Source organism: Cellulosimicrobium funkei (genome assembly GCF_004519295.1).
Classification (GTDB): domain Bacteria; phylum Actinomycetota; class Actinomycetes; order Actinomycetales; family Cellulomonadaceae; genus Cellulosimicrobium; species Cellulosimicrobium funkei.
On sequence record NZ_SOZH01000007.1, the window covers coordinates 1 to 115,343 of the forward strand.

86 protein-coding genes (1 of these 86 running past the window's edge) are annotated in these 115,343 nt (G+C 73.4%); 20 read left to right on the forward strand and 66 right to left on the reverse strand.

Annotation, left to right across the window (positions count from 1 at the left end; genetic code table 11):
- Positions 1 to 441 precede the first annotated feature (441 nt).
- The gene (locus tag E1O70_RS12310) at positions 442 to 2,088 is read right to left on the reverse strand and encodes a 5-oxoprolinase subunit B/C family protein (RefSeq protein WP_061269472.1); all 1,647 of its coding nucleotides are present in this window, start codon (positions 2,086 to 2,088) and stop codon (positions 442 to 444) included.
- A gap of 41 nt (positions 2,089 to 2,129) precedes the next feature.
- A complete protein-coding gene (locus tag E1O70_RS12315; RefSeq protein WP_061269471.1) occupies positions 2,130 to 2,927 on the reverse strand; it encodes a LamB/YcsF family protein in 798 nt (265 codons plus the stop codon).
- A 125-nt stretch (positions 2,928 to 3,052) separates the two neighbouring features.
- Between E1O70_RS12315 and E1O70_RS12320 the strand changes: the two genes are divergently transcribed.
- The gene (locus E1O70_RS12320; protein WP_061269470.1) at positions 3,053 to 3,691 is read left to right on the forward strand and encodes a GNAT family N-acetyltransferase; all 639 of its coding nucleotides are present in this window, start codon (positions 3,053 to 3,055) and stop codon (positions 3,689 to 3,691) included.
- A 112-nt stretch (positions 3,692 to 3,803) separates the two neighbouring features.
- On the opposite strand, the gene E1O70_RS12325 is transcribed toward E1O70_RS12320, so the two are convergent.
- From E1O70_RS12325 to E1O70_RS12395, 15 genes are all read right to left on the reverse strand, one after another.
- Positions 3,804 to 4,688: a hypothetical protein gene (locus E1O70_RS12325; RefSeq protein WP_128957453.1), complete on the reverse strand. Its 885-nt coding sequence runs from the start codon at positions 4,686 to 4,688 to the stop codon at positions 3,804 to 3,806.
- 109 nt (positions 4,689 to 4,797) lie between these two features.
- Complete coding sequence (locus E1O70_RS12330) at positions 4,798 to 10,383, reverse strand: ThuA domain-containing protein (RefSeq protein WP_082774867.1); 5,586 nt, start codon at positions 10,381 to 10,383, stop codon at positions 4,798 to 4,800.
- Between the two features lie 105 nt (positions 10,384 to 10,488).
- The gene (locus tag E1O70_RS12335) at positions 10,489 to 11,433 is read right to left on the reverse strand and encodes a sugar phosphate isomerase/epimerase family protein (RefSeq protein WP_318280467.1); all 945 of its coding nucleotides are present in this window, start codon (positions 11,431 to 11,433) and stop codon (positions 10,489 to 10,491) included.
- Between the two features lie 185 nt (positions 11,434 to 11,618).
- Entirely contained in the window at positions 11,619 to 12,842 is a 1,224-nt protein-coding gene (locus tag E1O70_RS12340) for a substrate-binding domain-containing protein (RefSeq protein WP_061268736.1), read from the reverse strand.
- A gap of 150 nt (positions 12,843 to 12,992) precedes the next feature.
- On the reverse strand, positions 12,993 to 14,075 hold the full coding sequence (locus tag E1O70_RS12345) for an ABC transporter permease (RefSeq protein ID WP_061268735.1): 1,083 nt from the start codon (positions 14,073 to 14,075) through the stop codon (positions 12,993 to 12,995).
- Entirely contained in the window at positions 14,072 to 15,118 is a 1,047-nt protein-coding gene (locus tag E1O70_RS12350; RefSeq protein ID WP_021483021.1) for an ABC transporter permease, read from the reverse strand. Before E1O70_RS12350 ends, E1O70_RS12345 begins: the two co-directional genes overlap by 4 nt.
- Positions 15,115 to 16,770 (reverse strand): sugar ABC transporter ATP-binding protein, encoded by a 1,656-nt coding sequence (locus E1O70_RS12355; protein ID WP_240696689.1) that lies wholly within the window; start codon positions 16,768 to 16,770, stop codon positions 15,115 to 15,117. The genes E1O70_RS12350 and E1O70_RS12355 overlap by 4 nt, the downstream gene beginning before the upstream one ends.
- Entirely contained in the window at positions 16,767 to 18,014 is a 1,248-nt protein-coding gene (locus tag E1O70_RS12360; RefSeq protein WP_082774696.1) for a Gfo/Idh/MocA family protein, read from the reverse strand. Before E1O70_RS12360 ends, E1O70_RS12355 begins: the two co-directional genes overlap by 4 nt.
- 234 nt (positions 18,015 to 18,248) lie before the next feature.
- Complete coding sequence (locus E1O70_RS12365; RefSeq protein ID WP_061268734.1) at positions 18,249 to 19,250, reverse strand: sugar phosphate isomerase/epimerase family protein; 1,002 nt, start codon at positions 19,248 to 19,250, stop codon at positions 18,249 to 18,251.
- Between the two features lie 40 nt (positions 19,251 to 19,290).
- Positions 19,291 to 20,088, reverse strand: a complete 798-nt coding sequence (locus tag E1O70_RS12370; RefSeq protein ID WP_061268733.1) for a hypothetical protein — start codon at positions 20,086 to 20,088, stop codon at positions 19,291 to 19,293.
- Between the two features lie 255 nt (positions 20,089 to 20,343).
- Positions 20,344 to 25,329 (reverse strand): ThuA domain-containing protein, encoded by a 4,986-nt coding sequence (locus E1O70_RS12375; RefSeq protein ID WP_128957452.1) that lies wholly within the window; start codon positions 25,327 to 25,329, stop codon positions 20,344 to 20,346.
- A 252-nt stretch (positions 25,330 to 25,581) separates the two neighbouring features.
- Positions 25,582 to 26,754 (reverse strand): Gfo/Idh/MocA family protein, encoded by a 1,173-nt coding sequence (locus E1O70_RS12380; protein ID WP_061268732.1) that lies wholly within the window; start codon positions 26,752 to 26,754, stop codon positions 25,582 to 25,584.
- Positions 26,755 to 26,873: 119 nt separating this feature from the next.
- On the reverse strand, positions 26,874 to 27,941 hold the full coding sequence (locus tag E1O70_RS12385; protein WP_061268731.1) for a substrate-binding domain-containing protein: 1,068 nt from the start codon (positions 27,939 to 27,941) through the stop codon (positions 26,874 to 26,876).
- 117 nt (positions 27,942 to 28,058) lie between these two features.
- A complete protein-coding gene (locus E1O70_RS12390) occupies positions 28,059 to 29,099 on the reverse strand; it encodes an ABC transporter permease (protein WP_061268730.1) in 1,041 nt (346 codons plus the stop codon).
- Positions 29,096 to 30,616, reverse strand: coding sequence for a sugar ABC transporter ATP-binding protein (locus tag E1O70_RS12395; RefSeq protein ID WP_061268729.1), 1,521 nt, complete (start codon positions 30,614 to 30,616; stop codon positions 29,096 to 29,098). The genes E1O70_RS12390 and E1O70_RS12395 overlap by 4 nt, the downstream gene beginning before the upstream one ends.
- A 407-nt stretch (positions 30,617 to 31,023) precedes the next feature.
- Here E1O70_RS12395 and E1O70_RS12400 point away from each other — a divergent pair, with 407 nt between their 5' ends.
- From E1O70_RS12400 to E1O70_RS12410, 3 genes are all read left to right on the forward strand, one after another.
- Entirely contained in the window at positions 31,024 to 32,205 is a 1,182-nt protein-coding gene (locus tag E1O70_RS12400; RefSeq protein WP_061268728.1) for an ROK family transcriptional regulator, read from the forward strand.
- A 69-nt stretch (positions 32,206 to 32,274) separates the two neighbouring features.
- On the forward strand, positions 32,275 to 32,940 hold the full coding sequence (locus E1O70_RS12405) for a ThuA domain-containing protein (protein ID WP_021483712.1): 666 nt from the start codon (positions 32,275 to 32,277) through the stop codon (positions 32,938 to 32,940).
- Between the two features lie 10 nt (positions 32,941 to 32,950).
- Positions 32,951 to 33,850 carry a dihydrodipicolinate synthase family protein gene (locus E1O70_RS12410; RefSeq protein WP_061268727.1) on the forward strand — a complete coding sequence of 300 codons (900 nt, stop codon included), beginning with the start codon at positions 32,951 to 32,953 and terminating at the stop codon, positions 33,848 to 33,850.
- 4 nt (positions 33,851 to 33,854) lie between these two features.
- On the opposite strand, the gene E1O70_RS12415 is transcribed toward E1O70_RS12410, so the two are convergent.
- The 3 genes from E1O70_RS12415 to E1O70_RS12425 all read right to left on the reverse strand — a co-directional run bounded on the left by E1O70_RS12415 (position 33,855) and on the right by E1O70_RS12425 (position 38,086).
- Positions 33,855 to 34,961, reverse strand: coding sequence for a hypothetical protein (locus E1O70_RS12415; protein WP_128957451.1), 1,107 nt, complete (start codon positions 34,959 to 34,961; stop codon positions 33,855 to 33,857).
- 34 nt (positions 34,962 to 34,995) lie between these two features.
- The gene (ligA, locus tag E1O70_RS12420; RefSeq protein WP_082774694.1) at positions 34,996 to 37,443 is read right to left on the reverse strand and encodes an NAD-dependent DNA ligase LigA; all 2,448 of its coding nucleotides are present in this window, start codon (positions 37,441 to 37,443) and stop codon (positions 34,996 to 34,998) included.
- 61 nt (positions 37,444 to 37,504) lie between these two features.
- Positions 37,505 to 38,086 carry a M15 family metallopeptidase gene (locus E1O70_RS12425; protein ID WP_082774698.1) on the reverse strand — a complete coding sequence of 194 codons (582 nt, stop codon included), beginning with the start codon at positions 38,084 to 38,086 and terminating at the stop codon, positions 37,505 to 37,507.
- Between the two features lie 195 nt (positions 38,087 to 38,281).
- Here E1O70_RS12425 and E1O70_RS12430 point away from each other — a divergent pair, with 195 nt between their 5' ends.
- Together E1O70_RS12430 and E1O70_RS12435 are read left to right on the forward strand one after the other, a co-directional pair.
- A complete protein-coding gene (locus E1O70_RS12430) occupies positions 38,282 to 39,505 on the forward strand; it encodes a sensor histidine kinase (protein ID WP_128957450.1) in 1,224 nt (407 codons plus the stop codon).
- Complete coding sequence (locus E1O70_RS12435; RefSeq protein ID WP_061268725.1) at positions 39,502 to 40,227, forward strand: response regulator; 726 nt, start codon at positions 39,502 to 39,504, stop codon at positions 40,225 to 40,227. The genes E1O70_RS12430 and E1O70_RS12435 overlap by 4 nt, the downstream gene beginning before the upstream one ends.
- A gap of 7 nt (positions 40,228 to 40,234) precedes the next feature.
- Here the strand turns inward: E1O70_RS12435 and E1O70_RS12440 are convergent, their stop codons facing one another.
- The 3 genes from E1O70_RS12440 to adhE all read right to left on the reverse strand — a co-directional run bounded on the left by E1O70_RS12440 (position 40,235) and on the right by adhE (position 43,870).
- Positions 40,235 to 40,624, reverse strand: a complete 390-nt coding sequence (locus tag E1O70_RS12440; protein ID WP_128957449.1) for a DUF6907 domain-containing protein — start codon at positions 40,622 to 40,624, stop codon at positions 40,235 to 40,237.
- Positions 40,625 to 40,688: 64 nt separating this feature from the next.
- Positions 40,689 to 40,910: a helix-turn-helix domain-containing protein gene (locus E1O70_RS12445; RefSeq protein WP_061268723.1), complete on the reverse strand. Its 222-nt coding sequence runs from the start codon at positions 40,908 to 40,910 to the stop codon at positions 40,689 to 40,691.
- Positions 40,911 to 41,125: 215 nt separating this feature from the next.
- The gene (gene adhE, locus E1O70_RS12450) at positions 41,126 to 43,870 is read right to left on the reverse strand and encodes a bifunctional acetaldehyde-CoA/alcohol dehydrogenase (protein WP_082774693.1); all 2,745 of its coding nucleotides are present in this window, start codon (positions 43,868 to 43,870) and stop codon (positions 41,126 to 41,128) included.
- Positions 43,871 to 44,076: 206 nt separating this feature from the next.
- Between adhE and E1O70_RS12455 the strand changes: the two genes are divergently transcribed.
- Positions 44,077 to 46,296 (forward strand): prolyl oligopeptidase family serine peptidase, encoded by a 2,220-nt coding sequence (locus E1O70_RS12455; RefSeq protein ID WP_061268722.1) that lies wholly within the window; start codon positions 44,077 to 44,079, stop codon positions 46,294 to 46,296.
- A gap of 93 nt (positions 46,297 to 46,389) precedes the next feature.
- Here E1O70_RS12455 and E1O70_RS12460 read toward each other — a convergent pair whose 3' ends face one another.
- From E1O70_RS12460 to E1O70_RS12470, 3 genes are all read right to left on the reverse strand, one after another.
- Positions 46,390 to 48,867, reverse strand: a complete 2,478-nt coding sequence (locus tag E1O70_RS12460; protein WP_061268721.1) for a glycoside hydrolase family 65 protein — start codon at positions 48,865 to 48,867, stop codon at positions 46,390 to 46,392.
- The gene (locus tag E1O70_RS12465) at positions 48,864 to 49,652 is read right to left on the reverse strand and encodes an HAD family hydrolase (RefSeq protein WP_061268720.1); all 789 of its coding nucleotides are present in this window, start codon (positions 49,650 to 49,652) and stop codon (positions 48,864 to 48,866) included. The genes E1O70_RS12460 and E1O70_RS12465 overlap by 4 nt, the downstream gene beginning before the upstream one ends.
- A 168-nt stretch (positions 49,653 to 49,820) precedes the next feature.
- A complete protein-coding gene (locus E1O70_RS12470) occupies positions 49,821 to 50,873 on the reverse strand; it encodes a uroporphyrinogen decarboxylase/cobalamine-independent methonine synthase family protein (protein ID WP_061268719.1) in 1,053 nt (350 codons plus the stop codon).
- Positions 50,874 to 51,022: 149 nt separating this feature from the next.
- On the opposite strand from E1O70_RS12470, the gene E1O70_RS12475 reads away from it, so the two are divergent.
- Entirely contained in the window at positions 51,023 to 51,451 is a 429-nt protein-coding gene (locus E1O70_RS12475; RefSeq protein WP_061268718.1) for an ester cyclase, read from the forward strand.
- Here the strand turns inward: E1O70_RS12475 and mnmA are convergent.
- Together mnmA and E1O70_RS12485 are read right to left on the reverse strand one after the other, a co-directional pair.
- Positions 51,424 to 52,611 (reverse strand): tRNA 2-thiouridine(34) synthase MnmA, encoded by a 1,188-nt coding sequence (gene mnmA, locus E1O70_RS12480; protein ID WP_061268717.1) that lies wholly within the window; start codon positions 52,609 to 52,611, stop codon positions 51,424 to 51,426. The two genes, E1O70_RS12475 and mnmA, sit on opposite strands and share 28 nt — an antisense overlap.
- Entirely contained in the window at positions 52,608 to 53,840 is a 1,233-nt protein-coding gene (locus E1O70_RS12485; RefSeq protein WP_061268737.1) for a cysteine desulfurase family protein, read from the reverse strand. The genes mnmA and E1O70_RS12485 overlap by 4 nt, the downstream gene beginning before the upstream one ends.
- A gap of 290 nt (positions 53,841 to 54,130) precedes the next feature.
- On the opposite strand from E1O70_RS12485, the gene E1O70_RS12490 reads away from it, so the two are divergent.
- The gene (locus E1O70_RS12490; protein WP_061268716.1) at positions 54,131 to 55,177 is read left to right on the forward strand and encodes an aminoglycoside phosphotransferase family protein; all 1,047 of its coding nucleotides are present in this window, start codon (positions 54,131 to 54,133) and stop codon (positions 55,175 to 55,177) included.
- A gap of 78 nt (positions 55,178 to 55,255) precedes the next feature.
- On the opposite strand, the gene E1O70_RS12495 is transcribed toward E1O70_RS12490, so the two are convergent.
- The 3 genes from E1O70_RS12495 to E1O70_RS12505 all read right to left on the reverse strand — a co-directional run bounded on the left by E1O70_RS12495 (position 55,256) and on the right by E1O70_RS12505 (position 59,351).
- The gene (locus E1O70_RS12495) at positions 55,256 to 57,388 is read right to left on the reverse strand and encodes a PhoX family protein (RefSeq protein WP_061268715.1); all 2,133 of its coding nucleotides are present in this window, start codon (positions 57,386 to 57,388) and stop codon (positions 55,256 to 55,258) included.
- Between the two features lie 126 nt (positions 57,389 to 57,514).
- Entirely contained in the window at positions 57,515 to 58,522 is a 1,008-nt protein-coding gene (locus E1O70_RS12500) for an electron transfer flavoprotein subunit alpha/FixB family protein (protein WP_061268714.1), read from the reverse strand.
- 13 nt (positions 58,523 to 58,535) lie between these two features.
- Positions 58,536 to 59,351, reverse strand: coding sequence for an electron transfer flavoprotein subunit beta/FixA family protein (locus E1O70_RS12505; RefSeq protein ID WP_061268713.1), 816 nt, complete (start codon positions 59,349 to 59,351; stop codon positions 58,536 to 58,538).
- 112 nt (positions 59,352 to 59,463) lie between these two features.
- On the opposite strand from E1O70_RS12505, the gene glgX reads away from it, so the two are divergent.
- From glgX to E1O70_RS12520, 3 genes are all read left to right on the forward strand, one after another.
- On the forward strand, positions 59,464 to 61,926 hold the full coding sequence (gene glgX / locus E1O70_RS12510; protein ID WP_276321418.1) for a glycogen debranching protein GlgX: 2,463 nt from the start codon (positions 59,464 to 59,466) through the stop codon (positions 61,924 to 61,926).
- Positions 61,927 to 62,043: 117 nt separating this feature from the next.
- On the forward strand, positions 62,044 to 63,798 hold the full coding sequence (locus tag E1O70_RS12515) for an FAD-binding dehydrogenase (protein WP_061269336.1): 1,755 nt from the start codon (positions 62,044 to 62,046) through the stop codon (positions 63,796 to 63,798).
- A gap of 20 nt (positions 63,799 to 63,818) precedes the next feature.
- Complete coding sequence (locus E1O70_RS12520; protein WP_061269337.1) at positions 63,819 to 64,994, forward strand: hypothetical protein; 1,176 nt, start codon at positions 63,819 to 63,821, stop codon at positions 64,992 to 64,994.
- 86 nt (positions 64,995 to 65,080) lie between these two features.
- Here E1O70_RS12520 and E1O70_RS12525 read toward each other — a convergent pair whose 3' ends face one another.
- Together E1O70_RS12525 and glgP are read right to left on the reverse strand one after the other, a co-directional pair.
- Entirely contained in the window at positions 65,081 to 65,992 is a 912-nt protein-coding gene (locus E1O70_RS12525; RefSeq protein ID WP_061269338.1) for a DUF559 domain-containing protein, read from the reverse strand.
- Positions 65,993 to 66,456: 464 nt separating this feature from the next.
- Positions 66,457 to 69,069 (reverse strand): alpha-glucan family phosphorylase, encoded by a 2,613-nt coding sequence (glgP, locus tag E1O70_RS12530; protein ID WP_061269339.1) that lies wholly within the window; start codon positions 69,067 to 69,069, stop codon positions 66,457 to 66,459.
- Between the two features lie 163 nt (positions 69,070 to 69,232).
- On the opposite strand from glgP, the gene E1O70_RS12535 reads away from it, so the two are divergent.
- The 4 genes from E1O70_RS12535 to glgB all read left to right on the forward strand — a co-directional run bounded on the left by E1O70_RS12535 (position 69,233) and on the right by glgB (position 77,108).
- Positions 69,233 to 71,362, forward strand: a complete 2,130-nt coding sequence (locus E1O70_RS12535; RefSeq protein WP_370670931.1) for an alpha-1,4-glucan--maltose-1-phosphate maltosyltransferase — start codon at positions 69,233 to 69,235, stop codon at positions 71,360 to 71,362.
- Positions 71,363 to 71,421: 59 nt separating this feature from the next.
- Entirely contained in the window at positions 71,422 to 73,164 is a 1,743-nt protein-coding gene (gene treS, locus E1O70_RS12540) for a maltose alpha-D-glucosyltransferase (protein ID WP_255218760.1), read from the forward strand.
- A gap of 128 nt (positions 73,165 to 73,292) precedes the next feature.
- Complete coding sequence (locus tag E1O70_RS12545; protein WP_061269340.1) at positions 73,293 to 74,792, forward strand: hypothetical protein; 1,500 nt, start codon at positions 73,293 to 73,295, stop codon at positions 74,790 to 74,792.
- 84 nt (positions 74,793 to 74,876) lie between these two features.
- Positions 74,877 to 77,108: a 1,4-alpha-glucan branching protein GlgB gene (gene glgB, locus E1O70_RS12550; protein ID WP_061269341.1), complete on the forward strand. Its 2,232-nt coding sequence runs from the start codon at positions 74,877 to 74,879 to the stop codon at positions 77,106 to 77,108.
- Positions 77,109 to 77,475: 367 nt separating this feature from the next.
- On the opposite strand, the gene E1O70_RS12555 is transcribed toward glgB, so the two are convergent.
- From E1O70_RS12555 to E1O70_RS12565, 3 genes are read right to left on the reverse strand one after another with little or no spacing between them, the layout of a single operon-like run.
- Positions 77,476 to 78,426, reverse strand: a complete 951-nt coding sequence (locus E1O70_RS12555) for a tetratricopeptide repeat protein (protein WP_034653561.1) — start codon at positions 78,424 to 78,426, stop codon at positions 77,476 to 77,478.
- Positions 78,427 to 78,446: 20 nt separating this feature from the next.
- Positions 78,447 to 79,484, reverse strand: a complete 1,038-nt coding sequence (locus E1O70_RS12560) for a DUF8094 domain-containing protein (RefSeq protein ID WP_061268791.1) — start codon at positions 79,482 to 79,484, stop codon at positions 78,447 to 78,449.
- Positions 79,481 to 80,629 (reverse strand): hypothetical protein, encoded by a 1,149-nt coding sequence (locus E1O70_RS12565; protein WP_061268790.1) that lies wholly within the window; start codon positions 80,627 to 80,629, stop codon positions 79,481 to 79,483. Before E1O70_RS12565 ends, E1O70_RS12560 begins: the two co-directional genes overlap by 4 nt.
- A 364-nt stretch (positions 80,630 to 80,993) precedes the next feature.
- Here E1O70_RS12565 and E1O70_RS12570 point away from each other — a divergent pair, with 364 nt between their 5' ends.
- Entirely contained in the window at positions 80,994 to 82,487 is a 1,494-nt protein-coding gene (locus E1O70_RS12570) for a coiled-coil domain-containing protein (protein ID WP_240696690.1), read from the forward strand.
- 4 nt (positions 82,488 to 82,491) lie between these two features.
- Positions 82,492 to 82,941, forward strand: coding sequence for a hypothetical protein (locus tag E1O70_RS12575; RefSeq protein WP_061268789.1), 450 nt, complete (start codon positions 82,492 to 82,494; stop codon positions 82,939 to 82,941).
- Between the two features lie 15 nt (positions 82,942 to 82,956).
- Here the strand turns inward: E1O70_RS12575 and E1O70_RS12580 are convergent, their stop codons facing one another.
- From E1O70_RS12580 to E1O70_RS12590, 3 genes are read right to left on the reverse strand one after another with little or no spacing between them, the layout of a single operon-like run.
- Positions 82,957 to 83,745, reverse strand: coding sequence for an alpha/beta fold hydrolase (locus tag E1O70_RS12580; protein WP_061268788.1), 789 nt, complete (start codon positions 83,743 to 83,745; stop codon positions 82,957 to 82,959).
- Positions 83,746 to 83,800: 55 nt separating this feature from the next.
- On the reverse strand, positions 83,801 to 84,652 hold the full coding sequence (locus tag E1O70_RS12585) for an alpha/beta hydrolase (RefSeq protein WP_061268787.1): 852 nt from the start codon (positions 84,650 to 84,652) through the stop codon (positions 83,801 to 83,803).
- Positions 84,653 to 84,671: 19 nt separating this feature from the next.
- Complete coding sequence (locus tag E1O70_RS12590) at positions 84,672 to 84,977, reverse strand: hypothetical protein (RefSeq protein WP_061268786.1); 306 nt, start codon at positions 84,975 to 84,977, stop codon at positions 84,672 to 84,674.
- 195 nt (positions 84,978 to 85,172) lie between these two features.
- Between E1O70_RS12590 and E1O70_RS12595 the strand changes: the two genes are divergently transcribed.
- Both E1O70_RS12595 and E1O70_RS12600 read left to right on the forward strand, forming a co-directional pair.
- Positions 85,173 to 86,150: an FKBP-type peptidyl-prolyl cis-trans isomerase gene (locus E1O70_RS12595; protein WP_061268785.1), complete on the forward strand. Its 978-nt coding sequence runs from the start codon at positions 85,173 to 85,175 to the stop codon at positions 86,148 to 86,150.
- A 101-nt stretch (positions 86,151 to 86,251) separates the two neighbouring features.
- Positions 86,252 to 86,812: a phosphoribosyltransferase gene (locus tag E1O70_RS12600; protein WP_082774712.1), complete on the forward strand. Its 561-nt coding sequence runs from the start codon at positions 86,252 to 86,254 to the stop codon at positions 86,810 to 86,812.
- 463 nt (positions 86,813 to 87,275) lie between these two features.
- Here the strand turns inward: E1O70_RS12600 and nrdF are convergent, their stop codons facing one another.
- The 27 genes from nrdF to E1O70_RS12740 form a co-directional block, all read right to left on the reverse strand.
- Positions 87,276 to 88,256 (reverse strand): class 1b ribonucleoside-diphosphate reductase subunit beta, encoded by a 981-nt coding sequence (gene nrdF / locus E1O70_RS12610; protein WP_061268784.1) that lies wholly within the window; start codon positions 88,254 to 88,256, stop codon positions 87,276 to 87,278.
- On the reverse strand, positions 88,253 to 89,062 hold the full coding sequence (locus E1O70_RS12615) for an NUMOD3 domain-containing DNA-binding protein (protein WP_061268783.1): 810 nt from the start codon (positions 89,060 to 89,062) through the stop codon (positions 88,253 to 88,255). The genes nrdF and E1O70_RS12615 overlap by 4 nt, the downstream gene beginning before the upstream one ends.
- 10 nt (positions 89,063 to 89,072) lie before the next feature.
- A complete protein-coding gene (nrdE, locus tag E1O70_RS12620) occupies positions 89,073 to 91,232 on the reverse strand; it encodes a class 1b ribonucleoside-diphosphate reductase subunit alpha (protein WP_082774711.1) in 2,160 nt (719 codons plus the stop codon).
- A complete protein-coding gene (gene nrdI, locus E1O70_RS12625; protein WP_021480850.1) occupies positions 91,229 to 91,660 on the reverse strand; it encodes a class Ib ribonucleoside-diphosphate reductase assembly flavoprotein NrdI in 432 nt (143 codons plus the stop codon). Before nrdI ends, nrdE begins: the two co-directional genes overlap by 4 nt.
- Before the next feature lie 81 nt (positions 91,661 to 91,741).
- Positions 91,742 to 91,987 carry a glutaredoxin-like protein NrdH gene (nrdH, locus tag E1O70_RS12630; RefSeq protein WP_021480849.1) on the reverse strand — a complete coding sequence of 82 codons (246 nt, stop codon included), beginning with the start codon at positions 91,985 to 91,987 and terminating at the stop codon, positions 91,742 to 91,744.
- A gap of 642 nt (positions 91,988 to 92,629) precedes the next feature.
- On the reverse strand, positions 92,630 to 94,120 hold the full coding sequence (locus tag E1O70_RS12635; RefSeq protein WP_061268782.1) for a GH1 family beta-glucosidase: 1,491 nt from the start codon (positions 94,118 to 94,120) through the stop codon (positions 92,630 to 92,632).
- 129 nt (positions 94,121 to 94,249) lie between these two features.
- Entirely contained in the window at positions 94,250 to 96,547 is a 2,298-nt protein-coding gene (yicI, locus tag E1O70_RS12640; RefSeq protein WP_061268781.1) for an alpha-xylosidase, read from the reverse strand.
- Between the two features lie 57 nt (positions 96,548 to 96,604).
- Positions 96,605 to 97,528 (reverse strand): carbohydrate ABC transporter permease, encoded by a 924-nt coding sequence (locus E1O70_RS12645; protein ID WP_082774709.1) that lies wholly within the window; start codon positions 97,526 to 97,528, stop codon positions 96,605 to 96,607.
- Positions 97,528 to 98,517, reverse strand: coding sequence for a carbohydrate ABC transporter permease (locus tag E1O70_RS12650; RefSeq protein ID WP_081599874.1), 990 nt, complete (start codon positions 98,515 to 98,517; stop codon positions 97,528 to 97,530). Before E1O70_RS12650 ends, E1O70_RS12645 begins: the two co-directional genes overlap by 1 nt.
- A 101-nt stretch (positions 98,518 to 98,618) precedes the next feature.
- Complete coding sequence (locus tag E1O70_RS12655) at positions 98,619 to 99,920, reverse strand: ABC transporter substrate-binding protein (RefSeq protein WP_061268780.1); 1,302 nt, start codon at positions 99,918 to 99,920, stop codon at positions 98,619 to 98,621.
- A 71-nt stretch (positions 99,921 to 99,991) separates the two neighbouring features.
- The gene (locus tag E1O70_RS12660) at positions 99,992 to 101,035 is read right to left on the reverse strand and encodes a LacI family DNA-binding transcriptional regulator (protein ID WP_198285596.1); all 1,044 of its coding nucleotides are present in this window, start codon (positions 101,033 to 101,035) and stop codon (positions 99,992 to 99,994) included.
- Between the two features lie 254 nt (positions 101,036 to 101,289).
- Positions 101,290 to 102,570 carry an N-acetylglucosamine-6-phosphate deacetylase gene (locus E1O70_RS12665; RefSeq protein ID WP_061268779.1) on the reverse strand — a complete coding sequence of 427 codons (1,281 nt, stop codon included), beginning with the start codon at positions 102,568 to 102,570 and terminating at the stop codon, positions 101,290 to 101,292.
- 48 nt (positions 102,571 to 102,618) lie between these two features.
- Complete coding sequence (locus tag E1O70_RS12670; RefSeq protein WP_061268778.1) at positions 102,619 to 103,140, reverse strand: DUF1990 family protein; 522 nt, start codon at positions 103,138 to 103,140, stop codon at positions 102,619 to 102,621.
- Positions 103,137 to 104,123, reverse strand: coding sequence for a YndJ family transporter (locus tag E1O70_RS12675; RefSeq protein ID WP_218004299.1), 987 nt, complete (start codon positions 104,121 to 104,123; stop codon positions 103,137 to 103,139). Before E1O70_RS12675 ends, E1O70_RS12670 begins: the two co-directional genes overlap by 4 nt.
- A complete protein-coding gene (locus E1O70_RS12680) occupies positions 104,120 to 104,809 on the reverse strand; it encodes a TetR/AcrR family transcriptional regulator (RefSeq protein ID WP_061268776.1) in 690 nt (229 codons plus the stop codon). Before E1O70_RS12680 ends, E1O70_RS12675 begins: the two co-directional genes overlap by 4 nt.
- A gap of 218 nt (positions 104,810 to 105,027) precedes the next feature.
- The gene (gene nucS, locus E1O70_RS12685) at positions 105,028 to 105,723 is read right to left on the reverse strand and encodes an endonuclease NucS (RefSeq protein WP_021480889.1); all 696 of its coding nucleotides are present in this window, start codon (positions 105,721 to 105,723) and stop codon (positions 105,028 to 105,030) included.
- A gap of 62 nt (positions 105,724 to 105,785) precedes the next feature.
- Positions 105,786 to 106,202 (reverse strand): DUF2550 domain-containing protein, encoded by a 417-nt coding sequence (locus tag E1O70_RS12690; protein ID WP_034653511.1) that lies wholly within the window; start codon positions 106,200 to 106,202, stop codon positions 105,786 to 105,788.
- Positions 106,203 to 106,215: 13 nt separating this feature from the next.
- Positions 106,216 to 106,482: a F0F1 ATP synthase subunit epsilon gene (locus E1O70_RS12695; RefSeq protein WP_021480887.1), complete on the reverse strand. Its 267-nt coding sequence runs from the start codon at positions 106,480 to 106,482 to the stop codon at positions 106,216 to 106,218.
- Positions 106,483 to 106,614: 132 nt separating this feature from the next.
- Positions 106,615 to 108,096, reverse strand: coding sequence for a F0F1 ATP synthase subunit beta (gene atpD, locus E1O70_RS12700; protein WP_021480886.1), 1,482 nt, complete (start codon positions 108,094 to 108,096; stop codon positions 106,615 to 106,617).
- Positions 108,097 to 108,187: 91 nt separating this feature from the next.
- On the reverse strand, positions 108,188 to 109,084 hold the full coding sequence (locus tag E1O70_RS12705) for a F0F1 ATP synthase subunit gamma (protein WP_021480884.1): 897 nt from the start codon (positions 109,082 to 109,084) through the stop codon (positions 108,188 to 108,190).
- A gap of 2 nt (positions 109,085 to 109,086) precedes the next feature.
- Positions 109,087 to 110,718, reverse strand: coding sequence for a F0F1 ATP synthase subunit alpha (atpA, locus tag E1O70_RS12710; protein WP_034653508.1), 1,632 nt, complete (start codon positions 110,716 to 110,718; stop codon positions 109,087 to 109,089).
- A gap of 109 nt (positions 110,719 to 110,827) precedes the next feature.
- The gene (locus E1O70_RS12715; RefSeq protein WP_043655661.1) at positions 110,828 to 111,643 is read right to left on the reverse strand and encodes a F0F1 ATP synthase subunit delta; all 816 of its coding nucleotides are present in this window, start codon (positions 111,641 to 111,643) and stop codon (positions 110,828 to 110,830) included.
- Positions 111,643 to 112,251, reverse strand: a complete 609-nt coding sequence (locus tag E1O70_RS12720; RefSeq protein WP_061268775.1) for a F0F1 ATP synthase subunit B — start codon at positions 112,249 to 112,251, stop codon at positions 111,643 to 111,645. Before E1O70_RS12720 ends, E1O70_RS12715 begins: the two co-directional genes overlap by 1 nt.
- Positions 112,251 to 112,481 (reverse strand): ATP synthase F0 subunit C, encoded by a 231-nt coding sequence (locus E1O70_RS12725; protein WP_021482769.1) that lies wholly within the window; start codon positions 112,479 to 112,481, stop codon positions 112,251 to 112,253. The genes E1O70_RS12720 and E1O70_RS12725 overlap by 1 nt, the downstream gene beginning before the upstream one ends.
- A gap of 104 nt (positions 112,482 to 112,585) precedes the next feature.
- Positions 112,586 to 113,380 (reverse strand): F0F1 ATP synthase subunit A, encoded by a 795-nt coding sequence (atpB, locus tag E1O70_RS12730; protein WP_021482770.1) that lies wholly within the window; start codon positions 113,378 to 113,380, stop codon positions 112,586 to 112,588.
- Between the two features lie 238 nt (positions 113,381 to 113,618).
- Entirely contained in the window at positions 113,619 to 114,158 is a 540-nt protein-coding gene (locus tag E1O70_RS12735) for a Cg1360 family ATP-synthase-associated protein (protein WP_240696691.1), read from the reverse strand.
- A protein-coding gene (locus E1O70_RS12740; RefSeq protein WP_082774708.1) for a glycosyltransferase family 4 protein crosses the window boundary here: on the reverse strand, positions 114,155 to 115,343 show its 3' portion. The gene runs 68 nt beyond the window's last position; only the last 1,189 of its 1,257 coding nucleotides appear in the window; its start codon lies beyond the right edge, outside the window — the gene reads right to left on this strand; it ends in the stop codon at positions 114,155 to 114,157. The genes E1O70_RS12735 and E1O70_RS12740 overlap by 4 nt, the downstream gene beginning before the upstream one ends.

Genomic DNA, 115,343 nt, shown 5'->3' on the forward strand with positions numbered 1-115,343 from the left:
AGCCATGCCACAGGGACAAAAAATTTGGCATTGACTAACAAGCACACTGTTGAGTTCTCAAACAACCGACACACACCAACTCAGCACCACCCGACCGGGCAGAACCTCGCTTGGGGCAACCCTTCAACCTTACCAGGTCTTCCCCGGCTTCTCAACCCCAGCTGTTCGCCGTGATCCAGTCACCGTGGTCTTCCTCGTCGCGGGCAGAGAACACTCTACGCCATGCGGTGGAAGGGTTTCGACCCCGGGACCAGCCACCCTCGATCGTTCGAGGCGGTGTCTGTTCCTCCCTGTCGGGCCGACATCCAGAACATTACGCGGCCTCGCGCGGCATGGTCAAGCCGCTCCCCGGTGACCCGGCCCACAGGGACGTCGCGGCTCGCCGGACGGCACGACGTGCGGCCGTCCGCCCCGCTCTTCCGCGCTCCCCCGGCGCCGCGCTCAGACCGTCGTCGCGAGCCGCAGGATCGCGCGGTCCCCCGGTCGGAGCTGGGCCGCGCGGTCGATGTCCCGCTCGCGGAGCACCCCGATGACGGGGTATCCCCCGGTGACCGGGCGGTCCGCCAGGAAGACGACGGGACGCCCGTCGGGCGGGACCTGGACCGCGCCGCGGACGAGCCCCTCGGACGCCAGCTCCCCCGGCCTGCGGGGCACCGCCTGGCCGTCGAGCCGCAGCGCGACGCGGTCGCTGTCGGGCGTCACGGTCCGCAGCGCGCGCAGCGCGTGCGCCGCACCGGGGAGGAACCAGTCGGAGCGCGGCCCGGGCAGCACCTCGAGCACCGCGCCCGCCCGCTCGCCAGGACGCGGCTCGCCGGGCGGGAACTGCACGGGGACGACGTCGGGCCACGGCCGCGTGCCCGACGGCGCGGCCCCCACCGCGACGACGTCGCCCGGCTGCAGCGGTTCGGGGCCGAGCCGGGCCAGCACGTCCCGCGCGCGCGACCCGAGGACCGCGGGTGGTCGGAGCCCGCCACGCACCGCGACGTAGGTCCGCAGACCGCGCGCCGCCAGCCCGAGGCGGAGGGTCCCGCCGTCGGGCACCCGGACGGCCGCGTGCATGCCGACCGGGCTCCCGTCCACGCTGGCAGGGACCGCTGCCCCGGCCAGCGCGACGACCGCACCGCCGGCGAACCGCACGGCGAGACCGCCGAGGGTGACCTCGATCGCCGCCGCACCGTCCGGGTTGCCCACGAGCCGGTTCGCGAGCGCGTACGACGCGCGGTCGGCCGCTCCCGACGGCCCGACCCCGACGGCGGCGAGCCCCGGGCGCCCCGCGTCCTCGACGAGCGCGAGGGGACCCGTCGCGAGCACCTCCAGGGCGCGCGCGGCCCGCGGCGAAGGGCTGGTGGTCCGGTCCTGGACGGCCTGGACGCGCGCGGCCCCCGCACTCCCGTGCTGCGGCTCCCTCCCCGGCGGCACGAGCGGGCCGCCGCCCGCGGCCACGGCCGCGCGGACCGGCACGAACCGCACGCGCGCGCCGGGCGCGACGAGCGCGGGCGGGTCGCGGTCGACGTCGAACATCTGCACGTCCGTGCTGCCGAGGAGGCGCCACCCGCCCGGGGACTCCCCCGGGTAGACGGCGGTGAGCCCGCCCGCGAGCGCCACCGAGCCGGCGGGGACGCGGGTGCGCGGGGTGGCCAGGCGCGGGGCGGCGATCGCGGGATCGACCCCGGAGAGGTACGTGAAGCCCGGCGCGAACCCGCCGAACGCGGCGTCGTACTCGCGGCCGTGGTGCCGCGCGACGACCTCCTCGACGCTCACGCCCGCCCAGCGGGCGACGTCGTCCAGGTCGGGGCCGTCGTAGCGCACGGGGATCTCGACGAGCTCCCCGACGTGGGTGGTGGGGCCGGTCGTCGACGCGCGCCGCACCGCCGCGCGCAGCCACGCCCGGGCGGCGGGGACGTCCGCGGGCGTCGCGCAGCGCACGAGCACCGTGCGGGCGGCCGGGACGACGTCGACCACGCCGGGCGGCGCGTCGCCCAGGGCCCGGTGCAGCGCGCGCACGGCGGCGAGGTCCGGCAGGTCGACGAGCAGCGCGGCCTCGCCGAACGCGTGCACCGTCACCTCGCCGTCGGGGCCGTCGGCCACGTCGCGGACCGGCGACCCGGGAACGGGCGAACCTCCGGCCGTCACGGCACGGCGTCCGCGCCCGACCCGCCGTGCGGGGCGTCGACGAAGGGCCGCACGACGACCCCGGCCTCCTGGAGCGCGGTCCGCAGCGCCCCGAGCAGCCCGACCGCCCCGGGGGTGTCCGAGTGGACGCACACCGAGTCCGCCTCGACGCGCAGCGACGTGCCGTCCGCAGCCTCGACCGTGCCGGTCGTCACGAGCCGGACGACGCGCCGGGCGACCTCGTCGCCGTCGTGCACGACGGCGCCCGGCCGCCCGCGCGGGACCAGCTCGCCCGACGGCAGGTAGCCGCGGTCGGCGAAGGCCTCGCGGACGGTGGGCTGGCCCGCCGCGTCCGCGAGCCGCAGCACGGCCGAGCCGGGCAGCCCGACGACGGGCAGCGTGGGGTCGTAGGCGCGCACCGCGTCGACGACGGCCCGGGCCTGCGCCTCGTGGTGGACGATCGCGTTGTAGAGCGCGCCGTGCGGCTTGACGTACCGCACGCGGTCCCCGGCGAGCCGGGCGAACCCGTCGAGGGCGGCGAGCTGGTAGAGCACCTCGTCGGCGAGCTCGCCGGGGTCCACGTCCATGAACCGCCGTCCGAAGCCCGCCCGGTCCCGGTAGCTCACGTGCGCGCCCACCCGCACCCCGCGCGCGGCGGCGTCCCGCGTCACGGTCCGCATGGTCGTCGCGTCGCCCGCGTGGAACCCGCACGCGACGTTCGCGCTGGTCACGAGGCCGAGCAGGGCCTGGTCGTCGCCGAGGGTCCAGCGGCCGAAGCCCTCGCCGAGGTCGGCGTTGAGGTCGATACGCGTCACGCGTCCATCATGCCCGGGACGCGCGCTCGGCGGGCTCCGCCGCGGACCCCACCGGTGCGCCACCGGTGCGCCACCGCGGTGCCCACCGTGCCGTGGGCGGAGACCGCGGGCGTAGATTTCCTGGCATGCCGGACGACACCCCCACCGCCACGACGGCCGTGCGCCGCGCGACGACCGCCGACGCCGCCGCGCTCGCGGACCTGGCCGCGCTCACGTTCCCGCTCGCGTGCCCGCCCGGCACGTCGCCCGACGCGATCGCCGAGCACGTCGCGACGCAGCTCTCGCCCGACCGGTTCCGCGCGTGGGCCGCGAGCGCCGCGCACGCGCTGCTGCTCGTCGAGACGGCCGCGTCGTCGCCCGGGACCTCGACCGGCATCTCGACCGCCACGGCGGTCACTGCGAGCGACGCCGGGTCGCCCGAGGCCGCGAGCGGCCCCCTCGGGTACGCGCTGCTGGCACGAGGCGTCCCCGACGACCCGGACGTGGCGGCCGCCGTCGGGCCGGGCGAGGCGGTGGAGCTGTCGAAGATCTACGTGCACCCCGCCGCGCAGGGCACCGGCGTCGCGAGCGTGCTCATGACCGCGACGACGGGGGCCGCGGCGCTGCTCGGGCCCGGGCTCCCCCTCTGGCTCGGCACGAACGGGCACAACGCGCGCGCCCAGGCCTTCTACCGCAAGCACGGGTTCGCCGTGGTCGGGGGCCGGACGTACGTCGTCGGCGGGGAGACCCATGCGGACGTCGTCATGGCCCTGCCCCGCCGCTGACGGACGGGAGTTCCCGGTCGGGCTCGGCCTGCACCCCGGAGGGCGCCCGACCGGGAGGTCGGTGGGCGGCCCGTGCGGGCCGCGGTCGTCCGATGGACGGTGGTCGGTCGGCTCAATGGTCGTGCGCGTCCTCGCCGTCGGCGCCCTCGTGGCCGCCCTCATCACCGCCCGTGTGGCCGAGGCCGAGGCCCCCGTCGAGCGAGTCGTCGGGGTGGACGGGCAGGAAGACGTGGACGTGGCCCTGGCCGCCGGCCGTCGAGCGCAGGTCGAGCTGGACGGCGGCGAGACCCCACGTCTCGACGGCGCGCGTGCGCAGGTCGCCCGCGAGGGCGTACAGGTCCGGGGCCGCGGCGGGGTCGGCGCTCGCGGCGAGCCCGACGGCGTCGAGCGCGTCCCCGACGAGCTCGAGCGACGTGAGCATCCCGTTGCGGACGATGTTGTGCTCGGAGGAGCCGCTCGCGAGCGCCTCGGTCTCGGCGACGAGGCCGTCGACGGTCGCGTGCCACGCCGCGACGTCCGCCGGGTCCGCCGGGACGGCGCTCGACCCGTCGACGGGGAGCACCGCGTGGAGGCCGTGCAGGACGGGGACGAGCTCGGTCTGGAGATACCGGGCGTGGTCGATCGACGCGACCAGGTTCTCGGCGTCGCGCTCCTGCTCGGCCGCCTCGAGCTCCGCGACGCGCGCCGGGTCGACGGCGAAGCCGCCGTCGTCAGCGGCCGCGCCGCCGCGCGTGAGCCCCACGACGGCCGCGACGGCGACCGCCACGAGCGCGAGCGCGCCGACGACGAGCAGGACGCGGCGCCACGGGTCGAGGCCCACGAACCACCGGCGCGCGCGGACGCGCACCGGTGGCCGGGGTTCGGGGCGGCCGGCACCGCCCCGGTCGGCAGGACGGGAGCGTGCGGGCGTCGTCGGGCCGCCGGTGCGGCCGGTGCCCTTCCGGGCTCCTCCCGCCGGGGTCCGGGTCGTCGTCCGTGCCGAGGTGCGCTGTGCCACCTGTCGCTCCTGTCCTGTGGTCGTCCCGCCGGGTCCGCCGGCCCGGCCCGTGGGCCGGGCCGGCGAGGCGGCCGGTGACGGGGGCGGGTCTCCCGTCACCGGCCCGCCGTCAGCCGCAGCTCACGGCGTCGTACGGCACCTCGATCTCGGTCGTGACGTCGCCGAGCGTCGCCGTGACCGTCGCCGTGCCCGCCTCGAACGCCGTCGCGCGCGACGCGAACGACTGGTAGGCGTTGGCACCCACCTCGACCGCGCCGAACTCCTTGGAGCCGAACGGCGTGGTGAGGGTGATCGCGACGGGCGCCTCGTCGGCGTTCGTCGCGCGCAGGGCGAGGTACGCCTTGCCCGCGAGGCAGCGGGCCGAGGCGGTGACCTCGACGTCGACCGTGGGCTCGGGCTCGGACTCCGTCGTGAGACGGAACCAGTCGAACGCCACCGTGACCGGCGTCTCCTGCTCCGGACCGATCGCCATGAGGCCGACCTTGGTCAGCGCGGCGTCGTTCGTGACCGGGTCGCCCAGCGGCGTCCAATTCACCCCGCCGTCGCTGACCCAGCCCTGGTACGTGCTGCCCACCTTCTCGAGCCGCAGGTACCAGTAGCCCGACTCGGTCGAGTCGGCGAGCTCGAGCTGGCGGTTGCCGCCGTTGCCGAACTGGCCGCCCTTCTCCGAGACGAGCTCGGCGCCGAGGTTCAGCGCCGCGCCCGGGGCGTTCTTCGCGAGCACGTCGGCCTTGACGTAGTTGTCGTCGTCGCCGTACGCGATGAGGCCCGCGAGCTGCCACCGGTGCACGAGCGGCGCCTTGAACCGCGTCTCGACGACCCAGTCGCCCTCCGGTGCCGTCTGGAGGACGAAGTTGCGCGGGTCGCCGTTGTTGACGGCGTTGATGTCGCCCGGCTGGGTCGTGATGCGCAGCTCGCCGTCGGCGACGGCGACCTTCGACCCGTCGTAGCGCACGATCGCGTCCCAGCGGCAGCCGTCGAGGGCGTCGCCCTCGAACTCGTCGCTCGGCTCGCGCTCGCCGTCGTCCGACCCGTCGCCCGTGACGCGCACGTGGTCGACCCTGGCGACCGAGTCGGGGGCCGCGGTGTCGCCGCCGGCCATCACGCCGAACGTCGCGCCCGGCTTCACGGGCGCCGAGCCCGCGAGCGCCGTCCACGTCTGGCCGTCCGCCGAGTACGCGGCCGTGATGGCGGAGCCGTCCGAGACGAGGCGCAGGTGGATCGACGTCGGGAAGTCCCCCGCGACGTTCGTCTGGCCGTGCCACGTGCGGGCGCCGCCGGTCTCGGTCTGGAACTCGAGGAACCGGTTGCCGTTCTGGTTCTTCGTGAACGCGAGCTTCGTGTACTCGTCGTCGGTCACGTGGACCAGGAGTCCGGCGTGCTGCCAGTGCCGGGCGAGCGGGACGTCGAGCTTCGTCTCGAGCGTCCAGGCGCCGGCGGGTGCGGGCTGACCGAGGTAGCTGATCGGCCCGGTCTGCGCCTCGTTGATGTCGCCCTGCACGACCGGCAGGACGGCGTGGCCGTCGGCGACGGTGATCGGCTTGCCGTCGGCCTGGCGGACGACCGTCCACCGCGGGTCGAGGGTGTCGCCGTCGAACTCGTCCGACGCCTGCGCGAGGCACTGCGGCGGGGTCTCCTCACCGGGTCCCCCGGTCTGCGGGTCGTCGTCGAACGCGAAGTCCTGGAACTCGACGGCGCTCGTGGCCGACGTGCTGTGCGCGGTGACGAAGAGCCCCACGTCCTGCACGGACGCCGCACCCGGGAGGGCCTGGGGCTCCCCGATCTGCGTGAAGTTCTCGCCGTCCTTGCTCCAGGAGGCCGTGTACAGGTCGCCGTCGCGCACGATCCGCACCCACGCGGGGTAGCTCGTCGAGCTCGCGGCGGACGACGTGACGAGCTGGCCGGCCGCGTTGCCGCGGAGCCACTCGAAGCCGCCGCTCGGGCGCATGCCCAGGGCGGCGTAGCCCGGCGAGCTCCCGACCTGCGTGACGTCGTTGCGGACGATGATCCCGGCCTTGGCAGACCCGTTCGAGTTGCCCTGGCTGTTGATCTTCACCGTCGCCGACCAGTTCTCGTCGGCGCCCTGCTCGCGGTAGATGGTCGAGTACTCGTCGGTGCCCTGCCACATGTTCGCGCCGCCCGACGTGATGAGGTACTTGCCCTCGGCGAGCTGCTCGAACGTCCCGTTCGCGTTGGTGAAGGTCTTCATGCCCCCGAAGAGGTCGCCGACCTGCGCCACGACGACGCGGGACCGCGTGTAGAGGCCCTTGTCGTTGGTCGCGACCGCGGTCAGCTCGTAGTTGTTGTCCGCGGTCACCTCCCACGTGGCCTCGTACGGCGCCTCGGTGTCGGTCCCGATCGACTCGCCGTCGACGAAGAACTCGACCTCGGTGACCGTGTTCTCCGTGTCGTCGGCCTCGGCCGTGACCGTGATCTCGCCCTGCTCCAGGCGCACGCCCGCCTCGGGCGCGGTGATGCGCACCTTCGGCCGCGTGGTGGCGGAGACGCCCTTGCCGTCGGCCTCGACGAAGTTGAGGCGACGCTCGCCCGCGCCGGGGAAGACGACGTAGAGCGTGAACGGCTCCCGGGGGTCGGTGACGTCCACGGTCACGTCGGTGAACGTGCCGAGACCAGTCTGCGGGATCTGGGCCGTGCCGAGGAGCTCGCCGTCCGCGGCGTCGCGCCGCAGCTCGATCGTGCCCTCGGCCGCCGCGGCGACGCGCAGCGTGAGCGCCTGCACGCCGTACAGGCTCACCGGGTCGTACGACGCCCAGGCCCCGTTCGACCCGGTGATGACCGAGCCGCCGCCCTCGACGTCCCGGCTCGGGATCGTCGTGGTGCCGTCGGAGTCGGCGTGGAACTCCGCCTCGCGCTTCTTCGGGAAGATGAGCGTGGTGTCCGAGCCGGTGAGGGCCGGGACGTCGTCCACGCCGCCGCGGTCGGTGTAGCGCGCGTCGATCACGTAGAAGACGTTCATGTCCTCGCCGTGGCCGCCGCCGAGGCTCGTCGCGACCGTGCCCGTCCGGCCGTGCAGCGGCTCGGAGGGGTGCGCGTGCGCGTCGTGGCCGAGCGCGGGCTGGATGATGACCTGCTCGTCGTCGATGGTCTCGCCGTCCGGCGAGTCCTCGGCGTCCGTCACGGCCACGTCCCACGTGATGTCGTCGCCGAAGGTGAAGAACGAGCCGGTGGGCGGCAGGCCGAAGTCGACCTCGGGCCGCGTGTTGCCGACCGTGATCGGCACGGTCGCCGTGCCCACCTTGCCGGCAGGGTCGGTCACCGTGAGGCGGGCGTCGTAGACGCCGTTCTCCGTGTAGGTGTGGCTCGGGGCGGCGGACGTCGAGTCCGTCGTGCCGTCACCGTCGAAGTCCCACGCGTACGTGAGCGCCTCGCCCTCGGGGTCGGTGCTCCCGGTCCCGTCGAACGACACCTCGAGCGGCGCGATGCCGGAGTCGGGCGTCGCGACCGGCTTCGACACCGGCGAGCGCGAGCCCGACAGGTAGTCGATGCGGTGCAGCCCCGAGTTGGGGTTGTCGCGACCGAAGCCGCCGCCCCAGTCGAGCACGTACATCGCGCCGTCGGGGCCGAACTTCGAGTCGATCGGCGCGAGGAACTGCTCCTGCGGGAGGAACGGGTTGACCTTCTCGACGTCGGTCACGCCGGGAGCGGCCTCGGGGTCCTTGAGGTCGATCGTGTACATCTTGTTCCGGGCCCACTCGTAGAAGAAGGCCTTGCCGTCGTAGGACGACGGGAACTTCGTGTCGGAGTCGAGCTCCGGGTCGTACTCGTAGAACGGGCCGCCCATGGGCGCGAGGCCGCCGCCGGCGGTGATGACGCCGGGCACCGACGAGCGCTGGTAGCCGTACCAGAGGTCCGCCGGCTGCGCGGCGGGGAGCTCGGTGAGGCCGGTGTTCTTCACCGAGTCGTTGACCGGGGCGTCGCAGTCGAAGAAGTCACCGACCGTGACCGGGCTCGTGCGGTAGTCGACGTCGCGGAACGGCTCGTTGTTCCCCATGCACAGGGGCCAGCCGAAGAAGCCGGGCTCCTTGATGAGGTTCCACTCGGCGATGCCCGCGGGGCCGCGGTTCGCCGGGTTGTCCGACCCGTTGTCGGGCGAGTAGTCGGCGACGCCGAGGTTGCCCGTCTTCGGGTCGATGGTGAACCGGAACGGGTTGCGGAAGCCCATCGCGTAGATCTCGGGCAGCGTCTTCTCGGTGCCCGGCGCGAAGAGGTTGCCCTCGGGGATCGAGTACGTGCCGTCGTCCTCGGGGTGGACCCGCAGCACCTTGCCGCGCAGGTCGTTCGTGTTCGCCGACGTCGCGCGCGCGTCGTGGAACGTGCCGTCGCGCTCGGAGATCGGCGCGTAGCCGCCCGACGGCTCGGAGTGCGGGTTCACGTCGTCGCCCACGCCGATGTACAGGTCACCGGTCTCGTGGTCGACGAGCAGGCCGCCGCCCGTGTGGCCCGGCTCGTCGGGCAGGCGCCCGGCCGGGATCTCCAGGAGGACCTTCTCCGACGCCGGGTCGATCACGGTCGCGCCCGGGCCGTCCGACGACACCGTGAACCGCGAGACGCGGTTGAAGAAGTTCGCCGGGTCGGAGTCGTTCGCGCTCGCGGGCGAGTAGTACTGGTACAGGTACCCGTTCTCCGCGAAGTCCTTGTCGAGCGCGATCCCGAGCAGGCCGTCCTCGCCGCCCGAGTACACGGGGAGCGTGAGCGCCGTCGTCGTGTTCTGCGTCCGCGGGTCGTAGACGCGGACCTGGCCGCGCACGAGCTCGGTGTAGAACACGCGGCCGTCGGGCGCGACGTCCATGCCGAAGGGGGCGCTCGTGTTCGAGTCGAGCGCGACCTTCTCGAACGAGCCCCAGTCGGTGCCGCCGCAGTCGCCCTCTACGAGGCCCGCCGCCCACTGCACGCCGCCGACGACGTGCTGCACGAAGTCGGGCTCCTGCGTGTAGTGCGCCCCGAAGTGGCCCATGCCCGTCATCCAGGCACGACCGCCGTCGTACGGCTTGCACCAGGAGATCGGGTGGTCGTAGCCCATCTTGTTGCCGCCGGCGTCGTACGTCGTCTCGTCCATCGTGGCGAGGACGTGCGCGCTGCCGCGGACGTTGGCCGAGAAGTTGTACCACTCGTCCGCGCGCGTCCAGCGCTGCGACAGGTGCTCGGTCGACGGGTGCGTGCGATCCTCGACGCGGACCGTGCCGGGCAGGCCGGGGCTGTTGCCCGTGGCGGCGTGCCCGGGCATGAGCGCGCCGATCATGTCGTCCCACCACTGGTAGCTGCCGCGCATGTCGGTCGCGTTGTGGATCGCGACGATGCCGCCGCCCGCCTGCTGGTAGCGCTCGAGCGCGGCCTTCTCGTCCGCGTTCCACGGGTCGCCCGACGTCTGGAACATGACCAGGGCGTCGTACTGCGCGAGGTTCTCGTCGGTGAACACCGAGGAGTCCTCGGTGTGGTCGGACTCGATGCCGACCTCGGCGAACGCGGCCTCGAGCACGGGCGTGCCCTGCGTGATCGCCTCGGTGTGCCGGAACTGGGTCGTCTTGGTGAAGATGAGCACCTTGTGCTCGTCCTCCGCAGGGACGGGGTCGTCCGCGGCAACGGCCGTCGTGACGGGCGCAAGCGTGAACGCGAGCGCCCCGACGGTCAGTGCGGCGGCGACCGATCTCGCCCTGCGTGGGCGTCGTGCAGTCATCGTGGTGCCTCCAGGGGCATGACGTGCGGGCCCGGACGTCGTCGTCCGGGCAGGGTGGTCGTCATCCCGCGGCGTGCCGGCGCCGGCGGTCGTCTGCGACTACGGCTACGTGCTCTCCGGCTCGGGCATCAGTCCCTTCAGGTAGGCGAGGCCATCGACGGCGATGGCGTCCTGGGTCGGCGCCAGCGGGCGCCAGATCGAGGCGGCCGTGGCGATCGTCGCGTTCTCGGCGGTGAAGGACTCGATGACGAGCGGTCCGTCGTAGCCGGTCGCGTCGAGCGCGGCGAGCAGGCCGCGCCAGTCGAGGTGGTCGGTGCCCGGTGCGCCGCGGTCGTTGCCGCACACCTGGACGTGCGCGATGCGCTCGCCCGCGCGCGTCACCGCGGCGGGCAGGTCCGTCTCCTCGATGTTCATGTGGTAGACGTCGAGCATGAGGCCGATGCCGGCCGCGGGCAGGCGCCGCACGACCTCCAGCCCCTGGTCGACGGTGTTGACGAGGCTCGTCTCGTAGCGGTTGAGCGGCTCGAGCCCGACGACGACGCCCGCCGCCATGGCGTGCTCGACGACCGGGGCGAGGTGCTCGGCGAGCTCCTCGTAGGCAGCCTCGCGCTCGGCCGGGCCGAGCCGCCACGTGCGCCCGACCGACGCGTACGCCGGGCCGCCGATCACCGGGGCGCCGACGGTCCGCGCGACGTCGACGACGTGGCGCAGGTAGTCCTGCGTGGCGCGCACCGTCGCGGCGTCCGTGGCGACGAGCTCGCGCCCCTCGCCCATGACGAGCGAGACGCTCGCGGCGAGGCCGTGGTCGGCGAGGACGGCGGCCGCCGTCGCCGGGTCCCAGTCCCCCGGGTTCTCGACGGGCAGCTCGAGCACGTCGAAGCCCCACCCCGCGACACGCGGGGCGATGTCGCGCAGCGCGCCGTCGGTCAGGGGCGACGTCCACACCCACGTGTTGACGCCGAGCGCGCGCCGGCGCACCGGCACGGGCGCGCCGTCGGGCGCGAGCAGGTCGGTCGCGCGGTGCGCGGGGGTCGGGCCGGGAAGAGCCACGTCGCTCTCTCTCGTCGGGTCCGAGCACTCGGCCGTCCCGCCCGCGTGCCCGACGCCGCGGCGCACCCCCGTGCGGGAGGTGCGCCGCGCCGTCGGGCGGGCGGGCGGGGCGCCCGGCCGGTCGGACGGCGACCGGGCGGCCCCAGGTGGTCCGGCCGCGCGGCCGGACCGGGGTGGTGCTGGCGTCAGCGGTCGGTCCAGGCCTCCGGGAACCCGGGCAGGTCCTCGCCGCCGAACTTCGCGTAGTGCAGGGACGGCATGTCCTTGTTCGCCTCGAGGTAGGCGTCGAGGTCCTCGGCGACGACCGGCGACTGCGGCAGGACCCACTCGGACGGCACCTGCTCGCCGGCCCAGATCATCTGCGCCGCGAGGATCGGCGTGCGCCACTGGAAGTTGGAGTACACGGCGCCGATGGCGGTCATGTCCGTGTCCTTCCACTTGCGCAGGAAGCTCATCTCGTCCTCGCCCATGAAGACGGGGTACGGCTTGCCCGCGTCCTCGAACGCCTCGACGGCTGCGACGGCGCCGTCGCCGGCGTCCATCCAGATGCCGTCCACGTCCCCGCGCTGGAGGTACTGGGTGACGATGTCCTTGATCTTCGCCCCGTCGCCGCCGGTGAACTCGGCGCCCACGACCTCGAGCTCCGACTCGGAGAAGATCTTGTCGGCCGCGGCCCAGCGGTTCTCGAGCACGTCCACGCCCGGCAGGATGCGCAGCGCGAGGACCTTCGAGCCGGGCTCGAGGTTCTCGACGAGGAACTCGGCGCCGTCGGCGCCGTACGCGTAGCCGCCGATCGGGTGGATGAACGTCACCATGCAGTCGGTGTTGACGCCGCGGTCGAACACGATGACGGGCTTGCCCGACTCGCACGCCGCCTCGACGGCGGGCGTGAGGGTCGCGGTGGTCGACGGCGAGATGATGATCGCGTCGCAGTCGCCCGCCGCGACGAACGCCTGGATGTCGGAGATCTGCTTGTTGTCGTCGTCGGCGGCGTCGGAGACGCGGAACTCGCCGATCACACCCTCCTCGGTGAGGACCTCGACCTGCTGCTGCATGGTGATGAACCCGGTGACGCGCCACGGGTTGGACACCGACGCGTTCGAGAAGCACAGCGTGTTGCCGCCCTCGGCGCTCGCGAACTCGGCCGTGTCCACGTACTCGGGCTCGATGGCCTGGAGCCACGGCTGGTCGGCCGGGCCCTCGGGCACGACCTCGCGCTGGGCGAGCTCGCGGTCGTAGTCCGCCTGGACGAACCACTCGGAGTCGGCGCCGCCGGACTCCTCGCCCGCGGGGCTCTCCTCGGCCGAGGTCTCCCCGCCCGTGTCGGTGGGGGTGTCGGTCGTGCAGGCGGCCGCGAGGAACAGCGTGGCCACCGCCGTGCCGGCCAGGAGTGCTCGTGTACGTCGCATGTCCTTCTTCTCCTTGGTGAGACGTCGTCGTCCCGCAACGTGCGGGGAAGGGGGTACAGCTCGGGTGCTGCCGCACGGCCGTGCGCGGGGGTCCGGCAGGGGTCGTGCGCGGGGAGGGGCGCGCGGGCGTCGCCGCCGGGCGCGCGGGGCTCAGGCGTTCGCGGGGGCGGGCTCCTTCGGTGCGGGGGTCGGGCCCGCCGCCGGCGGGGCGTCGGGGGTGGACGCGCGGCGCCGCGACCGGCGCGGCAGCGCGGCGTAGGCGACGGCCGCGATGATGATCACGCCCTGCACGGCGGGGCGGATCGTCGACGGCAGGCTCAGCTGGTTGAAGAGGGTGAACAGCGCCTCGAGCGTGAGCGCGCCCGCCATCGCGGCGATCACGGTCCCCCGCCCGCCGCCGAGGACGACGCCCCCGAGCACGACGGCGGTGATCGCCATGAACTCCAGGCCCTGCCCGACCTGGGCGGTGACGCCGGCGTACCCGCCGATGAGGATCGCCGCGACGGTCGCCAGGAAGCCCGACAGGAGGAAGGCGCGCGTGCGCACCCACCACACCGAGCCGCCCGCGTAGCCCGCCGCGACGTCGTTGTCGCCCGTGGCGACGAGCGTGCGGCCGAACGGGCGGCGCATGAGCAGGGCCGCGGCCACGCCGAGCACGACGACGACGAGCAGCGCGTACGGCACCTGGAACTGGCCCGGGTTGTCGGGGATGCCCCCGCGTCCCCACTGCCGGAACCCGTCGGTGAGGGCGCCCGTGGGGGCGCCGCCCGTCCAGAGCCGGATCGCGCCGTAGAGCACGAGCATCATGCCGAGCGTCGTGATGAACGACGGCACCTTGAGCAGGGTGGTCACGAGGCCGTTGACGAGCCCGACCGCGAGGCCGAAGACGATCATGAGGGCCATGACGGGCCAGGTCATCGAGTCCTCGCCGTCCATGAGCTTCGCGGCGATGACGACCTGGGCGCCCACGAGCGAGCCGACCGACAGGTCGAACTCGCCCGAGACGATGACGAAGTACTGCCCGATCGCGAGGATGACCAGCGGTGCGGCCTTCTTGACGAACGCCATGAGCGACATCGGCTCGCCGAACGACGGGTTCATCACGAGGATGACCGCGAAGACGAGCACGAGCAGCGCGAACACGGTCCAGCTGCCGCCCGCGGTGAGGCGCTCGAGCCAGCCGGCCCGCGGCGCGCGCGCCGGGATGGTCCGGCGCGTGGTGTCGGTGGTCATGCGGACGCACCTCCGGTGCGGGTCGGGCGGAAGCGGGCCCGGCTGCTCGCCGGGTCGATCTGGCGCCGGGCGTACAGGGCGACGGCGGCGATGATGATGACGCCGCGCAGCACGTCCTTGAAGAACGGGTCGACGTCGAGCACGTTGAACACCGTGTCGAGCACGGCGAGGATCAGCACGCCGCCCACCGTCCCGACGACCGAGCCGCGCCCGCCCATGAGGAGCGTCCCGCCGAGCACGACGGCGGCGATCGAGTCGAGGTCGAGGCCGTAGGAGTAGACGAGCGCGTTGCCGGTGCCGAAGCGCGCGGCGATGAGCAGGCCGGCGACGCCCGCGCAGACCGAGCACAGCACGTGCGCGAGGACCAGCGTCCGGTCCGTCCGGATGCCCGAGAGCCGGGCGACGTCGGTGTTCCCCCCGACGGCGAACATGTGGTACCCGGGGCGCGTGCGCGTCAGGAGCACGACGCCCACCGCCGCGACGAGCAGCATGACGACCGTCGAGACCGGCACCGGGCCGACGCGCGTGTACCCGAACATCTGGAACGAGGCGGGCACCTCCCCCGCCGGGCCCTTGAACTGCGTGTCGAGGTAGCCCTTGATGATGAGCCCGACGCCGAGCGTCGCGATGAACGCGTTGACCCGCAGCTTCGCGATGACGAGCCCGTTGACGAGGCCGACGACCGCCGCGACGCCCACCGCCGCGAGCACGCCGAGCCAGACGCGCGACGGGTCGCCCGCCATGGTCGTCGCGCCGACGATCGAGCTGAGCGCGACGACGTAGCCGACGGACAGGTCGAGCGACTTGCACAGGACGGCGAACGTCTGCCCGATCGCGACGAAGCCGAGCAGGCTCGTCTGCGTGAGCATGTACGCCGTGTTCGCCGTGCTGAACAGGTTGCCGCCGCCCACGGCCACGAGCACGCCGGCGATCACGAGGATCCCGACGAGGGCGAGGTAGACGATCTCCGTCGAGCCCAGCCGGCGACGGCGCGCGGGTGCGCGGCTCGCGGTGGGGGCGGCGGTCGCGACCGCGGTGCTCATCGGTGCTCCTTCGGGCCGTCGGGGGCGTGCGGGGCGTTGCCGGGCGTGGTGCCGGGGTCGGCGCCCGGGAGGTCGTCGGCGTCGGCGAGGGCGCCGAGGTCCACCTGGACGTGCTCGCCGGAGGTGTCCTCGCCCGCGCCCGTGGCGAGCGCCATGACGGTCTCCTCGTCGCTGCCCGCGGGGAGCTCGCCCGCGAGGCGGCCGTCGCGCATGACCAGCACGCGGTCGGCCATGGCGACCACCTCGGGGAGCTCGGACGAGATGAACAGCACGGCGACGCCGTTCGCCGTGAGCTCGCGCATGAGGTCGTAGACCGCGCGCTTGGCGCCCACGTCGATGCCGCGCGTCGGCTCGTCGAGCACGATGACCTGCGGGTCCGTGACGAGCCACTTCGCGAGGACGACCTTCTGCTGGTTGCCGCCCGACAGGTACTGGACCTCGGCCTCCTGCGAGCTCGCGACGAGCTCGAGCGAGGACAGGATGCCCGGGATGCGCCTCGCGCGCCGGTCGGCCTGGCCGGGCACGACGGCGTCGAGCACGAGGCGCGCGTTGGCGAGGATCGACTGGCCCAGCGCGAGCCCCTCGGCCTTGCGGTCCTCGGTGACGAGCGCGAGGCCGGCGCGGACCGCCTGGCGCGGCGAGCGCACGTCGACCGGCTTCCCGCCGACGAGGACGCGGCCGCGCGTGAACCCCGCGATGCCGAAGACGCCGTGCGCGACCTCCGTGCGTCCCGAGCCCTGGAGCCCGGCGAGCGCGACGATCTCGCCCGCGCGGACCTCGAACGACACGTCGTCGACCTGCGTGTTGCCGACGCCCTCGAGCGCGAGCCGCACCTCACCCGGGACGATCGCGGGGTCCTTGTCCGGGAAGTACCCCGCGAAGTCGCGACCGACCATCGTGCGCACGAGCCGGTCCGCGTCGATGTCCGCCGTCGGCGTCGTCAGCACGTGGTTGCCGTCCTTGAGCACCGTGATGGTGTCGCAGAGGTCGAAGATCTCCTTGAGGCGGTGCGAGACGTAGAGGATCGCGACGCCGCGCTCCTTGAGCCGGTGCACGAGCTCGTAGAGGAGCTCGACCTCCTGGTCGGCGAGCGCCGCCGTCGGCTCGTCCATGGAGATGATCCGCGCGTCGTAGGAGACGGCCTTGACGATCTCGACGATCTGCTGCTGCGCCACGGACAGCGAGCCGACGCGCGTCCACGACGCGAGCCCCGTCAGCCCGAGCTCGGTGAGCAGGGCGGTCGTGTCCGCGTGCATGCGCCGCCGGTCGACGAGGCCCGCGCGGCGCGGCTCGCGGCCGAGGTAGACGTTCTCCGCGACGGACCGCTCGGGCAGGAGGTTGAACTCCTGGAACACCGTCGACACGCCCGCGTGCTGCGCGGCGAGCGGCGAGGCGAACGTCGTCTCGCCGTCGAGCTCGAGCGTGCCCGCGTCGGGGCGGTGCACGCCGGCGATGATCTTCATGAGCGTGGACTTGCCGGCGCCGTTCTCGCCGACGAGCGCGTGGACCTCGCCGGGCCGCACGTCGAGGTCGATCCCGCGCAGCACGGAGTTCCCGAAGAACTCCTTGCCGATGCCGCGCAGGCGCAGGAGCGGCCGGTCGTCGCCCTCCCCCGCGGCGGGACGCGGCACGCGCGTCGTCGTCGCGGTCACGACGCGACCTCGACCCAGCCGCCCGTGCGCACCGACGTGGCCACGGCGTCGGCGAGCCGTGCGGCGCGCAGGCCGTCGTCGAACGTGGGCAGGCCGTCCGGGACGGCGCCTCCGATGGCCGCGGCGGTGTCGGCGACGAGCGCGTCGAAGCAGTCCTGGTAGCCCTGCGCGTGCCCTGCGGGGAGGCGCGAGTACCGGGCCGCCGCCGGGGAGAGCGTCTCGGGGTCGCGCACGAGGAGGCGCGACGTCGTGCGCCGGCCCTCCCAGAGCGTCTCGGGCTGCTCCTGGTCGAACGCGAGGGTGGACTCCGAGCCGGAGATCTCGAGGTAGAGCCGGTTCTTGCGACCGGCCGACACCTGCGAGATCACGGCCGAGCCGAGCGCGCCGCCGTCCGTCGCGTACTGGAGCGTCACGGCGTCCTCGGTCGCGACCTCGTGCACGACGCCGTCGGCGCCCCGGCGGTGCGGGTTCACCGTGGCCGACTGCGCGACGAGGCGCACGATGCGCTGGCCCGTCGTGAACTCCAGCAGGTCGCAGAAGTGGGAGCCGATGTCGCCGAACGCGCGGCTCGCGCCGCCCAGCGCGGGGTCGACGCGCCAGTTGTCGTCGGAGTCGCGCAGGAGCCAGTCCTGCAGGTACGAGCCGTGCACGAGCGAGACGGTGCCCACCTCGCCGCGGCGCACGCGCTCGCGCGCCTCGCGGACCATGGCGTGGAAGCGGTAGGTGAACGGCACGACGGCGACGCGCCCGTCCCGCTCGCGCGCCGCGGCCGCGAGGCCGGCGAGCTCGACCGCGCCCGCGACGTCGGTCGCGAGCGGCTTCTCGCACACCACGTGCTTGCCGGCGGCGAGCGCCGCGCGCGCCAGGGGGACGTGCAGGTGGTTGGGCGTGCACACGTGCACCACGTCGACCTCGGGGTCCGTGAGCAGCTCCTCGACCGTCGCGACGGCGCGCTCGGCGCCGAGGCCCGGCGCGGCGGCGCGCGCGATGTCGAGGTCGGCGGCGGCGACGCTCACGACGCGGCCTCCGCCCGTGCGCACGGCCCGGGCGTGGACCCCGCCCATGAACCCGGTGCCGAGGATCCCGGCGCGGTACCCGGCGGCGGGCAGCCCGAGCTCGTCGGGGCTGCTGGCGGGGAAGGTGCTTCGGGCGGTCGAGGCCCCTGGCGTGGTCGCTCCCGGGAGGGGCGTCCCCGGCTCCAGCACCGGGGTACGCACGTCCTGCGCGACGTCGTCGGCTCGCATGGATGACAACGTAGGGGCACTTATGTCGAGGGTCAAGCAAAAGCCGAACATCAATCGTCACGTTTAGATAACCCTGTCCGCAAAACAAATGTGAAGGATCACATCGGCGTCGCCGGACGCGGGCACGCCACCGCCCCCGGCCGTCGGGACGGCCGGGGGCGGTGGCGTGTCGGACTGCCCCCACCCGCCGGTCGGCGACGCCGACCGACGGGGAGACTGCGGTGCTGCGTGGTGCTACTTGGTCGAGAACGCGGCGTCGAAGGCCGCGTCGGGCGCGTCGAACGCGTACTTCTTGACGAACTCCAGGGCCTCGGGGGCACCGACGAGACGGTCCATGCCGGCGTCCTCCCACTCGACCGAGATCGGGCCCTCGTAGCCGATCGTGTTGAGCATCCGGAACGCGTCCTCCCACGGCACGTCGCCGTGGCCCGTGGAGATGAAGTCCCAGCCGCGGCGCGGGTCCGCCCAGGCCAGGTGCGAGCCCATCCGGCCGTTGCGGCCGTTGTGCATCCGCTTCTTCGTGTCCTTGCAGTCCACGTGGTAGATGCGGTCCTTGAAGTCCCACAGGAAGCTCACCGGGTCGAGGTCCTGCCACACCATGTGGCTCGGGTCCCAGTTGAGCCCGAACGCCTCGCGGTGCCCGATCGCCTCGAGCGTGCGGACCGTCGTCCAGTAGTCGTACGCGATCTCGCTCGGGTGCACCTCGTGCGCGAACCGGACCCCGACCTCGTCGAACACGTCGAGGATCGGGTTCCAGCGGTCCGCGAAGTCCTGGTACCCGGCGTCGATCGCCTCCTGGGAGACCGGCGGGAACATCGCGACGTACTTCCAGATCGCCGAGCCCGTGAAGCCCACGACGGTCTTCACGCCCAGCTTCGCCGCGAGGCGCGCGGTGTGCTTCATCTCCTCCGCGGCGCGCTGGCGCACGCCCTCGGGGTCGCCGTCGCCCCACACGACGTCCGGCAGGATGTCGCGGTGGCGCTGGTCGATCGGGTCGTCGCACACCGCCTGGCCCTTGAGGTGGTTCGAGATCGCGTAGACCTCGAGGTCGTACTTGGCCAGCAGGTCGAGCTTGCCCTGGACGTACTCGTCGTCGTCCCAGCGCCAGGGGTCGAGGTGGTCGCCCCAGCACGCGATCTCCAGGCCGTCGTAGCCCCAGCCGGACGCGAGGCGTGCCACCTCCTCGAACGGCAGGTCGGCCCACTGCCCGGTGAAGAGGGTGATCGGTCGTGCCATGGTCGTGTCTCCTTCGGTCGTTCTCGGTTCGTGCCCGGGGTCACCGGGCGGACGTCTTGGTCAGGGGGCGGGGCGTGTCCCCCGCGGCCTCGTCGGTGCCCGACGCGCGCGCGCGGCGCCGCACGACGACGTAGCCCGCGGCGAGCAGCAGCGCGGCGACCACGGCGACGGCGACCCACACGAGCGCGCTCGTCGAGCCCTCGTCCGTGGCGGTGCCGTCGGCCGCGGTGCCCTCTCCGGCGGCGTCGTCGCCCGCGGCGGCGTCGTCGCCGGCCGCGTCGGCGCCTGCCGCCTCACCCTCCGCGCCGGCGGCGTCGCCGCCCTCCTGCGCCGCCGCGTCGTCGCCCTCGCGCGGGGCGGGCTCCGGCAGCGGCACGACGTCGACCTGCGCCGACGCGGTGGCCTCGGCGGGGTGGGTGATCGTGGCGGTGAGCGTCCAGTTGCCGTCGGCGAGGACGCCGGGGTCGGACGTGTACCAGCCGACGCCCTCGGACGCCGACCGCAGCGTGAGGGGGCCGACGGTCTCGCCGGCCGCGGACTCCCCCGTCACCGAGACGTCGGCCGCCTCCTCGACGGGGTGGCCGTCGACCTTCCAGGTGAGGTTCGCGGACACGCCGCCCTGGCCGTCCGTGCCGAGCGAGATGACGACGTCGCCGCCGTGGGCGCCGGCCGGGGCCGCGCCGACGAGCGCGAGCACGCCGCCGAGCAGGAGGCCCAGCGCCGCGGTGAGGAGCGCGCGGGCGCGATGCCGCACGGGGGCGGCCGTCCGGCGGAGCGGCAGGAGCCGCGTGCCGCCCGGAGGCCGGGGGCTGGTGCGCTGGCGGGGCGTACGGGACATCGGGTCATCACCTCGTCGTGGGTCCGTGTGCGGTGGGGGCGGCGGTCGTCGCCGGTCCCCCGGGGTGCCCCGGCGCCGGGCCGGAGCGCCCGTTCCCGGGCGCCGGGGCCGGAGACCCGGAGGTCCCCGTCGTGCTCGTCGTGCGGGCAGCGTACGGTCGGCCCGGCCGATGGGCCGCCCGGACGCCCGAGCGCCCGCGCGCCGAGCGCGGTGCCCGGCGGGCCGGTGCTCAGCGCACCGACCCGCCGGAGCTCGTCAGGAGCAGGACCGGGCCGCGTAGTCCGCGGTCCCGGAGAACGTCCTCCCCTCGGCGTCCGTGGCGGTCACGGTCACGGTGCCCGCGTCGACCGCGACGGCGCGCGACGCGAACGACTGGTACGCGTTCGCACCGGGCGCGACGTCCGCGACCTGCTTCGACCCGTACGGGGTCTCGAGCGTGATCGCGAGCGGGACCGAGTCGTCGTTCACCGCGCGGACCGCGACGGACACCTTGCCGGCCATGCAGCGCGTCTCCGCGGTGATGGTGACGGCGATCGGCTCGGCCTCGTCCTCGACCACCCGGAAGTGGCCGAAGGACGCCGGAGCACCGGTGTCGGCCGACGCCCCGAGGGCGAAGAGACCGACCTTGGCGTCCGCGGCGGGCGCGTTGGTCACGCTCTCGTCGAACGTGGTCCACGTCTCGCCGTCCGCGCTGTACGCGCCGGTGAACGTGTCACCGGAGCGCGTGAGGCGCAGGTGCCACACCGACTCGGCGAGGCTCCCCGTCTGCGGCTGCGGGTTCTGCACCACTCCGCCGACCTCGCTGCGCAGCTCGATCCGGGCGTTGCGCGCCTGGCCGGCCTGGTTGTCGACCACGTAGTCGAGCTTCACGTAGTCGTCGTCGCCGCCGTAGACGATCAGACCGCCCTGCTGGTACTGACGGTCGAACGCGGAGCCGTCGACGACGGTCTCGATCGTCCACTCGTCACCCGGCTGGTCCTGCAGCACGATGTTCGGCACCGGGCGGTTGTCCGTCCCGTAGATGTCCGTGGGCGTCGTGTCGATCTGCAGGGAGCCGTCCGTCACGCGGTAGCCGGTCGGGTCCTCGCGGACGATCGACCAGCGGCACGTGTCGAGGGCGTCGCCGTCGAACTCGTCGTCCGGCCCGGGGGCCGCCGCCGTGTCGTCGGGCGTGATGTGGAACCAGTCGAACTCGGCGTCGACGACCGGGGTGGTCGTGTTGTTGCCCTTGAGGGCCACGAGCCCGATCTTCGCGTTCTCCAGGTCGGCGATCGACTTGGTCTGCGGCATCGTCGTGAAGTCGATGCCGTCGGCCGAGTAGGCCGCCTGGAGGCTCGCGCCGTCGCTGACGAACCGCACGTAGACCGTGTCGGGGTAGTCGGCACCGAGCGCGGCCGAGTTGGACTCGTTGACCTCGTTCGGCTGGGCGTTCTCCTCACGGATGAACTGGAAGATCCGCGTCGCCGGGTCCGCCGTGGCCGACCGGCCCTGGAGGACCATCTTCGCGTAGTTGTCCTGGTCCTCCCAGATCAGCAGACCGGCCTGCTGGTACTGCTGGCGGGCCGGCAGGGTCACCTTCGCGGTGGCCGTGAACGGTCCGTCCGGGAGGTCCTGGAGCACCAGGTTCGGCACGACGGTGTTGTCCGTGCCGTAGAAGTCCCGCGTAGCCGTGGGGACCACCAGGCGCCCGTCGCGCACGACGAGGTTCTGGTCGCGGTTCGTCACGGTCCAGCGGTCCTCGTCCAGGTCGGTGCCGAGGAAGTCGTCCGAGCGGCCGGAGAAGCAGAGCCCCGGACCGGTCTCGGGCGCCTCGACGGTCACCGTCGTGTACTCGACCGAGTACGCGCCGCGCTCGTCGGTGGCCCGCACCTGGAGCCGGTAGGTGCCCGGCTGGTCGTACGTGACCGCGAACGAGCCGGTGCCGTCGACGAAACCGTCGCCGAGGCCCGCGTCCCACGCGAACGTGACGGCCTCGTCCTCGGGGTCGGTCGCCGTGACCGACGCCGTGACCTCCAGAGGAGCGGTGCCCTCCGTCGGCGTGACCTCGAACGTGTCGATGGTCGGGCGCACGTTGTCCGTGACGCCGCGGCCGTCGAACTCGAGCCAGTTGACGTTCATCTGGCCGGCCACGTTGACGAAGTAGAGCGTCCCCGTGCCCTCGGGCACGTCGGTGATCTCCGTCGTCGCCATCGTGTACGCCTGCCAGTCACCGGTGTTCGGCACGGTCACCCGGCCGATCTCCGGACCGTCGGGCGCGTCCCAGCGCACGGACACCGTGCCGCCCGAGGGCGACGCGACGCGCATGCCGAGACCCTCGACGTTGTAGAGCGACATGGGCTCGTAGGCCCACCAGTCGTCCACCTCGATGTAGCCGAGGTTCTGGCCGCCCCCCGCGCTGTCGCTGGTCTGCTCCGTCTGGACGCCCGGGTCACCGGTGCTCGCCGAGCCGGGGAGCCGGCCCGTCGAGGTGTAGTACTCGGCCTGGAGCAGCTTCGGCTGCAGGATCTGGAGCGAGTTCGTCGTGAGCGGGACGCCCACCTCGCCGCCGTCGTCGGTGTAGAACGCCTCGAGCACCCAGAAGATGTTGGCCTCGAGCCCGTGGCCCTCGTCGCGGGCCGTCTGCATGACGCCCTCGCAGCCGGTCAGCTCCTCCATCGGGTGCGCGTGGGCGTCGTGCCCGAGCGCGGTCATCATCTGGAGGTTGGAGCAGTCCACCTCGCCGTCGGGGTCCTCGACCTCGACGACGTAGCGCACCTGGTCGCCCCACTCGAACACGCCACCGTTGTCCGGGAACGTGATCGTCACGCTCGGCGCCTGGTTCCCGACGACGATGCTGACGTTCGCGAAGCCCGTCTGGCCGTTCGCGTCGGTCGCCACGAGCTGCGCGGTGTAGCTGCCGTTCTCGGTGTAGGTGTGCACCGGGTTCGCCTCGGTCGACGGGTCGGACCCGTCGCCGAACGTCCACTGCAGCGAGATCGGGTCGCCCGCCGGGTGGCGGGTGCCCTCCGAGGAGAACTGCACCGTGAGGGGCGCGGCGCCGCTGGTCACGTCCGCGCTGGCGCGGGCGATCGGCGTCGGGTCGCCCTGCACGTAGTTGACCTTGTAGATGCCCGACGTCGTGTTGTTGCCGCCGAAGCCCTGGCCCCAGTCGATGACGTAGAGCGAGCCGTCCGGACCGAAGTCGAAGTCCATCGCGCGATAGAAGCCCGCCGCGGGGTCGAAGTGCTTCGGCAGGATCCGGTTGATGTCGACGAGCTCGTCGCGGTTCTCCCCGTCGAGCTGGAACGAGTACATCTTGCCCTGGTTCCACTCGCCGAAGATCGCCTTGCCGTCCCAGTACTCGGGCCACTTGACGTCCGAGTCGAGCTCCGGGTCGTAGTCGTAGACGGGGCCGCCCATGGGCGCACCGCCGCCGCCGATCTCCGGGAAGAGCGGGTTGCCGGCGTAGTTGTACCAGACGTCGGCCGCGACAGCCGGCGGGAGCTGGGTCAGGCCGGTGTTGTTCGGCGAGTCGTTCACGGGCCCGTTGGCGCAGTCGTACGCCTGGCCCGACTGGCCGGTCGCGAAGTTGTAGTCGATGTACGCCGCGTTGTCACCGGTGCAGTACGGCCACCCGTAGAAGCCCGGCTCCGCGACGATGTTCCACTCGACCGTGTTCCCCGGGCCGCGGCTCGGGTTGGCGTTCTGCGCGTCGGGGCCGTAGTCGCCGACGAGCACGTTGCCCGTCTTCTGGTCCACACCGATGCGGAAGGGGTTGCGGAAGCCCATCGCGAAGATCTCGGGCTTCGTCTTGTCCGTCCCCGGGGCGAACATGTTCCCCTCGGGGATCGTGTACGTGCCGTCGTCCTCCGGGTGGATGCGCAGCACCTTGCCGCGGAGGTCGTTCGTGTTCGCCGACGTGCGCTGCGCGTCGTACGACGTGCGGCCCGCGCGCTCGTCGAGCGGCGCGTAGCCGGCCGACTCGAACGGGTTGGTGTTGTCGCCCGTCACGATCACGAGGTTGTCGTCGCCGTCGAAGACCATGTCACCACCCGCGTGGCAGCACGTCTCGCGCTGCGTCGGGATGACGAGGACCTTCTCCTCGCTCGCGGCCGAGATCGTCCGGGTCGCCTCGTCGTACGTGAAGCGCGAGACGCGGTTGTGCGGCCCGTCCGTCCCGACGTCCTGCGGCGACCAGAAGAGGTAGACCCAGCCGTTCTCCCCGAAGTCCGGGTCCAGGACGACGCCCGTGAGCCCGTCCTCGTTGGCCTGCGTGACCGCGAGGGTCATCGCCGTCGTGGTCTGGTTGCTCTCCGGGTCGATGAGGCGGACGCGCCCGTCGCGCTCGACGTAGAAGACCGTCCCGTCGGGGGCGACGTCGAGCATCATCGGGTTGGACGTCTCCTCGTCGAGCGAGACGACCTCGTAGCTGTCCGACTGCGACGCGGCGCAGTCCGACGGCACGACGCCCGCGGCGGTCTGGATGCCGCCGAGCAGGTGCTGGAGGAACTCCGGCTCCGCGTAGGACTCGTTCGTGTGGCCGCCACCGGTGTACCACGAGCGGCCGCCGTCGTACGCCTGGCACCAGGCGATCGGGTGGTCGGCGCCCATCGCGCCCGACCCCGCGGTGTAGGACGTCTCGTCCAGGCTCGCGAGCACGTGCACGGTGTCGCGCGGGTTGGTGCGGTAGTTGTACCACTCGTCGTAGCGGTCCCAGCGCGACGGCAGGTGCGCCGTCGACTCGTGGGCGTGGTCCTCGACCTTGACGGTCGCGTCCTGGTTCTGCGGGTGGCTGCTGAAGTACGCGCCGACCAGCTCGCCGTACCACGGCCAGTCGTACTCGGTGTCGGACGCCGCGTGGATGCCCGCGTACCCGCCGCCGTTCTGGATGTAGCGCTCGAACGCGGCCTGCTGGTCGTCGTTGAGGACGTCGCCCGTCGTGGACAGCCACACGACGGCGTCGTACTGCGCCAGGTTCTCGTCCGTGAACGCTCCCGCGTCCTCGGTCGTGGTCACGTCGAAGTCGTTCTCCGCGCCGAGCTGCTGGATCGCCGCGATGCCCGCGGGGATCGACCCGTGCCGGAACCCGGCGGTCTTGCTGAAGACGAGCACGTCGAACGGTGCGGTGTCGGCGGCGGCTGCGACCGGAGCCGCCGGGGCGACGCTCCCGGCGGCGGGGGCCGCCGTGGCCGACACCGCCGTCGCGATGGTCAGGGGGAGAGCGATCGCCGCCGCGGCTGCTGCCGCGACCGTGCGCCTCACGGCGAGCGATCCTCCAAGCACGTTTCTCACAAGGTCTCCTCGTCGAGATGGGGAACTGTGCTGCGCTCCGCCGGGTCGGCGCCATCGGCCTGCCGTCCGTCCCGGGCTCGTCGGCGGACTGTCTCGGTGCTCCGCCGGGCACCTTCCTCGCCGCCAGCGCGGCGGTCGTACCTCCTCTCGTCGTCCCGGTCGTCGGCCGTGCACCTGCGCGCGGCCGACGACCGGTCTGCCGTCCGTGCGGCGGGTCGAGACCTAGGGCTCGACCCAGCCGCCCGACGCCGCGCTGCGCTCGACCGCGTCGAGCACGCGCTGGACCACCAGGCCGTCCGCGAAGGTCGGCGCCGGGTGCGTCCCCGCGGCGATGCCCTCGACCAGGTCGACGACCTGGTGCGTGAAGGCGTGCTCGTAGCCGAGGCCGTGGCCCGCGGGCCACCAGTGCCCGACGTACGCGTGCTGCGGCTCCGTCACGACGATGCGGCGGAAGCCCGCGACGGCCGGGTCGTCGGCGGCGTCGAAGTAGTGCAGGACGTTCATGTCCTCGAAGTCGAACGCGACCGAGCCCTTCGACCCGTTGATCTCCAGCCGGATCGCGTTCTTGCGGCCGTAGGCGAACCGGGTCGCCTCGAACGTGCCGATCGCGCCGCCGGACATCCGGGCGAGGAAGATCGCGGCGTCGTCCACGGTGACGGGGCCGCGCTCGGTGCCGCCCTGTCCTGAGAGACCGGCGAACTCCGTCGCGACGGGTCGCTCCTTGACGAACGTCTCGAGCAGGCCGGAGACGCTCGTGATCCGCTCGCCGGTGATGAACTGGGCGAGGTCGATCACGTGCGCGCCGATGTCGCCGAGCGCGCCGCTGCCCGCCTTGGTCTTGTCCAGACGCCACGACAGGGGCGCGTCCTCGTCCGCGATCCAGTCCTGGAGGTACTGCGCGCGCACGTGCCGCACGGCGCCGATGCGGCCGTCGGCCACGAGCTGGCGCGCGAGCTGGATCGCCGGCACGCGGCGGTAGGTGAAGCCCACCATCGCGACCTGCCCGCGCCGCGCGGCGACCTCGGCTGCCGCGACCATCTTCTCGGCCTCGGCGACCGTGTTCGCGAGCGGCTTCTCGCAGAGCACGTGCTTGCCGGCCTCGAGCGCGGCGATCGCGATCTCGGCGTGGGTGTCGCCGGGCGTGCACACGTCGACGAGGTCGACGTCGTCCCGGCCGACGAGCGCCTGCCAGCTCGTCTCCGTGGACTCCCAGCCGAGCCGCTGCGCGGCGGCGGCGACCGCCTCCGGGTTGCGGCCGCCGAGGACCCGCATCCGCGGGTCGAGGGGGAGGTCGAAGAACCGGGGGGCGGTCCGCCAGGCCTGCGAGTGCGCTGCCCCCATGAACGAGTACCCGACCATGCCGACGCCGAGCTGCGCGCCGTCGTTTCCTGCCATGACGTTCCTTCCGTGCTTCTCACGGCGCACGCCCACGGTCCGGCCGGGCGGTACCCGGGCGGACCGTGGGCGTGGTCCGCGTGCTTCCTGCTGCGTGCTGACGGGTGTCAGCGGGTCCGTCAGGACTGGAACGCGGTGGGCAGGTACTGGTCGACGTTGTCCTTCGTCACGACGGGCGCGAAGAGCTGGACCGTGCGCGGCACGTCGGACGACGCGAGGTCGCTGAGGTTCTTCTCGTGCGCCACGAGGCGAGCGAGCTTGATGCCGTCCGCGGCCTGCGTCGACGGGTAGACGACCGTCGCCTGGAGGACGGAGTCACCGGCCTGGATGTGCTCCATGACCTGCTTCGAGCCGGCGCCGCCGACCATGAAGAACTCGTCGCGGCCCGCGTTCTCGATCGCGGAGAGCACGCCGACGCCCTGGTCGTCGTCGTGGTTCCAGATGGCGTCGATCTGCGGCGCGGCCTGGAGGAGGTTGGCCGTCGCGGCCTCGCCACCCTGGACCGTGAAGTCCGCGGCGACGCGGTTGTCGACGTCGAGGCCGCAGTCGGACAGCGCGTCCTCGAAGCCCTGGCTGCGGTCCTGCGTGAGCGGCAGCGAGTCGATGCCGGCGATCTCGGCGACCACCGCGTCCGGGTTGTCGCCCAGCTGCTCGCAGATGTACTGACCGGCGCTCACGCCCATGCCGTAGTTGTCACCGAGGACGGTGGTCCGCGCCGCGAACGGGCTGGAGAACTCGCGGTCGACGTTGATGACGGGGATCCCGGCGTCCATCGCCTTGGTCGCGACCTCGGTGAGCGCGGCGCCGTCGAACGGCAGCAGCACGATCGCGTCGACGCCGTCGTTGATGAAGCCCTCGATCTGGCTGATCTGGACGTTCACGTCGTTCGTGCCGTCGGCGACACGGAGCTCGACGTCCTCGTACTCCGCGGCCTCCGCCTCGGCGGCGGTCGTGATGGCGCCCATCCAGCCGTGGTCGGCGGCGGGGGCCGAGAAGCCGATGACGATCGGGTCGCCCGGGGCGTCGTTGTCGGAGACGGCCTGGTTGGCGCTGCCCCCGCCGTCGCCCTCGGCCGTGCCCTCGTCCTGCGGCGTGTTGGAGGTGCACGCCGTCGCGATCAGCGCGATCGAGGCGGCCGAGACCGTCGCGAGCATGATGCGGCGGCGGAGGGTGGTGCGTGCGGACATGGGATCTCCTTCGATGCTGTCCTGCGGGTGGAACCTCAGGGGAACTGGCGGGGTGTGGGTGGTGCGGGACTCGTCCGGCTGCGGCGGGGTGCGGGGGTGCCGCGGGGCTCGGGGTCGCTAGGTGGTGCGCCGGGAGAGGCGCTGCTGGAGCAGGACCGCGCCGACGATGATCGCGCCCTTGGCGATCTGCTGCACCGAGCTGTCGATGTTGTTGATGATGAAGACGTTCGTGAGCGTCGTGAAGATCAGGACGCCGAGGACGGTGCCGACGATCGTGCCCCGGCCGCCCGCGAGGAGCGTGCCGCCGACGACGACCGCCGCGATGGTGTCGAGCTCCATGAGCAGGCCGTTGGTCGAGGAGCCGGCGCTCGTGCGGGCGAGGATCATGACGCCGGCGATGCCCGCGGTCAGGCCGGACAGCGCGTACACGTACAGGAGGTGGCGCTTGACCTTGATGCCTGCGAGGCGCGCAGCCTCGGCGTTGCCGCCGACGGCGACGGTCCGGCGGCCGAACGTCGTGCGGTTGAAGAGGAACCAGCCGAGCACGGCGACGACCGCGAAGATCCACACGATCTTCGGGACCCCGAGGAGGTTGCCGCGGAAGACGTCGTTGAACGCGTCGACCTGGACGATCTGCGTGCGCTTCTGCGCGATGAGCTCGGCGAGACCGCGCGCGGCGACGAGCATCGCGAGCGTCGCGATGAACGCGACGACCTTCCCGTAGGCGACGATCAGGCCGTTGAGGAGGCCGGCGCCGATGCCCACCGCGAGCGCGCAGATCACCATGACGACCCAGCCGTACGACTGCGTCGCGAGCGTCGTCGCCCAGACGGACGCCAGGCCGAGCACCGAGCCGACGGAGAGGTCGATGCCGCCCGTCGTGATGACGAAGGTCATCCCGATGGCCACGACGCCGACGACCGACCCGAGGCTGAGGATGGTCATGAGGTTGCTGACGCTCAGGAACCGCTCGCCGCCCGTCGCGAAGCCCACGACGCACAGGAGGAGCAGAGCGACGACGAGGCCGATGTTCCGCCCCGCGGCGCCGGACATGAACCCGCTCCTGCGGCGTTCGCCCGCGGCCTTCTCGACCCGGGCCGACTCGTCGGCCTCCGGCTTCTTCGTCGGCATCGACGCCGACACCTGCTGCTCGCTCACGCGACACTTCCTTCCATGACCATGTCGAGCACCTGGTGCTCGTCGATGGAGCTCGAGGGCCCCTCGTGGACGACGCGACCCTCGGAGACGACGAGGACGCGGTCGGCGAGGCCGAGGACTTCGGGGATCTCGCTGGACACGACGACGACGGCGGCACCCTCGTCGGCGAGCCTGCGGATGAGGGCGTAGATCTCGGCGCGCGCGCCGACGTCGACGCCGCGCGTGGGCTCGTCGAGGAGCAGCACGCGGCAGCCGTGGACGAGCCAGCGGGCGAGCATCGCCTTCTGCTGGTTGCCGCCCGACAGCGTGCGGATGGCCCGGTCGACGCCGGTGGGGCGCAGCTCGAGCGAGTCGGCCTGCTCCTTGGCCGCCTTGCGCTCGGCGCTCTCGTCGAGGAGACCGAAGCGCGCGAAGCGCGAGAACGTCGAGAGCGTGACGTTGCGGTAGACGGGCTCGTCGAGGAGCAGGCCCTGGCTCTTGCGCTCCTCGGGCGCGAGCCCGATCCCGGCACCGACGGCGGAGGCGACGGACCCGGACCGCAGCCTCGTCGAGTCGACGGTCACGGTGCCCGCGGTCGCCTTGCGTGCCCCGTAGACCGTCTCGATGATCTCCGAGCGGCCCGCGCCCACGAGCCCGGCGAGGCCGACGATCTCCCCGGCGCGCACCTGGAACGACACGTCCGCGAACACGCCGCGCAGGCTCAGTCCCGCGACGTCGAGCACGACGGGAGCGGCGTCCACCGGGCCGTCGGAGTCCGGGAAGACGTACTCGACCGAGCGGCCGGTCATGAGCGTGATGAGCTTCGCCGTCGGGGTCTCGGACACCGGGAGGTTCTGCGCGACGGTCCGGCCGTCCTTGAGGACGGTGATGCGGTCGCCGATCTCGCGGATCTCCTCGAGCCGGTGGGAGATGTAGACGACGGCGACCCCCGCCTTGGTCAGCTCCTTGACGACACGGAAGAGGTTGCCCACCTCCTCGGAGTCGAGCACCGCCGAGGGCTCGTCCATGATGATGACGCGCGCGTCGTGGGACAGCGCCCGGGCCATGGAGACGATCTGCTTGCCGGCGGCCGACAGCCGTCCGACCTCCGTGCTCGGCGAGACCTCCGAGTGCCCGAGCCGCTGGAGCAGCTCGCGCGTCTTGCGCACCGCCTCGCGACGCTGGGAGAACCCCATGGTCGCGAGCTCGTGCCCGAGGTAGACGTTCTCCGCGACGGTCAGGCCGTCGACGACGTCGAGCTCCTGGTACATCGTCGCGACGCCGTGCTTCAGCGCTGCCACGGGGTCGGAGATGGTGATGGGCTCGCCGTCGAGGAGGATCTGGCCCTCGGTGGGCTGGTGAGCACCGGCGAGCACCTTGATGAGCGTGGACTTGCCGGCCCCGTTCTGGCCGAGGAGACAGTGGACCTCGCCCGGGAGGATCTCGAGATCGACGCCGTCGAGCGCACGAGCCCCGGGGAAGACCTTGACGATGCCCTGCATCTGCAGGAGCGGCTGGGGAGGGTCTGCGGTGACCATGCGGTGAACCTAGCGAACCTTTTGACGAGCGTCAATCATAAGGTTGTCGTCTTTTGCCACTGTTACCACTCCGTGACCGACAAAAGTGTGCGCGCCCTGATCCCGAATGGGAACGCTCCCGCCGCTCCCGGGGTGCCACGGGGTGCTGCGGAGGCGATAGTGTCCGGCAAGCCCTGCACGAGCAGGGATGCCGAAGATGCGACGTGCGATCGGGGACCAGGGGGAGCTCGTGGGGCGGTCGTCGCCCGGACCGGAGGCCCACCGTCGGACCTCCACACCTTTCGACGACGTCCATGTCGCCTTGGGAGGGGACAGTAGGGTACCTTTTGGCGATCGTCAAGCAAAAGCCGATGACTCGTCCGCCTGGTACGGACGACCGACGAGAGGCTCCGTGATTCACTGTGCCCATGGAGGAACTGCTGAAGTTCGCGCCGCGCCCGACCGGTGCCGGCGACATGTTCCAGCTGCTCCGGGACGGTCAGCCGCGCACCCGTGCGGACCTCGCAGCGATCACGGGACAGGCGCGGTCCACCATCGCCGCGCGGATCGACCTCCTCATGTCGGCCGGCCTCATCGCCCCCGCGGGCGAGGCCAGCTCGACCGGCGGGCGCCCGCCCGTGACCTTCGCCTTCAGCCCTGAGGCGCGCATCGTGCTCGCCGTGGACCTCGGCGCGACCCACGCCCGCCTCGCCGTCACGGACCTCGCGTCCAACGTGCTCGCCGAGACCGACGCCGCCCTCGCGATCGCGGACGGGCCCGACGTCGTCCTGTCCTGGGTCGCGGACACCGGCGAGAAGCTCGTCGCGACCACGGGGCGCAGCATCGACGACCTGGTCAGCGTCGGCGTCGGCCTCCCCGGCCCCGTCGAGCACTCCTCCGGGCGGCCCATCAACCCGCCGATCATGCCCGCGTGGGACGACGTCGACGTCCCCGGGATCCTGCAGAAGCGGTTCGACGCCTCCGTGCTCGTCGACAACGACGTGAACATCATGGCGCTGGGCGAGCACCGCACCGCGTGGCCCGCGGTCACCGACATGCTCTTCGTCAAGGTCGCGACGGGCATCGGCTCGGGCATCATCGCCGACGGCGAGCTCCGGCGCGGCGCGCAGGGCGCCGCGGGCGACATCGGGCACGTCGCCGTCCCCAGCGCCGCCGACGTCCCGTGCCGCTGCGGCAACGTGGGCTGCCTGGAGGCCGTCGCGAGCGGCCAGGCAGTCGCCGCAGCCCTCGCCGCCGCGGGCCTCGACGCGACCACCAGCTCCGACGTCGTCGCGCTCGTCCGCGGCGGCGACCTCGCCGCGAGCCAGGCCGTGCGCCAGGCCGGGCGCGACATCGGCTCCGTGCTCGCGGCGTGCGTCAGCCTGCTCAACCCCTCGCTCATCGTCATCGGTGGCATCGTCGCCGAGGCGGGCGAGCACCTCATCGCGGGCATCCGCGAGATCGTCTACCAGCGCTCGCTGCCCCTCGCGACGCAGCACCTGCGCATCGTCACCTCGCAGGCACGAGGTCAGGCCGGCGTGCTCGGTGCGAGCGCCATGGCCGTCGATCACGTACTCTCGCCCGCAGCGATCGACGCGCTCATCGCCTGAGCGCGGTCGACGGGGGCCGCTGCCCGCGCGCGCGGGCGCGACGAGTGTGACGAAGCACGAGGAGGAGTCATGACCGAGCGGAACCGTCGAGCGCTCGTGGTCCGGGGCGGGTGGCCCGGGCACGCACCCGAGGAGGCCGCCGAGCTGTTCATCCCGTTCCTCGAGGCGTCCGGCTACGACGTGACGCTCGAGGGGTCGCTCGAGGCGTACGCCGACGAGGAGTTCATGACGAGCCTCGACCTCGTCGTGCAGTGCTGGACGATGGGCGAGATCCTCCCGGACGAGATGCGCGGCCTGCGCACGGCCATCGCGAACGGCACCGGGTTCGCGGGCTGGCACGGCGGCATCGTCGACTCGTTCCGGCTCGCCACCGACTACCTGCAGATGGTGGGCGGGCAGTTCGCCGCCCACGCGCACGACCTCGTGGACCACACGATCGAGATCGTGCCCGAGCGCGGGGACCACCCGATCGTCGCGGGGATCGACTCGATCGCGCTGCACTCGGAGCAGTACTGGGTGCTCGCCGACTCGTACAACGACGTCCTCGCGACGACGACGATCCTCCCGCGCGACGGCGACCCGTGGCACGAGCCCGTCGTCTCCCCCGCCGTGTGGACGCGACGCTGGGGCGCCGGGCGCATCTTCGTGTGCGCGGCGGGGCACCAGCTCGCCGACCTCGAGGTGCCTCCGATCCGCACGATCGTCGAGCGCGGCATCCTCTGGGCGAGCCGCTGAGCCCGCGCGCATGACCGCGTTCCGCGGCCTGCTCGCCTACCCGATCACGCCCCTCACCGACGACGACGCCCCCGACCTCGACGCTCTCGGCCGCCTGGTCCGGGACGCCGCCGGGGCCGGGGTCGACGGCGTCGTGGTGCTCGCGTCGTCGGGCGCCGGGGTCACGTTCGACCCGGACGAGCGTGACGCCGTCGTGCGGGCGGCCGTGGCCGCGGGGTCGACGGGCCCCACAGCCGTACCCGTCCACGTCGCCGTGAGCGGCGCGTCGACGCGCGAGGTCCTCGCACGGTCCCGTGCCGCGCGCGACGCGGGCGCCGACGGGCTCGTGCTCGCGCCGTTCTCCTACCTCCCGCTCGACGAGGCGGAGGTCGTGGCGCTGTTCGAGGCGGTCGCGGCGGACGTCGACCTGCCGGTGTGCTTCTACAACCGCAGCGTCCAGACCGCGTACGACCTCACGCCGGGCGCCCTGGCGCACCTCGCCCGCACGACGAACGTCGTCGCGGTCAAGGACGCGGCGTCGACGCCCGCGCGACCCGGGGGGCGGGTCGCCGAGCTGCGGGCCGCGACCGACGGCCTAGGCGTGAGCGTCGGGCTGAGCGGCGACGTCCCTCTCGTGCGCGGCGCCGAGCCGGCCGACGCCTGGCACACCGGGCTCGCCGCGCTCGTCCCGGCGGAGTACGTCGCGCTCCGCCGCGCCCGCACCGCGCGCGCGGTGCCCGACGCGCGGGTCGCCCGCTGGCTGCACGACCTGACCGCCGCGCTCGCCGACCTGCGCCCGGTGAGCGGGTTCCACGCTCTCGCCACCCTGCTCGGCGTGCCGACCGCTCCCCCGCGCGGGCCGTCGCTCCCCGTCCCGCCCGACGGCGTCGCGCGGCTGCGCGAGGTCGTCGCCCGGCGGCCTGGGGGCTGAGGCGTCAGACCGCCGCGAGCACCGCGGCGTGCAGGTCGAGCAGGCCGGTGGTGCGCTCGCTCGGGCCGCGGCCGAAGCCGCACTCCGTCGCGACGCCGACCGGACGGTCGCCGAGCACCGACGCCGCCGCGGCGAGCCGACGGCGGGCGCCCTCGACACCGTCCTCGTGGTGCAGGAGCCCGAGGTAGAGCTCCGTCGCCGGGTCCAGGCGCAGGTCCGCCAGCGGCGCGACGTACGCGACGTCGTCTCGCGCGATCGGGACGGGCAGGTGGACCCACTGGACCGGCCGGTCGAGGTGCTCCACGAGGGCGTTCGCGACGCGGACGAGGTTCGCGGTGTCCGTCGGCTCGACGAAGTGCTTCTCCGCGACGTCGCCGTAGCAGAGGTGGAACCCCAGCTCGGCCCCGGCGGGCACGTGCCGCGCGAACGCCGCGGCCCGGTGCGCGCACCCCGCGACGACGTCCTCGTCTCCCCCGGCCTCGGCGTCGAACCACGCGCGCGCGGCCCCGCCGCCGAGGTTCGCGCCCTCGACGAACGCGAACTCGGTCGCGAGGTCGACCTGGACCGCGAGGTCCTCCGCGGGGATCGCGGCGGTGATCGCCGCGAGCTCGCGGACGAGCGCGGCCTCGTACGCCGGGTGCACCGCCCCGCGGTCCTGGGGCGCGACGAACGCCGTCACCGGCGCGAGCGGCGAGGGCAGGCACACCTGGAAGCGGGCCCCGGCCGGGAGTGCCCCCTCCTCGCGCAGCGCGACGAAGTCGGCGAACGAGGCGAGGGCCGCGTCAGCGTAGCCGAGCGGGCCGAACCGCAGGTCCGCCGCGTCGACGGAGCCGTCGAGGACGTGCGGGCGCACGTCGAACCCCGCGACGACGACCGGGTCCACCGGGACGCGTGCGAGGCCGTCTACGGCGGAGAACCGCTCGCCCTGGAAGAGGATCCAGTGGAACCGCTCGCCGACCTCCCCGTCGGGGACGCGGCGCACGTGGTCGCCGAGGCGCTCCCCCACCGCCCGGAAGGTCTCGCGCGCGGTCGGCAGGTTCACGGAGCCCACGAGGTGGGCGCCACGCAGGGTCGGGAGGGTCCGGGACGGGGCGGTGGTGGCGTCGAGCACCGGAGCATCGTAGGCGCCCGGCCCGACGCGCGGCTCAGCCGTCCGCGCCGGGCTCTCCCCCGCCGTCCGTGGCCGGGGCGTCGCCCGCGTCGTCCGAAGCCGGGCCCGCACCGAGGCGGTCGGCCACGGCGTCGGGCCCTCCGGCGAGGAGCGCGACGAAGCCCTCCTCGTCGAGGATCGGCAGCCCGAGGTCGCGCGCCTTCGTCTCCTTGGAGCCGGCGCTCGCCCCGACGACGACGTAGTCCGTCTTCTTCGAGACCGACCCGGACGCCTTGCCGCCCGCCGCGATGACGGCCTCCTTGGCGCCGTCGCGGCTGAACCCCTCGAGCGATCCCGTCACGACGACCGTCAGCCCGGCGAGCGGACCGGTCGGCTCCTGGCGCGCGCCGGGGCCGGGGTGGTCGGGGATCTCGAAGCGCACCCCGGCCGCCCGCCAGCGGTCGACGATCTCGACGTGCCAGCCGACGGTGAACCACTCGACGACCTGGTCGGCGATCACGGGCCCGACGCCCTCGACCGCGGCGAGCTCGTCGCGCGTCGCGGCCCGGATCGCGTCGAGCGAGCCGAACCAGTCCGCGAGGGCACGCGCCGCGACCGGGCCCACGTGCCGGATGTTCAGGCTGACGAGGATGCGCCAGAGGTCCTTCGTCTTCGCGAGCTCGAGCTCCTCCACGAGCTTCGTCGCGTTGGTCGACGCCTCGAAGAGCGGCTCCCCCGCCTCGATCGCCTCACGCTCCGCGGCCTTCGACAGCTTGCGCTTCTTCCGGAACGGCCACACGGACTTGACGGTCGCGGTCGAGCCGTCGGGCATGGTGATCTCGGCCGGCTCGCCCGTGCCGTCGTACTCGCGCGGCAGCCCGGTCTCGGAGTCGCGCACGACGACCCGGATCGGGACGAGCTGCTCGACGCTCAGCTCGAACAGCCCGGCCTCCGTGCGCAGCGGCGGCTCGGCCGGCTCGAGCGGCTGCGTGAGCGCGGCCGCCGTCACCTCGCCGAGCACCTCGACGTCGAGCCCCCCGCGCGACCCGATGTGCTCGACCCGGCCGCGCACCTGGGCGGGGCACGACTCGGCGTTGGGGCAGCGCAGGTCGACGTCGCCCTCCTTCATGGGGCGCAGCGGCGTGCCGCACTCCGGGCAGTCCGCGGGCATGACGAAGTCCTCGCGCGGGTAGCCGTCGTCCGCGAGCGCCGCGACCGGGCCCAGGATCTCGGGGATGACGTCGCCCGCCTTGCGCAGCACGACCATGTCGCCGATGCGCACGCCCTTCGCGCGGACGACGTCCTGGTTGTGCAGGGTCGCCTGGCGCACCGTGCTGCCCGCGACCTTGACCGGCTCCATGACGGCGTACGGGGTCGCGCGGCCCGTGCGGCCGACACCGACCTGGATCGCGAGGAGGCGCGTGTTGACCTCCTCGGGCGGGTACTTGTAGGCGATGGCCCACCGGGGCGCGCGGCTCGTGGCGCCGAGCCGCCTCTGGAGCGCGAGCTCGTCGACCTTGACGACGATCCCGTCGAGCTCGTGCTCGATGTCGTGCCGGTGCTCGCCGAAGTAGGCGATGCGCTCCATGACCTCGTCGAGGCCGTGCACGACCCGGTTGTGCGGCGACACCGGCACGCCCCACTGCTCGAACAGGGCGTAGGCGTCGGACTGCCGCGCGAGCTCGGCGTGCTCGCCGGCCTCCCACTGGAGCGCGCCGACGCCGTGCGCGTACATGCGCAGGTTGCGGCTCGCGGTGACGGCCGGGTCCTTCTGGCGCAGCGACCCGGCCGCGGTGTTGCGCGGGTTCGCGTACGGCGCCTGGCCCGCGGCGACGAGCTTCTCGTTGAGCGCGGCGAAGTCCGCGACACCCATGAACACCTCGCCGCGGATCTCGATGACGTCGGGGTGCGTCGCGGGGTCGCCGGCGAGGCGCTGCGGGATGCTCGGGATCGTCCGCACGTTGGCGGACACGTCCTCGCCCGTGCGCCCGTCGCCGCGCGTGGCGGCCCGCACCAGACGGCCCTTCTCGTAGAGCAGCGCGATCGCGAGGCCGTCGATCTTGACCTCGCACAGGTAGTCCACCTCGGCGTCCGCGGCCACGCCCAGGTCGCGGTGCACGCGTGCCGCCCACGCGGCGAGGTCCTCGGCGCTGAAGGCGTTGTCGAGGGAGAGCATGGGCTCGAGGTGCTGGACGGTCGCGAAGCCGGCCGCGGCCCGCCCGCCCACGCGCTGCGTCGGTGACTCGGGCGTCTGGAGGGCGGGGTGCGCGGCCTCGAGCGCCTGCAGCTCGTGCATCCGCGCGTCGTACTCCGCGTCGGACGAGACCGGCTGGTCCTCCTCGTAGTAGGCCCGCTGGTCGGCCTCGACCTGCGCGACGAGCTCGGCCCAGCGCCGCTGCGCCGCGGCCTCGTCGAGCTCGGCGGCGGACGACGCCGCGGGCACGTCCTCGTCCGTCGGGGTCGGGGGGGTCGGCGCTGACGTCGCGGGGGTGCTCTCGCTCACCCGCACATCATCGCGCGGACCGCCCACATCTGCCGCCCCCGGACCGCACCCCGGCGGGCCCTCACCCCCAGCCGTGCGAGGCGTCCTCGTGCATCGGCGGGCACGTCCCGCCCGGCTCCGTCGCGGCCTCGAAGTGCCACATCTCGTTCGCGTACGTGCGGCACAGGCCGAACCGGGGGCCGTGCTCGCCGAGCCACAGCGCGCCGTCCGTCGGCCCGACGTCGATCGCGAGGCCCGCGACGTGCTCGGAGGTCTCGGGCGGGAGCACCCACCGGTGGGCCTCCTCGGGCGACCCGTAGCGCTCGAGCGCCGCCTCGACGAGCTGCTCCTGCTCCGCCGCGGTGCGCCACCCCGAGGTGAGCGTCAGCTCGACCCCCTCGGCGTCTGCGGCGGCCCGCGCCTCGTCGAAGCGCCGCTCGAGCTCGGGGTCCAGCCCGGTCGCGGTCTGGGGGCGCAACGTGGGCGACGGGTCGGCGACGGCGTCGCCGTCGTGCGTCGTCACGGTGAGGTACGTGAGCGCGCCTGCCACGCCGAGCGCGCCGACGGCGAGGACGCCGAGCACGGTCCGGGCGACGCGCCGCGGGCCGCGAGGGCCCGGGACGTGGCGGGCGGGCGGGGTGGGGCGCAGGGGTGTCGTGGTCATGGGACGAGGCTCGCCCGCGGGGACCTCGCGCCACATCGACCCGACGGCGACTCCTCGACCCCGCCGTGCGGTGCACCCGGACGGGGAGCGTCCGCCCCCGGCCCGACGTCGTTCCGCCCTGGGGCGGAGGCGGCACGGGCCGGGTTCCCTCCCGGGGCGGTGCCGCGCACGACCCGCCCCGGCTACCGTGGACGCGTGCCCCCGACGACCCGCCTGCCCGTGTGGGCGCAGGACCTCGCGACCGCGCTCGTCGCGGGCGCCGTGTGGTTCACCGTGGTCATGGTCATGGAGCGCGGCGACTACTGGTACCCGCGCTTCCCCGACTCGTACCGGATCGCCGGGCTGGGGATCGTGCTCGCGCTCGCGCTGCGGCGCGTCGCGCCCGGCCCGCTGTTCTGGGGCACCGTCACGCTCTACCCGCTCGCGATCCCCTGGATCATGCAGACCCCGTTCGAGCTCGTGCCGCTCATGATCGCGGCCTTCGCGGCGACCCGGTCCGGGGCGGTGCCGCCGGTTCTGGCGACCGTCGGCGCCGGCCTCGCGGCGTTCGCGCTGCAGCTCGCGGGGCGCCCGGGCCTCGTCCTGCCTCCCCGGCCCTTCTTCGTCGAGGAGCTCTGGGTCGCGAACTCCCCCTCCGACGTCGTCCTCGCGCTCGCCCTCGTGCTCGTCGCGGTCGCCGCCGGGTACTTCTTCCGCCGCCTCGCCCTCACGTCCGAGAGCCTGCGCGAGCGCAACGCCGAGCTCCAGGCGCTCCAGGCCGAGCTCGCGGAGCGCGCCGCGCTCGCCGAGCGCACGCGGATCGCGCGCGAGCTGCACGACGTCGTCGCGCACCACATGTCGGCGATCGTCGTGCGCGCCCAGGCGGCGGACCGCGTCGCGGCGAACCGCCCGGACGCGCCGGCCGAGGCCGTGCGGTGGATCGCCGACGAGGGCAAGCAGGCGCTCACCGCGATGCGGTCCGTCGTGCAGGTGCTGCGCCGCGGCACCGAGGCCGACGGCGGCACCGCGGCCCTCGCCCCGACGCCCGACGGCGACCGGGCTGCGGACGAGCTGCGCGCGGCCGCCCGCCGCCTGCGCGACGCCGGGCGCGCCGTCGACCTCACGCTCCCCGACCCGTGGCCCGCGACGAGCGCCGAGTCCGGCCTCGCCGTCGTCCGCATCGCCCAGGAGGCCCTGACCAACGTGCTGCTGCACTCCCTCGCCCACGACGTGACCGTGACGCTGACCGACCGTGCGGGCGACCTGCGCCTGCGCGTCCACGACGCCGGACCGCCGCTGCCGAGCACCGACGGGCGGCAGGGCCACGGCCTGACCTCCATGCGCGAGCGGGCGCTCGCGGCCGGGGGCGCGCTGTCCGCCGGGCCGGACGGGCGCGGCGGCTGGACGGTCGAGGCGCGAGTCCCGCGGGCCGCGGCGTGAGCGCCCCCGGCACGGGCACGACGCCGGTCCGCGTCGTCGTCGTGGACGACCAGGCGACCATCCGGCTGGGCCTGCGCATGATCCTCGACAACGAGCCGGACGTCACGGTCGTCGGCGAGGCCGGGGACGGGGAGACGGCGGCCGCCATGGCGCGCGCCCTGCGCCCCGACGTCCTGCTCATGGACGTGCGCATGCCCCGGCTGAACGGCATCGAGGCGACCGCCCGCATCGTGGCCGACCCCGAGCTCGCGGCGGTGCGCACGCTCGTCCTCACGACGTTCGACGACGACGAGTACGTCTACGGCGCGCTGCGCGCGGGCGCCGCCGGGTTCCTCCTCAAGGACGCGGACCCGCAGTCGCTCGTCGACGCCGTGCACCGCGTCCACGCCGGCGACTCCCTGCTCGACCCGGCGGTCACGGGCCGCATCATCTCGACCTACGTCGAGCTCGCCCGGCAGGCGCCGCTCGCGGCCTCCGACGCCGTCGAGACCGGGTCCGCGGTCACCGGCCTCGACGCGGCGACCCCGCGCGAGCGCGAGGTCCTCCTCGCGGTCGCGCGCGGCCTGTCGAACCGCGAGATCGGGGCGGAGCTGCACCTCACCGAGGCGACCGTGAAGAGCCACGTGCGGTCGCTGCTCACCAAGGTCGGGCTGACGAACCGGGTGCAGCTCGTGATCCTCGCGTACGAGGCCGGGTTCGTGCGGCCGGGCGGCACGGCCTGAGCCCGGCTCACGCCTCCGGGGGCAGGCCCTCGACCGCGCGCCCGAACGCCTCGACGATGCGCCACATGTCGCCGAGCAGCACCTCGAGGCGCTGCTCGAACCCGTCGCCCACGTAGACCCACGTGTCGTGCGACCCGTCCCTGCGGTGGAGCGACACCACGAGCTCCGACGCCGACCGCTCGTCCCGGTGCACGCCGTCCGGCGACGCGTGCGCCGCGAGGGTCGTGGCGGGCACCGTGAGCTCCGGGCCGAGGTGCTTGCGGTCGTGCGGGTGGTCGCCCTCCTCGTGGACGGCCACGCACCACGGCGGGCAGTCGTCCACCTGCCAGGACGGCCTCCCGAGCGGCGAAGCCCACACTGCTGATCCCCCTGTCGTGCTGTCGAGCACGTCGGTCATGCCGATCACCTCCCCGGCGACGGGACCATGATGCCGGGGGCGTCCGACACGCCGGACCGCGCCGTTACGAAGGCGGTGGACGGAGGAGCGAGACGGGGTCGACGTCGAGCCGCTCGGCGAGCTTCTCGACCGAGCGGAGGGTCAGGTTGCGCTCCCCGCGCTCGACCCCGCCCATGTAGGTCAGGTGGACGCCGAGGAACTCGGCGAAGTCCTCCTGGCTCATCCCGCGGCCGACCCGGAGGGTCCGCAGGTTCTCACCCAGCGCGCGCTGCAGATCTCCTTGCACGCGTGCAACCGTCACCCAGCGCTACTCCTCGGTCTACAGACTTATCGGTATCACCCCGTTCTCGAACGACCCCCTCCCCCGCTCCGCGAGGGGCGCCCGCGCGACGCGTGCTACTCATAGATAGCACACTGCAGGCCCTCTCGTCACACGACGGAGCCCGACGGCGGAAGGGGACTCGCGCCGTCGGGCTCCGGGTTTCGTGGGGCCGGGAAGGGTCAGCCGGCCGCCACGCTCCCGGCAGGCGGGGTCGCCGCCTGCCCGTCCTCGGTGCTCGCGCCCTCGTGGGCCGCGAGACGCTCTGCCCGCACGACCTCGCGGCTGCTGCCGCGGTAGGCCGCGACGAGGATGTCGCGCATGTCCTCCAGGACCGGCATCCGCGGGTTCGCCGGGGCGCACTGGTCCTCGAACGACCGGAGCGCGAGGTCGTCCAGGCGGCTCATGAACGCCCGCTCGTCGACGCCCTGCGCGGCGAACGTCGCCTCGATGCCCACCTTGGCGCGCAGCTCCTCGACCGCCCTCGCGTACGACTCGACGCCCTCCTCCGGGGTGGAGGCCGGCAGCCCGAGGTGCTTCGCGATCTCCTGGAACCGCTCCGGGGCCACGTAGCGCTCGTACTTGGGCCAGCTCGTGAGCTTCGTGGGCACCTGGCCGTTGTAGCGGATCACGTGCGGCAGGAGCACCGCGTTGGTGCGCCCGTGCACGAGGTGGAAGGTCGAGCCCACGGTGTGCGCCATGGCGTGCACGATGCCGAGCATCGCCGAGCCGAACGCCATGCCCGCGATGGTCGCCGCGTTGTGCATCTTCTCGCGGGCCTTCGGGGCCGCCGCGCCCTGCGTGACCGAGTCCTCGATGTGCTCGAAGACCATCTTGATCGCCTGCAGGCACAGCCCGTCGGTGAAGTCGTTCGCGTAGACGGAGACGAACGCCTCGGTCGCGTGCGTGAGGGCGTCGAAGCCCGAGTCGGCCGCGAGCTTCGCCGGCATGGTGTCCGTGAGCACGGGGTCGACGATGGCGACGGTCGGGGTGAGCGCGTAGTCGGCGAGCGGGTACTTGAAGCCCGTCTCCGGGTCGGTGATGACCGCGAACGGCGTCACCTCCGCGCCGGTGCCCGACGACGTCGGGATGCACACGAGCTTCGCCCTGCCCCCGAGCTCGGGGAACTTGTACGCGCGCTTGCGCACGTCGAAGAACTTCTCGCGCATGTCGGAGAACTCGATCTCCGGGTGCTCGTAGCGCAGCCACATGACCTTGGCAGCGTCCATCGGCGACCCGCCGCCGATCGCGATGATCGTGTCGGGCTCGAAGTCGCGCATCGACTCCGCGCCGCGGTTCACGGTGCCGACGCTCGGCTCCGGCTCGACCGCGTCGATGATCTGGATCGCGACCTTCTCCTCGCGGCGGGCGAGGACGTCGAGCACGCGGTCGACGACGCCGATGCGGCTCATGACCTTGTCGGTGACGATCGTGACGCGGTGCACGTCGCGCATCTGCGCGAGGTACTGGATCGAGTTCGGCTCGAAGTACGTCTTGGCGGGCACCTTGAACCACTGCATGTTGTTGTTGCGCCGCCCGATCCGCTTGACGTTGATGAGGTTGACCGCCGACACGTTGTTCGACACCGAGTTCGCGCCGTAGCTGCCGCAGCCCAGCGTGAGCGACGGGAGCAGCGCGTTGTAGATGTCGCCGATGCCGCCGAGCGACGTCGGGCTGTTCCACAGCACGCGCACAGCCTTCACGCGCGACCCGTAGCGCTCGACGAGCGCCTCGTCGGACGTGTGGATGGCGGCCGAGTGGCCCAGGCCGTCGAGCTCGACCATGCGCTCGGCCAGGCGGACGCCGTGCTCGGTGTCCCGCGCGCGCAGCACGGCGAGGACGGGCGTGAGCTTCTCGCGGCTCAGCGGCTCGTCGGGGCCGACGTCGTCGATCTCGGCGAGGATGATCGACGTGTCGTCGGGGACCTCGAACCCCGCCTCGCGCGCGATCCACACGGGCGACTTGCCCACGACCTTCGGGTTGAGCTTCGCCCCGGCGCAGTTCGTGCCGTTCGCCTCGACCCCGAAGATGAGGCGCTCGAGCATCGCCTTCTCGGCGGGCGTCACCCGGTAGGCGTGCAGGCGGGCGAGCTCGCGCATCGCGTCGTCGTAGATCACGTCGTCGAGGATGAGCGCCTGCTCCGAGGCGCACACCATGCCGTTGTCGAACGCCTTCGACATGACGACGTCGTTGATCGCGCGGCCGAGGTCGGCGCTCTTCTCGACGTAGGCGGGGACGTTGCCGGCCCCGACGCCGAGCGCCGGCTTGCCGGCCGAGTAGGCCGCGCGGACCATGCCGTTGCCGCCCGTGGCGAGGATGAGCGCGACGCCGGGGTGGTGCATGAGCGTGCTGGTCGCCTCGATCGACGGGTGCTCGACCCACTGGATGCAGTCGTCGGGCGCGCCGGCCGCGACCGCGGCGTCGCGCACGATGCGGGCCGCCTCGACCGACGAGCGCTGCGCGCTCGGGTGGAACGCGAACACCACGGGGTTGCGCGTCTTGAGCGCGATGAGCGACTTGAAGATCGTGGTCGACGTCGGGTTCGTCACCGGCGTCACGGCGCACACGACGCCGACGGGCTCGGCGATCTCGACGACGCCCGTGAGCTCGTCGCGACCGATGACGCCGACCGTCTTGAGGTTCGCCATCGAGTTGGGCACGTGCTCGCACGCGAAGATGTTCTTCGTCGCCTTGTCCTCGAAGACGCCGCGCCCGGTCTCGGCGACGGCCATCTGCGCGAGGTGGCCGTGCTGGTGCAGGCCGGCGACGGACGCCTTGAGGACGATCCGGTCGACGTCCTCCTGCGTGAGGCTCATGTACTGGTCGAGCGCCTTGCGGGCCCGCTCGACGAGGACGTCGATCTCGTGCGTCGTGCGGGTGTCCTCGGTGCGGTTCTCGACCTTCGTGCTGGCGCTCTTCGCGCTCATGCGTCCCCTCCGGTGCCCGACCTCGCCGGGCGTCGGCCGCGGGTGTGCCGGGGCCGGGATGCCCCGGCTCCTTCGGCGGTCTCTCTACTTGTGAAGGTTTTCACAAGGCGCTCGTGCCCACAAGGGTCGAGCCCCGATGCGGGCCGAAGGTCCCCGCCTCCTCGTGACCTCCGGACCACGGCCCGCGCGCCGTAGGGTGGGTGACCATGACCGCCGAGCAGACGACGAGCCCCTCGCCCGCGACCGAGAGCCGCGCCGCGACCGACCGACCCGACGGCACCCCCCACGACCCGTACCTCTGGCTCGAGGAGGTCGAGGGCGACGAGGCGCTGGCCTGGGTCCGCGCCCGCAACGCCGAGGTCGCCGACACGCTCGAGACCGCCGACGAGTTCGCCGCGACCGAGCGCGCGATCCGCGAGGTGCTCGACTCCGACGCGAAGATCCCCGAGGTCTCGAAGATCGGCGACCGGTACTACAACTTCTGGCGCGACGCGCAGCACGAGCGCGGCGTCTGGCGGCGCACGACGCTCGAGTCCTACCGCACCGACGACCCGGAGTGGGAGACCGTCCTCGACCTCGACGCGCTCGCCGCGGCCGAGGGCGAGTCGTGGGTCTGGCACGGCGCGAGCGTCCTGCGCCCGACGCCGGAGCAGCTCGCCGCGGGCGAGCCGTGGCGGCACGCGCTCGTCGAGCTCTCCCCCGGCGGCTCCGACGCCGACGTCACGCGCGAGTTCGACCTCGTGGAGAAGCGGTTCGTCGCGCCGGAGGACGGCGGCTTCCACCGCGCCGAGGCCAAGGGCTCGCTCGGCTGGATCGACGCCGACACCGTCTACGTCTTCACCGACTTCGGCCAGGGCACGCTCACGCCGTCCGGGTACCCGCGCGTGGTCAAGCGCTGGACGCGCGGAACCCCGCTCGACGCCGCGGTGACCGTCTACGAGGGCACCGACGACGACATGTACATCTCCGCCTGGCGCTCGCACACGCCCGGGTTCGAGCGCGACTTCGTGCACCGCTCCAAGGCGTTCTACTCCGACGAGCTCTACCTCGCCGAGCGCACCGGCACGCCCGAGCAGCGTCTGACGAAGATCGACGTCCCGGACTCCGCCGAGGTCGGCGTGCGGCGCGAGTGGCTGCTCGTCGAGCTGCGCGACGACTGGACCGTCGGCGGCGCGACGTACCGCGCCGGGTCGCTCCTCGCGGCCCGGTTCGACGACTTCCTCGCGGGCGACCGCGGCTTCACCGTGCTCTTCGAGCCGACGGCGACGACCTCCCTCGCCGGCGCCACGTGGACGCGCCACCACCTCGTCGTCAACGTGCTCGACGACGTGAAGAACCGGCTGCACGTGCTGACGCCGCCGGACGCCGGTGGCGCCGTCGGGCAGGAGGCCGCGGACGCGCCGTGGGTGCGCTCGGAGATCCCGGGCCTGCCCGCGCTGGGCACGGTCGCCGTCGGGGCGGTCGACCCCGTCGACACCGACGACCTCTGGCTCGTCACGACCGACTACCTCACGCCGACGACCCTCTCGCTGCTGTCGCTCGGCGAGCGCCCGGGCGACGCGGGCGCGCCCGAGGTCGTCAAGTCCAACCCCGCGTTCTTCGACGCCGACGGCATGACGGTCGCGCAGCACTTCGCCACGTCCGACGACGGCACCCGCGTGCCGTACTTCGTCGTGGGCCGCGCGGACCTCGTCGCGGGGGCGGGCGACGGCGGTACCGGAACCGGCACCGGCACCGCGCCCACGCTCCTGTACGGGTACGGCGGCTTCGAGATCTCGCTCACGCCCGCCTACTCCGGCGCGCTCGGCCGCGCGTGGCTGTCGCAGGGCGGCGTCTACGTCGTCGCGAACATCCGCGGCGGCGGCGAGTACGGGCCCGCGTGGCACCAGGCCGCGCTCAAGGCGAACCGCCACCGCGCCTACGAGGACTTCGCCGCCGTCGCGCGCGACCTCGTCGCCCGCGGGATCACCACCCCCGAGCACCTGGGGATGGAGGGCCGCTCCAACGGCGGCCTGCTCGCCGGCAACATGCTCACGCAGTACCCCGAGCTCTTCGGCGCCGTGATCGTCGGCGTGCCGCTGCTCGACATGCGTCGCTACACGAAGCTCCTCGCGGGGGCGTCGTGGGCCGCGGAGTACGGCGACCCGGACGACCCCGAGCAGTGGGAGTTCATCCGCACGTTCTCGCCGTACCACCTGTTCGACGCCGAGCGCGACTACCCGCCCGTGCTGTTCACGACGTCGACCAAGGACGACCGCGTCCACCCGGGCCACGCGCGCAAGCTCGCCGCGAAGATGCTCGGCGAGGGCAAGGACGTCACGTACTACGAGAACATCGAGGGCGGCCACGGCGGCGCCGCGAACAACGCCCAGGCCGCGCACATGGCCGCGGTGCACTACCGCTTCCTCGCCGAGCGCCTCGGCTGACCGGGCGCTCCCGGCGAGCCGAGCAGGTGGTCCTGGCGCGTCCGCGAGACCGGACGCGCCAGGACCACCTGGTCGGCAAGGTGCGGGCGGGCCTCAGGAGTGCGGCACCGTCGCGGTGATGAGGGTGCCGTCCTCGCGGCGGTTGCCGGAGAGGGCGCGCAGGCTCGGGCGGCCCGGCCTGACCGGGCCCTGGCCGTCGAGCGCGACGCGCGCGACCTCGCCCGGGACGACCTTCACCTGCTCGCCCCGCACGACGACCTGCGCGCCGTCGCCGGTCTCGGCGTCGAGCTCGATCGCGTCGGGCAGCACGGTGACGCGCAGCCGCGAGCCGCGCCACTGCACGCGGAACGTGAGCGACTCCCACTCCTGGGGCAGGCGCGGGTCGAACGTGAGGTCGCCCTCCGAGTCGCGCATGCCGCCGAACCCGTACGCGAGCGCGGACCACGTGCCGCCCGCGGACGCGACGTGCACGCCGTCGGACGCATTGGCGTGCAGGTTCGCGAGGTCGACGAAGATCGACGACACGAAGTACTCGAGCGCGAGCTCGTGGTACCCCACCTCGGCCGCGACGATGGACTGCACGACGCCCGAGAGCGTCGAGTCGCCCGTCGTCAACGGGTCGTAGTACTCGAAGTCGGCGAGCTTCTCCTCGGCGCTGAAGTGCTGCCCCTGGAGGAACAGCGCGAGCACGACGTCGGCCTGCTTGAGCACCTGGTAGCGGTAGATGACGAGCGGGTGGTAGTGCAGCAGGAGGGGCCGCTTGTCCTCGGGCGTGTGCGCGAGGTCCCAGATCTCGCGCTCGAGGAAGTGCGAGTCCTGCGGGTGGATGCCGATGCTCTCGGCGTACGGGATCGACATGTGGTCGGCCGCGCGGACCCACTCCGCGGCCTCGTACGCGCCGAGCGAGAGCCGGTCCACGAGACGCGCGTAGTCCTCGGGATGGTCGGCCTTCATGCGCTCGACGACGTACGCCGCGGCGCGCAGGTTGAAGCGCGCCATGACGTTCGTGAAGAGGTTGTCGTTGACGACGGTCGTGTACTCGTCCGGCCCGGTGACGCCGTGGATGTGGAAGTTGTCGTCGCCGTTGGCGCGCCAGAAGCCGAGGTCCTCCCACATGCGCGCCGTCTCGACGAGGATGTCCGCGGCCTCGCGGCGCAGGAAGTCCTCGTCGCCCGTCGTGCGCACGTACTGCACGAGCGCGTAGCTCACGTCGGCGTCGATGTGGTACTGCGCCGTCCCGGCCGCGTAGTAGGCGGACGCCTCCTCGCCGTTGATCGTGCGCCAGGGGAAGAGCGCGCCCTTCTGCGACAGCTCCGCGGCGCGACGCCGGGCGGCGTCGAGCATCTGGTAGCGGAAGCGCAGCGCGTTGCGCGCGTACCGCGGGCTCGTGTACGTGAGGAACGGCAGGACGTAGATCTCGGTGTCCCAGAAGTAGTGCCCGCTGTACCCGGAGCCGGTGAGGCCCTTCGCGGGGACGCCGTTGCCCTCGGCGCGCGCCGTGGCCTGCGCGAGCTGGAACAGGTTCCAGCGCACGGCCTGCTGGACGCCCGGCTGGCCGGGGATCTCGACGTCGGAGCGGGCCCAGAAGTCGTCGAGCCACTCTCGCTGGAGCGCGAGCTGGGCCTCGACGCCGGTCTCGCGCGCCCGGTCGAGCGTGCGCCGGCAGCGGTCGACGAGCTCGCGCGACGGCACGCCGCGCGACGTGTGGTACGCGACGAGCTTGGTGAGCCGGATGGGCCGCCCGGGCTCGGCGTGCACGCGGAACACGTGCTTCGCGAGGTCGTCCTCGGCGAGCGTGCGCACGTCCCACTCGTTCTCGGTCTCGAGCAGGTCGTCGGCCGCGACGGCGAGCGTCATGCCGGAGTTGGTGCAGCGGTAGGAGAGCACGAGGCGCTCGTCGTCGCCGAACTGCGTCTGCGGCTGCAGCACCCGGCCGGTGAACTGGTTCGTCTTGCGCGGGTCGAAGCCCTCCCCCAGCGACGCGGACCGCACGTGGTACTCGTCCTGGCCGTCCTGGCGGTTGAGGATCTGGGACGAGATCGCGACGGGCGCGGCCGCGTCGAGGAGCGTGACCTCGAACGTCATGACGGCGAGGTGGCGCTCGACGAACGACACCATGCGCTGCGAGCGGATCTGCACGCGCTTGCCCGACGGCGTGCGCCACAGCAGCTCGCGCCGCAGGACGCCGTCCTGGAGGTCGAGCGAGCGCTCGTAGTCGATGAGGTCCGCGACGGGCAGCAGGAGGGGCTCGTCGTCCACGTAGAGGCGGATGACCTTGGCGTCCGGGACGTTGACGATCGTCTGCCCGACGCGCGCGAAGCCGTACGCCTCCTCCGCGTGCCGGATGGGCCACGTCTCGTGGAAGCCGTTGACGAACGTGCCGTGCGAGTGGGACTCGCGGCCCTCCTCGACGTTGCCGCGCATGCCGAGGTAGCCGTTCGCGACGGCGAACAGCGTCTCGGTGACGCCGAGGTCCTCCGCGGAGAACTGCGACTCGACGAGCCGCCACGGGTCGGCCGGGAAGCGCAGGCGGTCCACGGTGCCGCGCTCGTCGGCGGTCCGGCGGATCACGCGCCCGCCTCCTCGTCGGCGGGGGCGGTCACGGCGGGACGGACGGCGTCGGCGGTCGCCGCGCGAGGACGGTCGAGGACCGTCGCGTCGAGCTCGCCGAGGTCGGCCACGACGACGTCGGCCCCGTGCGCGAGCAGCGCGTCCGCGCCCACCCCGCGGTCGACGCCGAGCACGAGCCCGAACCCACCGGCCGCGCCGGCCTGCACGCCCGACAGCGCGTCCTCCACGACGACGGCCTCCGCGGCGGGGACGTCGAGCAGCTGCGCCGCGTACAGGTACGTGTCCGGTGCGGGCTTGCCGGCGACGTGCTCGCGCGCCGCGACGTTCCCGTCCACGACGACCGCGAACCGGTGCGTGAGCCCGGCCGCCGCGAGGACGGCGGGAGTGTTGCGCGACGACGACACGACGGCGACCGCCGCGCCCGCCGCGGTCACGGCGTCGAGGAACCGGACCGAGCCCGGGTACGGCGCGATGCCCTCCTCGGCGAACATGCGGTTGACGATCTCGTCCTTGCGGTTGCCGAGCGCGCACACGGTGGACTCCCCCGGCGCGTCCGTGACCTCGCCGCGCGGCAGCGTGACGCCCCGCGACGCGAGGAACGTCGCGACGCCGTCGTACCGGGGCTTCCCGTCGATCGACGCGAAGTAGTCCGCGGCGGTGTACGGGGCGAGGCCGTGCGCGGCGCAGTAGGGCGCGAACAGCCGTTCCCAGGCGCGCATGTGGAGCTCGGCGGTCGGCGTGAGGACGCCGTCGAGGTCGAACAGCACGGCTCGCAGGACGGGCATGGAGATCCTTCGCGGTGGGGGGACGAGGGTCTGCGCCCGGCCGTTCCCGCGCCGTCCGGAGGCCGCGGGACGGCCGTCCGCACGTCGCCGTCGTGACCGTCGCGCGAGGTCAAGCGTACGCACCCGGAGCCGTGCGCGGAAAGCGCTCAGGGCGTGTCCGGGCGACGCTCAGGCGTGCGCGCGCTCGGCCAGGACGTCGGCGACGCGGCCGAGGTTCGCGAGCAGCGCACGGTGCTCGTCGGGCGTGCCGGCGACCCCGCCACCGAGGTCACCCCCGACGCCGGACCGCGGCGCGCCGAGGAGCGTCACGTCGTCGAGCGCGGGCAGCCCGAGCCCGATGCGGCGCCACGGCACGCTGACGAGGTCGGCGAGCTCGCCCAGCGCCGGCCCCGCGCACTGCGAGACCTTCGCGGGCGGCAGCGCGGCCCAGAGGCGCACGCCGCGCTCGACCGCGCGCGCGACCGTCTCCCAGGACCGCTCGTCCCACGTGCCGAGCGTCAGACCGACCGCGTCGGCGCCCGCGAGGACGACCGGCGCGACGCCCACCCAGGCGGGGCCGACGTGGACGACCGTCGACGCGGACGCGGCGCGCGCGGCGTCGAGCACCGGGCGCAGCCCGTCCACGAGGTCCGGGCCGGGGACGGCGCGCAGGCGCGAGTAGCCCGAGAACGTGGGCAGCACGCCCGCGCCCACCTGCGCGAGCAGCGGCTCGTCCACCTGCACGACGACGTCCGCCCCCGGGACCTGGCGGCGGACCTGGGCGACGTGCTCGGCCACGCCCGCGGCGAGCGCCTCGACGACCTCGCGCACCGCGCCGCGGTCGGACAGCACGCGGTCGCCGCGCGCGAGGTACACCTCGGCGGCGAGCGTCCACGGCCCGGTGACCGTCACGGCGAGCGGCCCCGCGTACCCGGCGCCCGCGATGGTGAGCGCCTCCACGTCCTCGCGCAGGTACGCCTCCGCACGGCGCAGGTCCGCGCCGCCGTGGTCCGCGAGCTTCCAGCCGTGGGGGCCGAGCTCGACGGGCAGCCCGGGCAGCAGCGCCGCCGTCCGCCCCGTCGCGTCGGCGCCGGGCCCGCGGCCCGGGAGCTGGACGAGGAACGGCACCCCCCGCACGCCCGACGGCACGGCGGCGAGATCGCCGAGCACCGTGAGCTGTGCTTCCAGGACGTCCGCGCCCTCGCCCCCGGGCCACGGCCCGAGGCCGCTCACCGCCGTCACGCCGCGCCCTCGCGTGCACACGTGCCACGCACCTCGTCACGAACCACGAGCCGTCCACCTCTCTCCAGGAGCACATCGGAACACCGAGCCGTGCCGTGACCCCGCCGGGGTCCGGGGGCCGCACGGCCGTCCCGCGGAAGGACCCCGCCATGGGCACGCACGAGAACAAGGCCGCCGCCGTCGCCGTGCACACGCACGCGATCCCGGGCAACCACGCCGACGCCGTCGCGGCGCTGCTCGCGCCGGGCTTCCGCAACCACGACGCGGCACCGGGCGGCGACGGCGGCGACGAGGGCCTCGTCGCGACCATGCACTGGTACGCGGACGCGTTCGAGGACCAGCACGTCGAGGTGCTGCACGCGGTCGCGGAGGGCGACCTCGTGGCGCTGCACGTCGAGCTCAGCGCGCGGCACACCGGCCACTTCCGCGGCGTCGCGCCGACGGGCCGCCGGTTCCGCGTCCGCGAGATGCACGTGCTCCGCTTCACCGAGGGACGCGCAGCCGAGCACTGGTGCGTGCGCGACGAGTCGGCGCTCGTGCGGGCGCTCGCTCACCCGGCGGCCGTCGGCGTCGGCTGAGCCTCCGGCTCACGCGGGGCGCCGGAGCCTCGGCCGGCCCGGTACGCCCGGTCGACCGTGCCCTGCCCGAGCACGCGCGTGCCGGCGTAGACGACGAGCGACTGACCGGCCGCGACACCCCGGAGCGGCGTGCCCGTGAGCTCGACCTCGATCGACCCGCCGGGGACGGCGCGCACGCGCGCGGGGACGGGCGCGCCGTGCGCGCGCACCTGCACCTCGACGTCGGCCGCCTCGCCCGCGGGCGGGCGCGCGTCGTCGAACCAGACGGCGGACCCCGCCTCGATCCGGTCGACGCTCAGCAGCTCGGCCGGGCCGACGACCACCCGGTTGCTCGCGGGCTGGACGTCGAGCACGTAGCGCGGGCGGCCGTCGGGCGCGGGCCGGTCGATCCCGAGCCCTTTGCGCTGCCCGACCGTGTACGCGTAGGCGCCGTCGTGCTCGCCGAGCACCGTGCCCTCCGCGTCGACGATCTCGCCCGGCCGCGCGCCGAGGCGCGCGCGCAGGAAGCCCTGGGTGTCGCCGTCGGCGACGAAGCAGATGTCGTAGGAGTCGGGCTTCGCGGAGACCGACAGGCCGCGCCGCGCCGCCTCGGCGCGGACCTCGTCCTTGGACGCGAAGCCGCCGAGCGGGAAGACCGCCCGCGCGAGCCGCTCGGGACCCATGACCGCGAGGACGTAGGACTGGTCCTTCGCCGTGTTCGGGGAGCGGTGCAGCTCGCGCACCGTGCGCACCCCGTCCGGCGCGGACGCGTCGGGGACCTCGCGCGTCTCGACGCGCGCGTAGTGGCCCGTCGCGACGGCGTCGAACCCGAGCGCGGTCGCCTTGTCGAGCAGCGCCTCGAACTTGATGTGCTCGTTGCAGCGCACGCACGGGTTGGGCGTGCGCCCGGCCTCGTACTCGGCGAGGAAGTCGGCGACCACCGTGTCCTCGAACCGCTCGGAGAGGTCCCACACGTAGTACGGGATGCCGAGCACGTCGGCCGCGCGGCGCGCGTCCCCCGCGTCCTCGATCGAGCAGCACCCGCGCGAGCCGGTGCGGAACTGGTCCCGGTCGCGCGAGAGCGCCATGTGCACGCCGACCACCTCGTGCCCGGCCTCGACCGCGAGCGCCGCGGCGACGGCCGAGTCGACGCCGCCCGACATGGCGGCCAGGACCCTCACGCGGCACCCCCCGTGCGGCTCGTGACGCGCGTGCGCGCCGGGCTCGACGCGAGGCCTGCGGCCCGGGCGCGCTCCACGGCCCGGGGCAGGGCGTCGAGGAGGCGCGCGACGTCGTCGCGCGTGGACGTCACGCCGAGCGAGAAGCGGAGCGCACCCCGCGCGTCCGCCTCGGGGACGCCCATGGCGAGCAGGACGTGCGACGGCTGCGGCACGCCGGCCTGGCACGCCGAGCCGGTCGAGGCCTGCACGCCCGCGGAGTCGAGCAGGTAGAGCAGGGAGTCGCCCTCGGCGCCCGGGAAGGTGAAGTGGGCGTTGCCGGGCAGGCGGTCGACGTCGTCGTGCGCGCCGGGCTCGGGCCCGCTGAGGACGGCGTCCGGGACGCGCTCGCGCACGCCCGCGACGAGCTCGTCGCGCAGCGCGGCGAGGTGCGCGGCCCGCTCGGGCCGGTGCGCGACCGCCTCGGTGACCGCGACGCCGAACGCGCGGATCGCGGGGGCGTCGAGCGTCCCCGAGCGCACGCCGCGCTCCTGGCCGCCGCCGTGCAGCACGGGCGTGAGCGGGGCGTCGCGCCGGGCGACGAGCGCGCCGACGCCGACCGGGCCGCCGAGCTTGTGCCCGGAGACGGTCATCGCGTCGAGACCGCTCGCGGCGAAGTCGACCGGCACCTGCCCGACGGCCTGCACGGCGTCGGAGTGCACCGGGATGCCGTGCGGGCGCGCGAGCTGCACGACCTCCGGCACGGGCTGCAACGTCCCCACCTCGTTGTTGGCCCACATGACGGAGATCAGGGCGATCTCGTCCGCGTGCTCCGCGATCTCGGCGCGCAGGGCGGCGAGGTCCACGCGCCCCTCGGCGTCCACGGGCAGCAGGACGATCTCGGCGCCCGCGTGCTCCGCCATCCAGAACGCGGGGTCGAGCACCGCGTGGTGCTCGACGGCGGACACGACGATGCGCCGCCGGCGCGGGTCGGTCGTGCGGCGGCCCCAGAACAGGCCCTTGACCGCGAGGTTGTCGGCCTCCGTGCCGCCCGCCGTGAAGACGACCTCGCTCGGTCGCGCGCCGAGCGCGGCGGCGACCGACTCGCGCGCCTCCTCGACCGTGCGCCGCGCGGCGCGCCCCGCGGCGTGCAGCGACGACGGGTTGCCCGTGCGGGTCAGCTCGTCGACGAACGCGTCGCGCGCCGCCGGGGACAGCGGCGTCGTGGCGGCGTGGTCGAGGTACGCCGTCACGGGGACGGGGGTCGGCCCGCCGTGCGCGCCGGGGCGGGCGCCGGTCACGGGGCCGGGAGCAGGGGTCACGGTCACCCAGTCTACGAACCGCGGGGCGACACTCGCGGTCCGAGGGGTGGGCGGCGCTGGACATCCCGGCGGAAACCGCTAGGTTGTGGGCATCTACGCCCGGCCGTCGCCGGGTGCTCGCCCTGGTCGCAGGACCGCCGTCGCGCGCCACACGTCGCCGCGGGACGGGAACGTGCCGCGGGCGGGACCGTCCAGCCACCGACAGGGGAAGTGGCCTCTCGATGCCCGACGACGTCGCGCCGCCCGCCGTCGAGGCCGCCGGGGACGTCCCGGTCGCCTCGGGCGGCCGACGCCTGCGCTGGGCCGACCTGCCGCTCGCGCTGCGCGACGAGCTGGAGGCGGTCGCCGGGGGCAGGGTCGTGCACGAGCGGTCGGTCCCGGCGGGGTTCAGCCCGGGGCTCGCGTCCGTCCTCACGCTCGACGACGGCAGCCGCCTCTTCGTCAAGGCCGCTCGGACCGCCGACGAGCCCGTGGCCGCCGACCTGCACCGCGCCGAGGCGAAGGTCGCGACGCGGCTGCCCCGCGCGGTCCCGGCGCCGCGCTTCGCGTGGGGCCACGGCGACGGCGACTGGGTCGCGCTCGCGTACGAGGCGGTCGACGGGCGCTCGCCCGGCACGCCGTGGGACCCGCACGAGCTCGACCGCGTGCTCGCGGCGCTCGTCCGCGTCGCGTCCGTGCCCGGCGCCCGGGCGATGCGCCTGCCGCCGACCGGCCCCGACTTCGCCGACATGGCGACCGGCTGGCGGGCCCTGCGCGCGCACCCCGACGCCGGCCTCGCCACGCTCGTGCCCTGGGCCGCGGAGCACCTCGACGCGCTCGCCGAGGCTGAGCGCGGGGCGCTCGTCGCGTGCGAGGGCGAGTCGTTCGTGCACGGCGACCTGCGCGCCGACAACGTGCTGCTGACCCCGGAGAAGGTGTACCTCGTGGACTGGCCGTACGCGTCGCGCGGCGCCGCGTGGCTCGACCTCGCGATGCTCCTGCCGAGCGTCGTCATGCAGGGCGTCCGGGACGTGTGCGAGCCCGTCACGGTGAGCGCCGACCCGGCGCGACGCGCGCGCGGGGGCGCCTGGGCGGCTGCGACGTTCGCCGCGCACCCGCTCGGCCAGGACGTGCACCCCACGGACCTGCGCGCCGTCGTCGCCGGGATCGCCGGGTACTTCCTGCACTCCGCGCGGCAGCCCGCGATCCCGACCATCCCCCGCCTGCGACCGTTCCAGCGCGCCCAGGGCGTCGCGGCCGTCGCGTGGCTGGAGCAGCTCGGGCTCTGAGCGCGGGCGGGCCCCGGCGCCGTCGTGGCGCCGGGGCCGTCGTGGCGTCAGGGCCGTCGTGGCGTCAGGGCCCGGGCGTCAGTCCTGCCAGACCTGCACGACCGCGGGCCGCGGCCCGGCGAAGGCTCCCGGCGGCACCGGGGCGCCCGGCGTGAGGTAGTCCGGGAAGTGCGACACCTGCGCGTCGAACGTCCCGTCCTCGCCGGGGTGCTGCACCGCGACGTAGACCATGCGGTCCGCCGAGTCCACGACGGGCCCGCACGTCTCGGCGCCGCGCGGCACCGAGAGGAACTGCTCGACCCGCCCGCGCTCGCGGCCGTCGGGCGTGACCTTGAACAGCCCGTCGCACTTCTGGATCGTGCTCGGCTGGCCGTCCGTCGAGATCCACAGGTTGCCCTCGGCGTCGAACGCGAGGTTGTCCGGGCAGGAGATCGGGGAGACCTTCTCCTTCGGGTAACCCGAGAAGTAGGTGGAGGTGTTCGTCGCGGGGTCGCCCGCGACCAGCAGCAGGTTCCAGCGGAAGGTCAGCGACGCGGCGTCGTCGCGGTCCTCGACGATCTCCACGACGTGCCCGTCGCGGTTGGTGTTGCGCGGGTTCGGCTCGGTCGCGGCCTCCGCCGCCGCCGGGCCGCGCGCGGTGTTGTTGGTGCACGCGACGTAGACGCGACCCGTGACCGGGTTGGGCTCGACGTCCTCGGGGCGGTCCATCTTCGTCGCCCCGACCTTGTCGGCCGCGACGCGCGTGTAGACGAGCACCTCCTCGAGGCTCATGCCCTCGACCTCGCTGCGGCCGTCGACGACGAGCGGGACCCACTCGCCCCAGCCGTCGAACGCGCCGTCGGACGGCACCGCGCCCGACCCGTCGATCTCGGACGCCGGCGAGTCGCCGCGGAACCGCGCGACGTACAGCGAGCCCTCGGTGAGCAGAGTCTTGTTGTGGCGGCGCGCGCCCTCGCTGTTCCCCGGGCGCATCGTGCGCGACGAGACGAACTTGTACACGTAGTCGAAGCGCTCGTCGTCGCCCATGTACGCGACCGCGTTCCCCCGGCGCGAGAGGATCACGTTGGCGCCCTCGTGCTTGAACCGGCCGAGCGCGGTGTGCTTCACCGGCGGCTCGTCGGGCGCGTACGGGTCGATCTCGACGATCCAGCCGAACCGGTTCGGCTCGTTCTCGTACCCGGGGTTGCGGGCGTCGAACCGCGGGTCGTCGAGCTCCCACCCGTACCCGGTCGCGGCGTCGCGCAGGCCGTAGCGCGCGTCGTGGCCCGTGCCCGACGTGCGGAAGTAGCCGTTGTAGTTCTCCTCGCCCGAGAGCACGGTGCCCCACGGGGTCGTGCCGCCCGCGCAGTTGTTGAGCGTGCCGAGCACGCGCGTGCCCGACGGGTCGGCGACCGTCTTGACGAGGTCCGACCCCGCGACGGGCCCGGTGAGGCGGAACTCGGTCGTCAGGTGCACGCGGCGGTTGTACCGGCTGTCGGCCACGTAGTCCCACGGCGTCCCGGTCCGACGACGACGCACCTCGACGACGGACATGCCGTGCGCCGCGCGCTCGATCGCCCGGCGCGTCGGGGCGTCGTACGAGGCGTCGAACATGATCGCCGGGTTCGTGTACTCGTGGTTCGCGACGAGCAGCCCGCGCGTCCCCCGGCCCGGCCCCTTGCCCGCGCCACGGCCGCCGGCGAGGGCGTGCTGGCGCTCGAACGGCAGGATGTCGAGGTAGTCGTTGTTGTAGCCGAACTGCCGCGCCTGCTGCTCCGGGGTCTGGCGCGAGACGTCGAACGGCGCCCCGCCGCGCAGGATCGGGTCGCCCCAGCGGATCACCGGGCGCCACCGGTAGCCCTCGGGGACGACGAGCGCGTCGCGCGTCGCGGGCTGGGGCGAGATCGCGCCGAACGCGAGGCCCTTCTGCGGGCGGCCACCGCCGTGGCCGCCGTGCGCCACGACGTCCTGGGCGGCGGCGGACGGCGCGGCGACGGTCTGGGCGCCGAGCACGACGGCCGCGGCTCCCACCGCGAGCCCGCCGAGCAGCGCGCGGCGCGACAGCGCGCCCGCGACCACGTCGCGGAACGTCTCGTTCGCGCTCTCGTTGGGGACCGGGTGCGAGCACGCGTCCGCGCACTTCAGCCGGCAGGTGACGGGGCTGCGCTTGCCGCGCGCGTGCGGCGCGACGGAGAGCAGGGGGCGATGCTCAGGGGCAGGCGTGATCGTCATCGGTCGTCTCCACGGGTCGGGGGGCCTCCCCGTCACCGGGGAGTCGGCCCGACGCTAGGAACGATCGATGACCGGCCGGCCACCGCCCGGAGGACACCGGGTGAACTCTCGGCGCCGGCCGGGTGCTCAGCCCTTCGACGCCCGGTGCTCGCGCAGCACCTCGGCCGCCTGCGGCAGCACGTCCGCGAGGTCGCCGACGACCGCGAAGTCCGAGATCTCGAACAGCGGGCACTCCGGGTCGTTGTTCACCGCGACGATCACCTGCGAGGCCTGCATGCCGCCGCGGTGGTGCGGAGCGCCCGAGATGCCCGCGCCGATGTACAGGCGCGGCGCCACGGTGACGCCCGTCTGCCCGACGAACTGGTCGTGCCAGCCCTCGTAGACGGCGTCGCGCGTCGCGCCCACGGCGGCGCCGAGCGCGTCGGCGAGCTCGACCACGGGGCCGAAGTCGCCGTTCGTGCCGCGGCCCCCGGCCACGACGATCGCAGCCTCCCCGAGCGCGGGGCGCCCCGCGCCCGCGGACGCGTCGACCGTGCGGGACACGACGCGCGCCGCGGTCGCCGCCGGGGTCAGCTCGACGCGCAGCGCCTCGACCTCGGTCGCGACGGCGGCGTCCGCCGGCTGCGGCACGACCGAGTTCGCGCGGAGCGTCAGCACCGCCGGGTCGGTGAGGATCTCGCTGCGCACGTCCCACGAACCCGCGAAGACGCGCTTGTCCGCCACGAGGTGGGTGCCGTCGTCGTGCAGCGCGGAGGCGTCGACGACGAGGCCGGCGCCCGTGAGGAACGCGAGGCGCGCCGCGGCCTCCTTGTTCGGGAACGACGACGTCAGCAGGACGGCGTCGGCGTGCGACGCGCGCGCGGCGGCGGCGAGGACCTCGGCGACGACGGGCGTCAGGTGCAGCGCGTCGCCGGTGACGACCTCCCCACCCGACGACGGCTCCGCCTGCCGCACGAGCGCGACGCCGTGCGCGCCGAGCTGGGCGAGGACGCCGACGCTCGGCGCCTCGAGCGCGACGGCCTCCACGCGACCCAGCGCGCGGCCGAGGGTGATCAGCTCCAGCACGGGCGACCGCAGCTCGGTGGCCGCGGAGTCGAGGAGGACGAGGACGGTACGGGCCCCGGGGGTGCTCATGTGCGGACGCCTCTCAGACCAGGTCGTTGCGGATGAGGAACTCGGCGAGGGCGCGGCCGCCCTCGCCCTTGTCGACGACGATCTCGGCGTCGGGGCGCGGCGGCCGCGGCGACGCGTCGAGCACGCGCGTGCGGGCTCCGGCGTCGCCGACGAGCGCCGCGTCGACGCCGAGGTCGGCGAGGCTCCACGCCTCCACGGGGCGCGTGCGCGCCGCCATGATGAGCTTGAAGTTGGGCATGCGCGGGTCGTTCGCGTGGTCGGTGACCGACACGACGGCGGGCAGCGGCGCCTCGAGGACCTCCTCGACGCCGTCGAGCTCGCGCGTGACGCGCGCGGTGCGCGCGCCCGGCTCGCCCTCGACCTCGAGCTTCCCGGCCAGCGTGAGCTGCGGCAGGCCGAGCTCGGCCGACAGGAGCGTCGGGACGACGGAGCCCAGGCCGTCGAGCGCGGCCATGCCCGTCACGACGACGTCCACCGGGGCCTCGTCCGCGAGCCGGCGCACCGCGGCGGCGAGCACGCGCGCGGTGCCGAAGTAGTCGGAGCCCGCGATCGCGTCGTCGCTCACGCGCACGCCGCGGTCCGCGCCGAGCTGGAAGGAGCGGCGCACGGCGCCGTCGGCGTCCGGCCCCGCGACGGTGAGCACGACCACCTCGCTGGTCTCGCGCTCCGCCTCCGGCAGCGCCTCCTTGAGGCGCAGCGCGGCCTCGACCGCGTTCTCGTCGAGCTCGTTGAGCGTGCCCTCGTCGGCCCGGCGCACCACGCGGCCGTCCTCGAAGCCCCGGTCGGCGTGGATGTCCGGGACGTACTTCACGGCGACGACGATCCGCATCGGCTGCTCTCCCTGTGCGCTGGGCGGTCGGCCGGAGAGGTACCCGGCCCGCTCCGCCGAAGCCTACCGGCGGGCGACCGGAGGAGCCGGTGACACCCGCCACAATGGACGGGTGCACGAGCCGTCGCCCGACCCGAGACCCGCCCCGCCGACCACGCTTGGGAGCGTCGACCGGCACGCCCTCGTCCCGTCCCTCGGGGTTCGCCCCGCCGGGGACGGCGTCGACGTCGCCGTGCTCGCGTCGCACGCGACCGCCGTCGAGCTGTGCCTCGTCGACGTCGTCGACCCGGCGCTGCCCGCGCAGGACCCGGCGCGCTACCGCGAGCGCCGGGTCCCGCTCGCCGGGCCGGCCTACGGCGTCTGGCACGCGCACGTCCCGGGCGTCCGCCCCGGCCAGCGCTACGGCTTCCGCGTCCACGGCCCGTGGGAGCCCGCGGCCGGGCTGCGCCACAACCCCGCGAAGCTGCTCGTCGACCCGTACGCGCGGGGCCTCGTCGGCGAGCTCGTCGACGACCCGGCGATCCGCGGCCAGGTCGGCGACGACCCGTACGGCCCGCCCGACCCGCGCGACTCGCTGCCGTTCGTCCCGCACTCGGTCGTGGTCGCCGAGCCGGCCGGGACGCTCGCTCCCCGCCCCCGCGTCCCGTGGCGCGACACGGTGGTCTACGAGGCGCACGTACGCGGGCTCACGCAGCGCCTGGAGGCGCTGCCCGAGCACCTGCGCGGGACGTACGCGGGCGTCGCGCACCCGGTGACGATCGAGCACCTGCGGAGCCTCGGCGTGACCACCGTCGAGCTGCTCCCCGTGCACGCGAACGTGCCGGAGCCGCACCTGCTCGCGAGCGGCCGCACGAACTACTGGGGCTACTCGACGCTCGGGTTCTTCGCGCCCCACGCCGCGTACGCGACGCGCGCCGCGCAGGACGCCGGACCGGCCGCGGTCCTCGACGAGGTGCGCGGCATGGTGCACCTGCTGCACGAGGCGGGGATCGAGGTCCTGCTCGACGTCGTGCACAACCACACGTGCGAGGGCGGCGCCGACGGGTACCACCTGTCGTGGCGCGGCCTCGACAACGCCGGGTACTACCTGCACGACGGCGGCACGCCCGCGCGCCTCGCGGACGTCACCGGGACGGGCAACTCGCTCGACTTCCGCCGCCCCGCGGTCGTGCGGGCCGCGCTCGACTCGCTGCGGTACTGGGCCGAGGTCGTCGGGGTCGACGGCTTCCGGTTCGACCTCGCCGTGACGCTGGGCCGCGGCGCGACCGGGTTCGACCCGGACCACTCGTTCCTCGTCGCGCTCCAGACCGACCCGGTGCTGTGCGGGCTCAAGCTCGTCGCCGAGCCGTGGGACGTGGGCCCCGGCGGCTGGCGCACCGGCCAGTTCCCGCCGCCGCTCGCCGAGTGGAACGACCGGTTCCGCGACGCGGCCCGCCAGTTCTGGCTCGCGGACGCGCGCGAGGCGTCGCACGGGCGCCCGGGGCACGGCGTGCGCGACCTCGCGACGCGGCTCGCGGGGTCGGCCGACCTGTTCGGCCACTCGGACCCGCCGCTCGTGCGCGGGCCGGTCGCGTCGGTGAGCTACGTGACCGCGCACGACGGCTTCACGCTCGCCGACCTGGTCGCCTACGACCACAAGCACAACCTCGCGAACGGCGAGAACAACCGCGACGGCACGGACGACAACCGGTCCTGGAACCACGGGCTCGAGGGCCCCGTCACCCCGGACGCCACCGCGGGCGGCGTGCTCGACGGGCTCGGCGTCGAGATCGCCCCGCTGCGGCGCCGCTCGATCCGCAACCTCCTCGCGACGCTCGTGCTCGCCGCGGGCACCCCGATGATCACCGCGGGCGACGAGATGGGCCGCACCCAGCGCGGCAACAACAACGCCTACGTGCAGGACGACGAGACGTCGTGGGTGTCGTGGGACCTGTCCCCGTGGCGCAAGGACCTGCTCGCCACCGCGCGCCACCTCCTCGCGCTGCGGCGCGAGCACCCCGCGCTGCGCCCCGACGCGTTCTTCACCGGCCGCCCGCGCCCGGCGGCGCCGGACGGCCCCGGCGGTGCGGTGTCCGGTGCGGGGGCTGGTGCGGCAGCCGGCACGGGGACCGGTGGGGAAGGCGGCACCGAGGCGGGTGCGGCAGCCGGCACGGCGGCCGGTGGAGAGGGCGGCACCGGGGCGGGCACGGCGGCCGGCAGCGGCCAGGGCCCCCGCCCGACGGCGGTGCCCGACCTGGCGTGGTTCGACGCCGACGGCGGACCGCTGGACCACGGGGCGTGGCACGACCCGGGCGTCCGGACGCTCCAGATGCTGCGCACCGCCCCGGAGCCCGGCGACGCCGACGTGCTCGTCGTGCTCACCGGGGCGCTCGACCCGGTCGACGTCACGCTCCCCGGTCTGCGGGCCGCCGCGGGCGGCGAGCCCGAGCGCTGGGAGCTCGCGTGGGACTCCGACTGGGAGCACCCGGACGACCCGGACCGCGCCCCGGGCGAGAGCGCCGCCCGCCCGGGCGACGTCGTCGGGCTCGAGGCGCTGAGCCTGCGCGTGTACGTCTCCCCCACCCCGCCGAGGTAGAGCCGAGGTCCCCCGAGGTAGAGGCGTGGTCTCGCGAGGTAGAGGCCTGGTCACCCGAGGTAGAGGCGTGGTCGTTCATGCCCGCCGAGGTCTGGACACGTGCTCTACTCTTCCCGCATGAGTGACAGCGCGGTCGACTCCTCCCCCACCTCTCCCACGATCGAGGACCCCGAGGTCGTCGTCGTGGGGGCCGGGCTCTCCGGCCTCGTCGCGGCGACCGAGCTCACGGCCGCGGGTCGCCGGGTGGTCCTGCTCGACCAGGAACCGGCGGCGAGCCTGGGCGGCCAGGCGTGGTGGTCGTTCGGCGGCCTGTTCCTCGTGGGCTCTCCCGAGCAGCGGCGCATGGGCGTCACGGACTCCGCCGAGCTCGCGTTCGACGACTGGCTCGGGTCCGCGCAGTTCGCGCCCGGCGCGGACCGCGGCGAGGGACCCGACCGCCACGGCTACGCGTGGGCGCAGGGCTTCGTCGGCTTCGCCGCCGGGGAGATGCGCGGCTGGCTGCACGACAAGGGCGTGCGGTGGTTCCCGCTCGTGCAGTGGGCGGAGCGCGGCGGGTACCCGGTGCGATCGGGCGCCGACGGGTCCGCCGCCGGCGCGCACGGCAACTCCGTGCCCCGCTTCCACGTCACGTGGGGCACCGGCCCGGGCATCCTCGAGCCGTTCGTCCGCGCCGCCCTGGACGCGCGCGCCGCGGGCCTGCTCGACGTCCGGTTCCGGCACCGGGTCACGTCGCTCGTCGTGACCGACGGCGCGGTGACGGGCGTGCGTGCGGAGGTGCTCGCGCCGTCGGACGCCGGGCGCGGGGTGCCGTCGTCGCGCGACGTCGTCGGGGAGGTCGAGATCGCGGCGAGCGCCGTCGTCGTGACCTCGGGAGGCATCGGCGCGAACCACGAGCTCGTGCGCTCCCGCTGGCCGCAGACGGCGGGCCGGCTCCCCGCCCGCATGCTGTCCGGCGTCCCCGACTCGACCGACGGGCTCATGATCGGCGTCGCCGCCGACGCGGGCGCGGCCCTCGTGCACGAGGACCGCATGTGGCACTACCCGGAGGGGATCGCGAACCACTCGCCGGTGTGGACGGACCACGGGATCCGCATCCTCCCCGGGCCGAGCTCGCTGTGGCTCGACGCCGACGGCAACCGGCTGCCCGCCCCGCTGTTCCCCGGCTTCGACGCCCTCGGCGCGCTCCAGCACGTCACCGAGCGCGGCGACGACCACTCCTGGTTCGTGCTCAACAAGGCGATCATGGAGTCGGAGTTCGCGCTGTCCGGCTCGGAGCAGAATCCCGACCTCACGGGCAAGGACGTGCGGCTCCTCGCCCAGCGGGTGCTGCCCGGCGCCGTCGGGCCGGTCGCACGGTTCGCCGAGCAGTCGCCGGAGTTCGTGTGGGCGGACACCCCCGAGGAGCTCGCCGCCCGGATGAACGCGCTCGTCGAGGCGACGCCGGGCTCGCGCGGGCACGTCGACCCGGCGGCCCTGGCGCGCGTCGTCCGCCTGCGCGACGAGCAGGTCCGCACGGGGCTGGGCAAGGACCCGCAGGTCGTCGCGACGGCGATGGCGCGCCGCTACCGCGTCGACCGGCTCATCCGCGTGTCGCCGCCACGACCCCTGACGACGCCGAAGGACGGGCCGCTGCTCGCCGTCCGCCTCTCCGTGCTGACGCGCAAGACGCTCGGCGGCCTGTGGACGGACACCTCCGCGCGGGTCCTGCGCGCGGACGGGTCCGTGCTGCCCGGGCTCTGGGCCGCGGGCGAGGCGGCCGGGTTCGGCGGGGGCGGCGTGCACGGCCACCGCGCGCTCGAGGGGACGTTCCTCGGCGGGTGCCTCTACTCCGGCCGTGTCGCGGGCCGCGCGGTCGCCGCCGACCTGGGCTGACCCGGGTAGGGTCGGCGACCATGACCGTGCCCGACGACGCGTCCCCGGCCCCCGCGCCCGGCGCCCCCGCGGCGGTCGACCACCTCGACGTCCCCGCGTGCGAGCGCCTGTTCCGCCGCAACGGTCTCCCGCTGCTCGTCGAGGGGCACTCGCTCGACCGCGACGTGTTCGGGCGGTCGGCGCCGTTCCTGCTCGTCGTGCTGCTCGCCGAGCTCTCCGGCGCGGTGCGCTCGGGCTGGCCCGCGTGGGCGAACGCGCTCGCGCTCCTCGGCGCAGCGGCCCTCGTCGCGGCCGCGTACGCGGGGCTCAACGTGGTGCGCGGTCGGCCGTGGTCCACGCTCCCCCAGTCCGTCGGCGTCCCTGAGCTCGCGTTCTTCGTGCTCGTGCCCGCCCTGCTGCCGGTCGTGTTCGGCGGGCAGTGGGGCGACGCCCTGCTCACCGTCGTCGGCAACCTCGTGCTGCTCGGGGTCGTGCGGGTCGTCGTCGGGTACGGCGTGCTGTCGTCGCTGTGGTGGGGGCTCGCGCGCGTCACCGACGAGCTCGGCGCCGCCCTGCTGCGGCTCGTGCGCCTGCTGCCGCTGCTGCTCGTGTTCTCCCTCGTGCTCTTCTACAACGCCGAGGTGTGGCAGGTGTTCGACCGCACGCACGGCGTCGCCGACCTCGTGCTCGGCGCGTTCTTCGCGCTGCTCGTCGTGCTGTTCGTCGGGCTGCGCTCGCCCGCGGAGGCGCGCGAGGCGCTCGCGGAGACCGCCGCCCGCCACCCCGGGCACGAGCGCGCGGCGCGCTTCAGCCGCGGCCAGACGGCGAACCTCGCGACGATGATCGCGACGAGCCAGCTCCTCCAGGTCCTCGTCGTGAGCCTCGGCATGGGCGTGTTCTTCATGGCGCTCGGCACGCTCACGGTGACCCCCGAGGTCATGGCGCTGTGGGACGTCGACGGCGGCACCTGGCAGCGCACGCTCTCGCTCGTCGGCGGGGGTGGCGTCGGCGGCGCGGACCTCGTCGTGACGCAGACCCTGCTACGCGTCTCCGTCGCGATCGCGACCTTCACCGGCCTCTACTACGCGATCTCCGTGCAGGTCGACGCCGTGTACCGCGAGGAGTTCGTGGACGGCATCGAGACCCAGCTCGCCGACGTGCTGCGCGCGCGCTCGCGCTACCTCGACCTCCTCGCCCCACCCCCGCCCGCGAGATAGAGGCCAGGTAGTCCGAGATAGAGGCCAGGTACGCCGGAGTAGAGGCCAGGTACACGACCATTCCTCTACCACGACGGACCAGGGCTCTACCTCGGCGAGGAAGGTCGCGAGCTGTCTGCGCGGCGTCGGAGCGCGAGGCGACGCGACTCCGCGAGACGACAGCCGACCGCCACCGGGTCGCCCAGGTCCTCCCAGGTGAAGCGCACGACCGTCCAGCCCGCTGCCACGAGCGCCGCCTCGCGGGCTTCCTGCGCGCGCCGGACGTCTGCCGGGTCCCCGTACGCCCCGCCGGAGTACTTCACCGCCCCGTCGAACTCGATCACCAGCCGGGCGTCGAGCCAGGCCAGGTCGACGACGTACCTCCCGCGCGACGTCAGGACCGGTACCTGCGGGCGAGGCGCGGGCAGACCGCCGAGCACGGCCGCGAGCCGCACGAGCGTCTCTCCCGGGGACTCCGACCTCGGGTCCGCGAGCTCGAGAGCACGGCGCGCCCGCACGACGCCGCGCTTGCCGCGTGACTCCTCGACGATCGAGTCGACCACGTCCCGGTCCGCACCCAGGCGCAACGCGGAGTCCACCACGACGAGGCTGCGCTCGAGCGGCAGCGACCGCGCACAGTCGACGAGGGTGCGCTCGATGCTGGTGACAGGGACGCCGTCGAGGACCGCGCGGTCACGGACCGGTAGATCGGTCCAGTGCCGTCGCACGGCAGCGTCCCGCTCTCTCGTCACGTTCGGGTGGCCGAGCTGGGTCAGGTGCGCGAACGGCGGGAGCCGCCAGGTCCAGCAGCCCCAGAGCAGAGCCGCGGTGTCGTGGCTCACCCAGAACGGCGTCACGAGCCGGTCGACCAGTCCGCGCACCTCGCCGAGCAGCCACTCCTCGCGCTCCGACGGCGCGGAGTGCGCCGAGGGGAGGTAGACGCCGCGCCGTACCCGCACGAGCTCACCGGCGCGTGCTCGCGCTGCCAGCTCCGCGCGGCGTCGACGGACGTAGGGCACAGCAGGCGGAACCCTCCGAGGCCCGTTGCTGTCCGCGGTGTAGCGACCGGAGGGGCGGGTCGGGACCGGACCGGCCCCGAGCCTGCGCCGTGCTGCTGGGTCGTGGCTGGTCGGGAAGCTGCCCGTCGTCTCGTCCATCGGCCCAGCGTGCCGGTCGTCACCCCGTCGCGGGGCGAGTACGGCAGATCTGTGGATGACGAAGGCGCCGCCCCTGCACGACGGTCCGCCGCCGTCGACCTCCGTCCATGGACGGGCGAGCCGAGAGGGCCTGGCCGACGACGGCCAGGCCCTCTCGCCATCGCATGACGCAGCCGCCTCACGCGACCGCACCTCTACCTCGCGCGACCAGGGCGCTACCTCGGCGCTACCTCGCGCGGCCACGTCTCCACTTCGCGTGACCTCGGCTCTACCTCGCGCGACCAGGGTTCTACCTCGCGAGGGGAGGCTCTACCTCGGTGGGGGTGTCAGGCGTTGGTGACGAGGCCCAGCTCGGCGACGCTCGGGAGGCCGTCGTGGGTCGGGACGACGCGGACGGTGTAGCCGAACGGTCCGGACGCGTCGAGCACGACCTCGCCCGCGAACGCGTAGCGGCCGGCCTCGTACGTCTCGGCCAGCGCGAGCGGCTCGGCCGTGAACTCCTCGATGACGTCGGCCTCGCTGACGCGCCCGTGCACGACCTGCACCTGGACGTCCTCGGGGCGCAGGTCGCCGAGCGACACGTACGCGCGGACCGTGAGGCGGTCGCCGACCTGCGGCACCTCGCCGATGCCGGCCGAGTCGACGTGGTCGACGCGCACGCGCGACCAGCCGTCGCGCACGGCGTGCTTCCACTGCGCGAGCTCTCGGGCGGGTGCGAGCCCGTCGGCGGCCAGCGCGCGCCCGGCCGCGGCGGCCGGGGCGTACAGGCGCGTGACGTACTCGCCGACCATGCGCGTCGCCTGGACCTTGGGGCCGAGCGTCGCGAGCGTGTGCCGCACCATCTCGAGCCACCGGCCGGGCACGCCGTCGGCGTCGCGGTCGTAGAAGCGGGGCGCGACCTGCTGCTCGACGAGGTCGTAGAGCGCGGCGGCCTCGAGGTCGTCGCGACGGTCCGCGTCCTCGACGCCGTCGGCGGTCGGGATGGCCCAGCCGTTCTCGCCGTCGTACCACTCGTCCCACCACCCGTCGAGGATCGACAGGTTGAGGCCGCCGTTGAGGGCCGACTTCATGCCCGACGTCCCAGACGCCTCGAGCGGGCGCAGCGGGTTGTTGAGCCAGACGTCGCAGCCCGGGTAGAGCGACTGCGCCATGGCGATGTCGTAGTTGGGCAGGAAGACGATGCGGTGCCGCACCTCGGGGTCGTCCGTGAAGCGCACGAGCTGCTGGATGAGCCGCTTGCCCTGGTCGTCCGCGGGGTGCGACTTGCCCGCCACGACGAGCTGGACCGGTCGCTCGGGGTGCAGCAGCAGCGCCTTGAGCCGCTCCGGGTCGCGGAGCATGAGCGTGAGCCGCTTGTACGTGGGGACGCGGCGCGCGAACCCGATGGTGAGGACGTCGGGCGAGAGGACGTCGTCGACCCAGCCGAGCTCCGCCGGGGTCGCGCCGCGCTCGCGCCAGGACTTGCGCACGCGGCGGCGCGCCTCGTCGACGAGCCGGCCGCGCATCTCGCGGCGGATCCCCCAGAGCTCGCCGTCGCCGACGGCGCCCTCCCCGCCGCCGCGCAGCCAGCGCGACGACGCGTGCTCGGCCGTGAGCTCGTCGAGCCCGAGCCGCTCGGCCTCGAGGGCCGCGAGCGCCGGGTCGACCCACGTGGGCGAGTGGACGCCGTTCGTCACCGAGGTGATCGGGACCTCGCGGGCGTCGAAGCCCGGCCACAGGCCCTCGAACATGCCGCGCGACACCTCGCCGTGCAGGAGGGAGACGCCGTTCGCCCGCCCGCCGAGGCGCAGGCCCATGACGGCCATGTTGAACACGGTCGGGTCGCCGCCGTCGTAGTCCTCGGCCCCGAGGGCGAGGACGCGCTCGACGGGCAGGCCGTCGACCGCCATGTCGCCGCCGAAGTACTGCGTGACGAGGTCGCGGCCGAACCGGTCGATGCCGGCGGGCACGGGCGTGTGCGTCGTGAAGACCGTCGCGGCGCGGACGGCCTCGAGCGCCGCGTCGAACGTGAGGCCCTGCTCGACGAGCTCACGGATGCGCTCGACGCCGAGGAACCCCGCGTGGCCCTCGTTGGTGTGGTAGACCTCCGGCTCGGGCGCGCCGGTGAGGCGCGACCACAGGCGCAGCGCGCGCACGCCGCCGACGCCGAGCAGCAGCTCCTGCTGGAGGCGGTGCTCGCCGCCGCCGCCGTAGAGGCGGTCGGTCACCTTGCGCGCGGCCTCGTCGTTGCCGGGCACGTTCGAGTCGAGCAGGAGCAGCGGCACGCGGCCGACGGCCGCGACCCACACGTGCGCGTGGAGCGTGCGGCCCCCGGGCAGGGCGAGCGAGACGCGCGCGGGCGTGCCGTCGTCGTCGCGCAGGAGGGTGAGCGGCAGGCCGTCCGGGTCGAGGAGCGGGTACGTCTCGACCTGCCAGCCGTCGCGCGTGAGCGACTGCTTGAAGTATCCGGCGCCGTAGAGGAGCCCGACGCCGACGATCGGCACGCCGAGGTCGCTCGCGCTCTTGAGGTGGTCGCCGGCGAGGATGCCGAGGCCGCCGGAGTACTGGGGCAGCACGGACGTGATGCCGAACTCGGGCGAGAAGTACGCGATCGCGGCCGGGAGGGAGCCACCGCCCTCCGACGCCTCCGACACCTCCGCGGCACGCTGCTGGTACCACAGCGCGTCGTCGAGGTAGTGGCGCAGGTCGGCCGCCGCGGCCCGCACGCGCTCGACGAACGCGCCGTCGGCGGCGAGCTCCGCGAGACGCTCGGGACCGAGCGCACCGAGCAGCGCGACGGGGTCGCCGTGGACCGCCGCCCACGTCTCGGGGTCGATACCGGCGAACAGGTCGCGCGTGGGCGCGTGCCAGGACCAGCGCAGGTTGTGCGCGAGCTCGTCCAGGTCGCGCAGCTCGGCGGGCAGCAGGGTGCGGACGGTGAACCGTCGGATGGCTCTCACGGGGACGAGACTACGCAGCCTGGCGCCGGTGCACACCCCCGCGCCGCAACCTGTGTGTAACGCTTGCATGAAATTTCACCCGGCTATCGTGCGCGACCCGTGCGCGACGCGCCGACCCCTCCCCCAGGTGCCTGGCCCCCGCGCCCCTCGATACGTTGTGCGTGTGACGTCGACCCCTCCGGCCCTCGCGCCGCGCCGCCCCCGCGCCACCGGTGCCCCTCGCCCCCGAGGCGGCGCCCCCGCCCCCGCCCCCGCCGCACCCGTCGGACGCATCCCCGTGCTCGAGGTGTCGCCCGTCGTCGAGGGCGGCCGGTGGCCCGCCAAGGCCGTCGTCGGCGAGATGGTGCCGATCGAGGCGACCGTCTTCCGGGAAGGCCACGACGCCGTCGCCGCGACCGCCGTCCTCGTCGCGCCCGACGGCACCGAGCGCACGGCGCCCATGGTCGACGTCGCCCCCGGGCTCGACCGGTTCCGCGCCACGCTCCACCCGGACGCGGTCGGCGACTGGTCGCTGCGCGTCGAGGCGTGGAGCGACCCCTACGGCACGTGGGCGCACGACGCGACGGTCAAGGTCGCGGCGGGCGTCGACGTCGAGCTCATGCTCGCCGAGGGCGTGCTGCTCTTCGAGCGCGTCCTCGCCGACGCCGTCCCCCTCCCCGGGCGCGACGGCACGCCCGGCCGCCGGACGCCCGCGGACGAGCGCACGCTCACCGACGCGCTCGCTGCGCTCGCCGACGCGACCCGCCCCGCCGAGGCCCGGCTCGTCGCCGCGACGTCGCCCGAGGTGCGCGACGTCCTGGAGCGCGCCCCCCTGCGCGACCACGTCACGGCGTCGGCCACGTACCCGCTGCGCGTCGAGCGCCCGCTCGCGCTCGCGGGCGCGTGGTACGAGATGTTCCCGCGCTCCGAGGGCGCCCGACGGCTCAAGGACGGGCGCTGGCGCTCGGGCACGTTCACCGCGGCCGCGCGCCGTCTGCCCGCGATCGCGGAGATGGGCTTCGACGTCGTCTACCTGACCCCCGTCCACCCCATCGGCACGACGCACCGCAAGGGCCGCAACAACTCCCTCACCGCGCTCCCCGGCGACCCGGGCAGCCCGTACGCCATCGGCTCGAAGGACGGCGGCCACGACGCGATCCACCCCGAGCTCGGCAGCGAGCGCACGTTCCGCGCGTTCGTCAAGGAGGCCCGGCGGCACGGGCTGGAGGTCGCGATCGACCTCGCGCTGCAGTGCTCGCCCGACCACCCGTGGGTCACCGAGCACCCCGAGTGGTTCACGACGCGCGCCGACGGCTCCATCGCCTACGCGGAGAACCCGCCGAAGAAGTACCAGGACATCTACCCGCTCAACTTCGACAACGACCCCGAGGGCATCTACGCCGAGGTGCTGCGCGTCGTGCGCGTGTGGATCGACCGCGGCGTCACCGCGTTCCGCGTCGACAACCCGCACACCAAGCCGCTGGACTTCTGGGAGTGGCTGCTCGCCGAGGTGCGTGCGACGAACCCCGAGGTCGTGTTCCTCTCCGAGGCGTTCACCAAGCCCGCGATGATGCACACCCTCGCGCGCATCGGGTTCCACCAGTCGTACACGTACTTCACGTGGCGCAACACGCGCGACGAGCTCGCGGAGTACCTCACCGAGGTCTCGGGCGAGGCCGGCGCCTACATGCGCCCGAGCTTCTGGCCCACGACCCACGACATCCTCCCGCCGTACCTCCAGCACGGCGGCGTGGCGGGCTTCGCCGTGCGCGCGGTGCTCGCCGCCCTCGGTGCCCCCACCTGGGGGATCTACTCCGGGTACGAGCTCGTCGAGAACGTGCCGCGCCCGGGCGTCGAGGAGCAGATCGACAACGAGAAGTACGAGTACAAGCCGCGCGACTGGGCGCTCGCCGACGAGATCGGCATCTCGACGCTGCTCGCGCGGCTCAACGAGATCCGCCGGGACCATCCCGCGCTGCGCCAGCTCCGGAACCTCACGGTGCACCCGACGACGAACGACCAGGTGCTCGCGTTCTCGCGCCACCTGCCGGCCGAGCACTCGCCGACCGGCGAGGCGGACACGGTCGTCGTCGTGGTGAACCTCGACCCCCACTCCCCGCAGGAGTCGAACGTGCACCTGGACCTCGCGGCCCTCGGCCTCCCCCCGCTCGCGGACGGCCAGGACCCCTGGGCGCCGTCGTTCGTCGCGCACGACGAGCTGACCGGCGAGAGCTACGGCTGGGGGCAGGACGTGTACGTGCGGCTCGAGCCGCTGCGCCAGGTCGCGCACGTCATCCACGTGAGGGCCTCGTGACGCTCCCCCGGGACGCGGCCCCGGTCCCCGTGCGGGGACCCGCCGCCGGTCCCGCTCCCGTGCCCCCGCTCACCGCGCCCGTCCCCGTCGCGGCCCTCCCGCCGCGCCGCCAGCCGGCGCCGCCCGTCGAGACGCGCCCGGGGCTGTCCGACGACCCGGACTGGTACCGCACGGCGGTGTTCTACGAGGTGATCGTCCGCGCGTTCTCCGACTCCGACGGCAGCGGGACGGGCGACCTGCGCGGGCTCATCGACCGCCTCGACTACCTCCAGTGGCTCGGCATCGACGCGCTGTGGCTGCCGCCGTTCTACCCGTCGCCCCTGCGCGACGGCGGCTACGACGTGTCCGACTACACCGCGATCGCGCCGCAGTACGGCTCGACGTCGGACTTCGCCGAGCTCGTGAGCGAGGCGCACGCGCGCGGGATGCGCGTCGTCATCGACCTCGTCATGAACCACACGAGCGACCAGCACCCGTGGTTCCAGGCGTCGCGCGCCGACCCGGAGGGCCCGTACGGCGACTTCTACGTGTGGAGCGACGACGACACGCGCTACCAGGACGCGCGCATCATCTTCGTCGACACGGAGACGTCCAACTGGACGTTCGACCCGGTGCGGCGCCAGTTCTTCTGGCACCGCTTCTTCTCCCACCAGCCCGACCTCAACTTCGAGAACCCGCGCGCCGTCGACGCGATGCTCGACGTCGCGCGGTTCTGGCTGCAGATGGGGGTCGACGGGTTCCGTCTCGACGCGGTGCCGTACCTCTACGAGGCCGAGGGCACCAACTGCGAGAACCTTCCGCAGACGCACGAGTTCCTGCGCCGCGTGCGGCGCATGGTGGACACCGAGTTCCCGGGTCGCATCCTCCTCGCCGAGGCGAACCAGTGGCCGCGCGACGTCGTGGACTACTTCGGCACCGAGGAGGAGCCGGAGTGCCACATGTGCTTCCACTTCCCCGTCATGCCGCGCATCTTCTACGCGATCCGCGACCAGCGCGCGAACCAGGTCCTGGAGATCCTCGCCGACACGCCCGACATCCCCGCGGGCGCGCAGTGGAGCACGTTCCTGCGCAACCACGACGAGCTCACGCTCGAGATGGTCTCGACGGAGGAGCGGGCGTCGATGTACGGGTGGTACGCGCCCGACCCGCGCATGCGCGCCAACGTCGGGATCCGCCGTCGGCTGGCTCCCCTGCTCGACAACTCGCGCAAGGAGGTCGAGCTCGCGCACGCCCTCCTGCTCTCGCTCCCGGGCAGCCCGTGCCTGTACTACGGCGACGAGATCGGCATGGGCGACAACATCTGGCTGCCCGACCGCGACGCCGTGCGCACGCCCATGCAGTGGACGCCCGACCGCAACGCCGGGTTCTCCACCGCGGACCCGGGCAAGGTGTACCTGCCGCTCGTGCAGTCGCTCGTGCACCACTACGGCTACGTCAACGTCGAGGCGCAGCTCGAGCAGTCGACGTCGCTGCTGCACTGGGTGCACGGCATGCTCAAGGTCCGGCGCCGCCACAAGGCGTTCGGCACGGGCGACTTCGTGGCGCTCGAGTGCGACAACGAGTCGATCCTCGCGTTCCTGCGGCGCACGCCCACGGAGACGATCCTGTGCGTGGCGAACCTCTCCGCGACCGCCCGGTCCGCGGCGGTGCACCTGCCGGGGCACGCGGGCGCGACGCTCACCGACGTGTTCGGCGGCGCGCGCTTCCCGGCGGTCGGGGACGACGGGCGCGTCGTCATGACGTGGGGCTCGCGCGACTTCTACTGGCTCGTCGTCGGGGGCCCCGAGGGCACGACCCCCTGACGCCCGGCGAGATCGGGCGCGTCGTGGTCGGATGGAGCCTGTCGCCGTCGTGACCCGACGGCGGGGCCCCGGGCACCCCGGGGCACGACCTGCCGACGACCCGACGACCCAGCCACAGGGAGGCGCGCATGACGCTCCGACGGACGGACCTTCCCTCCTCGGAGCTCATGACGCTCCTCGACGCGTGGCTGCCGGAGCGCCGGTGGTACCCCGTCAAGGGCGTCACGGTGCGGCACGTGCCGTGGCTGTCGTTCGCGCTCGACGTCCCGGCGACGGCCGGGCAGGACCCGGCGCGGGCCCCGCGCGTCGTCCTCCACCTGCTGCGGCTGCTCGGGGACGGCGTCGACCTCGTCGTCCAGGTGCCGCTCGTCCTCGAGCCGGTCGACGCGACGCCCGCGGCCCCGGGCGACGTGCGCACCCCGGGCGGCGCGGCCCCGTCCACCGGTCCGGGGCGCGCGCCCGCCGCGCCGCTCGGGACGGTGCACGACGCCGGGGGCGGCGTGACCGCCGGGACGGCCTGGCTCGTGCACGACGGCGCCGCGCACCCCGCGTGCTGGGCGGCGCTCCTGGCCGTCGCCGACTGGGAGACGTCCCCCGCGGCCGGGGCCGCGGACGCCGCCCCGCTCGACCTCGCGGGCGGGCGGGCGCTGAGCGTCGAGCAGTCGAACAGCTCGGTGCTGCTGCCCGGCGTCGCCGGCGGCACGATGCTCAAGGTCCTGCGGGCCATCGCGATCGGCCCCAACCCGGACGTGACGATCCCGCGCGCGCTCGCCGCCCAGGGGTGGGCGGGCGTGCCGCGACCGCTCGCGTGGCTCGAGGTGGGCTGGGACGCGACCGACGACCCGGCCGCTCCCGGGCACGCGCCCGACCCGGCGTCGCCCCGGTCGGCGCACCTCGCGATCCTCAGCGAGTTCGTCGACGGCGCGCGCGACGGCTTCGACCTGGCGTGCGCCTACGCCGGGCAGGGGTCGTCGTTCGCCGACCTCGCCGCAGACCTCGGCCGGGTCCTCGCCGACCTGCACGCCGCGCTCCGGCGCGCGTTCGACGTGGGCTCACCCGTCGACGCGCGCTGGCTCGTCGTCGACCTGCGGCGCCGCTCGGACGAGGCCGTCGCGTCGTCGAGCGCGCTCGGCCGGCGCGCGACCGAGATCGCCACGTTCTGGGACCGCACGGCCGTGCGGCTCGCGTCCGTCACGCGCGTCCCCGACGCCCTCCCACGGCTCCAGACCGTCCACGGCGACCTGCATCTCGGGCAGGTGCTGCACGCCCGCCGGTTCGGCTGGAAGGTGCTCGACTTCGAGGGCGAGCCGCTGCGACCGGTCGCGGAGCGCACCCGCCCCGACCTCGCCCTGCGCGACGTCGCCGGGATCGTGCGCTCGTTCGACTACGCGGCCGCCGTCGGGCGCGCTCCCGACGCCGCGTGGGCCGTCCAGGCGCGCGCCGCGTTCCTCGACGCGTACGAGCGCGCGGACACCGCGGGCGTCGACCACGCGACCTCGGAGGCGCTCGTCCGCGCGCTCACGCTCGACAAGGCGCTCTACGAGGTCGTCTACGAGTCGCGCAACCGTCCCGACTGGGAGCCCATCCCCCTCGCCGCCGTGGACCGCCTCCTCGCGGGCAACGCCTGACGTGCGCGGTCGCCCAGCCGCGCGCACCGGACCGTCCGGCGAGCCCGTCCTGTGAGGGTGCGCGGGACGTGGAAAGGTTGCCCCATGACCGGGCCCGCCGCTTCCGCCACCCCGCCCCCCGTCGTCGTGCCGCAGGACGCGCTCGCCGCGGCCGCGGGCGGGCGCACGTTCGACCCGCACGCCGTGCTCGGCCCGCACCTCGCGGACGCCGCCGCGGACGCGCGGGCCGTCGTCCGCGTCCTGCGCCCGCTCGCGGACGAGGTCGTCGTCGTCACCGCCGACGGCGAGCACCCGGCGGTGCACGAGCAGGACGGGGTGTGGGCCGCCGTCGTGCCGGTGCACCAGGACGCCGACGGCACCCGGCACGCCCCCGACTATCGCGTCCGTGCCCGCTACGGGCACGAGTCCACGACCGTGGACGACCCCTACCGGTTCCTGCCCACGCTCGGCGACGTCGACCTGCACCTGATCCGCGAGGGCCGGCACGAGGAGCTGTGGCGCGTGCTCGGCGCGAACGTGCGCACGTACCCGAGCGCGCTCGGCGACACGACCGGCACGGCGTTCGCCGTCTGGGCGCCCAACGCGCGCGCGGTCCGCGTCATCGGCGACTTCAACGGCTGGGGACCCACGCACCCGATGCGCTCGCTCGGGTCCACCGGGGTGTGGGAGCTCTTCGTCCCCGGCGTCGTCGCGGGCGCGCGCTACAAGTACGAGATCCTCGGGCCCGACGGCTCGTGGCGCCAGAAGGCCGACCCGCTCGCCAAGGCGGCCGAGGTGCCCCCGGCGACGGCGAGCGTCGTCGTCGAGTCCCGGTACGAGTGGTCCGACGACGCGTGGCTCGCCGAGCGCGCGGCGCACGACCCGCACACGCAGCCGCTCAGCATCTACGAGGTGCACCTCGGCTCGTGGCGCCAGGGCCTGTCCTACCGCGACCTCGCGGAGCAGCTCACGGCGTACGTCGTCGAGCAGGGGTTCACGCACGTCGAGCTCCTGCCCGTCGCCGAGCACCCGTTCGGCGGGTCGTGGGGCTACCAGGTCACGGGCTACTACGCCCCGACGTCCCGGTTCGGCCACCCCGACGACTTCCGCTACCTCGTCGACCGCCTGCACGCCGCCGGGATCGGCGTCGTCGTCGACTGGGTCCCCGCGCACTTCCCGCGCGACGAGTGGGCCCTCGCCCGCTTCGACGGCACGCCCTGCTACGAGCACGCCGACCCGCTGCGCGGCGAGCAGCCCGACTGGGGCACGTACGTCTTCGACTTCGGCCGCAACGAGGTCCGCAACTTCCTCGTCGCCAACGCCACCTACTGGCTCGAGGAGTTCCACGTCGACGCGCTGCGCGTCGACGCCGTCGCGTCCATGCTCTACCTCGACTACTCGCGCGGCCCCGGCCAGTGGCACCCCAACGTGCACGGGGGCCGCGAGAACCTCGAGGCCATCGCGTTCCTCCAGGAGGCCAACGCCACCGCGTACCGGCGCACGCCCGGCGTCATGATGATCGCCGAGGAGTCGACCGCGTGGCCGGGCGTCACCCGGCCCACCTCCGCGGGCGGCCTCGGGTTCGGGCTCAAGTGGAACATGGGCTGGATGAACGACTCCCTGCGCTACGTCGCCGAGGAGCCGATCAACCGCCGGTACCACCACCACGAGATCACGTTCTCCATGGTCTACGCGTACTCCGAGCAGTTCGTGCTCCCCATCAGCCACGACGAGGTCGTGCACGGCAAGGGCTCGCTCTACGGGAAGATGCCCGGCGACGACTGGCAGAAGCGCGCCGGCGTGCGCGCGTTCCTCGCCTACCAGTGGTCGCACCCCGGCAAGCAGCTCCTCTTCATGGGCAGCGAGATCGGCCAGCACTCCGAGTGGAACGAGGGCCGGTCGCTCGACTGGGACGGCCTCGCCGCCGACCCGGGCCGGCAGGGCGTGCAGCGCGTCGTGCGCGACCTCAACGCGCTGTACCGCGCGACCCCGGCCCTGTGGGAGCTCGACCACGACCCCGCGGGGTTCGAGTGGCTCGACGCCGACGACGCCGACCACAACGTCCTCGCCTACGTGCGCCGCGGGCGCGACGGCAGCGAGGTCGCCGTCGTCGTGAACTTCGCCGGGACGCCGCACGAGGGCTACCGCGTCGCGCTGCCGTCGGGCGGCGCGTGGCGCGAGGTCCTCAACACCGACGCGGAGGTCTACGGCGGGTCCGGGGTCGGCAACCTCGGCGAGGTCGAGGCGGAGCCCGTCCCGTGGAAGGGGCGCGCGTACTCCGCGGCCCTGCGCGTCCCGCCGCTCGGCGCGCTGTACCTCGTCCCGTCGCCGAGGTAGAGGCCCGGTCCGCCGAGGTAGAGGCCTGGTCCGCCGAGGTAGAGGCCTGGTTCGCCGAGGTCGTGGTCTGGTCGCCCTGGGTGGTGGGTGGGGCGGTGGCGCCGGGTCTACCATCCGCCGCTCGTTCCTCGCGGCTCCCGCCAGGCCCGCCACGACCCGGCGCCACCACCCCACCCACCGGGTTCGTCGCACCCCCGGCGCTGCCTCCTCAGCGCGACGGCAGCCGGTCTCCTCGCGGTGACCTCCATGCACGACGGCAGCAGCCGGTCACCTCGCGGTGACCTCCACGCACGACGGCGGCCGGTCACCTCACGGTGACCGGCCGCCGTCGTGCGTGACGCGGGTGCGTCGGTAGAGCGCGGGTGCGTCAGTACAAACTGATCGCGAGGCGCTGGCGGGCCTTGCCGACGCGGGGGTCGGTGGGGCCCACGACCTCGAAGTAGTCGAGGAGGCGCACGCGGAGCTTCTCCTTGCCGTCCGCGTCGGCGCCGGGCAGCAGGTCGAGGAGCCGGTCGAGGGCGTCGTCCACGTGCCCGCCGAGCAGGTCGAGGTCGGCGATGGCGAGCTGGGCGTCGACGTCCTGCGGTGCGGCGGCCGCCGCGGCGCGGACCGTCGCGAGGTCGGCGTCGCGGGTGCGCTGGAGGAGGCGGACCTGCGCGAGCCCCGCGACGGCGAGCGCGTCGCGCGGATCCTGCTTGATCGCCTTCTCGTAGGCCGCGACCGCGGCGTCGAGGTCGTCGCGCTCGATCGCGTCGTACGCCTCCTGGTGCAGCGGCGGGAGCTCCGGCTCCGGCTCCGCGGCGGGCTCCGCGGGGCGCTCGGGCTCGCCGTCGGCGCCCTGCGCGGGCGCACGACCGGTCACGCCGTTCGCCTCGGCCGCCTGGAGCACCTGGTCGAGCACGGCGCGCACCTGCTCGACGGGCGCGGCACCCTGGAACAGCGGCACGGGCTGACCCTGCAGGATCGCGACGACGGTCGGCACGCCCTGGACCTGGAACGCGGCCGTGATCTGCGGGTACGCCTGGGCGTCGACGCGGGCCAGGAGGAAGCGGCCGGCGTACTCGTCGGCCAGCGCGCCGAGGTCGGTGCCGAGCTGCGCGTTCGCCTGGTCCGTCGGGATCCACAGGAGCACGACGACGGGGTACTGCGCCGAGTCCTGGACGAGCTGGCCGAACGTCTCGTCCGTGACGTCGACGACGTACCCGCCCGCGGCGGGCGCGCCGCCCTCCTCGCCGGGCGGGGGTGACTGCGGCCTGGTCAGCGCGGACAGGTCGACCGCGCCGCGCACGTCGAACGTGGGCTGGGTGGGTTCGCTCATGGTCGCAATCCTACGGAGCGTCAGGAGTTCGCGACCGACGTCGCGACGTGCTCGTTGCCCACCACGCGGATCTTCTCCTCCGAGCCCGCGGGCGGCACGTAGAGCGCGACGACGTCGACGTAGCCGACCTTGAGCACGTTCGTCGGGGCCGCGCCCCCGTACAGCGCCTTGATCGACTCCGTGTCCGGCGGCACCTGCGCGCCCTCCTCGGCCGTCATCGACTCCTGCGAGGTCATCGCACCGACCACGAGCGCGCCGCCGTCCGCGGTGCGGACCGCGCGCACGGGCTCGTCCGGGTTGGGCGTGAAGGTCAGCGAGTAGGCGCCCGCGGCGGGCTGGAGCGCCGTCGTCCAGTCCTGCGCGCGCTTCGCGAGCAGGGTGCGGAACGAGTCCTCCTCGAAGGACCCCGCGAACCCGGAGCCCGTGCCGAGGTTGAGCACGTCGGCGTACTGCGCGACGGCGTCCGTCGGCGTGACGAGCAGGCTCGAGTCGTCGGGCGCGACGTCCTCGCTGCCGATGCTCGGGTCCGCGAAGCTCGGCATGGTGACGCCCGGGAGGAGGCGGACCCAGGCCCACAGCTGGTAGTCGCCGCGCGCGGTGTCCTGCTCCAGCACGGAGAGGCGCGGCGTCTGCAGGTTCTCGGGCTGCACGCTCACGGCGAACGACGTGCGCGGCCAGGTCTGCGTCGTCGGGATGACGACCTGCTGCGCCTCCGTCGGGAGCTCGGTCACGAGGTCGGCGCTGCCGCGCGCGGCGGCGACGGCGAGCTGGCTCGTGCGGATCGCGAGCGCCGGGCCCGTGACACGGCCCTCGAGCTGGGCCGCGTCGTTGGTCTCGCTCGCCGCCGCGAGCGCGGCGGCGACCGCGTCGAGCACGGCGGTCTCCTGCGCCTCGGTGAGGACGGGCGCGGGCGGGTCCTGCGTGGGGTCGGGCTCGGGCGTCGGGAGGGGTGCGGAGCAGGCGGCGAGCAGGAGCGCGCCGACCAGTCCCCCGGCCACCCCGCCGAGGTGACGACGGGCGCGGCGGGCGCGGGCCGTGTCGCGGGCGGTGCTGGTCATCGGGTGCTGTCCTTCGTCTCGTCCGGGTCGCTCTCGGGTGCGGGCGCCGGGGCGCTCTCGTCGCTGCCGGGCGTGAAGCCCCACGCCCGGCGCCAGGCGTCGGCGCGCGTGCTCGCGCTGTCCTCCGTGGTCGGGTGCGCGCTCGCGTCGACGGTCGGCTGGGCCGCGGTCCGCGGGCGGCGCTCGCCGCGCGCGACGGTCGGGATCTGGCCGGTGAGCCACGCGCGGCGCGGCTTCTGGGCGCGAGCCTGCTGCTGCGCGAGGCGGTCGGCCTCCTCGCGCTCGCGCAGCTCACGTCGCGTGAGCATGCGCACCTGGGCCGTGTCGGTCGGCACCTCGCCGTCGCGCGCGTCGCCGTCGTCGTCCGACGACGTGCCCGCCGTCGTGCCGGCCGGCGCGACCGCCGGGGTCGCGGAGGTCGCGGTGCCGCCCGAGGGCCCGCGGCGGCGCGGGCGCAGGCTCGCCGCGCCGATGCCGAGACCGAGGAGGATGAGCACGCCACCGCCGATGACGCCGGGCCACAGGAACGGCGTCTCGACCTGGCGCGGCCACGAGAGCTCGACGGTCGGGGCGACGGCGTCCTCGCCCACGCCGGCGGCGAGGAGCTGCCAGCGGCCGGGCTGGTCGGACCAGCGCAGGCTCGCCGAGCCAGCGCCCGTCGCCTCCTCCAGCCACATGTCGGAGCCCGCGGGGTCGACGCCGGCCACGGGCGTCTCCGCGGTCGCGTCGCCCTCGGCGGGCGTCTCTCCCTCGGCCGGGCTCTCGCCGTCGGCGGGCGCGTCGCCCTCCGCGGGCTCGTCCTCCGCGGCCGGCGCGTCGACGGCGCGCGTCGCGAGCGCGTCCCAGTCGGACAGGCCGGTGACCACGCCGTGCGGGTCCTCGCCGACCCACCCGGTCACGTCGGCCTCGCGGCCGATCGCGAGGGTGACCTGCTGCTCACCGGGTGCTGTCGCGCGGATCGTCACGTCCTCGGCGACGAGGTCGAGGACCCCGGGCGCGGTGACGAGCACCGTGCCGTCGCCGGTGTACGCCGTGGTCGCCACGACCGTGTCGCTGTCCCGCCAGACCGTGGCGGTCGCGACACCGAGGCCGGCGGCGACCAGCCCTCCCACGAGCAGGAGGGCGGCGATGGTTCGTTGCAGCACCGAGGTTCCCTTCGTCGATCGACGTTCAAGGATAGGTGCGAAACCCCTCGTGGATCGACCGAGACGCCTCGCCTGTGGATCCTCACGAACCGTTCACGTGCCCCTCCCGGGACGGTCTCACCGCTCCCAGGGAACGTCGTGCCCGGCGGCCGAGAGGGCCGCCGTTCCCACGAGGGACGACCGCGCGCGCAGCACTGCGACCATCGTCTCACCCCCACCAATCCGGGTATTCAGGACAGCGTGATCCCCGTATCCTGGTCGGAGCACGGCGGGGCCGTGGCACGACCGCCGCGCCCTCCCTCCCCGGGAGGGGACGCCGACCGGCGGCGGAAGCCGCGACGACTCAGCACCGGAGGTCATCGACGTGTCCGACGAGCGCACGCTCTTCCCCATCACGATGCGCGGGTACGACCGCGTCCAGGTCGAGGCCCAGCTCGCGAGGCTGGAGAAGGCCGTGGAGGACGCGCGGGCGCGCGTCGAGGCGGCGGACGCCCGCGCCATGCAGCTCACGAGCGAGCTCAACGACGCGCAGCGCCAGCTCCGCGAGGCGGACCGGCCGTCGTACGCGGGGCTCGGGTCCCGCATCGAGCAGCTCCTGCGCTCGGCGGAGGAGCAGTCGGCGGACATCCTGTCGCAGGCCAACGCCCAGGCGGCCGACATCATGGCCCGCGCGAAGCTCTCGGCGGGCCAGGTCCGGTCCCGTGCCGAGAACGAGGTCGCCGAGCTGCTCAACAGCGCACGCCTGGAGTCGGAGGAGATCCGCTCCACGAGCGCGTCCGAGGCCGAGGGCACCCTGCTCAGCGCCCAGCGCCGCGCGGAGGAGCTGGTCGGCTCCGCGGAGCGCGAGGCCGCGCGCATCCACAGCGCGCTCGCCACGGAGGAGAGCGAGCGCCGCGCGTCGCTCGAGCGTGAGCTCGGCACGCTGCGCGCGACGGCGGAGCGTGAGACCACGGAGCTGCGCGTCACGACCGAGCGCGAGGCCGCGGAGCTCCGCGCGCGCGTCGCGGCGGAGACGGCGGCGCAGCGCGAGGCCGCCGAGCGCGAGTCGGCCGAGCTGCTGGAGAACGCCCGTCGCGAGGCGCAGCGCCAGGTGGACGAGGCGCAGCGCAAGGCGACCGAGGCGGCGAACGCCGTCACGTCCGAGATGGAGACGCTGCGCGACCAGGCCCGCACCGCCCTCGCGGACGCCGAGCTCGAGGTCGTGCGTCGCCGCGAGGAGGCGGAGCGCGAGAACGCCGAGCGTCACGCCGCCGCCAAGGCGGAGACGGAGAAGCTCGTCGCGACGGCCGAGGAGCACGCCGCGGAGGCGGAGAAGCGTGTCGCCCACGCGCTCCAGCAGGCGGAGAAGGTCCGCAGCGAGTCCGACGCGTACGTGAAGGACCTCCTGTCGACGGCGCGCCGGAACGCCGACCAGGTCGTCGCCGAGGCCCGCGCGTTCGCCGACCAGACGGTGAGCGACGCGAAGGCCGAGGCCGAGCAGCAGCGCAACGTCGCCCAGCGCCAGCTCGAGGACCTCACGCGTCAGCACGACTCGATCAACACCTACCTCGACGAGCTGCGCGGGCTGCTCGGCAGCGAGAACGAGGCCGCGAAGGCTCCCGCGAAGAAGGCCGTGCCCTCCGGGACCCCCGCCCAGCAGGCGCGCGCCGCGACGCTCATGACGGCCGAGTTCCCGGTCGTCCCGGACGAGTCCGGGCAGCGGGTCGGGACGGTCGAGGCGCCGGCGAAGGGTGGCTCCGCGGCGCCCGCCGACGCGCGGCCGAGCGACACGAAGACGGCCGACACCAAGCAGGCCGGCCCGAAGTCGAGCGGCACGAAGACGGCCGACGCGAAGCCCGACGCCCCCGCCTCGGCCTGACGCCGTGCCGGCCACCGCGGGCCCGTCGGGTCCCTCGGGGTCCGCTGCCGACGACTGGCGTCGGCAGCGGACCGAGGCCGCCGCGCACCAGCAGCGCGAGCTCGACCGGCAGCGCGCCCGCGAGAGCGACGCGGCCCGGGTCCTGCTCGCCGACTTCGTCGCGCGGGCACGCGACCGGGGCCTCGCTCCCGAGCCGCTCCGCGCCCGCGCGTTCGACGGCACCGCGACGTTCCGCACCCCGCTCCGCGGGTGGTACCTGCGCCGCAACCACAGCGTCGCCGTCGGCGAGGACGGCGAGTTCTACGTGCTCTCGGTGCCCGGCGGCGTGCGCGCGCGCCTGCGGGGCGTCGCGGTCGAACCGTCCGACCCGCCGCTCGTGCTGGGCAAGGGCGGCCGGGACGGCGAGTCCATCGACCTCGCCGACGCGCTCGCGCTCGTGCTCGACGGGCGCTGACCCGCGGTCAGCGGTTCAGACGGTCGCCCGCGCCAGGAGGTCCGCGAGCGCGTCGGCCACCGCGGCGGGGTCCTCGACCGCGCTCATGTGGCCCGCGCCCGTCACCTGCACGAGCTGCGCGGTCGGCGCCGCGGCGACCATGTGCTCCGCCTCCGCCACCGGCGTGACCTGGTCCTCCTCGCCCACGACCACCGCGACCGGCCCCGCGAAGCCCGCGAGGACGGACGTGCGGTCGCAGCGGGCCGCCATCGCCCGCTGCGACCACGCGACGCCGTCGGGCCGCTGAGCGCGGATCCACTCCTCGAGCCGAGCGGTCAGGTGCGGGCGCGCGGCCTTGCTCGTCTCGCCGAGGAGCACCCCCGGCATGCCGAGGACCGGCTCGACGGTCTGCGTGCTCGCCGCCTCGTCGGCGATGCGCAGGCGGTTCGCGCGCGCGTCGTCGGAGTCCGCGGTGGACTTGGTGTCCACCAGCCCGAGCCCCGCGACCAGCTCCGGCCGGCGCTCCGCGAGCGCGAGGGCCACGTAGCCGCCCATCGACAGGCCCGCGACGACCGCGCGCGTGATCCCCGCCGCGGCGAGCGCGTCCGCGGTCGCGTCGGCCGCCGCCTCGATCGACGGCGGCTCGCCCCCCAGCGGGCTCGCGCCCAGGCCGGGGAGGTCGACCGCGACGACGGTGGGCTCGCCCGGCAGGGCTTCCGCGACGTCCACCCACATCCGGTGGTCGAGCGGGAAGCCGTGCAGCAGCACGAGCGGTGTCCCGTACCCCTCGCGCAGCGTGAAGGTCTCGAGCGGTGCCGTCGTCACGTGGTCCTCCTGGGGTCGGTCGGGTACGCGCGGCGCCGCGCGCCGCGGCGGTGGGTCAGTCGACGACGCCGTCGGACCGGCTCGCGTCGTAGCTCGCCTGGTCCGAGTCGGCCGTGTCGCGGTCGGCCGTGCCGCTCGCGTCGCCGTCCCACGTGGTCGGCAGCGGCAGCGGGAAACCGGGACGCACGTGCCCCACGATCTCGTCGAGCACGCGCCGCACCGACGACTCCCCCACCCACAGGTGCTTGGCGCCCTCGACGCCGATCACCTCGGCGTTCCGCACGCGCGCGAAGCGTCGGCGCGCCTCGTCGGGCCGCAGGTAGTCGTCGAGCTCGGGCACGAGGACCACGAGCGGCTTGCCGAACGCGTCCCAGCGGTCGAGGTCGGCGTCCGTCGCGCGGTGCAGCGGGGGCGAGAGGAGGATCGCGCCCTCCACCGCCGGGTCCGTGCCGTGCTTGAGCGCGAGCTCCGTGCCGAACGACCATCCCACGAGCCACCGGTTCGGCAGGTCGTGGAACTCGGCGAACTCGATCGCCGCCGCGACGTCGAAGCGCTCGGCCTCGCCGCCGTCGAACGCGCCCTCGCTCGTCCCGCGCGGGGACGACGTGCCGCGCGTGTTGAACCGCAGCACGGCGAGGTCCGCGAGCGCCGGCAGACGCCACGCCGCCTTCCGGTAGACGTGCGAGTCCATGTACCCGCCGTGCGTCGGCAGCGGGTGCAGCGTGACGAGGGTCGCGACCGGGTCGCGGTCCGCGGGGAGCGCCAGCTCGCCGACGAGCGTGAGGCCGTCCGCGGTGTGCAGCTCGACGTCCTCGCGCCGCGCGGGCAGGACGCTGAGCGACCGGATGGGGGTCGGCTCCGTCGAGGCTCGGGCGGGATCGGGCGCGGTCTCGGGTGCGGTGCTCATCGTCCCGAGCCTAGTGCGTCTACCGCGGCCGACGGCGGTCGCGCGCCTCCCAGCACGACCTGTGCCAGTGGCGACGGTGGTCGAGCGCCGTCTCGGCCCCGAAGAAGGAGTCCTCCTGCCACGCCACGACGTGCCCGGTGCCGGGCGGGATCTCCTGCTGGCAGCCCGGGCAGAGGTAGGTCTTCGCGCCGCCGCGCACCGTGCGGACCTGCCACTCGCCGTCGGCTCCCGACTCCCGGCGCGCGCCGCCGAGGGCGCGGTCCAGGTCGAGGGGCGCGGGCTCCGCGCCCCAGGGTCGCTTGCGGGACGGTCGACGGGACGGCATGGGCCCATTCTCCCCCGCGGCCCGCCGGGGACCTCCCAGCAGGCGTCCAGTCTCGACCGCTAGAGTGTCCGCGCCGGTGCTGCACCCGGCGTCCGACCGCGAGGTGACCCGACCCCGGGCGCCGACGACCGCCGTCGTGCGGGTGCGGCCCAGACCCGACGGCCCCGCCGTCCCCCCGACCGAAGGACCCTCCTCGTGAAGCACCGCACCCTGCGCGGCGTCGCCGCGCTCACCCTGGGCGCCGCCCTCGTCCTCTCCGGCTGCTCGTCGGAGGGCGGCGGTTCCGACGACGAGACGTCGGCGAGCCCGTCCGCCTCCGACGGCGCGACGTCGTCGCCCGAGGACGTCGCGGCGCTCGAGGCCGTGACGGTCACGGGCGACCCCGGCAGCGAGCCGACCGTCGAGTTCGAGGCCCCGCTCGAGGTCTCGGGCCCGGTCGCGCTCTCGCTCGGGGACGGCGACGGCGACGAGATCGCGAAGGGCCAGGAGGTGACGCTGCACCAGGCCGCGTACTCCGGCACGGACGCGTCCAAGCTCGGCTCCACGTGGGAGGACGACTCGGCGCAGCAGATCGTCCTCGACGACCAGGTGTACCCCCAGCTGCTCGAGGCGCTGGTCGGCAAGAAGGTCGGCACACGCTTCCTGTTCGCCGCCCCGGGGCAGGACGGCAGCGCCGTCCTCACCGTCGCGGAGGTCACCGAGGTCCGGGACGCCCCCGTCGCGCCCGACCCCGCCGACGTGCCGGACCGCGCGGAGGGCGAGGCCGTGACCCCGGCCGAGGGGCTGCCCGTCGTCACGCTCGACGACACGGGCAAGCCGTCGGTCGAGATCCCCGCGGGCTACACCGCCCCGACCGAGCTCGTCGTGCAGCCGCTCATCAAGGGCAGCGGCCCCGAGGTCACCGAGGACCAGACGGTCATCGCGCACTACACGGGCTGGAAGCTCGACGGCGAGCAGTTCGACTCGTCGTGGGACCGTGGTGAGCCCTCCACCTTCCCGCTGAGCGGCGTCGTCGCCGGCTGGACCCAGGGCCTCTCCGGCCAGACCGTCGGGAGCCAGGTGCTCCTCGTCATCCCGCCGTCGCTCGGCTACGGCGAGAAGAGCGACACGAACACGCACGAGCTCGCGGGCGAGACGCTCGTCTTCGTCGTGGACATCCTCGCGGCCTACTGACCTGCCGCCGCATCACGGAGGGCCGCACCCCGCTCGGGGTGCGGCCCTCCGCGCGTCCGGGGCGTGTCGGGCGGGGCGTGGGCGGGTCGTAGGCTCGACGCATGACGGACGCCTCCACGACCTCGGTCCCACCCGTGCCCGACGACGCCCCCACACCCCCCGCGGCCGCACCGCCCGAGCGCGAGGTGCTCACGTGGGAGACCTTCGGCGTCGCCGCGCGCGAGCTCGCCGAGCAGGTCGTCGCGAGCGGGTTCCGCCCGGAGGTCGTCGTCGCGGTCGCCCGCGGGGGACTCCTGCCCGGCGGCGCGGTCGCGTACGCGCTCGGGACCAAGGGCGTGGGCACGCTCAACGTGGAGTTCTACACCGACATCGGCCAGACCCTCACCGACCCGCGGGTGCTGCCGCCCCTCATGGACACGTCCGACCTGCCGGGCGCGCACGTGCTCGTGGTCGACGACGTCGCCGACTCCGGCCGGACGCTCGCCCTGGTCATGGACATGCTCAGCACCCACGGGGCCGAGGCCCGCTCCGCGGTGCTCTACACGAAGCCGCGCACGATCATCCAGCCGGACTACTCGTGGAAGGACACCGACCTCTGGATCACGTTCCCGTGGTCGGCCGACCCGCCCGTCGAGGGCGCGCAGTCCCGGCCGAACGACTGACGCCGGCAAGGCCGGCGACTCGCCATACACGAGCCGCCGGCCTCACCTTCGTTGGCTGAGGGCTACCGCCCCCGACCCGCGCCGTTCTTCGTCGGGTCGACCATCTGGTACTGCTGACCAGCACGAGGCGTTGGAGGAAGCGGCTTGTTGCGAATCACAGTCCGCTCCTCACCAGTTCGACCGCCACGCGGGCCCACGATCTCGACCTGACCTGAACGCTGAGCCCGCTCACCGGGCTTTTGAGTAGAAGACACTTGCGTGCCCCTTCCCGCACCGGCCGAAGTGACTTTCTCCACGTACCCGTCGGTAGGCAGCGCTTCGATCGTCACGATAGAGTCGAAGAGTTCGGCCAAGAACACCATCGACCCCGCTCAGCCGTGGACCGTATCGTCCAGCACCGTGCTGAACGGGGTCGTTGTGCGTTTGTGTCCTGCCGCGATCACCCGGCAGGAAACCTGTATGACTAGAAGTCCCAGTCGTCGTCCTCGGTGTTGACGGCCTTGCCGATGACGTACGACGAGCCGGACCCGGAGAAAAAGTCGTGGTTCTCGTCGGCGTTCGGCGAGAGCGCCGAGAGGATCGCCGGGTTGACGTCGGTCTCGTCCTTGGGGAAGAGCGCCTCGTAGCCGAGGTTCATGAGCGCCTTGTTGGCGTTGTACCGCAGGAACTTCTTGACGTCCTCGGTGAGCCCGACGCCGTCGTAGAGGTCCTCCGTGTACTGCACCTCGTTCTCGTACAGCTCGAAGAGCAGCTCGAACGTGTACGCCTTGAGCTCGTCGCGCTCCTCCGAGGAGAGCTTCTCGAGACCCTTCTGGAACTTGTAGCCGATGTAGTACCCGTGCACGGCCTCGTCGCGGATGATGAGGCGGATGAGGTCGGCCGTGTTCGTCAGCTTGGCGCGCGACGACCAGTACATCGGCAGGTAGAAGCCGGAGTAGAAGAGGAACGACTCGAGCAGCGTGCTCGCGACCTTGCGCTTGAGCGGCGAGTCGCCCTTGTAGTACTCCATGACGATCTCGGCCTTGCGCTGGAGGTTCGGGTTCTCCTCCGACCAGCGGAACGCGTCGTCGATCTCACGCGTGGAGCACAGCGTCGAGAAGATCGACGAGTAGCTCTTGGCGTGCACCGACTCCATGAACGCGATGTTGGTGTACACCGCCTCCTCGTGCGGCGTGATCGCGTCGGGGATGAGCGAGACCGCGCCGACCGTGCCCTGGATCGTGTCCAGCAGCGTGAGGCCGGTGAACACGCGCATCGTGAGCTCCTGCTCCTGCGCGGTGAGCGTGTTCCACGACTGGATGTCGTTCGACACCGGCACCTTCTCGGGCAGCCAGAAGTTCCCGACGAGGCGGTCCCACACCTCGAGGTCCTTCTCGTCCTCGAGACGGTTCCAGTTGATCGCGCTCACGCGATCGATGAGCTTGAGCTTCCCGGTGGGACTCATGCCGGATTCTCTCCTTCGGGTAGACGCGGGGACTGCTGCTCCGCGTCAGCGATACAGAACTTGCACGTCGGGCTGGTGCGGCCCTTGTTCGTGTGATGACGGGTGTGAGCACTTCGCGCGCTCGACGGCTTGGGCACACCCTTCTGGGCGGCCGATCGCTTGGCACGAGTCTCCTCGCTCGCCGTCCTACCGTAGTTCGGGTTCAGCTCACCGCGCCGCATGGCCGAGAGCGCCGCGCGAGCCTCGGGCGACATCGTGTGCCCGTAGCTCGGGTGCTCCGGCCCGAACTTCCCGTAGTTGGGGTTCTCCGGCCCGACGAACGTCCCCTTGCGCTGCTCCGACCAGAGTGCACGCTGCTCGTCCGAGTGCTTGTGACCGAAGAACGGGTTGAGCTCACCCGGGCGGCTGACCCCCTTGCGTCCTGTCGACCTGACCCGAGCCGCCTCGCGCTGCTCCGCGGTCCAGACGACTCCGGTCGGACCGAGCCCGCCGTCTGACACGTTCAGCAGCCGATGCCCGGTGGCGCGCAAGAACTCGATCCACTCAATCTCAGACTCACCGAGTGACTCCAGGTCTCCGAGAGCCGTCTCCAGGACATCGACCACGATGTCATGCTCGCCATGCTTGCGCAGCCAGTCGCAGAACGGCGTCCTCTGACCATCGCGCGCGTTCCGCAAGTGCTGGCGAAGCCGACGCGACGCAGCCTTCGTCGTGAGCCCGACGTAGCGGTACTCGTCGGACTCGCGCAGGCGGATGCCATACACGAGTCCGACGGGGACTCTGACCGCGAGGATCTCGTCGATCACGGTTCGTCGCTCACAGCATGCAGGAGACGCAGTTTTCCACTTCGGTCCCTTCGAGGGCCATCTGGCGGAGGCGGATGTAGTAGAGCGTCTTGATGCCCTTGCGCCACGCGTAGATCTGCGCGCGGTTGACGTCGCGCGTCGTGACCGTGTCCTTGAAGAACAGCGTGAGGCTCAGACCCTGGTCGACGTGCTGCGTCGCGGCGGCGTACGTGTCGATGATCTTCTCGTAGCCGATCTCGTACGCGTCCTCGTAGTACTCGAGGTTGTCGTTCGTCAGGTAGGGCGCCGGGTAGTAGACGCGCCCGATCTTGCCCTCCTTGCGGATCTCGATCTTCGACGGCACCGGGTGGATCGAGGACGTCGAGTTGTTGATGTAGGAGATCGAGCCCGTCGGCGGGACGGCCTGGAGGTTCTGGTTGTAGATCCCGTGCTCCATGACCGAGGCCTTGAGGGCGGCCCAGTCGTCCTGGGTCGGGATGTGCACGCCGGCGTCGGCGAAGAGCCGGCGCACGCGCTCGGTCGCGGGCTCCCACACGCGGTCGGTGTACTTGTCGAAGTACTCCCCCGTCGCGTACTTCGAGTCCTCGAAGCCGCCGAACGCACGCCCGCGCTCGATCGCGAGGCGGTTCGACGCCGCGATCGCGTGGTAGGCGACCGTGTAGAAGTAGATGTTCGTGAAGTCGATGCCCTCCTCGGACCCGTAGTGGATCCGCTCGCGCGCGAGGTAGCCGTGGAGGTTCATCTGGCCGAGACCGATCGCGTGGCCGGACTCGTTGGCCCGCTTGACCGACGGCACCGACTCGATGCTCGTCTGGTCGGAGACCGCGGTGAGCGCGCGGATCGCGGTGTCGATCGTCTTCGCGAAGTCGGGCGAGTCCATCGTCTTGGCGATGTTCAGCGAGCCGAGGTTGCAGGAGATGTCGCGGCCGACGTGGTCGTACGAGAGGTCCTCGTTGAACGTCGACGGCGTCGAGACCTGGAGGATCTCCGAGCACAGGTTCGAGTGGGTGATGCGGCCCTTGATCGGGTTCGCCTTGTTCACCGTGTCCTCGAACATGATGTACGGGTAGCCGGACTCGAACTGGAGCTCGGCGATCGTCTGGAAGAAGTCGCGCGCCTTGATCTTCGTCTTGCGGATCCGCGAGTCGTCGACCATCTCGTCGTACTTCTCGCTGATCGAGATGTCGGCGAACGGCTTGCCGTAGACGCGCTCGACGTCGTACGGCGAGAAGAGGTACATGTCCTCGTTCTTCTTCGCGAGCTCGAACGTGATGTCCGGGATCACGACGCCGAGCGACAGCGTCTTGATGCGGATCTTCTCGTCCGCGTTCTCACGCTTGGTGTCGAGGAACCGCATGATGTCGGGGTGGTGCGCGTGCAGGTACACGGCACCGGCGCCCTGGCGCGCGCCGAGCTGGTTCGCGTAGGAGAACGAGTCCTCGAGCAGCTTCATCACGGGGATGACGCCGGACGACTGGTTCTCGATGTGCTTGATGGGCGCGCCGTGCTCGCGGATGTTCGACAGGAGCAGGGCGACGCCGCCACCGCGCTTGGAGAGCTGCAGCGCGGAGTTGATGCCGCGCGCGATGGACTCCATGTTGTCCTCGATGCGCAGCAGGAAGCAGGACACGGGCTCGCCACGCTGCGCCTTGCCGACGTTGAGGAACGTGGGGGTCGCGGGCTGGAAGCGGCCCGAGATGACCTCTTCGACGATGTCCAGCGCGGCCTGCTCGTTGCCGTCGGCGAGGCCGAGCGCGACCATGCAGACGCGGTCCTCGAAGCGCTCGAGGTAGCGCTTCCCGTCGAACGTCTTGAGCGTGTACGACGTGTAGTACTTGAAGGCGCCGAGGAACGTCTCGAAGCGGAACTTCTTCGCGTAGGCGAACTCGAACAGCGACTTCACGAACTCGCGGTCGTACTTCGCGAGGACGGCCGGGTCGTAGTACTTGTTCTCGACGAGGTAGTCCAGCTTCTCCGCGAGGTCGTGGAAGAAGACGGTGTTCTGGTTGACGTGCTGCAGGAAGTACTGCCGCGCGGCCTCACGGTCCTTGTCGAACTGGATCTCGCCGTTCGGGCCGTAGAGGTTGAGCATCGCGTTGAGCGCGTGGAAGTCGAGCTGGGTGCTCGCGAGCGGCACCTCGGTGACCGTGCCACCACCTGCCACGCTCACGCCGGAATCCGTGACTGTCGTTGCCAAAATCGTCCCAATCCGTCGCGGACGCGCGCGGCGTCCTCGGCTGTTCCCAGGAGTTCGAAGGCGTACAGGTAGGGCACCTGGCACTTCGCGGAGATGATGTCGCCGGCGATGCAGTACGCCTCGCCGAAGTTGGTGTTGCCGGCGGCGATGACGCCGCGGATCAACGACCGGTTGTGCACGTCGTTGAGGAACTTCACGACCTGGCGCGGGACGGCACCGCCCTCGTTGCCGCCCCCGTAGGTCGGGACCATGAGCACGTACGGTTCCTCGACGCGCAGGAAGCCCTCGGTCGGACGCAGCGGGATGCGCTGGACGTCCATGCCGAGGGCCGGCAGGTCGAGCCGCTGGACGAACCGGTGCGTGTTCTCGCTGACGCTGGAGAAGTACACGAGCGACCCCACGGGGACGCACCTCCGTCCTGCCCTGCTCCGCCTGCTTCCGTACGGGTTTCCGGGCGCCTCGCGGCGCTCCGGGGAGGCCGGTCAGGCGACGACCGGCGAGACCTTCTGCGCGAGGGCGGTGATCTGGTCGGGGCGGAACCCGGACCAGTGCTCGTCCCCGGCGACGACCACGGGAGCCTGCAGGTAGCCGAGCCCGCGCACGAGCTCGAGCGCCTCGGCGTCCTGGGTGATGTCCACGACGGAGTACTCGATGCCCTTCTTGTCGAGAGCGCGGTACGTCGCGTCGCACTGGACGCAGGCCGGCTTGCTGTAGACCGTGACGCTCATGGGGGTGGCTCCTCGTCTCGCGCTCTCGTCCGGGACGGTCCTCGGGGAGGGAGAAACATCTCTGACCTCGAAGGACACCGGTGGAACTACGTCTGTGTGATTCGCCAGGAGGCCTCCGGCCCCCTGGGTGTGCAACCACTATACCTAGTGGTCGAGACCGTGCCACTGCACTAGATGTCGTGGTGGAACTTCACCCTGGCGGGTGTGCTAGGCGCCATGGATCCATGGTCCCAGCCCCCTCTGACACTCCCCCGGAGCGCTCGTCCACAGCCCGTCGTCCACCGATCCGACCGGCCCGGAACGGCGTCTTCCCGCGGACGGCGAGACGCCGTCCACAGGGTGGGGACGACGTCGGTCCACACCCTGTGCGGAGCCGTCGAGGCCCTTCCCGCGGCCTGCACCCGCCCTCCTGAGGACGCGCCACCACCCGCGCGAATCAGCCCAATCCGGACACGACGGTCGGTGAACTCGTCGGCGTGTCGTGCTTCTTCGGCGTGTCGCACCGCGCGCCGCGCCCGTGCGACAAAGGTCACCCCTCGGTGACGGCCCGCCCGACGACCGCGCTCGACCGGAGCCGTGGTCGCGGACGAGCGCACGAAGGCCCGCCCGGCGGACCGGGCGGGCCTGTGGGGGCGAGACGGCTCAGGCGGTCTCGTCGACCGTGGGGAGCGCGTTCGACGTCGCGAGCCGGCGGTACCAGTGCGCGGAGTCCTTCCACGTGCGCTCGAGCGTGTCGTAGTCGACGCGGATGATCCCGAAGCGGCGCTCGTACCCGTAGCCCCACTCGAAGTTGTCGAGCAGGGACCACGCGAAGTACCCGCGCACGTCGGCGCCCGCGTCGATCGCGGCGCCCACGGCGTCGACGTGGTCGTGCAGGTAGGCGACGCGGCGGTCGTCGTGCACGCGGGGGGTCCCGTCGGCGTCGACCGTGACCTCGTCGGCGAACGCGGCGCCGTTCTCGGTGACCATCATCGGCTGGTGCGGGTACGTCGTCGCCACGGACACGAGCAGCTCGGTCATGCCGGCAGGTTCGATGTTCCAGCCCATCGCGGTGTACGGGCCGGGCTGCTGGACGAACTCCACGTCGTCGACGCCGATCCACGGGCTGTGGCTCGACGCGCCGTGGCCGTCGTTCTCGGACCGCTCGCCCTCGCCGGAGAAGTGGCGCACGCGCACGGTCGAGTAGTAGTTGACGCCGAGGATCGACAGCGGCTGGCGCACCGTCTCGAGGTCGCCCTCCCGCACGAACGACCAGTCGCTCACCTGCGCGGTGTCGGCGAGCAGGTCGGCGGGGTACTCGCCGTCGAGCATGGGCGCGAGGAACGCGCGGTTGGCGAGCGCGTCGATCTTGCGCACCGCGTCGAGGTCCGCCGCCGACGACGGGTCGTCGGGCCGGATGACGTGCAGGTTGAGCGTGACGGACGTCTTCGCGTCCTCGCCGAGCTCGTCGCGGATCGCCTGGACGGCGAGGCCGTGCGCGAGGTTGAGGTGGTGCACGGCCGCGAGCGCCGCGGCGGGCTCGGTGCGGCCGGGCGCGTGCACGCCGGAACCGTAGCCGAGGTAGGCGGAGCACCACGGCTCGTTGAGCGTCGTCCAGGTGTCGATCCGGTCCCCGAGCTCGCGCGCCATGTGGCGGGCGTACTCGGCGAACGCGTACGCGGTGTCGCGGTTCGCCCAGCCCCCGGCGTCCTCCAGCTCCTGCGGGAGGTCCCAGTGGTAGAGCGTGACGACGGGCTTGACGCCCTTCTCGAGCAGCGCGTCGACGAGGCGCGAGTAGAACGCGACGCCCTCGGGGTTGAGCGGGCCGGTACCGCCCGGCTGCACGCGCGACCACGAGATGGAGAACCGGTACGCGCCGAGGCCGAGGTCGGCGATGTGCTGCACGTCCTCCTGCCACCGGTGGTAGTGGTCGTCCGCGACGTCGCCCGTGTCGCCGTTGAGCGTGCGGCCCGGGGTGTGGGAGTACGTGTCCCAGATGGACGGCGTGCGGCCGCCCTCGGCGGCGGCGCCCTCGATCTGGTAGGCGGCGGTGGCGGAGCCCCAGAGGAAGTCGGTCGGGAACGTGCGGCGGCCCGACGACGCGGGCGCGGCCTGCGCGTCGACGGCGACGGGAGCGGTGGTGTCGGTGGTCACGAGGGTCCTCGCTGGTCGGTCGTCGGACGACGTGGTCCGCGACGGTGGTCGGGTCGGTGGCCGGCGCGACGACGCCGGGCGGACGCGCCATGGGAGCGCTTCCATGGTGCGTCCGCCCAGGATACGTCCTCAGCCGAGGTCGAGAGTCACGCTCGTCGCGCCGTGCGCCTCGGCCGTCGCCGCACCGGCCCGCACGGACCAGGCCGCGGGGGCGTCGTCGGACGAGACCGTGAGGGTCGCGCCCGACCGGCGCACGCGGAACGTGGCCCCGGCCGCGCCGTCCGACGGCGGGACGACCACGAGCTCGTCGTACCCGTCGGGCAGCTCGAACGCGTGCAGCGTGACGCCGTCGGCCCAGTCGTAGTCCGGCCGGTCGGTGCGGGCGCCCACCGGCAGGACGGTGCCCGGGCGCACGAGCACCGGGAGCGAGTCGAACCCGTGCGTCTCGGTGACCCAGCGCGGGCCGGTCACGGTCTCGCTCAGGGCGGGGCCGTCGTCGGGCTGGACGAGACGCGTCCACGTGCCCTCCGGCACGTAGTACTCCACGCGGCCGTCCGCGCGGAACACCGGCGCGACGAGGAGCGCGTCGCCCAGCAGGTACTGCGTGTCCGCGGTGTACCCGGTGCGGTCGTGCGGGAGCTCGAGCACGAGCGGCCGCATCATCGGCACGCCGTCGGTGTGCGCCTCCTCCGCCACCCGCCCGAGGTACGGCATGAGCGAGAGCTTGAGGTGCGTGAACTTTCGCGTCACGTCGACGGCCTCGTCGTCGAACGCCCACGGGACCCGGACCGAGCCCGAGCCGTGCAGGCGCGAGTGCGACGACAGCAGGCCGAACGCCGTCCAGCGCTTGAACACGCCCGGGTCCGGCGTGCCCTCGAAGCCGCCCATGTCGTGGCTCCAGTAGCCGAAGCCCGACATCGACATCGACAGGCCACCGCGCAGCGACTCGGCCATCGACGCGTACGTCGAGTCGCAGTCGCCGCCCCAGTGCACGGGGAACTGCTGGCCGCCCGCCGTCGCGGACCGCGCGAACAGGACCGCCTCGCCCTCGCCGCGCTTGCGCTCGAGCAGCCGGAAGACCGCCTCGTTGTAGAGCTGGGCGTAGTAGTTGTGCATCTTGCGCGGGTCGGAGCCGTCGTGCCACGCGATGCCGTCGACGGGGATCCGCTCGCCGAAGTCGGTCTTGAAGCAGTCGACGCCCTGGTCGAGCAGGCCCTCGAGCTTGTCGACGTACCACGCGGCCGCGTCGGGGTTGGTGAAGTCCACCAGCCCCATGCCCGCCTGCCACAGGTCCCACTGCCACACGGACCCGTCCTCGCGCTTCACGAGGAAGCCCTGCTCCGCCGCCTCCGCGAAGAGGGGCGAGCGCTGCGCGACGTACGGGTTGATCCACACGCACACCTTGAGCCCGCGGTCGTGCAGGCGCCGGAGCATGCCCTCGGGGTCGGGGAACGTGCGCGGGTCCCACTCGAAGTCGACCCACTGGTACTCGCGCATCCAGAAGCAGTCGAAGTGGAACACCGACAGCGGCAGGTCGCGCTCGGCCATCCCGTCGATGAACCCGTTCACGGTCTGCTCGTCGTAGCTCGTCGTGAACGACGTCGTGAGCCACAGGCCGAACGACCACGCCGGCACGCGCGCGGGGCGGCCCGTCAGCGCCGTGTACCGGCGCAGCACGTCCTTGGGCGTCGGGCCCTGGATGACCAGGTACTCCAGCGACTGCCCCTCGACGGAGAACTGGACGCGCGTGTTCACCTCGGAGGCGACCTCGAACGAGACCTTCTCCGGGTGCTCGACGAACACGCCGTAGCCCTTGGTCGTGAGGTAGAGCGGCACGGACTTGTACGCCTGCTCGCTCGACGTCCCGCCGTCCTCGTTCCAGATGTCCACGACCTGGCCGTTCTTGACGAACGGCCCGAACCGCTCCCCCAGGCCGTACACGAGCTCGCCCGGCTCGAGCGCGAGCTGCTCGTGCGTCCACGTGCCGCCGTCGTCCGACGTGACGTGCCCGACCGACTTCGGCAGCGAGGAGGTCAGCACCTCGCCGTCCGCCTCGAAGTCCACGCGCCAGCGGTCGCCCCGGTGCACGCGCACGGCGAGGTCCTTGGACCGCAGGACGGCGACGTCGTCGTGCACCTCGACCTCGGGCCGGAACCCGGGCTCGCCGGTCACCTGGAACGCCGGGCCCCGGCGCACCGCGCCCTGGTGGTGCTCGACGCGCACGCGGATCACACCAGGTGCGGGCGAGGAGTACGTCGTCGTGAGCATCGGGCGGTTGAGCGTGTCGCCCCGGCCGCGGATCTTCGCCGTCGGCGCGTACACGGTGAGCGTGCCGGCCGCCTCGTCCGCGCGGACGTCGTCGACCTCGACCGCGTAGAGCGGGTGCATGCCGGGTCGGACCTGCCAGTACCCGTCGGTGAACTTCATGGGTGGTGCTTCCTTCGTCGGTGCGTATCGGTGTCTCGGGGCGTCAGGCCGGAGGCCTCACTTGACGGCGCCGGCCGTCACGCCGCGGGTGAGGGTGCGCTGGAAGATGAGGAAGAAGATCAGCGCGGGGATCAGCGAGACGAGCGCGCCCGCGTTGGTCGTCGGGGCGTCCATCATCCGGTCGCCCTGGAGCGACGCGAGCGCGATGGGGATCGTCTGGGTGTCGTTGGTCGTGAGCATGACCAGCGGGATGAAGAACTCGTTCCACGTCCAGATGAAGAAGAAGATCATGAGGACGCCGAGCGTCGGCCGGACGATCGGGTACACGACCTGCCACAGGATGCGCCAGCGGCCGGCGCCGTCGAGCTGCGCCGCCTCGAGGAGCGCGGGCGGGAACGTCCCGAGCACGGACGAGAGCAGGTACGTGCCGAACGCCGCCTGGACGACCGTGAAGATGATGATGATCGACCACTGCGAGTTCGACAGGCCGACCTTCTGCGCCATGTCGAACAGCGGGTAGATGAGCGCCTCCTGCGGCAGCATGTTCGCCACGAGGAACAGCGTGACGATCCACAGCCGGCCCTTGATGCGGCCGACGCCGATCGCGTACGCGCTGAGGAGCGACAGGAGCGTGCCGAACACGGCGACGAGCGCGGAGATGAAGACGGAGTTCCAGAGCTTCTGCGGGAAGTTCGTGCGCGTCCAGAAGTTCTGCACGCCGTCGAGGTAGAGCTCGCTCGGGAGGCTCAGCGGCCCGTCCTGGGAGTACTCGGCCGGGGACTTGAACGCGTTGAGCACCATGATGACGAACGGCGACAGCATGAGGAGCGCGACGAGCACCGCCGCGGCGAGCACGAACCAGCGGCCGATCCCGCGGCGGTAGCGCTCGTCCTGCCGCGTGGCGCGCAGGGCGCGGCGGGGGCGGGACGCGCCGGCGCCCGGCGCCACGGCGTCCGCGGGGGTGGTGGTGACGGTGGACATCAGCGGCCCTCCTGCTCACGACGCTCGGCGCGGCTCTGCAGCGCGAGGATCACGACGGCGACGACGATGATGACGAGGGTGAGCACGGTCGCCACCGCGGCGCCGTAGCCGACCTTCGACTTGTCGAAGAAGTTCAGGTACGAGTAGTAGCTCGGGACGAGCGTGGAGCTCTCGGGGCCGCCGCGCGTGAGCACGTAGATGGGCCCGAAGACCTTGAGCGCCGCGACGGTGCAGGTGAGCGTGACGACGAACGTCTCGGGACGGATCTGCGGGATCGTAATGGCCCCGAAGCGCCGCCACCAGCCGGCGCCGTCGAGCTCGGCGGCCTCGTAGAGCTCGGGGTCCACGCGCTGGAGCGCGGACATGAAGATGACCACCGGGTAGCCGATCTGGACCCAGATGAGCACGAGCATGACGCTCGGCAGCGCGGTCGAGGTGTCGCCCAGCCAGTTCGGCGGGTTCTCGACCCCGATCCCGCGCAGCATGACGTTGAGCGCGCCGGTCTGGGCGTTGAGGATCCAGTTCCACAGCACGCCGGCCACGGCGACGGGGAGGATCTGCGGCAGGTAGTACGTCGCGCGCAGGAACGCCGCGACACGGGGCCCGAACCGGCGGCCGAGGTAGTCGAACAGCACGGCGGCGAGCACGAGGCCGACGAGGGTCGGCACGACGACCATCGCGAGGATCATCGCGATGGAGTTCTGGAACGAGGTCCAGAACGCCGAGTCGTGCATCAGGTCGGCGTAGTTCCCCAGCCCGTACCAGCGCATCGGCGCCATGCCGCCGCGCCACTTGAACAGGCTGTAGTAGACGTTCATCGCGAACGGGTAGCCGATCACGACGACGAACGCCACCGCGCCGGGCAGGAGGTAGGGCAGGTACGGGAGCCAGGCGGGCCGGCGACGACGGCGGCGTGCCGCGGTCGCGCGCGACGCCTCGCGCGCGGGTCCGGGCCCGGCCTCGGGCACGGTGTCGGTGCGGGTGGTCATGACGGTCTCTTTCGCGGGAGGTCCTCGGGCGGTGCTCGGGTGGTGCCCGGGCGGCCGGCCGACGCAGGTGCCGGCCGGCCGCCCGGGACGGGCGGTACCGCTCAGCTGTCGAGCAGGTCCGCCTTGCCGTCCACGTAGGCGGACTCGAGGCCGTCGAGCACCTCGGTCGGCGACTTCGACTGGTTGATGAGGGACTGGAGCTCGCTCACGATCACGTCGTAGTAGCCGGGCACGGGCCAGTCGGGGTAGAACGCGAGGCCGTCGTCGTCGAGGATCGCCTGGAAGTTCTCGGTGAGCTGCTGCGTGCGCTCGTCCGTGATGACGGACGCGTCACCGGCGACGGGCAGGCCGCCCTTCTCCGCGAGGATGTTCTGCACCTCGGGGCGCAGCGTGACGTCGATGAACTCCTCGGCGAGGTCGGGCGAGTCCGCGTTCGCGGGGACGACCCACAGGTTGCCGGACGAGCCGACCTGGAGCGTGTTGCCGGGGAAGTTGAACTGGCCCCAGTCGGCGTCCATCTCCTCGACGATGCGGCCGAACCACCACGAGCCGGAGACCATCATCGGGTAGGTGCCGTTGATGAACGAGACGCCCATGTCCTCGGCGGTGAGCGCCGCGGAGTCGGACGCGACGTAGCCGTCCTTGATCCAGGAGTCGAGCTTCTCGGTCGCCTGCGTCATCTCGGGACCGTGGAAGTCGGGGTCGCCGTCGAAGAGCTGGTACTGGTCGATGAAGTCGCGATCGGAGTTCGCGAGCACGAGCTCGTACCAGAGCTGGCCCATCGGGTACTCGGCGCCGGCCTCGGCGAGCGGCGTGACGCCCTGGGCCTTGAACGCCTGCATGACGGTCTCGAACTCCTCGAGCGTCGTCGGCACCTCGAGCCCGTACTGGGCGAACATGTCCTTGTTGTAGTAGACCTGCACGAACTCGCCGTAGTTCGGGACGCCGTACCACTCGCCCGAGCCCATGAGGCCCTGGTCGTCGTAGGTCGCGGTCGTCTGGAGCGAGCCGCTGAGCTTCTCGTCCCAGCCGCGCTCGGTCGCCGCGTCGGTGAGCGGGGTCAGCAGGCCCTGCGCGGCGAGCTGGCCGGCGGTCGCGTTGCCCTTGTTGTACTCCATGACGTCCGGCACGTCGTCGCCGGTGAGGACGATCTTGGCGTTCTTCTGGATCTGCTCGAACGTCTGCTTCTCGACGACGACGTCGACGTCCGGGTTCTCCTCCTCGAAGATCTCGATCGCCTTGGCCCAGGCCTGGCCCATGGCCGAGTCCTCGTTCTCGTAGTGCCAGATCGTCAGGGTCTGGTCGTCGGACCCGCCGCTGCCGCCGGAGCTCCCGCACGCCCCGAGGGCGAGTGGGAGCGCTGCCACGGCAGCGACGAGCGAGATCTTTCGGGATCGCAGCATGTGCGTGTCCTCCTCATCGAGTTCCGGCGAGGGCCGGAGGGCGGCCGGGCGTCGCCCGGCCGGTCGGTGTTTCAGCGAGCCGCGGGCTCGGGGTCGTCGTCCGGTGCCCGGCCGGCCGCGGGGGCGACGCTGCTGCCGGGCTCGAGGACGCACGGGATGAGCACGTTCGGTGTGCTCGGACGGGAGCCGTCCACGAGGGACAGCAGCTTCTGCACGCCCAGGCGGCCGAGCTCGGCCCCGGGGGCGTGCATGGTGGTGAGCGGCGGGTTGCTCATCTCCCCGACGCCGGGCGACGTGACGATCGACAGGATCGACATGTCGCCGGGGATCGCGACGCCGCGCTGCTGGAGCTCGGCCACGACGCCGAACGTCGCGATCTCGTTCATGGTCACGAACGCCGTGAGGCGGGGCTCGCGCGCGAGCAGCGTCGCGACGGCGTCGCGGCCGGCGCTCGGCGACTCGTCGACGCGCAGCGCGACCGGCTCGAGCCCGCGACGGCGCATCGCCGCCTCGAAGCCCTCCTCGGCACGGAACGTCGGCGCGTAGCCGTCGTCCGCCGTCGCCTGCGAGTGGTTGACGAGCGCCACGTGCCGGTGCCCGAGGTCGACGAGGTGCTGGACCGCGTCGTCCGTCGTGCGCTCGAAGTCGATGTCGACCGACGGCCGGTCGGACACGTCGCGCGTCCGGCCGATCATCGTGTACGGGACCCCGGCCTCGTGCAGCACGTCGACCCGCGCGTCGTCGAGCGCGACCTCCATGAGCAGGACGCCGTCCGCCATCCCCTGGCGCACGAGGTCGCGGACCTCGGGCGCCTGGGTCGTGCGGAAGGGCCACAGGACCAGGTGGTAACCGTTCTCGCGCGCGGTCTCCGCCGCCGACGAGACGAACTCCGCGACCGTGCCGCCGAGACCCTTCTCCATCGCGGGGTAGATGAGGGCCAGCACGTGGCTGCGGCGGGACGCGAGGCCGCGGGCCATCGCGTTGGGCTGGTAGCCGAGCTCGGCCATGGCGTCCTCGATGCGCCGGCGCGTGGCGTCGGAGACCGGGCGCGTGCCGGACAGCGCGTACGAGACCGTGCTCAGCGAGACCTGCGCGCGTCGCGCCACGTCCTGCATCGTCGCCATCCTCACCACTCCCCTGTGGTCCGGTCCCGCACCTCGGCCGTCGAAGCGCTTCGTCGAAACGTGTCGTCGAAGCGCTTCGATGTTACGAGTATTGGTTGAACAAATGGGTGGAGTCAAGTCCGTCATGCGAGAGCACGCTCTCTCGTTTCCGCGGGCGCGCCGACCTGCGAGGACGTCCGGACGCGATCGAGCCGCCGGGCGGCAGCACCGCCCGGCGGCTCGACCGGTCCCCGGCGGGGCCGAGGTCAGGCGGAGAGGTCGACGCTCTCCCCGCCGCGCAGCACCTCGCGCACGCGCAGGTCGCCGTCCGTCACGACGACGTCGGCACGCAGCCCTGCGACCAGCCCGCCGCGGTCGTCGAGGCCGAGCACCCCGGCCGGCGTCCACGACGCCGCGCGGACCGCGTCGACGAGCGGCACGCCCGCCTCGACCGTCTCGCGCACGACGTCGAGCAGGTGGTACGTGCCGCCGGCGATGGAGCCGCCCTCGGTGAGTCGCGCGACGCCGTCCGCGACGGTGACGCGCATCGGGCCGAGCTCGTACGCGCCGTCGGCCATGCCCGCCGCGGCCATCGCGTCCGTGACGAGCGCGACGGCGTCGGGCCCGGCGACCGCGCCGTCCGCCCCCACGTGCGGGCCGACGAGCTCGACGACGCTGCGGATGGTGCCGTGCACGAGGTGGGTGCCGTCGGCGACGAGCTCGACGACCATCTCGCCGCGCGCGGCCGCCGCGAGGCACGCGGCCACGGGCCCCGGCTCGCGGTGGTGCAGCGGGCGCATCCCGTTGAACAGGTGCGTCGCGGTCAGCCGCGCGCCCGGCCGTCCCGCCGCGGCGAAGGCCGCGACGCCCGCGGCGATCGCCGCCTCGGTCTGCTCGGTGGTCGCGTCCGTGTGCCCGATCGACGGCACGGCGCCGACCTCGACGAGCGTCTCGATCACTCCCCCGGGCCCGACGATGCCCGGCACCTCGGGCGCGACCGTCATGGTGCGCAGGTGCCCGCGCGCCGCGGCGGCGATCTCCCGGACGAGCCCCGGGTCGCCGTCGAGCATGTCGTGCGGGTTCTGGGCGCCGCACCGCACCTCCGAGAGGAACGGGCCCTCGAGGTGGATGCCGACGATCTCGCCCGCCTCCGCGAGGTCGGCGAGCGTCGCCGCGCGGGCGAGCAGGACGTCACGCGGCGCGGTCACGAGCGACGCGACGAGGCTCGTGGTGCCGTGCCGCAGGTGCTCGCGCGCCCCGCCGAGCGCCTCGGCCGCGCTCGTCGCGTCGGGGAAGCTCGACCCGCCGCCGCCGTGGTCGTGCACGTCCACCAGGCCCGGGAGCAGGGTCGCCCCGTCCCCGGCGGGCGCGTCGGGGAACCCTGCGGCCGCCGCCTCCGCGCGCGGGCCGACCCACGCGACCCGTCCGTCGCGGACGGCCACGACGCCGTCGTCGAGCACCCCGTCCGGGGTGACGACGCGGCCCGCGAGGACGCGCGTGGTGCCAGGCTTCTGGTCGGGACGGGGGCTGCGGACGGCGTCGGTCATGGGGCCATTCTGGCGCACTTCGTACACCCGGCGTGCAAACCTCTCGGGTCAGCCGTCGGACGCCTCGAGGAGCCGTCGCGCGCCCCGTCCGAGGTGCAGCGCGAACAGCCGCTGGAACGTCGGCACGGCGAACGAGAACGGCCGCACCCACCACAGCACGGGGCGACTGAAGACGTCGATGCGCCACCACAGGTCCCCGGCGTCGTCGCGCTCGACGGCGAACCGCTCCTCCCCCACGAAAGCGTGGCCCGGGAGCGTCCCGTAGGCGAAGCCCACGCGTCGCTCGGTGCGCTCGACCCACACGACCTCGCACGGCTCGTGCAGCCGCAGGCGCCCGACGCCCAGCAGGGTCGTGACCCGCACGCCCGAGGCGGCGACCGGGGCGTCCGTCTCGAGCCGCACGCGCGCCGCGGCGTGCACCTGCCACCTGAGGAGCTGCTCGCCCAGCCGGGCGAGGTCCTCGGGCGGCCGGGCGCGGTCGGTGAGGCGGCGCCGCACGTGCAGGTGCCGGTACCCGCTGGGCCAGCGGTCCGTGCGCGTCGCCCCGACCTCGGGGTAGGTGAACGTCATGCCGTGCTCCTCTCGGCCCCCGGGCGGGGGCTCGTCGGGTCCGGGTCCCCTGCCGGGGACGGGGTCGTGCCGTCGCGCGCGAGCAGCCGGACGCCGAGCAGCGCGCACAGCACGAAGCCGAGCGCGTTCCCGACCCCGTGCGTCGCGGCCATGACGTCGAGGCTCGGGTGGGCGAACCCGAAGGCCTCGCCCCCCGCCCACCACAGCGCGAGCACCATCGACGCGCTCACGAGGACGGCCGCCGTGCCGAGCAGCGCCCGGGCCGCGGCCGGCCGTCCGCCGGGGCGCGCGAGCGACCGCACGACGGCGGCCGCCGTCGCCCACAGCGCGAGCGTCAGGACGACCGCCCCGACGAGCTCGGCGACGTCGCCCACGAAGTACCCGACGAGGACGAGCGCCGTCCCGGCCGGGACGCCCCACGCGCCCACCGTCGCGAGCCGGTCGCCCGGGGCGAGCCGCGCGACCGCGCCGGCGACGAGCGCCGCTCCGAAGCCCGCGTAGAGCATGTGCGGCACCGTGAGGGCGAGGTACGTGCCCGAGAACCCGAGCAGACCCCACCCCGCGCGCTCGGCGACGAGCGCGCTCGCCCCGACCGCAGGCAGCACGAGGGCGGTCACGGTCGCGAGCCGGCTCGCGAGGTCGACGCGCGGCGGCACGTCGCCCAGGTCGGCACCGGGCACCACGGCGTGCGCGCGCCCCGGGCGGGCGCGAATCGTGACGTCGCGCAGCGTGCGCACGGCGAGGCGGACGCCCGCCCCGAGCAGGACGGCGGACGCGAGGACGAAGGGCAGCGTCAGCACGACGGCCAGCCGGCTGTGCGGCAGCAGGAGGCTCACGACGGCGGCGGCGCCGGCGAGCGGCCACGCGGCGCTGCGCGGCGCCGGGACGACCTGCGGCCCGAGGAGCCGGAGGCCGAGCGGGAGCACGACCACCGCGCCGAGCGCCACGAGCAGCTCGACGACCACCTCCCCTGCCGGGCTCACGACGACGCCTCGCGGCTCGGGGCCGGCGCCGAGACGTCCTGGACGAGGTGCAGGGCGTCGTCGACCACGCCGCGGGCGACCGGGAGGCGTGCCAGCCGGACGAGGTTGCCGACGAGCGCCGCACCCCCGTCGACGAGGCGGCGCGTGCGCGCGAACCCCGGCGAGGAGTCGTAGACCCAGAAGAGCGTGATGCCGAGCTGCGCCAGCCAGAGCAGCTCCGGCAGGCGCGCGCGGAGGTGCGCCGGGACGCGCGACGACGTCCCCGCCACGACCTCCTCGAAGAGACCGCGCGAGAGGTCGCGCGCGTCGGTCGACGCGGCCGAGAACGGGCTCGCGTCGGAGCCCGGACGGATCGCGACCGAGACGAACTCCGCGCCGAACGCGTGGAAGGGGGCGAACGCGTCGATCGCCGCGCCCCACACGCCGCGCAGCCGGTCGGCGAGCGACCCGCCCGCCGCGAGGACCGGGGCGGCGAGCGCGGCGTGCTCGCGCTGCACGTCGAGGTAGAGCTCCTGGACGAGCGCGTCCTTGGACGGGAAGTGGTAGTACGCGTTCCCCGTGCTCACGCCCGCCTCCGCCGCGACGGCGCGCATCGTCGTGCGCTCGTAGCCGACGTCGCGCAGCATCCGGATCGCGACGTCGCGCAGGTGCGCGCGGGTCCGCTCGGACTTCGGCGTCGCGGTCATGCGCCCAGGCCTTTTTTGAACATGTTCAAAAACTATCACGGCACGGTCCTGTCCCGTGCGGTGCGGCGACCCGGCGCGCGGTGCGGTGACGGCGCGCGCCGAGGCCAGCTGCTGCTGTCAGCCGCCGAGCAGGCGGTCCTGGCAGGACGAGCAGGCGGTGGTGGCTCGTCCGGAGGTCAGGACGGACCACGACCGCCTGCTCGGCGGAGGGTCGGGCGTCAGAAGAGACGCGAGTCGACGTCGTCGACGCCGCGCATCGCGTCGTAGTCGAGCACGAGGCAGCCGATGCCGCGGTCCGTCGCGAGCACGCGCGCCTGCGGCTTGATCTCCTGCGCGGCGAACACGCCGCGCACGGGCGCGAGCAGCGGGTCGCGGTTGAGCAGCTCGAGGTAGCGCGTGAGCTGCTCGACGCCGTCGATGTCGCCCCGGCGCTTGATCTCGACCGCGACCGTCGCGCCGAGCGGGTCCTTGGCGAGGATGTCGACGGGACCGATCGCCGTCGGGTACTCGCGGCGCACGAGGGTGTGGCCCGAGCCGAGCAGCTCGATCTGCGCGGCCAGCATCTCCTGGAGGTGCGCCTCGACGCCGTCCTTGACGAGCCCCGGGTCGACGCCGAGCTCGTGCGAGCTGTCGTGCTGCACCTCGTGCAGCTCGATCTCCAGCCGGTCGTCGCTCTTCGCGTGCTGGACGGCCCAGACCTCCGTGACGCCGCGCTCGCGCGCCTCGTCGGAGGGCGCGCGCACCGCGAGCGAGCACGGCGGGCTCATCCAGTTCAGCGGCTTGTAAGAGCCGCCGTCCGAGTGCAGCAGCACGCTCCCGTCGGCCTTGACGATGAGCACGCGCGTCGCGAGCGGCAGGTGGGCGGACAGGCGGCCCGTGTAGCGGGCGGAGCAGCGGGCGACGACGAGGCGCATGAGGCGGGTCCTCCGGGTCGGTGGTGGGCGGTCCGGTCACGGCGTCTGCCCCCGGCGACGCCTCAGACGACGACGTCGCGCCGCCCCGGAGGCGCGGCCTCCAGCCAGGAGGCGAGGCCCTCGTAGGCGGCCCGCGACATCGTGAGCTCGAAGTCCTGGCCGCGGTAGCGGCAGCGGACGAGGTAGGTGTCGGACGCCTCGCCGGCGAGCGGCTCACGGCCCGCGATGACGAGGTCGTAGCGGGACCAGGTACGGGCGGGCCGCAGGGACACGGACCACAGCCGCCACCAGTCGATGCGGCCGACGCCGTAGTGCGCGATGCCCGCGACCCACGGGGCCCCGGGGGCGCCCGCGCGCCGCGCGCCGCACTCGAACGAGCCGACGCGGTGCGACAGGGCGCGCAGACGCCACACCCCCAGCCCGATCGCGACAAGGACGAGGACGAGCAGTCCGAGCGCGATCCAGGCCAGGGGCGTCATGGTCGGGCGGAGGTCAGCGGGCCGGTACGGACTCGACGGAGTCCGCCACGATCGTGACCTGGTTCGAGTCGACGGAGAGGAACCCGCCGGAGACGCGGACCTCGAGGGACTCCCCCTCGCCCGCGATGCGTACCGAGCCCTCCTGCAGCACGGAGAGCAGCGGCGAGTGGTCCGCGAGGATGCCGATCTCGCCGTCCGCCGCGGGGGCCGTGACCCGCTGCGCGCGGCCCGACCAGATCTTGCGGTCCGCCGCCACGAGGTCGACGTTCAGCTGTGCCACGGGAACTCCTTCATGGGCGGTTCATGCCCGGTGTGCTGTCCGGGACGACGTCCGGTCCGCGTGCGGCGGACCGGGTCGGGAGCGACGCCCACGGGGCCGGGCCGTCCGGCCCGGCCCCGTGCGAGCGTCGGGTCAGGCGCCGTACTCCTTCTGGATGCGGGCCCAGTTGCGCTCGAGGTCCTCGAGGCCACCGATGTTGTAGAAGGCCTGCTCGGAGATGTGGTCGAACTCGCCGTCGGCGATCTTCTTGAACGCCTCGATGGTCTCGCTCAGCGGGACCGTCGAACCCACGACGCCCGTGAACTTCTCGGCCATGTAGGTGTTCTGGGAGAGGAACTGCTGGATGCGGCGCGCACGCGCGACGACCGTCTTGTCCTCCTCCGAGAGCTCGTCCACACCGAGGATCGCGATGATGTCCTGGAGCTCCTTGTTGCGCTGCAGGATCGACTTCACGCGCGTCGCGACGTCGTAGTGCTCCTGGCCCACGTAGCGCGGGTCGAGGATGCGGCTCGTCGAGGCGAGCGGGTCCACCGCGGGGTACAGACCGCGCGAGGCGATCTCGCGGGAGAGCTCGGTCGTCGCGTCGAGGTGCGCGAACGTCGTCGCCGGCGCCGGGTCGGTGTAGTCGTCCGCCGGGACGTAGATCGCCTGGAGCGACGTGATCGAGTGACCACGCGTCGAGGTGATGCGCTCCTGGAGCAGACCCATCTCGTCGGCGAGGTTCGGCTGGTAGCCGACCGCGGACGGCATGCGCCCGAGCAGCGTCGACACCTCGGAACCCGCCTGCGTGAAGCGGAAGATGTTGTCGATGAACAGGAGGACGTCCTGCTTCTTCACGTCGCGGAAGTACTCCGCCATGGTCAGCGCGGAGAGCGCGACGCGAAGACGCGTGCCCGGGGGCTCGTCCATCTGGCCGAAGACGAGGGCGGTCTTGTCGAAGACGCCCGCGTCCTCCATCTCGTGGATGAGGTCGTTGCCCTCACGCGTGCGCTCACCGACGCCGGCGAACACCGAGACACCGCCGTGGTCCTGCGCGACGCGCTGGATCATCTCCTGGATGAGGACCGTCTTGCCGACGCCCGCACCACCGAAGAGGCCGATCTTCCCGCCCTGCACGTACGGGGTGAGGAGGTCGATGACCTTGATGCCCGTCTCGAACATCGTGGTCTTCGACTCGAGCTGGTCGAACGCCGGGGGCTTGCGGTGGATCGGCCAGCGCTCGGTGATCTCGATCGTCTCGCCGGGCTCGGCGTTGAGGACGTCGCCCGTGACGTTGAAGACCTTGCCCTTGGTGACGTCGCCGACGGGGACGCTGATCGGGGCGCCCGTGTCGGTGACCTGCGCGCCGCGGACGAGGCCGTCCGTCGGCTTGAGGGCGATCGCACGGATGAGCGAGTCGCCCAGGTGCTGGGCGACCTCGAGCGTGAGCGTGAACGACTTCTCGCCCTCGCCCTGCGACGACAGGTCGATGTCGACGGTCAGCGCGTTGTAGATGTCGGGGATGGCGTCCGCCGGGAACTCGATGTCCACGACGGGGCCGATCACACGAGCGACTCGGCCCACGCCGGGACCGCTGGAGTGCTCGACCTGTGCTTCCACGGTGGTGGCGGTCATTGCTGGCCTCGCTTCGCAGTGCCGGAGTGGTCCCCGGCGGGTTCGGTCAGGATGTCGGTGATGGTGCTGGCCGCGCGGGCCGCGCGGCCCGTCATGACGCCGCCAGGGCGTCGGCACCCGAGACGATCTCGCTGATCTCCTGGGTGATGTCCGCCTGGCGCGCCTGGTTCGCGAGCCGCGTGTAGTTGCGGATGAGGTCCTCCGCGTTGTCCGTCGCGGTGTGCATCGCCCGTTGCCGCGCCGCGAGCTCGGACGCCGCCGCCTCGAGGAGGCAGCTGAAGATCCGGCTGCGGACGTAGCGCGGGAGCAGCGCGTCGAGCACCGCCTCCGGCGAGGGCTCGAAGTCGTACAGCGGGAGCACGTCGTGCTTGCCGGCGGGGGCGACGCCCTCGACGACCTCGAGCGGGAGCATCCGCACGACGCGGGGGCGCTGCGTGACCATGTTGACGAACTGCGTGTAGACGATGTGCAGCTCGCTCACGCCGCCCTCGGCGGCCGGCGCGAGGAACGCACCGAGCAGGGTCTCGGCGATCTCGCCCGCGACCTCCGCGTTCGGGGCGTCCGACCCGTACGACCACGTGCCCGCGAGCTCGCGCCCGCGGAACGTGTAGTACTGGATCGCCCGACGGCCGGCCGCGTAGAGCGCGACCTCCTTGCCCTCGGCGGCGAGCCGCTCCACGAGGCGCTCCGTCTCGCGGATGATCGACGCCGAGTAGGCGCCGGCCATGCCGCGGTCGGACGCGACGACGAGCACCGCGACACGGTTGGTGTCCGTGCGCTCGCTCGTCAGCGGGTGCTGCGTCGTCGTGTGCGTCGCGACGGCCGACACCGCCCGGGTGATCGCCCGGGCGTACGGCGCCGCGGCCGCGGTGCGGTCGCGGGCCTTGCCGATGCGCGACGCGGCGATGAGCTCCTGCGCGCGGAACATCTTCTTGAGCGACTGCGTCGACTTGATCCGCTGCTTGTAGACGCGCTGGGATCCGGCCATGCTCAGGCCCTCTTCTGCCGGACGATCTGCTCCTGCTCGATCTCCGTCTCGGTCTCGTCCTCGGTGTCGCCGCCGACGAGCGGCGTGCCGTCACCCTTGAGGAAGCCGGCACGGAAGGCGTCGACCGCCTCCGAGAGCTGCGCCTCGGTCGCGTCCTCGAGCTTGCCCGTCTCGACGATCGTCGAGAAGACGTCCGTGTTGCGGCGCAGGTGGTCGAGCATCTCGGACTCGAAGCGGCGCACGTCCTCGACGGGGACGTCGTCGAGCTTGCCCTTGGTGCCGGCCCAGATCGACGCGACCTGCTCCTCGACCGGGAACGGCGAGTACTGGCCCTGCTTGAGCAGCTCCATGAGGACCGCACCCCGCTGGAGCTGGCCGCGCGACGCCGCGTCGAGGTCGGACGCGAACATCGCGAACGCCTCGAGCGAGCGGTACTGCGCGAGCTCGAGCTTCAGCGTGCCCGAGACCTTCTTCATCGCCTTGACCTGGGCGTCACCACCGACGCGGGACACCGAGATACCGACGTCGACGGCCGGACGCTGGTCCGCGTTGAAGAGGTCGGACTGGAGGAAGATCTGCCCGTCCGTGATGGAGATGACGTTCGTCGGGATGTACGCCGAGACGTCGTTCGCCTTCGTCTCGATGACCGGCAGACCCGTCATCGAGCCCGCGCCCAGCTCGTCCGAGAGCTTCGCGCAACGCTCGAGGAGGCGGGAGTGCAGGTAGAAGACGTCACCGGGGTAGGCCTCGCGGCCCGGCGGGCGGCGCAGCAGCAGCGACACGGCGCGGTACGCCTCGGCCTGCTTCGACAGGTCGTCGAACACGATGAGGACGTGCTTGCCGCCGTACATCCAGTGCTGGCCGATGGCCGAGCCGGTGTAGGGGGCGAGGTACTTGAAGCCCGCCGGGTCGGACGCCGGGGCCGCGACGATCGTCGTGTACTCGAGCGCGCCGGCCTCCTCGAGGGCACCGCGGACCGACGCGATCGTCGAGCCCTTCTGGCCGATGGCGACGTAGATGCAGCGGACCTGCTTGGTCGGGTCGCCCGACTCCCAGTTCGCCTTCTGGTTGATGATCGTGTCGATCGCGATCGCCGTCTTGCCCGTCTGGCGGTCGCCGATGATCAGCTGACGCTGACCGCGGCCGATCGGGATCATCGAGTCGATCGCCTTGAGGCCCGTCTGGAGGGGCTCGTGGACCGACTTGCGCGCCATGACGCCGGGCGCCTGGAGCTCGAGGGCGCGGCGGCCCTCCGTCGCGACCTCGCCGAGGCCGTCGATCGGGTTGCCCAGCGGGTCGACGACGCGACCGAGGTAGCCGTCACCGACCGGGACGGAGAGGACCTCGCCCGTGCGACGGACCTCCTGCCCCTCCTCGATGCCGGTGAACTCGCCGAGCACGACGACACCGATCTCGCGGACGTCGAGGTTGAGGGCGAGACCGAGGGTCCCGTCCTCGAAGCGCAGCAGCTCGTTGGCCATCGCGCCCGGGAGACCCTCGACCTGGGCGATGCCGTCGGCGGCCAGGGTGACCCGGCCCACCTCCTCGGACACGGCGCCCTCGGGCTCGTAGGACTTCACGAAGCTGTCCAGAGCGGCCCGGATCTCCTCCGGCCGGATCGTCAGCTCAGCCATTGCTCTTCTCCTGTCGTGGCCGCACCTCGTGGTTCGGGTGCGGTCGAACGTTTGTCGGTTGTGCGGCCGGTGGCCGGCAGGACGGTCGTCGGTCGGAAGGGTGGGCCGGTCAGCTCACGAGACGTCGGCGCGCGTCGGCCAGCCGGGCCAGCACCGTGGAGTCCACGACGTCGGCACCGACCTGGACGCGCATCCCGCCGAGGACGGCGGGGTCGACCGTGACGTTGAGCTGCACGGCGCGCCCGTAGGCCCGCTCGAGCAGCGCCGAGAGGCGGTCGAGCTGTGCCTGCGTGAGCACCGTCGCCGACGTCACGGAGGCGACGAGCCGCTGCCGACGCTCGGCCGCGACCTCACCGATCCAGCCCAGCGTCGGGACGAACCGGCGCCCGCGCAGCGCGCGCGTCGCGTGGACCGCGAGCACCTCGGTCGCACGGTCGGCCTTCCCGCCGAGCAGCGCGTGCACGAAGGCGGCGCGACGCTCGGGGTCGATCGTGTCGTCGGAGAGGATCTGCCGTGCCTCGCGCTGCCCGACGAGCGCGCGCGACGTCCGGAAGAGCTCGTCCTCGACCTGCTCGAGCGCACCACGGGACTGGGCGGACGCGAGGACCGCCTCCAGGCCGAGGCGCTCGGTCGCGTCCGCGAGGTCGCTCTCGCGCGACCACCGCGACCGGACGAGGCCGGCCATGAGGTCGACGACGCGCTCGTCGAAGCCCGACGCGAGGACGGCCGTGACCAGCGCCGCCTTGTCCGCACCGGAGCGGGACGGGTCCGCGAGCGAGCGCCGCAGCGGCGCCGACTCGTCGAGCGCCGCCGTGACCGCGAAGAGCTGCTCGCCGAGCGCGAGCGCGCTCTCGCCCGCCGAGCGCAGGACCGGCTCGAACCGGTCCCGCGCCTGCGTCAGGGACTCGCCGCTCGTTCCGCGCATCAGCGCTCCTCGGTGCCGGGACCGGTGCCCGCCGCGCTCGCCGCCGCGGGACCCGCGGCCTCGAGCTCGTCGAGGAAGCGGTCGACGACACGGCTCTGGCGTGCCGAGTCGGCGAGCGACTCGCCCACAATCTTGGAGGCGAGCTCCGTCGCGAGCAGACCGACGTCGTTGCGCAGCGAGACCGCGGCCTGCTGGCGCTCGGCCTCGATCTGGCGGTGCGCCGTCTCGACGATGCGCGCGGCGTCGTCGGACGCCTTGGCCCGCAGGTCGGAGACGATCGCCGAGCCCTCGGCGCGCGCCTCCTCACGGATTTTCGCCGCCTCGGTGCGTGCCTCCTGGAGCTGCTGGTGGTACTCCGCCAGCGCCGCCGCGGCCTCGGCCTGGGCGGACTCCGCCTTGGCCAGACCGCCCTCGATCTTCGCGGTGCGCTCGTCCAGTACCGCCTGGAACTTCGGCAGGACCGCCTTGTAGAAGACGACCGCGATGATGACGAGGACGACGGCCGACCACAGGATGTCGTAGCCGGCGGGGAGGAACAGGTCGATGCCTGCCGGCTCCTCGCCGGACTCCGCCGCGAGGGTCAGCGCGGCGTCAGCCAGCGCCGTCATCACTGGAAGAGGAAGCCGGCGACGAGCCCGAGCAGCGCGAGCAGCTCGACGAACGCGACACCGAGGAACATGGTGGCGCGGAGCTGGCCGGCGACCTCAGGCTGGCGGGCCATGCCCTCGACGGTCTTGCCGATGAGGATGCCGAGGCCGATGCCCGGGCCGATCGCGGCGATGCCGTAACCGATCGTGTTGATGCTGCCGGAGACCTCGGCGAGGGTGGTGACGTCCACGTGTGCTCGTTCCTTCCGTTGGGCGCCCGACCGGTCGGCCGGGCGTCACATTGAGTGGTGCGTGGTGGGAGAGGTTCGGTCGGGGCGCGCGGTGCGGCCTCGGGTCAGTGCTCCTCTTCGAGCGCGATGTTCAGGTACACCGACGCGAGGAGCGCGAAGATGTAGGCCTGCAGGGCCGCGACGAGGAGCTCGAAGAGCGTGAAGATCAGCCCGCCGGCGAGCGTCAGGACGCCGAAGGCCTTCATCGCGGGGACCGCCTCGAAGACGAAGTACTGCGTCGCGGCGAAGCACAGGACCAGCATGATGTGGCCGGCGACCATGTTCGCGACGAGACGGATCGCGAGCGAGGCCGGCCGGATGATGAGGATCTGGAGCAGCTCGATCGGGGTGACGATCAGGTAGATCGGCGCCGGGATCCCCGGGGGGAAGAGGCTGTTCTTGAGGTAGCCGCCGAGGCCGTGCGCCTTGATGCCCACGGCCCAGTAGGTGACGAGCACCCACAGCGCGAGCAGGAAGGGCAGGCCCATGCGGGCGGTACCGGCCATGTTGAGGCCGGGGATGATGCCCGTGAGGTTGAAGGCGAGGACCGCGAAGAAGATCGTCGTGATCATCGGCACGAAGCGCTTGGCGTGCTCCTTGCCCATGATCTCCTCGACGATCTGGACCCGGACGAAGTCCAGCATCATCTCGATCGCGTTCTGGAAGCGCCCGGGGACCAGGCGCGCCCGACGCGCGGCGACGACGAAGATCGCGAGAAGGACGATCGTGGCCACGATCCGGACGATCCAGATCCGGTCGATCTGGAAGATGGTGCCCTCGAAGAGGATCGCCGGCGGGAAGAAGTCGGCGATGGACGGCGCGTGGAAGCCACCTTCGCTCTCGGATGCAGCGAGGAGCACGGGGGTCGCAAGCGTGGACAGGGTGGACTCCCAATGGTCGTGTGGTCCGGGCAGCCGTCACCCGTGGGTGGGCACGCCGTCGGACCTGGCCGTCATGGATTCGCCAGTAGCCTAACGTATGGATCCGCGTGCTCTCGCCGTTCCCGGCCGCTTGTGACATTTTGCTCATGCTGCGGGACGAGGGTCCCTCCCCCCGCGCGGCGGCCCCGTGGTACGTCGGCGGCGCGCCGGTGGTACGTCAGCGCGACGCGGGGTCGACGTACGGGATCCGTCCCCTGCTCACGGCCCGGTAGTCGAGCGCGGCGGAGCCGATCACGCCGACGAGCAGCACCCCGGCGAACACCCACCGGTCGTAGAAGTCCATGCCACGCAGCACGACGAGGACGGCGATGAGCACCACCATCTTGCCGAGCCAGCTCGCCATGACGACCGCGGCCGTGGTCGTCGGGCTGGAGTCGACGGTGCGCAGCATCGTCCAGACCGTGGTCGCGGAGAAGATCAGGGCGACGCCCACGCCCAGGAGCGCGCCCCAGACGCCCGGCAGCCCCGCGACGAGCGCACCGACGGCGACGCCGAGCACGGTCAGCGCGCCGAGCAGCACCAGCACGTCGCGCAGGGCGGTGCGGAACACCGCACGCACGGCGCGGCCGTGCGCGCCGATCGTCTGCTCGACGGCGCCCTCGGTCGCCGCGCTGCCCGACCTGTCTTCCGTCGCGCCCTCCGGCCTGGCGTCCGGTCCGTGGTCCGGGCGGGCGGGCTCGGGCTGGCTCGTCGTCATCTCAGGGCTTCCTTCGGCGGAGTGGGGACGGCGGACGACGCGGCCGGGTCGCTGGACCCGGGCGCGGAGGAGGTCGGGGGCGCGAGCACCGGCGGGACGTCGACCGCCGCGGCGGCGTCGTCGTCGAGGAAGCGCCCGCGCGTGCGCAGCGGTCCGAGCGTGAGGAGCGCCGCGGCGACGACGGCCGCCGTGAGCCCTGCGGCGACGCCGTGCCAGTGCCACTGGACCAGCGCGACGGCGGCGAACGCGAACACGGCCGTCCACACGTAGAGGATGAGCACGGCGCGCCGGTGCGAGTGCCCGATCGCGAGCATCCGGTGGTGCAGGTGCATGCGGTCCGGGTGGAACGGGGACTTGCCGCGCGCGACGCGGCGCACGACCGCCATGGCCATGTCGAGCAGCGGCAGGAGGATCACCGCGAGCGGCAGGAGGAGCGGGATGAACGCCGGGATCTGCTGCGCCCCGGAGAGGGTGGTCGTGTCGACCCGGCCCGTCACGACGATGGCCGCGGCGGAGAACACGAGGCCGAGGACCATCGAGCCCGAGTCCCCCATGAAGATCCTGGCTGGATGGAAGTTGTGCGGCAGGAACCCGACGCAGATGCCGACGAGGGCGGCGATGACGAGGGTCGCGAGGCTCGAGTAGTCGTCGGCGCTCGCCTTCTGGGTGAGCACGTACGAGTACAGGAAGAACGCGGCGCCGCCGATCGCGACGAGGCCGGCCGCGAGGCCGTCGAGGCCGTCCACGAAGTTCACGGCGTTCATGGCCACCACGACCACGAGGATCGTGGCGACGAGCTGGAGGCGCGAGGACCAGATGAGCTGCTGCTCCCCGATGGGGATGGGCAGCGTGAACAGCACGACGCCCTGGCTCGCCATGAGGCCCGCCGCGAGCACCTGGCCCGCGAGCTTGGTCATCCAGTCGAGGTCCCAGATGTCGTCGGCGATGCCGAGCAGGCAGACGATCGCCGCGGCGCCGACGATCCCCCAGATCCGGGCGTCGGCGACCATCCGTCCCGCGACCTCGCCGACGAACACGCTCTCGAGGAAGGGCATCTGCGACGCGAACACGACCGCCACGACCAGCCCGAGCAGCATCGCGAGACCGCCGAGCCGGGGGGTGGGGATGGTGTGGACGTCGCGGTCGCGCACCGCCGTGATGGCGCCCGTGCGCAGCGCGACCCAG

Bases quoted from the DNA above. Each gene is read 5' to 3' on its own strand.
- atpD (WP_021480886.1), bottom strand. From the start codon at position 108,096: ATGACCGCCACCACCGTGGAAGCACAGGTCGAGCACTCCAGCGGTCCC.
- E1O70_RS12365 (WP_061268734.1), bottom strand. From the start codon at position 19,250: ATGGCACGACCGATCACCCTCTTCACCGGGCAGTGGGCCGACCTGCCG.
- E1O70_RS12495 (WP_061268715.1), bottom strand. From the start codon at position 57,388: ATGACGATCACGCCTGCCCCTGAGCATCGCCCCCTGCTCTCCGTCGCG.
- adhE (WP_082774693.1), bottom strand. From the start codon at position 43,870: ATGAGCGCGAAGAGCGCCAGCACGAAGGTCGAGAACCGCACCGAGGAC.
- atpA (WP_034653508.1), bottom strand. From the start codon at position 110,718: ATGGCTGAGCTGACGATCCGGCCGGAGGAGATCCGGGCCGCTCTGGAC.
- nucS (WP_021480889.1), bottom strand. From the start codon at position 105,723: ATGCGCCTCGTCGTCGCCCGCTGCTCCGCCCGCTACACGGGCCGCCTG.
- E1O70_RS12600 (WP_082774712.1), top strand. From the start codon at position 86,252: ATGACGGACGCCTCCACGACCTCGGTCCCACCCGTGCCCGACGACGCC.
- E1O70_RS12660 (WP_198285596.1), bottom strand. From the start codon at position 101,035: ATGCAGGACGTGGCGCGACGCGCGCAGGTCTCGCTGAGCACGGTCTCG.
- E1O70_RS12455 (WP_061268722.1), top strand. From the start codon at position 44,077: ATGACCGCCGAGCAGACGACGAGCCCCTCGCCCGCGACCGAGAGCCGC.
- E1O70_RS12665 (WP_061268779.1), bottom strand. From the start codon at position 102,570: ATGACCGACGCCGTCCGCAGCCCCCGTCCCGACCAGAAGCCTGGCACC.
- E1O70_RS12345 (WP_061268735.1), bottom strand. From the start codon at position 14,075: ATGACCACCGACACCACGCGCCGGACCATCCCGGCGCGCGCGCCGCGG.
- E1O70_RS12670 (WP_061268778.1), bottom strand. From the start codon at position 103,140: ATGACGTTCACCTACCCCGAGGTCGGGGCGACGCGCACGGACCGCTGG.
- E1O70_RS12650 (WP_081599874.1), bottom strand. From the start codon at position 98,517: ATGACCACCCGCACCGACACCGTGCCCGAGGCCGGGCCCGGACCCGCG.
- E1O70_RS12440 (WP_128957449.1), bottom strand. From the start codon at position 40,624: ATGACCGACGTGCTCGACAGCACGACAGGGGGATCAGCAGTGTGGGCT.
- glgB (WP_061269341.1), top strand. From the start codon at position 74,877: ATGACCGGGCCCGCCGCTTCCGCCACCCCGCCCCCCGTCGTCGTGCCG.
- E1O70_RS12425 (WP_082774698.1), bottom strand. From the start codon at position 38,086: ATGACCACGACACCCCTGCGCCCCACCCCGCCCGCCCGCCACGTCCCG.
- E1O70_RS12370 (WP_061268733.1), bottom strand. From the start codon at position 20,088: ATGTCCCGTACGCCCCGCCAGCGCACCAGCCCCCGGCCTCCGGGCGGC.
- E1O70_RS12645 (WP_082774709.1), bottom strand. From the start codon at position 97,528: ATGTCCACCGTCACCACCACCCCCGCGGACGCCGTGGCGCCGGGCGCC.
- E1O70_RS12490 (WP_061268716.1), top strand. From the start codon at position 54,131: ATGCCCGACGACGTCGCGCCGCCCGCCGTCGAGGCCGCCGGGGACGTC.
- E1O70_RS12515 (WP_061269336.1), top strand. From the start codon at position 62,044: ATGAGTGACAGCGCGGTCGACTCCTCCCCCACCTCTCCCACGATCGAG.
- nrdH (WP_021480849.1), bottom strand. From the start codon at position 91,987: ATGAGCGTCACGGTCTACAGCAAGCCGGCCTGCGTCCAGTGCGACGCG.
- E1O70_RS12520 (WP_061269337.1), top strand. From the start codon at position 63,819: ATGACCGTGCCCGACGACGCGTCCCCGGCCCCCGCGCCCGGCGCCCCC.
- E1O70_RS12555 (WP_034653561.1), bottom strand. From the start codon at position 78,426: ATGAGCGAACCCACCCAGCCCACGTTCGACGTGCGCGGCGCGGTCGAC.
- E1O70_RS12320 (WP_061269470.1), top strand. From the start codon at position 3,053: ATGCCGGACGACACCCCCACCGCCACGACGGCCGTGCGCCGCGCGACG.
- E1O70_RS12680 (WP_061268776.1), bottom strand. From the start codon at position 104,809: ATGACCGCGACGCCGAAGTCCGAGCGGACCCGCGCGCACCTGCGCGAC.
- E1O70_RS12350 (WP_021483021.1), bottom strand. From the start codon at position 15,118: ATGAGCACCGCGGTCGCGACCGCCGCCCCCACCGCGAGCCGCGCACCC.
- E1O70_RS12560 (WP_061268791.1), bottom strand. From the start codon at position 79,484: ATGACCAGCACCGCCCGCGACACGGCCCGCGCCCGCCGCGCCCGTCGT.
- E1O70_RS12400 (WP_061268728.1), top strand. From the start codon at position 31,024: ATGGAGGAACTGCTGAAGTTCGCGCCGCGCCCGACCGGTGCCGGCGAC.
- E1O70_RS12720 (WP_061268775.1), bottom strand. From the start codon at position 112,251: ATGACGGCGCTGGCTGACGCCGCGCTGACCCTCGCGGCGGAGTCCGGC.
- E1O70_RS12715 (WP_043655661.1), bottom strand. From the start codon at position 111,643: ATGCGCGGAACGAGCGGCGAGTCCCTGACGCAGGCGCGGGACCGGTTC.
- yicI (WP_061268781.1), bottom strand. From the start codon at position 96,547: ATGAAGTTCACCGACGGGTACTGGCAGGTCCGACCCGGCATGCACCCG.
- E1O70_RS12505 (WP_061268713.1), bottom strand. From the start codon at position 59,351: ATGCGGATCGTCGTCGCCGTGAAGTACGTCCCGGACATCCACGCCGAC.
- E1O70_RS12380 (WP_061268732.1), bottom strand. From the start codon at position 26,754: ATGGCAGGAAACGACGGCGCGCAGCTCGGCGTCGGCATGGTCGGGTAC.
- E1O70_RS12385 (WP_061268731.1), bottom strand. From the start codon at position 27,941: ATGTCCGCACGCACCACCCTCCGCCGCCGCATCATGCTCGCGACGGTC.
- E1O70_RS12545 (WP_061269340.1), top strand. From the start codon at position 73,293: ATGACGCTCCGACGGACGGACCTTCCCTCCTCGGAGCTCATGACGCTC.
- E1O70_RS12360 (WP_082774696.1), bottom strand. From the start codon at position 18,014: ATGCGAGCCGACGACGTCGCGCAGGACGTGCGTACCCCGGTGCTGGAG.
- E1O70_RS12705 (WP_021480884.1), bottom strand. From the start codon at position 109,084: ATGGCCGGATCCCAGCGCGTCTACAAGCAGCGGATCAAGTCGACGCAG.
- E1O70_RS12735 (WP_240696691.1), bottom strand. From the start codon at position 114,158: ATGACGACGAGCCAGCCCGAGCCCGCCCGCCCGGACCACGGACCGGAC.
- E1O70_RS12465 (WP_061268720.1), bottom strand. From the start codon at position 49,652: ATGCCCGTCCTGCGAGCCGTGCTGTTCGACCTCGACGGCGTCCTCACG.
- E1O70_RS12475 (WP_061268718.1), top strand. From the start codon at position 51,023: ATGGGCACGCACGAGAACAAGGCCGCCGCCGTCGCCGTGCACACGCAC.
- E1O70_RS12690 (WP_034653511.1), bottom strand. From the start codon at position 106,202: ATGACGCCCCTGGCCTGGATCGCGCTCGGACTGCTCGTCCTCGTCCTT.
- E1O70_RS12405 (WP_021483712.1), top strand. From the start codon at position 32,275: ATGACCGAGCGGAACCGTCGAGCGCTCGTGGTCCGGGGCGGGTGGCCC.
- nrdF (WP_061268784.1), bottom strand. From the start codon at position 88,256: ATGAGTCCCACCGGGAAGCTCAAGCTCATCGATCGCGTGAGCGCGATC.
- E1O70_RS12590 (WP_061268786.1), bottom strand. From the start codon at position 84,977: ATGCCGTCCCGTCGACCGTCCCGCAAGCGACCCTGGGGCGCGGAGCCC.
- E1O70_RS12655 (WP_061268780.1), bottom strand. From the start codon at position 99,920: ATGCTGCGATCCCGAAAGATCTCGCTCGTCGCTGCCGTGGCAGCGCTC.
- E1O70_RS12340 (WP_061268736.1), bottom strand. From the start codon at position 12,842: ATGCGACGTACACGAGCACTCCTGGCCGGCACGGCGGTGGCCACGCTG.
- E1O70_RS12500 (WP_061268714.1), bottom strand. From the start codon at position 58,522: ATGAGCACCCCCGGGGCCCGTACCGTCCTCGTCCTCCTCGACTCCGCG.
- E1O70_RS12410 (WP_061268727.1), top strand. From the start codon at position 32,951: ATGACCGCGTTCCGCGGCCTGCTCGCCTACCCGATCACGCCCCTCACC.
- E1O70_RS12330 (WP_082774867.1), bottom strand. From the start codon at position 10,383: ATGACTGCACGACGCCCACGCAGGGCGAGATCGGTCGCCGCCGCACTG.
- E1O70_RS12585 (WP_061268787.1), bottom strand. From the start codon at position 84,652: ATGAGCACCGCACCCGAGACCGCGCCCGATCCCGCCCGAGCCTCGACG.
- E1O70_RS12395 (WP_061268729.1), bottom strand. From the start codon at position 30,616: ATGGTCACCGCAGACCCTCCCCAGCCGCTCCTGCAGATGCAGGGCATC.